General features: G+C 65.2%; 117 protein-coding genes and 8 pseudogenes (2 of these 125 running past the window's edge). 65 read left to right on the top strand and 60 right to left on the bottom strand.

The features are described 5' to 3' along the window. Positions 1–903, top strand: partial view of an extracellular catalytic domain type 1 short-chain-length polyhydroxyalkanoate depolymerase gene (locus tag ACYCO6_RS16430; RefSeq protein WP_459772968.1) — the 3' portion only. It extends 363 nt beyond the left edge of the window; the window shows 903 of its 1,266 coding nt (coding positions 364–1,266); its start codon lies beyond the left edge, outside the window; it ends in the stop codon at positions 901–903. A 1,608-nt stretch (positions 904–2,511) separates the two neighbouring features. Here ACYCO6_RS16430 and ACYCO6_RS16425 read toward each other — a convergent pair. Together ACYCO6_RS16425 and ACYCO6_RS16420 are read right to left on the bottom strand one after the other, a co-directional pair. Next, on the bottom strand, positions 2,512–3,198 hold the full coding sequence (locus tag ACYCO6_RS16425; RefSeq protein ID WP_459772967.1) for an antibiotic biosynthesis monooxygenase family protein: 687 nt from the start codon (positions 3,196–3,198) through the stop codon (positions 2,512–2,514). A gap of 312 nt (positions 3,199–3,510) precedes the next feature. Next, positions 3,511–3,753, bottom strand: coding sequence for a hypothetical protein (locus ACYCO6_RS16420; RefSeq protein WP_459772965.1), 243 nt, complete (start codon positions 3,751–3,753; stop codon positions 3,511–3,513). Positions 3,754–5,017: 1,264 nt separating this feature from the next. Here ACYCO6_RS16420 and ACYCO6_RS16415 point away from each other — a divergent pair. Then, positions 5,018–5,734 carry a hypothetical protein gene (locus tag ACYCO6_RS16415; protein ID WP_459772964.1) on the top strand — a complete coding sequence of 239 codons (717 nt, stop codon included), beginning with the start codon at positions 5,018–5,020 and terminating at the stop codon, positions 5,732–5,734. A gap of 365 nt (positions 5,735–6,099) precedes the next feature. Further along, entirely contained in the window at positions 6,100–6,249 is a 150-nt protein-coding gene (locus ACYCO6_RS16410; RefSeq protein WP_459772962.1) for a hypothetical protein, read from the top strand. A gap of 181 nt (positions 6,250–6,430) precedes the next feature. On the opposite strand, the gene ACYCO6_RS16405 is transcribed toward ACYCO6_RS16410, so the two are convergent. The 4 genes and pseudogenes from ACYCO6_RS16405 to ACYCO6_RS16390 form a co-directional block, all read right to left on the bottom strand. Continuing rightward, positions 6,431–6,886 carry a hypothetical protein gene (locus ACYCO6_RS16405; protein ID WP_459772960.1) on the bottom strand — a complete coding sequence of 152 codons (456 nt, stop codon included), beginning with the start codon at positions 6,884–6,886 and terminating at the stop codon, positions 6,431–6,433. A gap of 565 nt (positions 6,887–7,451) precedes the next feature. Beyond that, positions 7,452–7,628 (bottom strand): annotated as a pseudogene (locus tag ACYCO6_RS16400) (MucR family transcriptional regulator); the annotation flags it as partial. Positions 7,629–8,617: 989 nt separating this feature from the next. Beyond that, positions 8,618–8,818, bottom strand: a complete 201-nt coding sequence (locus ACYCO6_RS16395; RefSeq protein ID WP_459772959.1) for a hypothetical protein — start codon at positions 8,816–8,818, stop codon at positions 8,618–8,620. Between the two features lie 637 nt (positions 8,819–9,455). Continuing rightward, the gene (locus tag ACYCO6_RS16390; protein ID WP_459772957.1) at positions 9,456–9,752 is read right to left on the bottom strand and encodes a hypothetical protein; all 297 of its coding nucleotides are present in this window, start codon (positions 9,750–9,752) and stop codon (positions 9,456–9,458) included. Between the two features lie 335 nt (positions 9,753–10,087). On the opposite strand from ACYCO6_RS16390, the gene ACYCO6_RS16385 reads away from it, so the two are divergent. Continuing rightward, entirely contained in the window at positions 10,088–11,161 is a 1,074-nt protein-coding gene (locus ACYCO6_RS16385; RefSeq protein ID WP_459772955.1) for a tellurite resistance TerB family protein, read from the top strand. Between the two features lie 528 nt (positions 11,162–11,689). Here the strand turns inward: ACYCO6_RS16385 and ACYCO6_RS16380 are convergent. Continuing rightward, positions 11,690–12,436 (bottom strand): transporter substrate-binding domain-containing protein, encoded by a 747-nt coding sequence (locus ACYCO6_RS16380; RefSeq protein ID WP_459772954.1) that lies wholly within the window; start codon positions 12,434–12,436, stop codon positions 11,690–11,692. Between the two features lie 1,260 nt (positions 12,437–13,696). Between ACYCO6_RS16380 and ACYCO6_RS16375 the strand changes: the two genes are divergently transcribed. After that, positions 13,697–14,251 (top strand): PAS domain-containing protein, encoded by a 555-nt coding sequence (locus tag ACYCO6_RS16375; protein WP_459772952.1) that lies wholly within the window; start codon positions 13,697–13,699, stop codon positions 14,249–14,251. A 502-nt stretch (positions 14,252–14,753) separates the two neighbouring features. After that, complete coding sequence (locus ACYCO6_RS16370; protein ID WP_459772950.1) at positions 14,754–15,032, top strand: hypothetical protein; 279 nt, start codon at positions 14,754–14,756, stop codon at positions 15,030–15,032. Between the two features lie 316 nt (positions 15,033–15,348). Here ACYCO6_RS16370 and ACYCO6_RS16365 read toward each other — a convergent pair whose 3' ends face one another. From ACYCO6_RS16365 to ACYCO6_RS16350, 4 genes and pseudogenes are all read right to left on the bottom strand, one after another. Continuing rightward, positions 15,349–15,795 carry a response regulator gene (locus tag ACYCO6_RS16365; RefSeq protein WP_459772948.1) on the bottom strand — a complete coding sequence of 149 codons (447 nt, stop codon included), beginning with the start codon at positions 15,793–15,795 and terminating at the stop codon, positions 15,349–15,351. A 2-nt stretch (positions 15,796–15,797) separates the two neighbouring features. Beyond that, positions 15,798–16,601, bottom strand: a complete 804-nt coding sequence (locus ACYCO6_RS16360) for a sensor histidine kinase (protein ID WP_459773594.1) — start codon at positions 16,599–16,601, stop codon at positions 15,798–15,800. A gap of 6 nt (positions 16,602–16,607) precedes the next feature. Next, positions 16,608–17,009, bottom strand: a pseudogene (locus ACYCO6_RS16355) (PAS domain-containing protein); the annotation flags it as partial. A gap of 13 nt (positions 17,010–17,022) precedes the next feature. After that, positions 17,023–17,544 (bottom strand): annotated as a pseudogene (locus ACYCO6_RS16350) (CHASE3 domain-containing protein); the annotation flags it as partial. A gap of 25 nt (positions 17,545–17,569) precedes the next feature. Between ACYCO6_RS16350 and ACYCO6_RS16345 the strand changes: the two are divergent. From ACYCO6_RS16345 to ACYCO6_RS16310, 8 genes are all read left to right on the top strand, one after another. Further along, positions 17,570–18,643: a sensor histidine kinase gene (locus tag ACYCO6_RS16345; protein WP_459772946.1), complete on the top strand. Its 1,074-nt coding sequence runs from the start codon at positions 17,570–17,572 to the stop codon at positions 18,641–18,643. Continuing rightward, on the top strand, positions 18,640–19,020 hold the full coding sequence (locus ACYCO6_RS16340) for a response regulator (RefSeq protein WP_459772945.1): 381 nt from the start codon (positions 18,640–18,642) through the stop codon (positions 19,018–19,020). The genes ACYCO6_RS16345 and ACYCO6_RS16340 overlap by 4 nt, the downstream gene beginning before the upstream one ends. Before the next feature lie 511 nt (positions 19,021–19,531). Beyond that, the gene (locus tag ACYCO6_RS16335; RefSeq protein ID WP_459772944.1) at positions 19,532–20,143 is read left to right on the top strand and encodes a hypothetical protein; all 612 of its coding nucleotides are present in this window, start codon (positions 19,532–19,534) and stop codon (positions 20,141–20,143) included. A 203-nt stretch (positions 20,144–20,346) separates the two neighbouring features. Then, a complete protein-coding gene (locus ACYCO6_RS16330) occupies positions 20,347–20,595 on the top strand; it encodes a hypothetical protein (protein WP_459772942.1) in 249 nt (82 codons plus the stop codon). A gap of 318 nt (positions 20,596–20,913) precedes the next feature. Continuing rightward, positions 20,914–22,884 (top strand): hybrid sensor histidine kinase/response regulator, encoded by a 1,971-nt coding sequence (locus ACYCO6_RS16325; RefSeq protein ID WP_459772940.1) that lies wholly within the window; start codon positions 20,914–20,916, stop codon positions 22,882–22,884. Between the two features lie 312 nt (positions 22,885–23,196). Further along, positions 23,197–24,690 carry an ATPase domain-containing protein gene (locus ACYCO6_RS16320; RefSeq protein WP_459772939.1) on the top strand — a complete coding sequence of 498 codons (1,494 nt, stop codon included), beginning with the start codon at positions 23,197–23,199 and terminating at the stop codon, positions 24,688–24,690. Beyond that, entirely contained in the window at positions 24,683–25,723 is a 1,041-nt protein-coding gene (locus ACYCO6_RS16315; protein WP_459772937.1) for a sensor histidine kinase, read from the top strand. The genes ACYCO6_RS16320 and ACYCO6_RS16315 overlap by 8 nt, the downstream gene beginning before the upstream one ends. Before the next feature lie 511 nt (positions 25,724–26,234). Next, a complete protein-coding gene (locus ACYCO6_RS16310) occupies positions 26,235–26,495 on the top strand; it encodes a hypothetical protein (RefSeq protein ID WP_459772936.1) in 261 nt (86 codons plus the stop codon). Between the two features lie 37 nt (positions 26,496–26,532). Here ACYCO6_RS16310 and ACYCO6_RS16305 read toward each other — a convergent pair whose 3' ends face one another. Further along, positions 26,533–26,796, bottom strand: coding sequence for a hypothetical protein (locus ACYCO6_RS16305; protein WP_459772935.1), 264 nt, complete (start codon positions 26,794–26,796; stop codon positions 26,533–26,535). A gap of 1,078 nt (positions 26,797–27,874) precedes the next feature. Further along, positions 27,875–28,090 carry a hypothetical protein gene (locus tag ACYCO6_RS16300; protein ID WP_459772934.1) on the bottom strand — a complete coding sequence of 72 codons (216 nt, stop codon included), beginning with the start codon at positions 28,088–28,090 and terminating at the stop codon, positions 27,875–27,877. Between the two features lie 194 nt (positions 28,091–28,284). Between ACYCO6_RS16300 and ACYCO6_RS16295 the strand changes: the two genes are divergently transcribed. Both ACYCO6_RS16295 and ACYCO6_RS16290 read left to right on the top strand, forming a co-directional pair. Continuing rightward, on the top strand, positions 28,285–28,557 hold the full coding sequence (locus tag ACYCO6_RS16295) for a hypothetical protein (protein ID WP_459772933.1): 273 nt from the start codon (positions 28,285–28,287) through the stop codon (positions 28,555–28,557). Positions 28,558–28,576: 19 nt separating this feature from the next. After that, positions 28,577–28,771 (top strand): hypothetical protein, encoded by a 195-nt coding sequence (locus ACYCO6_RS16290; protein WP_459772932.1) that lies wholly within the window; start codon positions 28,577–28,579, stop codon positions 28,769–28,771. A gap of 290 nt (positions 28,772–29,061) precedes the next feature. On the opposite strand, the gene ACYCO6_RS16285 is transcribed toward ACYCO6_RS16290, so the two are convergent. Beyond that, complete coding sequence (locus ACYCO6_RS16285) at positions 29,062–29,211, bottom strand: hypothetical protein (RefSeq protein WP_459772931.1); 150 nt, start codon at positions 29,209–29,211, stop codon at positions 29,062–29,064. 123 nt (positions 29,212–29,334) lie between these two features. Continuing rightward, on the bottom strand, positions 29,335–29,562 hold the full coding sequence (locus ACYCO6_RS16280) for a hypothetical protein (protein ID WP_459772929.1): 228 nt from the start codon (positions 29,560–29,562) through the stop codon (positions 29,335–29,337). A 295-nt stretch (positions 29,563–29,857) separates the two neighbouring features. Here ACYCO6_RS16280 and ACYCO6_RS16275 point away from each other — a divergent pair, with 295 nt between their 5' ends. Beyond that, on the top strand, positions 29,858–30,025 hold the full coding sequence (locus tag ACYCO6_RS16275; protein WP_459772927.1) for a hypothetical protein: 168 nt from the start codon (positions 29,858–29,860) through the stop codon (positions 30,023–30,025). Between the two features lie 159 nt (positions 30,026–30,184). On the opposite strand, the gene ACYCO6_RS16270 is transcribed toward ACYCO6_RS16275, so the two are convergent. The 3 genes from ACYCO6_RS16270 to ACYCO6_RS16260 all read right to left on the bottom strand — a co-directional run bounded on the left by ACYCO6_RS16270 (position 30,185) and on the right by ACYCO6_RS16260 (position 32,597). Beyond that, a complete protein-coding gene (locus ACYCO6_RS16270) occupies positions 30,185–30,394 on the bottom strand; it encodes a hypothetical protein (protein ID WP_459772925.1) in 210 nt (69 codons plus the stop codon). Between the two features lie 457 nt (positions 30,395–30,851). Further along, a complete protein-coding gene (locus tag ACYCO6_RS16265) occupies positions 30,852–31,190 on the bottom strand; it encodes a hypothetical protein (RefSeq protein WP_459772923.1) in 339 nt (112 codons plus the stop codon). A gap of 375 nt (positions 31,191–31,565) precedes the next feature. Next, positions 31,566–32,597, bottom strand: a complete 1,032-nt coding sequence (locus tag ACYCO6_RS16260) for a fumarylacetoacetate hydrolase family protein (protein WP_459772921.1) — start codon at positions 32,595–32,597, stop codon at positions 31,566–31,568. 536 nt (positions 32,598–33,133) lie between these two features. On the opposite strand from ACYCO6_RS16260, the gene ACYCO6_RS16255 reads away from it, so the two are divergent. Beyond that, on the top strand, positions 33,134–33,343 hold the full coding sequence (locus ACYCO6_RS16255; RefSeq protein ID WP_459772919.1) for a hypothetical protein: 210 nt from the start codon (positions 33,134–33,136) through the stop codon (positions 33,341–33,343). 808 nt (positions 33,344–34,151) lie between these two features. On the opposite strand, the gene ACYCO6_RS16250 is transcribed toward ACYCO6_RS16255, so the two are convergent. Both ACYCO6_RS16250 and ACYCO6_RS16245 read right to left on the bottom strand, forming a co-directional pair. Further along, entirely contained in the window at positions 34,152–34,370 is a 219-nt protein-coding gene (locus tag ACYCO6_RS16250; RefSeq protein ID WP_459772917.1) for a hypothetical protein, read from the bottom strand. 431 nt (positions 34,371–34,801) lie between these two features. Beyond that, the gene (locus tag ACYCO6_RS16245) at positions 34,802–35,041 is read right to left on the bottom strand and encodes a hypothetical protein (protein ID WP_459772915.1); all 240 of its coding nucleotides are present in this window, start codon (positions 35,039–35,041) and stop codon (positions 34,802–34,804) included. A gap of 366 nt (positions 35,042–35,407) precedes the next feature. On the opposite strand from ACYCO6_RS16245, the gene ACYCO6_RS16240 reads away from it, so the two are divergent. Together ACYCO6_RS16240 and ACYCO6_RS16235 are read left to right on the top strand one after the other, a co-directional pair. Continuing rightward, positions 35,408–36,220: a universal stress protein gene (locus ACYCO6_RS16240; RefSeq protein WP_459772914.1), complete on the top strand. Its 813-nt coding sequence runs from the start codon at positions 35,408–35,410 to the stop codon at positions 36,218–36,220. Then, the gene (locus ACYCO6_RS16235; protein WP_459772913.1) at positions 36,220–36,552 is read left to right on the top strand and encodes a c-type cytochrome; all 333 of its coding nucleotides are present in this window, start codon (positions 36,220–36,222) and stop codon (positions 36,550–36,552) included. Before ACYCO6_RS16240 ends, ACYCO6_RS16235 begins: the two co-directional genes overlap by 1 nt. An 8-nt stretch (positions 36,553–36,560) precedes the next feature. Here the strand turns inward: ACYCO6_RS16235 and ACYCO6_RS16230 are convergent, their stop codons facing one another. After that, positions 36,561–37,301 carry a helix-turn-helix domain-containing protein gene (locus ACYCO6_RS16230; protein ID WP_459772912.1) on the bottom strand — a complete coding sequence of 247 codons (741 nt, stop codon included), beginning with the start codon at positions 37,299–37,301 and terminating at the stop codon, positions 36,561–36,563. Positions 37,302–37,786: 485 nt separating this feature from the next. On the opposite strand from ACYCO6_RS16230, the gene ACYCO6_RS16225 reads away from it, so the two are divergent. After that, complete coding sequence (locus ACYCO6_RS16225; protein ID WP_459772911.1) at positions 37,787–38,188, top strand: DUF6455 family protein; 402 nt, start codon at positions 37,787–37,789, stop codon at positions 38,186–38,188. Between the two features lie 277 nt (positions 38,189–38,465). Here ACYCO6_RS16225 and ACYCO6_RS16220 read toward each other — a convergent pair whose 3' ends face one another. Continuing rightward, complete coding sequence (locus tag ACYCO6_RS16220; RefSeq protein WP_459772909.1) at positions 38,466–39,254, bottom strand: cyclic nucleotide-binding domain-containing protein; 789 nt, start codon at positions 39,252–39,254, stop codon at positions 38,466–38,468. Positions 39,255–39,443: 189 nt separating this feature from the next. On the opposite strand from ACYCO6_RS16220, the pseudogene ACYCO6_RS16215 reads away from it, so the two are divergent. The 10 genes and pseudogenes from ACYCO6_RS16215 to ACYCO6_RS16170 form a co-directional block, all read left to right on the top strand. After that, positions 39,444–41,200 (top strand): annotated as a pseudogene (locus ACYCO6_RS16215) (MFS transporter); the annotation flags it as partial. Further along, positions 41,180–42,259, top strand: coding sequence for an MFS transporter (locus ACYCO6_RS16210; RefSeq protein ID WP_459773593.1), 1,080 nt, complete (start codon positions 41,180–41,182; stop codon positions 42,257–42,259). The pseudogene ACYCO6_RS16215 and the gene ACYCO6_RS16210, both read left to right, overlap by 21 nt. 222 nt (positions 42,260–42,481) lie before the next feature. Further along, positions 42,482–46,240 (top strand): nitrate reductase subunit alpha, encoded by a 3,759-nt coding sequence (locus ACYCO6_RS16205; RefSeq protein WP_459772907.1) that lies wholly within the window; start codon positions 42,482–42,484, stop codon positions 46,238–46,240. Positions 46,241–46,370: 130 nt separating this feature from the next. Beyond that, positions 46,371–47,900: a nitrate reductase subunit beta gene (narH, locus tag ACYCO6_RS16200; protein ID WP_459772905.1), complete on the top strand. Its 1,530-nt coding sequence runs from the start codon at positions 46,371–46,373 to the stop codon at positions 47,898–47,900. 14 nt (positions 47,901–47,914) lie between these two features. After that, the gene (narJ, locus tag ACYCO6_RS16195; RefSeq protein WP_459772904.1) at positions 47,915–48,661 is read left to right on the top strand and encodes a nitrate reductase molybdenum cofactor assembly chaperone; all 747 of its coding nucleotides are present in this window, start codon (positions 47,915–47,917) and stop codon (positions 48,659–48,661) included. 12 nt (positions 48,662–48,673) lie between these two features. Beyond that, on the top strand, positions 48,674–49,438 hold the full coding sequence (gene narI / locus ACYCO6_RS16190) for a respiratory nitrate reductase subunit gamma (RefSeq protein WP_459772902.1): 765 nt from the start codon (positions 48,674–48,676) through the stop codon (positions 49,436–49,438). A gap of 57 nt (positions 49,439–49,495) precedes the next feature. Continuing rightward, a complete protein-coding gene (locus tag ACYCO6_RS16185) occupies positions 49,496–50,329 on the top strand; it encodes a peptidylprolyl isomerase (RefSeq protein WP_459772901.1) in 834 nt (277 codons plus the stop codon). A gap of 7 nt (positions 50,330–50,336) precedes the next feature. After that, entirely contained in the window at positions 50,337–50,645 is a 309-nt protein-coding gene (locus ACYCO6_RS16180; RefSeq protein WP_459772900.1) for a hypothetical protein, read from the top strand. 48 nt (positions 50,646–50,693) lie between these two features. Continuing rightward, positions 50,694–51,716: a GTP 3',8-cyclase MoaA gene (moaA, locus tag ACYCO6_RS16175; RefSeq protein ID WP_459772899.1), complete on the top strand. Its 1,023-nt coding sequence runs from the start codon at positions 50,694–50,696 to the stop codon at positions 51,714–51,716. A gap of 164 nt (positions 51,717–51,880) precedes the next feature. Then, positions 51,881–52,374 (top strand): annotated as a pseudogene (locus tag ACYCO6_RS16170) (transposase); the annotation flags it as partial. 147 nt (positions 52,375–52,521) lie between these two features. Here ACYCO6_RS16170 and ACYCO6_RS16165 read toward each other — a convergent pair. Beyond that, a pseudogene (locus ACYCO6_RS16165) lies at positions 52,522–53,778 on the bottom strand (SulP family inorganic anion transporter); the annotation flags it as partial. 366 nt (positions 53,779–54,144) lie between these two features. Here ACYCO6_RS16165 and ACYCO6_RS16160 point away from each other — a divergent pair. Further along, on the top strand, positions 54,145–55,671 hold the full coding sequence (locus ACYCO6_RS16160; protein ID WP_459772897.1) for a PAS domain S-box protein: 1,527 nt from the start codon (positions 54,145–54,147) through the stop codon (positions 55,669–55,671). Further along, positions 55,671–56,285 (top strand): response regulator FixJ, encoded by a 615-nt coding sequence (gene fixJ, locus ACYCO6_RS16155; RefSeq protein ID WP_459772895.1) that lies wholly within the window; start codon positions 55,671–55,673, stop codon positions 56,283–56,285. The genes ACYCO6_RS16160 and fixJ (ACYCO6_RS16155) overlap by 1 nt, the downstream gene beginning before the upstream one ends. A 216-nt stretch (positions 56,286–56,501) precedes the next feature. Here fixJ (ACYCO6_RS16155) and ACYCO6_RS16150 read toward each other — a convergent pair whose 3' ends face one another. The 3 genes from ACYCO6_RS16150 to ACYCO6_RS16140 all read right to left on the bottom strand — a co-directional run bounded on the left by ACYCO6_RS16150 (position 56,502) and on the right by ACYCO6_RS16140 (position 57,931). Next, the gene (locus ACYCO6_RS16150; protein WP_459772894.1) at positions 56,502–56,792 is read right to left on the bottom strand and encodes a hypothetical protein; all 291 of its coding nucleotides are present in this window, start codon (positions 56,790–56,792) and stop codon (positions 56,502–56,504) included. A 464-nt stretch (positions 56,793–57,256) separates the two neighbouring features. Continuing rightward, the gene (locus ACYCO6_RS16145; protein WP_459772892.1) at positions 57,257–57,490 is read right to left on the bottom strand and encodes a hypothetical protein; all 234 of its coding nucleotides are present in this window, start codon (positions 57,488–57,490) and stop codon (positions 57,257–57,259) included. 123 nt (positions 57,491–57,613) lie between these two features. Then, a complete protein-coding gene (locus ACYCO6_RS16140; RefSeq protein WP_459772891.1) occupies positions 57,614–57,931 on the bottom strand; it encodes a DUF6522 family protein in 318 nt (105 codons plus the stop codon). Between the two features lie 472 nt (positions 57,932–58,403). Between ACYCO6_RS16140 and ctaD the strand changes: the two genes are divergently transcribed. The 5 genes from ctaD (at position 58,404) to ACYCO6_RS16115 (ending at position 64,901) form a co-directional block, all read left to right on the top strand. Then, positions 58,404–60,017, top strand: coding sequence for a cytochrome c oxidase subunit I (gene ctaD / locus ACYCO6_RS16135; RefSeq protein ID WP_459772890.1), 1,614 nt, complete (start codon positions 58,404–58,406; stop codon positions 60,015–60,017). Between the two features lie 509 nt (positions 60,018–60,526). Further along, positions 60,527–60,784 carry a hypothetical protein gene (locus tag ACYCO6_RS16130; protein ID WP_459772889.1) on the top strand — a complete coding sequence of 86 codons (258 nt, stop codon included), beginning with the start codon at positions 60,527–60,529 and terminating at the stop codon, positions 60,782–60,784. A gap of 110 nt (positions 60,785–60,894) precedes the next feature. After that, a complete protein-coding gene (locus ACYCO6_RS16125) occupies positions 60,895–62,247 on the top strand; it encodes an IS701 family transposase (RefSeq protein ID WP_459763495.1) in 1,353 nt (450 codons plus the stop codon). Positions 62,248–62,453: 206 nt separating this feature from the next. Next, positions 62,454–62,636 (top strand): hypothetical protein, encoded by a 183-nt coding sequence (locus ACYCO6_RS16120; protein WP_459772887.1) that lies wholly within the window; start codon positions 62,454–62,456, stop codon positions 62,634–62,636. Positions 62,637–63,464: 828 nt separating this feature from the next. Then, positions 63,465–64,901 carry a hypothetical protein gene (locus ACYCO6_RS16115; RefSeq protein ID WP_459772885.1) on the top strand — a complete coding sequence of 479 codons (1,437 nt, stop codon included), beginning with the start codon at positions 63,465–63,467 and terminating at the stop codon, positions 64,899–64,901. A 136-nt stretch (positions 64,902–65,037) separates the two neighbouring features. Here the strand turns inward: ACYCO6_RS16115 and ACYCO6_RS16110 are convergent, their stop codons facing one another. Next, positions 65,038–65,763: a MarR family winged helix-turn-helix transcriptional regulator gene (locus ACYCO6_RS16110; protein ID WP_459772884.1), complete on the bottom strand. Its 726-nt coding sequence runs from the start codon at positions 65,761–65,763 to the stop codon at positions 65,038–65,040. Between the two features lie 190 nt (positions 65,764–65,953). Between ACYCO6_RS16110 and ACYCO6_RS16105 the strand changes: the two genes are divergently transcribed. From ACYCO6_RS16105 to ACYCO6_RS16065, 9 genes are all read left to right on the top strand, one after another. Then, positions 65,954–66,772: a hypothetical protein gene (locus ACYCO6_RS16105; RefSeq protein WP_459772882.1), complete on the top strand. Its 819-nt coding sequence runs from the start codon at positions 65,954–65,956 to the stop codon at positions 66,770–66,772. 547 nt (positions 66,773–67,319) lie between these two features. Beyond that, entirely contained in the window at positions 67,320–68,852 is a 1,533-nt protein-coding gene (locus ACYCO6_RS16100) for a DEAD/DEAH box helicase family protein (RefSeq protein ID WP_459772881.1), read from the top strand. 211 nt (positions 68,853–69,063) lie between these two features. Continuing rightward, on the top strand, positions 69,064–69,498 hold the full coding sequence (locus ACYCO6_RS16095) for a hypothetical protein (RefSeq protein ID WP_459772879.1): 435 nt from the start codon (positions 69,064–69,066) through the stop codon (positions 69,496–69,498). A gap of 108 nt (positions 69,499–69,606) precedes the next feature. Next, the gene (locus tag ACYCO6_RS16090) at positions 69,607–69,825 is read left to right on the top strand and encodes a hypothetical protein (RefSeq protein ID WP_459772877.1); all 219 of its coding nucleotides are present in this window, start codon (positions 69,607–69,609) and stop codon (positions 69,823–69,825) included. 236 nt (positions 69,826–70,061) lie between these two features. Next, on the top strand, positions 70,062–70,235 hold the full coding sequence (locus tag ACYCO6_RS16085) for a DUF3606 domain-containing protein (RefSeq protein WP_459772875.1): 174 nt from the start codon (positions 70,062–70,064) through the stop codon (positions 70,233–70,235). Positions 70,236–70,668: 433 nt separating this feature from the next. Further along, positions 70,669–71,283: a response regulator FixJ gene (gene fixJ / locus ACYCO6_RS16080; RefSeq protein WP_459773591.1), complete on the top strand. Its 615-nt coding sequence runs from the start codon at positions 70,669–70,671 to the stop codon at positions 71,281–71,283. Positions 71,284–71,455: 172 nt separating this feature from the next. Continuing rightward, on the top strand, positions 71,456–71,635 hold the full coding sequence (locus ACYCO6_RS16075) for a hypothetical protein (RefSeq protein ID WP_459772873.1): 180 nt from the start codon (positions 71,456–71,458) through the stop codon (positions 71,633–71,635). Between the two features lie 465 nt (positions 71,636–72,100). Further along, positions 72,101–72,379 carry a DUF2312 domain-containing protein gene (locus ACYCO6_RS16070; protein WP_459773590.1) on the top strand — a complete coding sequence of 93 codons (279 nt, stop codon included), beginning with the start codon at positions 72,101–72,103 and terminating at the stop codon, positions 72,377–72,379. A gap of 127 nt (positions 72,380–72,506) precedes the next feature. Next, positions 72,507–72,683 (top strand): hypothetical protein, encoded by a 177-nt coding sequence (locus ACYCO6_RS16065; protein WP_459772872.1) that lies wholly within the window; start codon positions 72,507–72,509, stop codon positions 72,681–72,683. A gap of 268 nt (positions 72,684–72,951) precedes the next feature. On the opposite strand, the gene ACYCO6_RS16060 is transcribed toward ACYCO6_RS16065, so the two are convergent. Then, entirely contained in the window at positions 72,952–73,212 is a 261-nt protein-coding gene (locus ACYCO6_RS16060; RefSeq protein ID WP_459772870.1) for a DUF6894 family protein, read from the bottom strand. Next, on the bottom strand, positions 73,212–73,925 hold the full coding sequence (locus ACYCO6_RS16055) for a Crp/Fnr family transcriptional regulator (RefSeq protein WP_459772868.1): 714 nt from the start codon (positions 73,923–73,925) through the stop codon (positions 73,212–73,214). Before ACYCO6_RS16055 ends, ACYCO6_RS16060 begins: the two co-directional genes overlap by 1 nt. A 308-nt stretch (positions 73,926–74,233) precedes the next feature. On the opposite strand from ACYCO6_RS16055, the gene ACYCO6_RS16050 reads away from it, so the two are divergent. Then, positions 74,234–75,046, top strand: coding sequence for a Crp/Fnr family transcriptional regulator (locus ACYCO6_RS16050; protein ID WP_459772866.1), 813 nt, complete (start codon positions 74,234–74,236; stop codon positions 75,044–75,046). Positions 75,047–75,187: 141 nt separating this feature from the next. Here the strand turns inward: ACYCO6_RS16050 and ACYCO6_RS16045 are convergent, their stop codons facing one another. After that, entirely contained in the window at positions 75,188–75,937 is a 750-nt protein-coding gene (locus tag ACYCO6_RS16045; protein WP_459773589.1) for a Crp/Fnr family transcriptional regulator, read from the bottom strand. 126 nt (positions 75,938–76,063) lie between these two features. Here ACYCO6_RS16045 and ACYCO6_RS16040 point away from each other — a divergent pair, with 126 nt between their 5' ends. Beyond that, entirely contained in the window at positions 76,064–76,327 is a 264-nt protein-coding gene (locus ACYCO6_RS16040) for a DUF6894 family protein (protein ID WP_459772864.1), read from the top strand. Positions 76,328–76,355: 28 nt separating this feature from the next. On the opposite strand, the gene ACYCO6_RS16035 is transcribed toward ACYCO6_RS16040, so the two are convergent. Further along, positions 76,356–76,949 (bottom strand): Crp/Fnr family transcriptional regulator, encoded by a 594-nt coding sequence (locus ACYCO6_RS16035; protein ID WP_459772863.1) that lies wholly within the window; start codon positions 76,947–76,949, stop codon positions 76,356–76,358. Positions 76,950–77,353: 404 nt separating this feature from the next. Between ACYCO6_RS16035 and ACYCO6_RS16030 the strand changes: the two genes are divergently transcribed. After that, a complete protein-coding gene (locus ACYCO6_RS16030; RefSeq protein WP_459772862.1) occupies positions 77,354–77,599 on the top strand; it encodes a hypothetical protein in 246 nt (81 codons plus the stop codon). A 64-nt stretch (positions 77,600–77,663) separates the two neighbouring features. Here ACYCO6_RS16030 and ctrA read toward each other — a convergent pair whose 3' ends face one another. From ctrA to ACYCO6_RS16015, 3 genes are all read right to left on the bottom strand, one after another. Continuing rightward, entirely contained in the window at positions 77,664–78,365 is a 702-nt protein-coding gene (gene ctrA / locus ACYCO6_RS16025; RefSeq protein ID WP_459772860.1) for a response regulator transcription factor CtrA, read from the bottom strand. Between the two features lie 86 nt (positions 78,366–78,451). Further along, positions 78,452–78,733 (bottom strand): hypothetical protein, encoded by a 282-nt coding sequence (locus ACYCO6_RS16020; RefSeq protein ID WP_459772859.1) that lies wholly within the window; start codon positions 78,731–78,733, stop codon positions 78,452–78,454. A 200-nt stretch (positions 78,734–78,933) separates the two neighbouring features. Next, positions 78,934–79,176 carry a hypothetical protein gene (locus tag ACYCO6_RS16015; RefSeq protein WP_459772857.1) on the bottom strand — a complete coding sequence of 81 codons (243 nt, stop codon included), beginning with the start codon at positions 79,174–79,176 and terminating at the stop codon, positions 78,934–78,936. A 168-nt stretch (positions 79,177–79,344) separates the two neighbouring features. Here ACYCO6_RS16015 and ACYCO6_RS16010 point away from each other — a divergent pair, with 168 nt between their 5' ends. The 4 genes from ACYCO6_RS16010 (at position 79,345) to ACYCO6_RS15995 (ending at position 82,406) form a co-directional block, all read left to right on the top strand. Beyond that, a complete protein-coding gene (locus ACYCO6_RS16010; protein WP_459772855.1) occupies positions 79,345–80,061 on the top strand; it encodes a thermonuclease family protein in 717 nt (238 codons plus the stop codon). Positions 80,062–80,641: 580 nt separating this feature from the next. Next, entirely contained in the window at positions 80,642–80,995 is a 354-nt protein-coding gene (locus tag ACYCO6_RS16005; protein ID WP_459772853.1) for a hypothetical protein, read from the top strand. Between the two features lie 122 nt (positions 80,996–81,117). Then, the gene (locus ACYCO6_RS16000; protein WP_459772851.1) at positions 81,118–81,399 is read left to right on the top strand and encodes a hypothetical protein; all 282 of its coding nucleotides are present in this window, start codon (positions 81,118–81,120) and stop codon (positions 81,397–81,399) included. 209 nt (positions 81,400–81,608) lie between these two features. After that, on the top strand, positions 81,609–82,406 hold the full coding sequence (locus ACYCO6_RS15995; RefSeq protein ID WP_459772850.1) for a pentapeptide repeat-containing protein: 798 nt from the start codon (positions 81,609–81,611) through the stop codon (positions 82,404–82,406). Between the two features lie 18 nt (positions 82,407–82,424). On the opposite strand, the gene ACYCO6_RS15990 is transcribed toward ACYCO6_RS15995, so the two are convergent. The 3 genes from ACYCO6_RS15990 to ACYCO6_RS15980 form a co-directional block, all read right to left on the bottom strand. Beyond that, the gene (locus tag ACYCO6_RS15990; protein WP_459772849.1) at positions 82,425–82,709 is read right to left on the bottom strand and encodes a hypothetical protein; all 285 of its coding nucleotides are present in this window, start codon (positions 82,707–82,709) and stop codon (positions 82,425–82,427) included. A 75-nt stretch (positions 82,710–82,784) separates the two neighbouring features. Then, positions 82,785–83,054: a DUF6894 family protein gene (locus ACYCO6_RS15985; RefSeq protein WP_459772847.1), complete on the bottom strand. Its 270-nt coding sequence runs from the start codon at positions 83,052–83,054 to the stop codon at positions 82,785–82,787. 189 nt (positions 83,055–83,243) lie between these two features. Then, positions 83,244–83,414 (bottom strand): hypothetical protein, encoded by a 171-nt coding sequence (locus ACYCO6_RS15980; RefSeq protein ID WP_459772845.1) that lies wholly within the window; start codon positions 83,412–83,414, stop codon positions 83,244–83,246. A 403-nt stretch (positions 83,415–83,817) separates the two neighbouring features. Here ACYCO6_RS15980 and ACYCO6_RS15975 point away from each other — a divergent pair, with 403 nt between their 5' ends. The 7 genes and pseudogenes from ACYCO6_RS15975 (at position 83,818) to ACYCO6_RS15945 (ending at position 88,927) form a co-directional block, all read left to right on the top strand. Beyond that, entirely contained in the window at positions 83,818–84,483 is a 666-nt protein-coding gene (locus ACYCO6_RS15975) for a PAS domain-containing protein (RefSeq protein ID WP_459772844.1), read from the top strand. A gap of 30 nt (positions 84,484–84,513) precedes the next feature. After that, positions 84,514–85,757, top strand: a protein-coding gene (locus ACYCO6_RS15970; protein WP_459761871.1) for an IS3 family transposase whose coding sequence is annotated in 2 segments (ribosomal slippage) — positions 84,514–84,838 and positions 84,838–85,757 — 1,245 coding nt in all. Because the reading frame shifts where the segments join, the coding sequence is not laid out codon by codon here. Between the two features lie 41 nt (positions 85,758–85,798). Next, a pseudogene (locus ACYCO6_RS15965) lies at positions 85,799–86,671 on the top strand (sensor histidine kinase); the annotation flags it as partial. A 4-nt stretch (positions 86,672–86,675) separates the two neighbouring features. Continuing rightward, a complete protein-coding gene (fixJ, locus tag ACYCO6_RS15960) occupies positions 86,676–87,290 on the top strand; it encodes a response regulator FixJ (protein ID WP_459772842.1) in 615 nt (204 codons plus the stop codon). Between the two features lie 104 nt (positions 87,291–87,394). Next, entirely contained in the window at positions 87,395–87,748 is a 354-nt protein-coding gene (locus tag ACYCO6_RS15955) for a response regulator transcription factor (RefSeq protein ID WP_459772841.1), read from the top strand. A 603-nt stretch (positions 87,749–88,351) separates the two neighbouring features. Further along, positions 88,352–88,573 carry a hypothetical protein gene (locus ACYCO6_RS15950; RefSeq protein WP_459772839.1) on the top strand — a complete coding sequence of 74 codons (222 nt, stop codon included), beginning with the start codon at positions 88,352–88,354 and terminating at the stop codon, positions 88,571–88,573. A gap of 144 nt (positions 88,574–88,717) precedes the next feature. After that, complete coding sequence (locus tag ACYCO6_RS15945; RefSeq protein ID WP_459772837.1) at positions 88,718–88,927, top strand: cold-shock protein; 210 nt, start codon at positions 88,718–88,720, stop codon at positions 88,925–88,927. Between the two features lie 181 nt (positions 88,928–89,108). Here ACYCO6_RS15945 and ACYCO6_RS15940 read toward each other — a convergent pair whose 3' ends face one another. Beyond that, entirely contained in the window at positions 89,109–89,711 is a 603-nt protein-coding gene (locus ACYCO6_RS15940; RefSeq protein ID WP_459772836.1) for a Ros/MucR family transcriptional regulator, read from the bottom strand. A 207-nt stretch (positions 89,712–89,918) separates the two neighbouring features. Between ACYCO6_RS15940 and ACYCO6_RS15935 the strand changes: the two genes are divergently transcribed. Further along, positions 89,919–90,338: a CopG family transcriptional regulator gene (locus ACYCO6_RS15935; RefSeq protein ID WP_459772834.1), complete on the top strand. Its 420-nt coding sequence runs from the start codon at positions 89,919–89,921 to the stop codon at positions 90,336–90,338. A 75-nt stretch (positions 90,339–90,413) separates the two neighbouring features. Next, the gene (locus ACYCO6_RS15930; protein ID WP_459772832.1) at positions 90,414–91,679 is read left to right on the top strand and encodes an extracellular catalytic domain type 1 short-chain-length polyhydroxyalkanoate depolymerase; all 1,266 of its coding nucleotides are present in this window, start codon (positions 90,414–90,416) and stop codon (positions 91,677–91,679) included. Positions 91,680–91,986: 307 nt separating this feature from the next. On the opposite strand, the gene ACYCO6_RS15925 is transcribed toward ACYCO6_RS15930, so the two are convergent. The 15 genes and pseudogenes from ACYCO6_RS15925 to ACYCO6_RS15855 form a co-directional block, all read right to left on the bottom strand. Then, complete coding sequence (locus ACYCO6_RS15925; protein WP_459772830.1) at positions 91,987–92,385, bottom strand: (R)-mandelonitrile lyase; 399 nt, start codon at positions 92,383–92,385, stop codon at positions 91,987–91,989. A gap of 33 nt (positions 92,386–92,418) precedes the next feature. Continuing rightward, positions 92,419–93,165 carry an SDR family NAD(P)-dependent oxidoreductase gene (locus ACYCO6_RS15920; RefSeq protein ID WP_459772828.1) on the bottom strand — a complete coding sequence of 249 codons (747 nt, stop codon included), beginning with the start codon at positions 93,163–93,165 and terminating at the stop codon, positions 92,419–92,421. 120 nt (positions 93,166–93,285) lie between these two features. Next, a complete protein-coding gene (locus ACYCO6_RS15915) occupies positions 93,286–94,200 on the bottom strand; it encodes a LysR family transcriptional regulator (RefSeq protein WP_459772827.1) in 915 nt (304 codons plus the stop codon). Between the two features lie 228 nt (positions 94,201–94,428). Next, positions 94,429–94,689, bottom strand: a complete 261-nt coding sequence (locus tag ACYCO6_RS15910; RefSeq protein WP_459772826.1) for a hypothetical protein — start codon at positions 94,687–94,689, stop codon at positions 94,429–94,431. A 205-nt stretch (positions 94,690–94,894) separates the two neighbouring features. Beyond that, positions 94,895–95,374: a cache domain-containing protein gene (locus ACYCO6_RS15905; protein ID WP_459772825.1), complete on the bottom strand. Its 480-nt coding sequence runs from the start codon at positions 95,372–95,374 to the stop codon at positions 94,895–94,897. A 377-nt stretch (positions 95,375–95,751) separates the two neighbouring features. Continuing rightward, a pseudogene (locus tag ACYCO6_RS15900) lies at positions 95,752–96,101 on the bottom strand (VOC family protein). 55 nt (positions 96,102–96,156) lie between these two features. After that, positions 96,157–96,438 (bottom strand): hypothetical protein, encoded by a 282-nt coding sequence (locus ACYCO6_RS15895; protein ID WP_459772824.1) that lies wholly within the window; start codon positions 96,436–96,438, stop codon positions 96,157–96,159. 92 nt (positions 96,439–96,530) lie between these two features. Further along, positions 96,531–97,235: a glutathione S-transferase N-terminal domain-containing protein gene (locus tag ACYCO6_RS15890; RefSeq protein ID WP_459772822.1), complete on the bottom strand. Its 705-nt coding sequence runs from the start codon at positions 97,233–97,235 to the stop codon at positions 96,531–96,533. Positions 97,236–97,690: 455 nt separating this feature from the next. Further along, complete coding sequence (locus ACYCO6_RS15885; protein WP_459772820.1) at positions 97,691–98,008, bottom strand: hypothetical protein; 318 nt, start codon at positions 98,006–98,008, stop codon at positions 97,691–97,693. A 486-nt stretch (positions 98,009–98,494) separates the two neighbouring features. After that, complete coding sequence (locus ACYCO6_RS15880) at positions 98,495–99,103, bottom strand: recombinase family protein (protein WP_459772819.1); 609 nt, start codon at positions 99,101–99,103, stop codon at positions 98,495–98,497. A 307-nt stretch (positions 99,104–99,410) separates the two neighbouring features. Beyond that, a complete protein-coding gene (locus ACYCO6_RS15875) occupies positions 99,411–100,022 on the bottom strand; it encodes a hypothetical protein (protein ID WP_459772817.1) in 612 nt (203 codons plus the stop codon). 275 nt (positions 100,023–100,297) lie between these two features. Further along, positions 100,298–101,515 (bottom strand): MFS transporter, encoded by a 1,218-nt coding sequence (locus tag ACYCO6_RS15870; protein WP_459772815.1) that lies wholly within the window; start codon positions 101,513–101,515, stop codon positions 100,298–100,300. After that, on the bottom strand, positions 101,505–102,569 hold the full coding sequence (gene arsB, locus ACYCO6_RS15865; RefSeq protein ID WP_459772814.1) for an ACR3 family arsenite efflux transporter: 1,065 nt from the start codon (positions 102,567–102,569) through the stop codon (positions 101,505–101,507). The genes ACYCO6_RS15870 and arsB overlap by 11 nt, the downstream gene beginning before the upstream one ends. A gap of 8 nt (positions 102,570–102,577) precedes the next feature. Continuing rightward, the gene (arsC, locus tag ACYCO6_RS15860; RefSeq protein ID WP_459772812.1) at positions 102,578–103,015 is read right to left on the bottom strand and encodes an arsenate reductase (glutaredoxin); all 438 of its coding nucleotides are present in this window, start codon (positions 103,013–103,015) and stop codon (positions 102,578–102,580) included. Then, on the bottom strand, positions 103,008–103,367 hold the full coding sequence (locus ACYCO6_RS15855; RefSeq protein ID WP_459772811.1) for an ArsR/SmtB family transcription factor: 360 nt from the start codon (positions 103,365–103,367) through the stop codon (positions 103,008–103,010). The genes arsC and ACYCO6_RS15855 overlap by 8 nt, the downstream gene beginning before the upstream one ends. Before the next feature lie 50 nt (positions 103,368–103,417). On the opposite strand from ACYCO6_RS15855, the gene arsH reads away from it, so the two are divergent. Continuing rightward, positions 103,418–104,173, top strand: a complete 756-nt coding sequence (gene arsH, locus ACYCO6_RS15850) for an arsenical resistance protein ArsH (protein WP_459772809.1) — start codon at positions 103,418–103,420, stop codon at positions 104,171–104,173. A gap of 39 nt (positions 104,174–104,212) precedes the next feature. Then, positions 104,213–104,719, top strand: a complete 507-nt coding sequence (locus tag ACYCO6_RS15845; RefSeq protein ID WP_459772807.1) for a DUF6428 family protein — start codon at positions 104,213–104,215, stop codon at positions 104,717–104,719. A 26-nt stretch (positions 104,720–104,745) separates the two neighbouring features. Here the strand turns inward: ACYCO6_RS15845 and ACYCO6_RS15840 are convergent, their stop codons facing one another. The 7 genes from ACYCO6_RS15840 to ACYCO6_RS15810 form a co-directional block, all read right to left on the bottom strand. Beyond that, positions 104,746–105,387, bottom strand: coding sequence for a hypothetical protein (locus ACYCO6_RS15840; protein ID WP_459772806.1), 642 nt, complete (start codon positions 105,385–105,387; stop codon positions 104,746–104,748). Between the two features lie 227 nt (positions 105,388–105,614). After that, the gene (locus tag ACYCO6_RS15835) at positions 105,615–105,743 is read right to left on the bottom strand and encodes a hypothetical protein (RefSeq protein WP_459772804.1); all 129 of its coding nucleotides are present in this window, start codon (positions 105,741–105,743) and stop codon (positions 105,615–105,617) included. Positions 105,744–105,889: 146 nt separating this feature from the next. After that, positions 105,890–106,561: a hypothetical protein gene (locus ACYCO6_RS15830; protein ID WP_459772802.1), complete on the bottom strand. Its 672-nt coding sequence runs from the start codon at positions 106,559–106,561 to the stop codon at positions 105,890–105,892. A 207-nt stretch (positions 106,562–106,768) separates the two neighbouring features. Beyond that, positions 106,769–107,257, bottom strand: coding sequence for a molecular chaperone DnaJ (locus tag ACYCO6_RS15825; RefSeq protein WP_459772801.1), 489 nt, complete (start codon positions 107,255–107,257; stop codon positions 106,769–106,771). A gap of 11 nt (positions 107,258–107,268) precedes the next feature. Then, on the bottom strand, positions 107,269–108,456 hold the full coding sequence (locus ACYCO6_RS15820; protein WP_459772800.1) for a hypothetical protein: 1,188 nt from the start codon (positions 108,454–108,456) through the stop codon (positions 107,269–107,271). A 413-nt stretch (positions 108,457–108,869) separates the two neighbouring features. Then, positions 108,870–109,595: a hypothetical protein gene (locus tag ACYCO6_RS15815; RefSeq protein WP_459772799.1), complete on the bottom strand. Its 726-nt coding sequence runs from the start codon at positions 109,593–109,595 to the stop codon at positions 108,870–108,872. Between the two features lie 816 nt (positions 109,596–110,411). Next, positions 110,412–110,666 carry the 3' portion of a hypothetical protein gene (locus ACYCO6_RS15810; protein ID WP_459772798.1) on the bottom strand. It continues 39 nt past the right edge of the window, so the window shows 255 of its 294 coding nt (coding positions 40–294); the start codon falls outside the window, past its right edge; the stop codon is at positions 110,412–110,414.

The raw sequence follows: 110,666 nt of genomic DNA, 5'->3' as shown, positions 1-110,666 counted from the left end.
GTCGGGGCGGGCATCGAAACGCCCGCGCCCGCTCCGCTTCCGGACGGCGCACGTTTCGAGGCGCGCACGTTCACAAGCGCGCTCGGGAGCCGGAACTACAAGGTTTACGTCCCGAGCGGCTACGCTGGCCAAGCGATTCCCGTGGTCGTGATGCTGCACGGCTGTACCCAGAACCCGGACGATTTCGCCGCGGGCACGCGGATGAACGAGGTCGCGGAGGAGCACACCTTCCTGGTGGCGTATCCGGAGCAGCCGCGATCAGCCAACATGCAGCGGTGCTGGAACTGGTACGAGCCCGGTGATCAGCAGCGCGAAGGCGGCGAGCCCGCCCTGATCGCCGGTCTTGCCCGGCAGGTGGTCGCGGAGTTCTCAGCCGACGCGAGCCGCGTGTACGCCGCCGGGCTCTCGGCGGGTGGCGCTGCCGCCGCGATCCTTGCGGCCACCTACCCCGACCTGTTCGCGGCGGTCGGCGTGCATTCGGGGCTGGCCTGCGGGTCGGCGCGGGACATGCCGTCCGCCTTTGCCGCCATGAGGGGCGACGGCGTGATCTCGTCGGGGAGACGGCATTCTGTGCCGCTGATCGTGTTCCACGGCGACGGCGACCGCACGGTGCACGCGGCCAACGGGGACCGTGTGGCTGCGCAGGGACCGTGCAGTCCGGACCTCGCCGAGACTGTGACGGAAGCCCGGACACCCGATGGCATAGCCTTCACCCGCACCGTTCGGACGGATGCGTCAGGGCGCGCGGTCCTGGAGCAGTGGGTCCTGCACGGGTCCGGGCATGCGTGGTCAGGTGGCAGCCGGGCCGGCTCGTTCACCGATCCACGCGGTCCGGATGCGAGCCGGGAGATGGCCCGTTTCTTCCTGACGCACACGAGCGCGGCCAGTGCGGTTCGGCATTGATCCTGTCGGCCATTCCGATCGCCACGGCTGCGCATCGTGGCCTTGAGGACCACGCGGCCTCGACGGACCGCACCGTCCTTATAGACAACGCCGCGCCCGACCGCGCTACCGGCACCGTTGCGGTCGCTCCGATCGTCACAGCGGAGAACCGCGCTCGGCACGGCGAGTGGCCATGCTGACACGGGAAGACTTGGCGCACGCGACCGTCCGCGGCGAGGCGGCCAAGGAAGCGCTCGCTCAAGCGGAGCGCCGCCTCGCCGAACTCTTGGAGGAAGGCGATCGAGCAGACCGGTGCGCCGGGACTCACGATTGCGGCCGATGACGAGACCGGCGAGTTGGGAGGCATGACGGGTTCCAAGGCGACCCTGTCGCTTCAGCGCGCATTAACGAAAACGCATGTTCAGATTGCAGCATTCAGCCCCAGCACCACAGCTCCTGATCGACACGACCAAGCGTTAAGATTGCTCACGCATACGCCACCCGGTGCGGGGCGGCCAGACCTACAAAACCGCCTACAACGAGGTGGTTCTGCCAAACGGGAAGGCGTGCGCCTCCTGAAGGATGCGATCGGCCTCCGGCCATTCGACACGTGGCCGCTCCTCGGGATCCATCTGCCCAACACCGGGAGTGGTCGCCGCTGTCTATCCGGCGGTCGGCGGTGACGGGCCCGGAAACCTCGACATCACCACGACCTTCCCGGCCGTCTACCGGATCGATGACGTTCGCGCCCTGGCGCCGCTCAGCACGAAGACGCGCCAGGCAGCCTCAGGGCTCCTGCCGAACATCCGCGGCCAGACTCCGCTTGCGATAGCGGACCCCCGAAGGTCCGAGGATACGAGAGCCCCGGACGGCGGCCGGGGCTTCCTTGCAGGATCAAGAATCCGAGAACCGGACGAGGCGGCGCGCCGATGAGGTCAGTACGAGCGCGACGAAGTGGCGGGGCTCGTCGCCCCCGTCTTCGCGGGCACTGAGCCATTCGTGTTCACGGACCGGCTGGCGCGATGGTGCCCGATGGCGCAACCCGCCGCGGCCCCAGCCACCCCGTGTCCCACCACATGCCCAGCAAGGCCGCCGACGACGGCGCCCTTCAGACAGCCTCTGGCCTCGGCCTGGCCCATGCCGAGCATGGCTGTAAGAGCAAAGGCGGTCGCGACAGTGATGAAGCGCATGGATCAGCTCCGAGAGATCAAGAGGGCATGAAACGAGGTCCCGCCGCACCTCGTTCCACCGCAAACGATGCGCTCCCGGTCGGGTCGGAGAGCCAAGGGGCCACGTCCCGCCGCGCTCTGCCATGCGATGAACATCGGCTGGCGCGACAGCCGCCGGGGTGGTCGCCTCAGCCTCGGATCGCTTCGCCGGAACGGCGACAGGCCCGCACCCATGATCACCGGCCCGAGCACGAGCAGCCCGCCGCTCGCGCCGTCGAGCGCCGCCTGCTGAACGGGTCGCCTCGGAGCGACAGCGGCGAGCACCACGCCCGCGCTGAGGCAGATCAGGCCCAGATGATCACGGACGGCGCGTCGGTGTCTACGATGGACCGCTGAGAGCCAGGGTGGAACCTGGCCTCGCGGCGTCGGAGGCGCAGGACGCGGGCTGGCGACGAACGCGTCAGGCGTGCACGGTCTCGGCACCTGCGGCGTCGGGGTAGTATTGCGGCGCCTCTCTGCGGTCGAACATGCCGTAGTCACGCACCACGCGGACCCGGCGCAGCCTTCCCAATCCGGGGAGCACCACCTTCGACGCGAACGCTTCGGCAGCCTCGCGGTCGCGCCACGACAGGAGCAGAACGAAGTCGCCCGGCGTCAGGATAGCCTCGAATACGTCCCAAGCGACGAGACCATCGGCTTCGGGGCTGTAGCCGAGCCATTGGGCAAGCCCGTCTGGGCTCAGCCGTCCCGTCTCATCACGCCAGCGGCTCGCATCGATCAGGCTGACCGTCGTGCCCAGCCCAACCTCAGTCTCGTCCAGGCGCTGCTCAGCCAGCGCGTGACCCGCAGGCACCTGCGTGTCCTGGGTGATCTGCCCGACGCGCAGGTGGTAGTCGTGCAGGATCTCGGATCGACCTGTCGCCTGGGCCTCGTGGTGGCGCATTCGGGTTCGCCAGCGCACCACGGCCTTTTCATCGCGCCAGCTTGAGAGCGAGAGGATCCAGCCCTGGCGGGTGAGGCTGCGGTAGCGGACGTTATCAATGAAGCCGTCGATCCGCTCCAATTCCGGCCGCAGGATTTTAGCGTGCCCGAGGTAGGCATCCCACTGCTCGGCTCGGGGATGAGCTTCGAAGATCACGGAGAACACGCGTTCCTCCTTCGCCTGCGATCGATCGGATCGATCTGAGGGTGCGTAGCGCTGCCTGTCCTGCCTCGGCAATGTCGGGCTCGCGCTTGCGGAGATCGGCGCATTGTCCTGCCGCAGCGATCAGGCCGCGGGCGTGAGGGAGGCACTCCCAACGTCTCCGCGGTCATACAGGCGAGGATCAGCCGCGAGGTATCCCAGACCCTTGAGGTGTCAAGCCGCGCGCGGCGTCTCGGCGTCCAAAGGTGGGCCACCCGCCACGCGCCGCCCTCCCAGCAAGGCTAACGGACGTTCCCGATCGCAGGAGCAATGCGATCAATCGTCGTCGTCATCGAGATCGCGCCGTCGTTCCTCACGGCGAATTGCGTCGTGACGTTCCTCCCGCATCTCCTCGCGCCGCTCCTCACGCCGGATCTCATCGCGCTCACGCTCACGCGGCGAGCGGGGATCAACCCGCACGCCTCCCGGGCCGACGTCGATGCTCTGCGCTGTGGCGGAGGCGATTGGGACAGTGGAAAGGCCAGTCGCGATCAGCGAAAAAGCGAGGATGTGCCTCATGGCAAGGTCCTCCGAAGTTTCAGCGGTAACGAGCCCTGACAGGCTCGTGTTCCGGCTGCCTGCTTCATGGCAGGTTCGGAGCAAAGGGTTGCGCGTCAGACTCTGGAAGATTTCAAGCCCCTCGGTCAGCGGCGGCCGAGGCGAGGTGGGAGGCACGTGTGAAGATCCGGGCCGGAGAGCGCGGCGAGATGCGCCACGTCCGGATTGAGTGGAGCGGACAGCCGAGCGGGCGGGTTTGGCGGGCGTCGCGGCCCACACCCTCCGGCACTCGTTCGCCTCAACAGCCGGCGACCGGGGCTACAGCGCCTCGATGATCGGGGCGATGCCCGGACACGCCGGACACGGGCCACGTCGCGCGGTACATCCATCATCGCGATGCCGTGCTGATCGCCGTCGCGGATCGGGTCGCAATGCAGATCGCAGGGGCGATGAGCGGCGCCGCGCGAAGCTGAGCCGTCAGAATATCGGGCGCGCAATCGCGCGCTTCCAATCTATGTCGAAATCAGCCACGGTTGCGGTCGTATGTGCGGGAGCCGGGCGAGCTGCGAGGATGCGGCCGCCCAGCGGCCTCAGTACCGTTCCGCTTAACTACGTAGCTACTGCGGAGCCTGCTGCAAAGTAGTACCTTGGCAGGAACGGAGTACCGCGCCAGCGGTTCTTGCCGCGATGACCAACCACGCGGTTCTTGCTGGGTCAATTCTCGCCGCCATGGCGCTCTGGGCGGCTGTCTACACCGCCCTGCTGCCGAAGCATGCGCCTGCTCTCCCGACCGCTGGCGCGGTGAACGCTGCCAGGGGCGTGCCGCCCGTAGACCTGGAGCAGCAGGCCCTTGGTCCGAGGCGCTGGGCCGACCTACCACGCGAAGACCCCAAGCCTTCCACCATCTCGCCGATGGGCGTTGACGGCCCTTCCGCGGCAGCGCTGCCGGACACCGGCCGACTTCCAGAGGCTCACCGGGCCAGCCGGCGCCGTGTCCATCATATCCGCAGGGCAGCCTTTCCGGACACCCCCGTTGAGCAGCGCGTCATTCGCGAACGAGCCTATGCCCCGCGTCCGGTCCGCGCTCGGGCGCGCTTCAGGCGCATGCAGGAGCCGATCCAATTCAGCTTGGCCACGCGGTCTTCGTCGTAATGACGCAGACAGTCATAGCTCTGCGGCAGGAATTGTTGGAACCGCATCGTGAGCCTCGCCGTATGAGCGGAGCGGTCCATATGGTTTGAGCGGCCTGCATCTGGGCCGAGTGGATCTCACTTGAGGAGGATCCATGCGTCTTCTCATCCGCGTCATCATGGCGGGCAGTCTGATCATGGCCGACGCCGCTCAGGCCGCTTCCCTGACCGAGGCACAGGCTGAAAGGCAGGCTGCCAGCCAGCGGGCGACGAGCTACCAAGCGCGCTTCAAGAACATGTTGGATCGCGACGAGAAGACCTGGCGGCGTCTCTCCGCCTCCATCTGCAGCGGATGTGGTTCGCCTCCGCCGCCCCTGGAGATTGCCAAAGCCACGCCTCTGTATCTGCGGACGCAACGCGCAGTGGCTGCAGGAACGCCGAGCCTGGAGACGACAACCTCGACGTCTGCCGCACAGCAACCTTCGACCCAGAGCGCTGCCCTTCAGGAGCATAGGGAAGGGCGCACCCGTGTGGCCCGGTCCACGCGCAGCTCTGTGCGCCTGACCGCTCGGGCCCGACGACACGCCCGGTACGCGCACCTGCGGATGATCCGGCACCAGAGGCGCTTGGCCCTTCTCCAAGCCCAGAAGAGGAAGCACGCCCTGCTCGCATCCCGGGCTCGCCATCATGCGCATCGGGTGAAGCTGGCTGCCCTGGGGTTCGGCGCACCTCAGCGCGAGGCGCCTCCTTCCGGCGAGCAGCGCCATCCTGTCCCGCTGCCGCCGCCGCGGCCGGACATGCTGTGTGCTGATGATCGCGGGCTCGTCACTGCCGGGGATGCATCGGCATCCGCATGCGTCAGCGCGCAGTGAGCGTCGTTTGAACCACCGTTCCCAGTTTGGTTGACGATAGCGGGCGAGGTTCACGGCTGGCCTTCGTGACCATCTGTCCCAGGATCAGCAGGCGAGACGCCGGCGCCGGCAGAGCGCAGGACCTGCACGAGGACGTTCAACCGCGCCATTGTGACCGCCAGCTCAAAGGGCGGGCGAAAGAGGGCTGCCTGAAGCCGCTCAGCACCGCAGCAGGTCGGCCCGCCCCCAGGGCTGCGACCGGCCCAGGGTCATAGAAGGCCCTGTGCAAAGCTCTCGAAAGAGAGTGTCGCAACCGACACCATGAAGGGACAGTCCAGCGCTGGCGATCCGGCCTCATGCACCGCGCGCGTCGAGAAACCCGCTCGATGACCACGGGTCCGGCGCACCAAGCGCTGTACTGCGAGACCGAGCGTCTCCTCGTAGGCTGCCCCTCCAGCGTCTCCTGCAGGCGCGTCAGCACACAGCTTGGCGAACTCGGCACGAAGATCGAGGTCGGGCATGGGCTCACCCCTTGAAGGCGCGAGCGCCAGGGAACCGCGACGTGGTTAACGAAAGGTTAAGCAGCCACGCGGGGCACCCGAAGCGTGAGCCCGAGCCATGCTGCTGCAGGCAGCGCGATCCGGTCTTGGCGCGAATCCGGCCGGGCGCAAGGATACCACCACCTTCCGCCGGCCGGGGTCGTCCGTCGGGTTCAGATCACTCTGCGGCGTCAGCGAACTTGGCACGGTTACGCAGCATCAGATCCACGCCGGCCGTGCCAACGCGCTCAATGAGCGCGTCCAAGATCGCTTCGGGGTCATCCGGCAATACCACAGTTGCCGGGTACGGCTCAGGCGCGGGGCTTCCAGCGCGCCTCCTCCCGAGATCAACAGCGGTCTCAGAAACGGCTGCCAACCGTTCCTCGGCTATGGCGCGAGCCGGCTGGGCAGGCTCGATCAATTGCGCAGGGCGAGGTTTCTGTCCGGTCTTGTGATCCGACGGCGCAAGGGCAGCGCGCAAGGCGAAAAACGCGGAAATCGCCAAGCCGTTAATAAATAGACCCCATCCATAACTCTCGATGGACTGTCCGTTGATCGGATGCCCGATATGGCCGATACCGATCTCGGCACCAAGCACTGCCAAAGCACCGAATATAATTGCAAAAACCAACATGGTTATATGGGAATACATCGTTGAGACGCCGCGTGATCCGTCTCAATCGCGTCCCGGCGCTTTCAGTTCCAAAGGCGAGCCTCGGCAGAGCGACAGCATCGAAGCCGCCGCGCGGCATGGGCTCGGGATGGCCCGTCGGGTGTGGCGCGAGCGCGGCGAGCGGCTGGGACGCGACTCCGATCCGCGCGCAACGCGGCGCGGCGGTCCGACTGGGCTCGGCAAGATCAGGATGCGGGCGGATCTTCCGGGCGTCCACGAGCATTTCCCGCGTACGTAAAATCGCGTTCCATACATGCGTCTATGCGGGTTTTCGCCCTCGCGCGAGGGCCCATGAGGCATGGAGCACCGACATGGCCGATGACGAACCCCGAACAGTCGCGGCGATCCTGGCTGACATCACGAGCTTGGACAGGGCCATCGCTCTCCACGAAGAGGGCCGCAGGATGGGCTATCCAGGGTCTGGAGAGCCCTTCGTCGCGAAGAGGATGCACGAGCGGCGTGCAGAGCTCCTTGAGGAGCTGGCACAGCACGAGCCACCAAGACCTCACCGGCGAAGAACTGCCGCTTAGGCGCAAGCGCCGCCGAACAGGTCGGGACGCCGTTCGTCTGGCAACCTGGCCCCCTGCTGGCCCAGCCCGATGGCCTTGGCGCCGGCGGAGCGCTGGGCGGCGTAGCTCGGAGCGATCATCCGGTAGTCGGGCGGCAGGCCGTAGCGCTCCGGGTTAGCTGCGGGGGTCGAGCCACTGCTGAACGTCCCGGTACATGGATCGCCTCCCGGCTGTCGAAGCCGCTCAGGCGCTGCGTTGTCCCGGCAAAATGCTTCTGGGGCCGACCATGCCGAGGCGGCGGCAACCCGCGCGAATCCGCCTCGGTCGTGGAAGGCACCTTCGGCCGGATGCACGAGCGGGCGCCGGAGAACGCGCAGAGCGCCATCACCGAGCAAACGGACGGCCTGTACGCACTGGCGCCGCGGAACACGCGGTCGGCGACGGTGCGAGCGTCTCGTCCCAAGAGACGGCGATGCGGCGGAAGCTCGACGCCAGCACACATGCATTTTGAACTCATTATGCCGCAGCCCAGAAAAACAAATCCGGACGAATGCCAACCCCTAGTTCTGACGATGTGGGGCGATACTCGTTGAACGCGCGCCCTCTTGGTGCATAGTATGACTTGGACTCGCTCGCCACCAAGCCCTGGTCGGTCGAGGCAACTCCGGTATAGGGGCGGTCTATGCTTGCATTCGCTTGCCTTTTCGCCACCGCAGCCGTTATCGGCTCACTCTTCGGTCTTGAGGCGATTGAGTACTCGCCCGGCGGCCATCACATTGCCCACTATGGCTGGGCCTTGTGCATCAACGCAGCGGCCATCAGCGCCTTACTGACGTTCAATCTCTATCAACGCCATCGGTCGAGAATTCACTGACCAATTTCTTCCAGCAGTGGAAGCAACATAGGCACTGACACGATCGGCGCTATCAATTGGTCGACCTCACGCGCATGTGAGACGACGTGCGATCACGGTCGGCTACGATCGCCGCGTTCAACCCTCCTAGGCTGAACAATCTTCAGCCCGCTCGGCACGCCGCCGCAGCGGGCTTTCTTGCGCGTGAGGGCGTAGCGCATCCCGGCAGGATGGCTGCTGGGGCGCGGGCGTCGAGGCGTGGCGAGTGAGCGTGAGCGTGAGCGAGGACCGCCCCGACTTCCGCGTCCCTTCCACGAGGCGGGGATGGAGTCAGGAGGCGTCTTCCTCGGAGCCATCCTCGTTGAAACCGTCGAAGCCCTTCAGCGGCACCCCGGTCCTGTACACATCGTACTTGCGACCGAGCGCGTCGAGTTGCTCTCCTTCTGCCTCCGTCACGAGGTCACGGTCTGCCTCGGTCACGACGCGGTGCAATCGCTCGCGGAAGGCCCAGTCGGGCTCGGGATCGCTCATGCTTCACCTACTGATAGATGCGGTTGCGAACCTCTCTCCGGGTCGGCAGACACGGTCAGGTCGGATCAGTGAGGATGCAGTCGACGATAGCGACGAACTCCCGCGCTGCCGAGGCGCGCTGCGTTCCGCCCTCAGGTCCGCCGATTGCCACGTCCCGAGCGGCATCTAAGGCTTCTGGGCTTGGCCGCTTGAGTGCCGTCAGGACAGCGCGAACGACGGCCTCGGCCATCTTGTCGAGGTCAGTCGCCGGGCCCCGCTGAAGCGGCCTGCGAACCGCTTCGCACAACCGCTTCATGTCGGGGCTCATGCTTCACCTCAGGACGATAACCGCACTGCCGGCACGGAGCCCCGCGGCCATAACCATGAGGGGGCATCCTCGAAGCCTGCGGCGTTGAGCACGCTCACAGATACCGCCGCTATGACGACATCGTAACAAATGCTCGGCAGGCCTCCTACTCGGCAGCAAAGCGCTCGTGCCCGACGCATCTGCCGTTTTAGTCTGCGATCTCTAGACGCCAAGGATCCAGCGTCCCTGCAATCCGGTAGATCTCGACCTTCGCCGCGATGTCATCGCGAGTGGACCGGCCGGACAGCGGGGAGTGCTCGAAGCCGCAGCCTCTTCCGTTGGCAGCCGGCCTCAGGAGCGCTTCGCCGCGTTGAGCGCCTGCGTCAGGTGGACCACGACATCATCGCCTTTGGGCGGAGGCTCGGACGCCTCGATCCGCTTGGCCACCTCCATCACGAGGTGCTCTACCGACGGCGGCCACGGGACATCGTTGTCCAAGAGCATCCGGGCAGCGCTGACGAGCATCCTGAATTGCTCCGGCGGGATCTTGGTACCAGCCTCGTGCTGTTCAAGGATGCGGTCGGCAATCGCCGCTGCCAGTCCAGCGACCTCGGCCAGCTTGCTGGGCTGATCGCCGGCAGCTGTCATTCCAGGCAGTCCTTCGCCTTCAGGGGCTCGGTGAGAGGCTGCACGAGCTGGCTCCCAGCGCTGTTCGATGAACACAATGCCCGCACGAAGTCTCCGGATCAATGCTGGCGGCCGATACGCGGCTCGGTCGGGATGTGCGTGAGCCGGGCGAGCCGCAATGAGCTGGCGGTCCGGCAAGCGCTGCGGAATGGGCAGGTACGCGGCTGCGAATCGCCTCTGCGGTCATCCACACCGGCGACAACCTGTCCCCGGTACGGACCTACCGTGTCGGCGATCTCGGACAGAGGTACCCGATCTCACGCGGATTCGCGGCTGTCCTCGTCGCCCTGGACGCGATGATCGTCGCGCATGACGCCATCAACATCGTCTCCGCCATCAGCGTCCTGCGGGTGTCTGCCGGACGCTCGGTGCCGGGCGTTCTACTGCATCGCTGTCGTCATCTCGGCGATGCTATTCGGCGCAAACCGCTCAAGCCGAGGTCCTGGTTTATCGGTTTCGCCCTCCAGCCGGTCCAACCGAGCGTTGATAGCCTCAATCCACTCCGCATTTGTGCAGGTGCTCAGGAGGGGTTCGAGGATCCCCGCGAGATCCTGGGCAAGCGCATCTCGGCTCATGCCACTGAGCGTGCCGCCGCCCTCTTCGAATGCCGCGGCGACGGCCCTCCCCATGGCAAGGGCCCGATCCGCTCCGGTCGGATCAACCGTCTCGCCGTCCTCCTGAGGCTGCTTCATCAGCATCTGCTCACCAGCACCAACTCACCGGGCGATGTGTGCTCCGTCCAGCAAACCCATGAACCGTTGTGGTGCCAAAACCGTTGCAGAATGGATTTCGTCCGGCAGGAGGCCACCGTGGCAGAAGCGAAGCAGATGGTCGACGCGCTGGTTCGCGATCGGCAGGGCGGCACCATCGCCGCGACAGCCGCTCTGGGCGGCGTCGCCTTGATCATCGGTCTGGCGTTGAAGGCGCTCCCAGGTCGTGCGCCTGCACCGACCTCGGCATCCCCCACTCCCGACGCGAGTCCGCCTGCAGCGCCCCGCACTCCGTTCGATCACGCCGAGATCAGCGAGGACGAGGCCCGAACCATGTTGCGGGCCATGGTTGCCGCCACGCTGGCAGATGGGCTCATGGATGCCGCGGAGCGGGAGCGGCTCTACAGCGCCCTTGCGGCTGCCAAGATCGGCGCCGCTGGCCGCGCCTGGCTGGACAAGGAACTGACCGAGCCGGCCGACGTCGATGAACTTGCCGCTGGGATAAACGGCCCGGAACAAGCCGCGCGCATCTATGCTGCGGCCCGGCTCGCGATCGACCCAGACACCTTGCAGGAGCGCGAGTTCCTCAAGATGCTTGCCGAGGCGCTCGACCTTCCGGATGAAGCCACAGATCGGCTCGAGCGCGAGCTTGACGGTTAGGGTTCGTCGTCGGCGGGTCCGCCGGGCGGTACAAGCGCTTTGTCTGTCCGGTCCGTGGCCGCCTCGGGCAACCTCTTCAAGGAGGCCGTGCCCCGGAGGGGACGCAAGATGGCCGGGGCGGATGGGTAATGGTCTTCCCGGAACTGCCCACCCGCTCGCGCATCGACCCAGGCCCCTAAGCGAGAAACCCTCCTGGCCCCGCCGGCACCGCCGCACAGGGCTTTTCTGTTCCCGGCGTCCCTCGAACGGGTGATGCGACTCAGTCCTCGGTGGAGCTATCCGAGAAGCCTTGAAGCCCCAATGACGCACTCAGCCCGCCTGGCCTCGCCGGCGCGGGCTTTTTCTTGCGCCGCAGCCCTCGCGCCGCAGCCGCCTCAGATAGTCTGTTCCAGGACGTGGCGCTTCGGAATAGGCGGCCGATGGTGGGGCGGATGGATGACAGCCTTCGGAGTAGCCCTGCTCGGTGGCGAGCATCAGTTCGTCCCGAGCCCCCTCTCGTCACATAGCTCTGCCCGGTTACCCAATAGGTTATGGCGCGACCGCATCGCCGCAGAAGCCGTGGGCGTCGAAAATCCTGCGGACGGTGCCCGTCCGCTTCGCTCCCTCCAGCCACGTCACGACGGAGGCGAGGGCGCCGGGCCGGCCCTTCGGTACAGCGACCGCGACCTGCGTCTGCTGAAAGCCGCCGCTGACGATCCGTGAGCCCGGGACATCCGAGACGACCGGCCGCAGCGTATCGCGCGAAAGGGCGAAGGCATCCGCCTGCCCGGCCCGCATGCGCTCGACCGCCTCGGCCACCGACGGGACGGCGATGGGCTGCGTCTGCTTCAGCGTCCGCGCAGAAGCCCGGAACGTCGTCGTGCCGTGGATCGCCAGGACCCGGATGCCGGGCCGATCCACCTGGGCCACATCGGTGATCCCCGATGCGCCGCTGGCAAGGTAGGTGCTCTCCAGATCGTAATACCCCGGCCCGAAGTCGATCACCTGCCGCCGGGTCGCGTCCACCGGCATGAAGCTCACATCGATCGCTTCGGCTTGGAGTGCCGAGGCCGCAGCCCCCGAGTTCGGGAACAGCGTGACGGCGAGCGGCAGCCCGACCGTCCGGGCCAAATCGGTACTGAGGTCGGCGGTGACGCCCGCGGGCTTCCCGTCAGCGGCTCGGCTGACGAAGATGAGACCGGCAGACGGCGCCTCGATCAGGCCGACCCGAAGCGTGCCGGTCGGGGCCAATTCGACCTTTATGGCCGCGTCTTGAGCGTGTCTGGAGAGCGTCATGCCAGTGAGAACAGCGGCCGCGGACAGAAACAAACGGGTGAGCAATTCGACCCGCCCGCTTCCGCAGTGCTTCTGCGGCAATCCCTCGACACTGGGCAAGCCGAACGGGGAGGGGGCTGCCGTCGCGCCCTGTCGGCGAGGGGGTCGGACGGTATCGGCCGCCATCTCCAGCCGCCGTCCGCCACGACCCTGCGGCGCGGGAAGCAGTATGTCATCAGGATCGCGGAGAGACGGCGCTCCGCAGCTGACCTGTTCGTTCCTGGGCCCCTGTCCAGCAGTGTCGAACGCCAATGTGGCATGACGGAAGCATGCCATCATGAGGCCGCCGAGACTCGCGCGTACGGCGAGCCGTAGACGGTCATATCTTTGGAACGGTCTCCCCGCTGTCGCCGTATCTGCGGTGATCAGCGCGCGCCGTGCGCGCGAAGGAGCCACCATGTTGAGCAAGTCCGCACTCGCCGTCGTTTCCGCTGCTGTCGCATTGGGGGCCGTCGCCGGCCCGACCGCCGCCTTGGCCGATCCGCCGTGGGCGCGTGGATACGGAGATCATCGCGGTGGACCGCCCGCGTGGGCCCCTGCACACGGCTGGCGACGCCATCACGAGTTCGGCGGGTACGATCGACCCTATCGGGGCTCACGCTTCTACGGTGAGCGCCGCATCGAGCGGTATCGCTACGGCTACTGACATGATCGGTGAGGAGGTCCGTGCTGCGCACCGGAGATTCGGAGCCGCGCTGGCGCCCGCTGCCGGGGCTCCTCACCAGGGGGAACAGCAGCCCTCGCGCGGGCTGCGCCATGCCGACCTCACGGCCGTGGAGGCATGTGAGGACAGGAGATTTGATCCCATCTGTCACCGGCATCACGCCCTCATGATCGGCCCACCTCGGCAGTCCGCGCCGGTGCAGTTAACGAACGTCCCGCTCCGCTAAAGTTGATTATACTCTCATATACAATTTTTAGTACGTGGTGCGCACGCTATCGAGTGCGCGTGGCGAAGCGCGAGGAGACACCCTTGTCGGAGAGTTCCCTTGAGCAGCCCGCCAAGTCGTGCACATCGCGTGACCGCATGATCAGACGCATCGCCGAAGCGCTCGGCCAGCCGGAGACGGCGTTCCTCGACGGGGGCGCTGCGGGGTCCGACCTCGCTGATCCGTGCGAGTTGTTGCGGATATGGGACAGCCTGACGGACCCCGCCGACCGCCAGAAGGTTCTGGCATTTGCGCGCTCCGTGGCTTCGGGACGCCCTCGGTCGGCTCAGTCATGATCTTCGTCACGAACCCGCTCGGCCGGGCGACCTTTGTTAGCCAGGAGTGGACGGAGTTTACCGGCCAGTCCCTGGAGGACGCCGTGGGCTTCGGCTGGGCTAGGGTCGTGCACCCGGACGACCGCGAGATCGCCCGAAAGACCGTCGCCGACGCCATCGCGGCGCAGAGCGCCTTCAACGTGCGCTACCGGATGCTCGCACCTGATGGCCGGACCATGTGGGTCGCCGCAGGCGCGGTCCCATCCTTCGGTCCGCCGGACCACACCTTCCTGGGCTTCCTCGGATCGATCACCCCGATCGCCGAAGCTCTCATCGCAGGCCTACGGGCCTCCGGTTCCCTCGGAAGCTTCGTGCCGCCATCGACGGCGTCGCCAACACCTCCAGGTTCTGCCCTGGAGGCAATGGCCGACCATCTGATTACGGCGCACGCGCTCGTCGGATCGACAGGCGCGGAGCGCCTGCGCCCGCTTGTCGAGCGGCTGCTGCACGAAGTCGGCGTCGAACTCGCTCGGGCCGAGCGGAGCAGCCGCCCTCAGGCAGTGTTTCACTGACGGACGTGGAACCGGCAGCACCTGCGGCAAGCGGTACTTCTGCCGGGTCATGGGCTGATTGTCGGCGATGGTCCGCCACGCGCAAATCCGCTCACGCTGCCAGCGACACGGGAGATCGCTTCAGTGCGTTCCAGCTCCACTGCCCGGGAGCGCTGGATTGTCCATGAGACGGTGGTCTCATCCCAGTCGAGGCGGCAGACGGCGCTCGTCCTCGAAATTGGGGAACACCCCACGTCGATGCCCGGCACGGAGCTTCTGGCGAGCAGCACGGCGTCGCTCTTCTTCGATGAGGCGCCACTCTGCCATCCCTAGGTTGAAACCGCCTGATCTGAACGAAGCGGCACGACGCGGTTCTGCCAAGCTGTCCTTGACGGAGCTGCCCGACCCGCTCGGATGCCGCTACGGCCTTCAGAGAGCGGTTGTGAGCCGCTTCGCTCTGCCGCGGACGTTGTTCCTGCCAACGGCCCCGATCTCGCTGTAGCACCTGATTGCGCTTCCGATCTTGCAAGCTACCAAGTTCCCGCGGGCCGTGGCGGTCGACGCGAAGCGGGAGGTGCGTGTGAAGATCCGGGTTGGAGAGCGCGGCGAGATGCGCCACGTCCGGGTTGAAGGCATCGAGCGCACGAAGGAGAATACCGTCTACGTCACCGGCCTCATAGGCTTCGGCCGCGCCGAACGCGTGGCCATCGAGATCGATGCCGACACCTTGGCCGAGATCGTGCGGGCAGCCCTCCAGGGCGGGCTTCGGCCAGAACTCAAGAGCGAGCCGGGTTCAGACTAGAGTGCTGATCCTGCGCCACCACGACGCGCGTCCTGTTGATGGGCACCCCTTCCGAAGGCACGAGCTCAGCGACGGTGCCGATTCGATCGTGCTCCTCAGGAGGCACCTCCGGAGCCTCTACCGCTCTCTGAGCCCGTGCCGGTGACGCCCAAGACCGTGCCGCGAGGGAGACCGAAGATCGACCGCAGAGTGGCCTACCGCGCGCTCCGCACGGCGAGCGGGGCTGCATTGTTCTTGCCGGAGATTTTGGAGTGACGGACTGGGCGCCCCAGTCATCGGAGACATCAGGCGCCACGCCGCGAGCCTGGTATGATCCTCAAAGAGCGATAGGCGCCACCTCGTTGTGGCGGAGCCAGTACGCGTTCACCTGCTCAACCAAGGTGTGCAGGGCCTGCGGCTGGCTCGGCTTCACGAGGAACGAGTTCGCCCCGAGGTCATAGGCTTGCTTGAGGTCCGCCTGCTCGCGCGATGAGGTGAGGATCACGATCGGGATGCGTCGCAGAGCTGGCTGCGCCTTCACCCATGACAGAACCTCAAAGCCGGAGCGGCGTGGCAGCTTGAGATCGAGCAGGATCACGATCGGCCGTATCCGCATCTCGGCGGACGAGATCACCGCGCTGAGCAGAGCCACAGCCTCATCGCCGTCATTGGCGAAACGGAGCGGCACGGTCGTGCCAAGCTTCCTGAAGGCACGAGCCAGGAAGTGCCGGTCGTCTGGATCGTCCTCGACAACGACGATCACGTCCTGAAGCGGTGCGACCATCCTCATTCCTCCTGCTCGACGGACTGCAACTCGATCCAGAAGCGGCTGCCCTGTCCAAGCTCAGACTCGACACCGCTTGAGCCGCCCATGCGGGCTATGGCACGGCGAACGATCGCCAACCCTATGCCGGTTCCCGGATAGGCTTCGATCCCGTGCAGGCGCTGAAACGGATCGAAGATCCGCTCCTGGTGCTCGGGAGCGATTCCGATGCCGTTGTCCTCGATCCAGACGCGCACGCGACCTGCGCCGCGCTGCGCATGGACCGAAACCGTTGGTCGGTCGCCCGGCCTGACGAACTTCACCGCATTCGTGATCAGGTTATTGAGCCCTTGCCGCAGGACGGCACGGTTGGCCTGCACCTCAGGCAGGGGCCGCTCCACACGCACCGCCGCCTCGGTGCTGATGAGCATGGGTTCAAGGTCGGTCAGCACCTGATCGAGCAGGGCTTCAAGCGACTCCGGCCTGACGCTGATCTCGTCCTTGGCCAGGCGGCTGTAGGCGAGGATGTCGGCGATGAGATCCTCCATCCGCGTGGCGGCGGCAGCGATCCGCTGCGTGTAGTGCCGCCCCTCAGGCGGCAGCCCGCTCCCGAAATCATCGACGAGCGCCTCCGCGTAGCCCTGCATGGTGCGCAATGGCGCGCGCAAATCGTGGGAGATGGAATACGCGAACGCGTCGAGTTCGCGGTTGACCTCGGCCAGGGCCTGCGTGCGATCCTCAACCCGGCGCTCCAAGTCGTTGTTGAGGGCGGCCAACGCATCCTGCGCCTGTCGCACCGGCGTGATGTCCTCGGCGAGGCCGACCACGTACTCGAACCGCCCGGTCTCGTCGTGCACGGGCCAACCCCGATCGCGTATCCACCGGAGTGCCCCGTCAGGCTGCACGATGCGGTAGGTCTCGTCGTAAGCCCCCTTCACCGCATTCTCGCCGTAGCTTCTGCGCACCCGCTCACGATCTTCGGGAACGATGGCTTCGAGCCAGAGCCGCGCATTCTTGTATAGCGCTGCTCGCGTAAGGCCCCAGATCCGTTCGAAGGCGGGATTGATGTAGAGGAGCGTGCTGGTACGGGGATCCGAGACCCAGAACGCCTCCTGGATGTTCGTTGCCAAGTTCCGGAAGCGTTCCTCGGCCTCGAACAGCCGGGTCTGCGCCCGCTTGCCGACCAGGGTAATCACGCCCAGGATGGCCGAGGCCAATGCGAGGGCACCGCTCATTCGCGGACCGCGCCTCCAAGATCTGGGAGCCCGCATCGCGGATCTCGTGGATCGAGGCGTCGATCTGCTCCATGAGTTGCTGACCGACATCGCTGCGGACCACCTGAAGCGCCGCGTTCTGGCTGCGCGCATGGAGTGCGACGGTATTGGCCAACTCGTCGAGCTTGCTCTCGACCAGGGCACGTAAGCTCGCGAGGCGCTGGACCTGTTGCGGACCTCGTATCGTCCGCTCTGCCGCCTCCAGATTGCTCCAGACCCGAGGAACCGCCTGTTCGTAGGTGGCCAAGTAGCGCTGCTCCCCGGTCAGCAAAAAACCACGCTGCCCGGTCTCTGCGGCCCTGACCGCCTCGTGAAGATCGGCGACCTGTTTCAGGACCATGTTGATGTGCGCGACCTCGACCCTGCTCGCATCCAGCCGCCAGAGGTTGAGGACGAGGACGCTGGCGCTCACGACGGTGAGCAGGAGCGCCACCACCAGGGCTGTTACCCCGAAGCCGGAGAGCCCGCCGCGCTTGTAACGGGTGATGCGCTCCATCTCAGATCGGTCGCGTTGCCATCAGGTGACCCTTCGCCTGAGAGTTGCGTATAGGAGGATCAAACGTTCGGAGGCCACGGTTTGCCCCAAGGAACTGTCCCCCTCACGTGCCGTGCCCATGCGAGTCATCGTAGCTGACGACGATCCAGATACCCGCGCTCTGAACATGCGGGCCATCGCGCAGGAACTGCCCGATCTGGACACCGTCGAGGTGGCAGATCCGGCCAGCCTTGAGCAGGCGCTCTCGGCCGCTCCTGATCTGCTGGTCACCGACTACGACCTCCGCTGGATCGACGGTTTCGCGTTGCTCACCCGCGTCCGCGGCAAACACCCGCACTGCCACGCGATCATGGTGACCGGGACGGGCAACGAGGATCTGGCGGTTCGCGCCATGAAGGCTGGGTTCGACGACTACATCGTGAAGGGCCGCCACCAGTCGAAGCGCCTGGGCCTCACGGCTCGTCTCGTGATCGAGCGCGGCCAAGCCCAGCGCGCGCTGTCGGAGAATCGAGATCTCGTCCTGGCTGAACTCTATCACCGGCTGCACAACAACCTTCAGATCGTCATCAGCCTGATCCGCCAGACCGAGAGGACGCTCAGGGATGTCGCGGACCGCCAGCAGCTTGCGGATCTCCGGCAGCGCATTCAGGCCCTCAGCAGCCTCCAGGAGCAATTCTACCGTTCGCCGGATTTCCGCCGCGTCGAGTTCGGAGCGTTCCTCGGCGAGTTGGCGGAGCGCCTGTCCGCGCTGACGCCTGTACCGATCACGCTTGTAACCGAAATCCAGGATCTGGCGTTGCCCGTGGACGTAGCTGTGCCATTTGGCTTGCTGGCGAACGAGATCATCACGAACGCGGTTCAGCACGCCTTCTCAGACGAGGCACCGGGAGGCAGAATGAGGGTGCGCTTGCAGCGCCAGGGAGGCCGCTGTGTCCTGACGGTAGAGGATGATGGCCGTGGGTTCGCGGGCGGCCTCAGATCGCAACCTGCCGGGATGGGACTGCACCTCGTCCAACGTTTAGCGCAGCAGATCGACGGGTCGGTCTGCATCCAGGACAACCACCCCGGCACACGGGTCAGCGTAGGAGTCGATCTGTGAGCCGCAGCCTGCGCGTCTTGATCGTTGAGGATGAGTATTTCGTCGCCAGCTACGTGGCTGATCTCATGGAGGAGTGGGGTCACGAGGTCGTGGCGGTGTGCCCGACCGCAGAAGCTGCCATTGAGCATCTGACACGGGGCGGCGTTGAAGTCGCGCTCCTCGACATCAAGCTCAGGGGCAGCCTCACGGGCGTGGATGTGGCTGGCGTGGCGCGCGCGCAAGGCGTTGCGCATGTCTTTCTATCTGGATCGGGCGATCCCGCCACACGTTCTGCCGCCGTGGCAACCGACCCCTTGGCCTTTCTCCAGAAGCCGGTCAACGAAAAGCAACTCAGGTCCATATTGAACGGGTTGCTTGTCGAGCCGCTGGAAACCTAGATCGTGTCACGGATAGCTTGACGGTTCAGGCAGACCCCGGAGGCGCATCATCCGGTCAATGGTCGATGTCATCACTGAGCGTGGCATTGCCGGTACGATGCAGCGCCGCGTCGCGGCGGCTGCCGATGTCCCACCCGGCTCCATGACCGACCAGTGATCATGGAGGGCTGGATGGAGAAAATCCGTGCCGCGCTCGGGCGGCACTTCGAGCCGAATACAGACAAAGGCTCTGGACGCGATGATCGAGGGGCTCACCATCCACTGATCCGTCGACCCGCAGCCTGCTAACCGGCCGCAGGTTCGCGCGATCGTCAAACAACTGGTCCTGTCGCGAGACCCGCCGTCCGGGACCTCAATGTGGCGCGAGAATAGCACACCGTGACGTGAGAGCGCGCTAACACAGTGCCAACCGAGTATTCAGAGGCCGAACAGACATGATCAAGCAACGGAAAGGTCCCACCATCGCCTGATTGTCGCGCCAGAATGGTCCGCCACGAAGAGGAAGACCGGCATGCCGCCGATTGATTCCTACAGTCGCCGGATCTGGTGCATCGCTGCCGGTGTGCTGGTGATCGCGCTCGTTCAGGCCGCCTGTGCCCAGACCATCGGCGCAAAAGACATGCTGAAGGATGCGCGCGGCTTCGGTTGGGACATTGCTCTCTACGTGATCGCTGCTCTTCGCTTCGGGCGCGGGAGCTGGGCCGAACGCGTCTCCACACTTCTCGTCGGAGCCCTGCTGGCGGGCTCGGGCATCGACGCCCTCGCAGATCTGTGGGCTGACCTGGGCCGCCCCGAGAGCGACGGCGCGACCGAGACGCTGCTGTCCGACACGTTCGCGCTCGCCGCCCCCGGTCTCGCAGCCGCGATGCTGCTCCGGTTCCGGCGCGCCGCGGACCCGCTCGTGACGGCGTCCTGGCTGAACGCCCGAAACGACCTTCTGGCCGCCGTCCTGACTGGCGCATGCGACGTGACCGGGCACGTGGCGGGCCTGCACTGGCCGGGCGTAGCGCTCGACATGATTGGCGTGCTCCTGTCGTTCCAGGCTGCCGGGACCGTGCTCCGGTCGGCGCTCGTCACGACCGATACGCTTGAACCCGTTGCCTTGGTGGAGGAAACGCGATGACCATCTCTGTCGATTGCGCCCTCGAACCCGAAGGCGGGACGGTCACTCGGTTCCGAGAGACCGCGCGCGCAGTATGCCGTCGAGCGAGCTCGTCCGGCGCCCTCTACAGGATCGGCCTGCCCGTCGCCCTGTGGATTGGGTTCGTCAACGTCGCCCACCACTAATACGGGAAGGGTCTGGCCACGGATGCGGCCCTGCACGACGTGGTCGCCGCCGAACTCGCCAGCCGCCGCTGCCCCGGTTTGCGCCTTGATCCGGCAGCCTTTCGAGAACTTGCGCTGGAGCGCGGCTTCAATCACACCGACCTCTACCAGAAGCGCTCGCCACGTCTTCAGAAGGCGGCCTCCCACTTGGATCAGAAGCTGCGCCAAGATCCGGACGGCGCGTGCCAGCGGATGTTCGATCTGTACGGTCGCGTGGATTCCGTGCCGCATCTGCGCATGCGCGCCTGATCAGGGTGACATTGGAGAGCCTGCGTATCGTGAACGGGACAGCATAGTTTCGCCCGGTCTTGTACCCGGTCAACCGCGCGCAGAAAACGACGCCCTCGACGAGGTCACCAACGGCAACGTTTTGGACGCTCGCAGGCACAACGTTTGGTTCTTGTCCACCTTCAATCCGGAAATGTTGCGTGACGCGTCCGCATCTACCGCCCGGCCTGCGAAGCGAGCATAGGAACCAAGATCCGATACACAACCTTGGACAATAGCGGCCCGCTTCACTTGGGCAGCCCCCTCCCGTCAGGGCTGCCCGCGTAGGAAGGAACACGCATGGCATCCCAGTTTGGGTCCGCCACCGAGAGCACAGACGAACAGCGCTTCCGGCTTCTGGTCCAGTCGGTGACGGACTACGCCATCTACATGCTCGATCCCACGGGCATCATAACAAGCTGGAACCCGGGGGCGGAGCGCTTCAAGGGCTACACAGAGGCTGAGATTATCGGTCAGCACTTCTCCCGCTTCTACACCGAGGAGGACCGGCAGACCGAGTTGCCGAAGCGGGCGCTTGCGACCGCGGCCAATGAGGGGCGCTTCGAGCAGGAAGGCTGGCGTGTCCGCAAGGACGGCACCCGGATGTGGGCGCACGTCATCATCGATCCTATCCGCGACCCGTCCGGTGCGCTCATCGGCTTCGCCAAGATCACGCGGGACATCAGCGCGCAAAAGGCGGCTCGTGAGGCGCTACGCCAGAGCGAGGAGCGCTTCCGGCTGCTCGTGCAGGGGGTCACCGACTACGCCATCTTCATGCTCAACCCGGACGGCGTGGTGACCAACTGGAACTCGGGTGCCGCTCGGATCAAGGGCTACACTGAGGCTGAGATCGTCGGGCAGCACTTCTCGCGCTTCTACACCGAGGAGGACCGGGCAGCGGGCGTGCCCGTCAGGGCTTTGGAGACGGCAAGACGGGAAGGCCGGTTCGAGGCCGAGGGCTGGCGGGTGCGCAAGGACGGCACCCGCTTCTGGGCGAGCGTGGTGATCGACGCGATCCGCGACGATTCCGGCCAGCTTATCGGCTTTGCCAAGGTCACCCGCGACATCACCGAGCGGCAGAGCACGCAGGAGGCGCTGGAGCAGGCACGGGCCTCCCTGTTTCAGGCGCAGAAGATGGAGGCGCTCGGTGGCCTGAGTTCCGGCATCGCGCACGACTTCAACAACATCCTGACCGTCGTTCTCGGCAACCTCGACCTCCTCCGCCGTGCGCCGGAGCAGCGTCGCGAGCGCCTGATCAACAATGCGGTCCAGGCGGTCGAGCAGGGGCGCAAGCTGACACAGCAGTTGCTCGCCTTCGGGCGCCGGCACCTGCACCAGCCCGAAGTTCTCGACCTGAACCGGCTGATCCTCGGCATGGACGACATGCTCAAGCAGTCGCTGCGGGGAGACATCCAGGTGGTATTCGATCTCGCGCAAGGGCTCTGGCCCGTGGAGGTCGATCCGGCCCAGCTTCAGATCGCGCTGATCAATCTCGCGGTGAATGCGCGTGATGCCATGCCCAGAGGCGGCCAGTTCCGGATCAGAACGGAGAACGTCACTGTGCCCGGCAGTGACGTCGAACAGAGCGTCGCGATCGCGGTGAGTGACACCGGATCCGGCATGCCGCCCGAGGTGGTCGCCCGCGCCTTCGAGCCGTTCTTCACCACGAAGGCGGTGGGCAAGGGCACGGGATTGGGGCTGCCGCAGGTCTACGCCTTCGCACAGCAGTCGCACGGCTCCGTGCGCATCACGAGCGAGGTCGGCCGTGGCACAACGTTTACGATCTCCCTGCCGCGCACGCAGGGGCAGGTCATGGAGACTCGACCAGAGAGCCACGATCCTGACGAGCCCAGGCGCTCCCTTCGCATTCTCGTGGTCGAGGACAACGCGCAGGTGGCGGAGGTCGCAGCCTCAGTGTTGACGGAGCGGGGCCACGCGGTCGTGAGCAGCGCCAGCGCTTCGGAAGCCCTGCACGCGCTGAACACGGGGCAGCCGTTCGACGTGATCTTGTCTGACCTCGTGATGCCAGGGGAGATGAACGGGTTCGATCTGGCCCAGCGCGTGCGCGAACGCTGGCCCACGCTGCCGGTGCTGCTGGCGACAGGCTACAGCGATCAGGCGGCCAAGGCGATCAAGGCGGGTTTCCCGCTGATCTCAAAGCCTTACGAGCCCGCAGCGCTGTTGCTCGCCGTCGAAGGGGCAGCGTCGACCCTCGCCGCTGCCAAACTGCGGAACAACGTCGTCCGTCTACTCCCCGGATCTCGGCATTGACTCCGGCATCGAGGCGGTGGCTTCAACTTCGGATTGCCTCACCGGAACGGCGTAGGCAACCGCGCGAGTCGGCGTTGAAGGTGGCCAACCTCCGGGATCGGCTCACGCGGACGCTCGACCATCGATACGCGGCTCGGCAGGACGCTTCGCGCTGAGGGCTCGCGCTGAGGCGGTCCCGCCGACACCCGAAGATCGACGGGCGCATCGGCCGCCTCGCACCGTGAGCATCGCTCGTGTAGAAGGCCCCGCGCCATCCGGCAGGTCGGCAGAAGGGTTGGACCGGCCTCCTCGGCGGAGTGGTTAAGGATCACCATGGACATAGATGCAGCGCCCATCACCTCGGGCGTGCCCGGCCTCGATTACATCCTGGAGGGCGGCTACGCGCTCAACCGCGCCCACCTCGTCGAGGGACGCCCGGGCTCGGGCAAGACGACACTGGCCATGCAGTTCCTGCTCGACGGCATCGCCCGTGGTGAGCGCTGCCTCTACATCACCCTGTCCGAGAGCCGGCGCGAGTTGCTCAACGTCGCACAGCGCCACGGCTGGTCCCTCGACGGCATCGACATTGTCGAACTCGTCCCGCCCGAACTCAGCCTCGATCCTCGTCACCAGCAGAGCCTCGTCCACGCCTCCGACCTCGAGCTCGGGGAGACCATGCGCATGGCCATGGCGGAGATCGAGCGCGCCAAGCCGCAGCGGCTCGTGTTCGACAGCTTGTCGGAGATCCGCCTGTTGTCACAGGGATCGCTGCGCTACCGCAGGCAGGTCCACGCGCTGAGAAGCTTTCTGCTCCTCCAGAACACGACCGCCGTGCTCCTCGATGATCTGACCAGCGAGGCCGATGACCTGAACCTTCACAGCCTCAGCCACGCGGTCATTCGCCTGGAGCAGCTGGCGCCTCTCTACGGCGGCGAACGCCGCCGCCTGCGCGTCATCAAGATGCGCGGTACGCACTTCCGGGGCGGCTACCACGATTACATCATCCGCCGCGGTGGTCTGACGATCTTCCCGCGCCTCGTCGCGGCGGATCACCCGGACACCGTCACCGAAGAGCGGTGCGGCAGCGGAAGCCCGGAACTCGACGCTCTGCTCGGGGGCGGGCTGGACTGTGGTACGAGCACGATGCTGCTCGGGCCTTCTGGTGTGGGCAAGTCCACGGTCGCCGCGAGCTACGTCTCGGCCGCGATCGGCCGCGGCGAGAAGGCGCTGATCCTCAGCTTCGACGAGACGCGGACCGTGCTGCTGCGACGGACGCGCGGTCTCGGCATGGATCTCCAGCCGCATGTGGAGACCGGGCGGCTGCGCATCGAGCAGATCGATCCGGCCGAGATCTCGCCGGGCGAGCTTGCCGCGATCGTGCAGGATGCAGTCGAGGGGCAGGGCGTCCGGGTCGTGGTGATCGACTCGCTGACGGGCTACCAGCATGCCATGCCGGAGGAGCACTTTTTGATGCTCCAGATGCACGAGTTGCTGACCTATCTGAACCAGCAGGGCGTGCTCACGTTGCTCATCCTCGCGCAGCACGGGATGATCGGCCAGATGGCGGCCACGGTCGATCTCACCTATCTCAGCGACACCGTCCTGTTGTTCCGAAACTTCGAGGCGGGTGGCCAGCTACGCCGCGCGATCTCGGTGGCCAAGAAACGCACGGGCGGACATGAGAACACGATCCGCGAGCTGCGCATCGGCAGCCACGGTGTCCTCGTCGGCAAACCCCTGAGCGGCTTCCGGGGCATCATGACGGGTGTGCCGACCTTCGGGGATGACGAGGCGGCTCTGCTGCGGGACGGCAACAAAGATGGCTGAGCATGATCTGCCGGTCCTGATCCTGGCACCGGCTGGTCGGGACGCGCGGGTCGCGAGCGTAATCCTCTCGGAGGTGGGCATCGCGTCTCGGATCTGCGGTTGCCTCGCTGAGTTGGTCGCCGGGCTCGACACGGCCTCATGCGCCGTGATCACCGAGGAGGCGCTCCTCGCCGAGAACCGACAGGCGCTGGCGGAGTGGATTGCCCGGCAACCGCCTTGGTCCGACTTCCCGTTCATCCTGCTGACGCTGCGGGGCAGTGTCCCCGATCCGCGCCTGCCCGAGACGTTGGGCAACGTCAGTCTGCTGGAGCGGCCGTTCCACCCGGCGACCCTGGTCACGGTCACCCGGTTCGCGCAGCGTGGCAGGCGGCGGCAGCACCAAGCCAGGGCATACCTTGACGAGCGGGAGCGGACCGCCGAGCGACAGTCCCTGCTCATCCGGGAACTCCACCACCGGGTGAAGAACACGCTCGCGACGGTACAGGGTCTGCTGGGCGCATCCGCACGCGCAGCCACCGACGTTGACACGTTCTACGCCGCCTTCTCGGCGCGGATCATCTCACTAGCCAAGACCCACAACCTGCTGACCGAGGACTACTGGCAGCAGGCATCCCTGCACGAGATGCTGGAGAACGAACTCGGCCCCTACAACGACGCCGGGCGCACGCGCATTCGCCTGGACGGACCGAAGGTGGAGTTGATCGGCGATCTGGCTGTGCCGATCGGCATGGCATTCCACGAGATGACAACAAATGCCGCAAAGCACGGATCGCTCTCGGTGCCCGCGGGACGCATCGAGATCATCTGGGATGTGCGTCAGGCCGATGACAGGCGGCTCCTGGTCCTCGACTGGTGGGAGCTTGACGGTCCTGTGGTGCAGAAGCCGACGCGGCGGGGCTTCGGCTCATCGCTCCTCCAGCGCGTGCTCAAAGTGCAATGCGACGCCGAGATCCAGACCGATTACCGTCCAACCGGCCTGCATTTCCACATGACAGCCGCGCTGCCCGACAAGCGCGCTGTCCCATCATACTAAGCGTCTCCTAAGTCTGAGGATATGGCCTCAGATGCGTTCGTGGCCCTGGTGACTGACGTGGGGCAGGTCAGCATTGTTCCATCGGCCGCCATGCGGCTGCACAGAGCCCACCGTGAATGCGGGCGATCATGCGCAGACCCAGACCAGCAGGCGGCGCGATAGGCTCTCCTCGCCGCCGTGATAGAGTCAGCCCCTCGTCGCGTGGGGTGGCCGTAGGCGGGCGGCAGCATGGTCTGGCGCCTCGGCCTACACAGCGGGACTGGCGAGCACCAGGGCGGCCAGGACGATCCCGAAGGCGACAACGGTAGGCATGACAGCTCTCCGGTATCCTGAACGCACGAGAGCGGTAACCGGATCACCTCTGCCGCCAGACGGTTCTCCCTTGGTACGCCCACCCCGAGCGTAGGAAGGAACGACAATGGCAGACATACGCGCAAACGATCCGCTTGGACGGTCTGACGGCCGGCCAGGATCAAGCCAGACTGGCGGCTCATCCGGCGGCGGCGCTGGCGTGGCGGATCAGGCCAGGGAGACGCTGCAGAGAGCGACCGACAGAGCTTCGGACGCGTGGGAGGATGCCTCGCGCTACGGCTCCCGCTACTATCGGCAGGGCACGCGCGCCGTCGGCAACTTGGACTCCGGCACGATGACGGGCTGGCTCGTCGCGGGCGCGATTGGCCTCGGTCTCGGCTGGCTCGCCTTCGGTCAACAGTCCCGCTCGGGCGACTACATTCCGAGGCGGATGAGCACGAGTAGCGACCGGGATTACTAGAGACCCGCCCGCGGCATCCGGCGGACAAGCGCGGCACTTATCTCAGCGACGTCGTCGCCGTGTGCACCACGATCGCGCGGCGGGTTTCGCCCGCCGCGTCGATCGGCGACGGCTGAGTGCTCTCGGCGACGGGAGCGGTTTCCGGAACTGGCTGAGCCGGAGCGGGCGCTAGGGCAGATGCCGGGATCGCGATACCGCTCGGGCCGGCGTAGATCGCGACCATACGCTCGGCGGCAGCGGCGGGCGCGAGCGAAACCAGAACGGACGCGACGGCAAGGGCAGAGACGCAGAAGGTCCTCACGGCGCTACCTCAATGCTTGGCGGTTCGTTGTGGATAACTGCCAAGCTGGAATTGCGTTCCGCTTAAGTTTCCGAGGCGCATTGCACCGCATGCCCGCGGTTCAGCTTCACCTTGCCCGCCGCCATCACGGCGGCAGCGTGCCGGCCGCCAGGGGCCAGCAGGGTCAGGACGCGCCGTCCTGCTGGCGGCCCCCAACGCACTGGCAGGCCAAGGACCGGCCGGAGACGTTATCGTCCTCCAACGCCTCTCGCATCGAGCACAGGCGCTTCATCAGCGCACTCCCTTGCCCGCGCGGTAGCTCTTGAGGTCATCACGGCCGAGGGCCTTCGGGCCCATGTGTCGGGCCCGCCGGCCTATCCGGTCGCCGATCTGCCCTTCGACTGCTCGACTATGATCTGCTGAACAGAGGGCATTTCAGTCGAAGTGTCTAATATTATTACTTTTCGCTAATATCTACAATCTTTTGCTTCCAGTTACCTGGCGATATGCTATCAACGGCACAGAACGAAGCTCGATGACTGCTGATTATGAATGGTAGTCTACCACGAGCACCAGTCTATATCTGATAGGCAACCCGTTTTCTTGTCGGCGCCGACAGACCGATCTGTTGTGCCGCATTCAATTTGGCACGTTGCAACATTCAGGTATAACGTTTTACATATGTTGGTTCACGGAAACAGTAAATCCTATCAACTCAGCCGCGCCCGGTCCGCGATTTCTGAAGCGGCAAGGCGGCCCGGTTCGTAAAGCAAGCTGTCGCTCGGTTTCGAGGGGACCGACATGATCAGGGAAGCAACGCCCATCTGGATCAAACGTCGAATTGAAAGACGCCTGGCAAGAGGAAGAGACGCCGAAGCCGCTATCCGCGTCCTTGTGAAGAAGAGCCGTACGTGCCACGAAGGCGAAAGCAATCCGACCCCACTCGACAACGTCATACCGTTCCCAGGAGTGACGTACTCGCGCATGCCGGAAGCGAGAACTGCGTAGGATCAATAAACTAGGCGGCTCAGGCGAGGGGGATACCTGAGCCGCCTAGCCGAATGCCGCCAATGGTGGCGCATGTGGCGGCCAATGCTGATTACGCTTCAATCATGAGCGTGCAACCGAAATATCCCGTTTCACGCATATTTGAGCGGGCATCCGGCACGCGCTGACAGAGCGACGATGCGGTCCTAGCGGCCGTGTTCACGCCGAACACCTTGCCCGGGGGCAGCCGGAAGGCGCGCCATACCTGGACCTGCAGCGCCTTGGCGGCCGCGGCGTTGCGGGCCTGCTGCTCGGCGTTGGCCTTCAACCGCGCGGCGGTTTGCGAACTCGGCGGGTACTTGATCGGCGGGGCGTTCGGATCCGTGGGCCGGATGACGGCCGCGATGATCCACCGGGCGCGGCCAGTGTTCGTTGCAACTATTGACGCGCTTCTATTGAACTATTGGGCCGCAACCCGCGTTTGCTGTCGATCCCGAACACGGGACAACTGAGGAAACGCCGATGCGCATGAAGACCTACGGCCTTGCGGCCGCTCTTGCTGTTGCCCTGACTGGCACCGCTTATGCCCAGCAACCGGCCGGTGGTGGCAGCGCGACCGGCAATATGAACAACCCAGGGTCCGTGAAGAGCAACAGCGAGAAGATGAACGAGCGGACGACCGGATCCGCAACCGGATCGACCACGGGCGCAGCTGGCGCGGCGACAGTGCCGGGTACCGGAACCGCGCGCCCAGGCGTCGGTGCGGGCGGGAGCCCTACAGCGCCGGCCCGGTAAACTCCTCTCGGAGGGAGGGATGAGGCGGCAGCGAGTTCTCGGTCTGCTCGGCGGGGCTGCTGCGTGGCCGTTTGCGGGCCACGCGCAGCCTGTCGGCACGACTTACCGTGTCGGCTCCCTCGCCCTCCTTCCCGGCGAGGAGACCACCTTGGCCACGCCGCTCCTCGAACGGCTTCAGGAACTTGGATTCGTCGAGGGCCGCAACCTGACTTAGACCTACCGCTCCGCTGAGAGGGGACCCGAGCGCCTGCCGCGGCTCGCCGCGGAACTGCTGCAGGCCGGGTCACAGGTTCTGGTCGCGGGTTTCGGGCGGTCGCGGCCAAAGCAGCCAAGGCAACCACGCCGATCGTGCTCACCTGCGTCGGTGACCCGGTTGGCGCAGGCCTCGTCTCGAGCCTGAGCCGGCCAGGGCACGGAGTTGAATTCCGATGTTCGACGGACCGCGGCGCCGGCATGAGCGGCCCGCAAGGTGGACCGGGCGCAGCTGCGCGCCCGGGAAGAAGATCAGACCCGCCCGGCGATGCGGTCCAGGATCGTGGCGCACCGGCGGCGCTCGGCCTCTGCGTCGATGGAGCCCGCCAGCTCCCACTTCACCGTCTCCAGCGCCTTGGACGTGGACGGGGCGACACCACGTGGGTGGTCGAGGTACTTCAACACGGCATCCGCATCAGTATGCCCTCGCCGCTCGAGCGGGGCAAAAAACGCTGGATCCTTCGCACGCCCCCGCCCGCAGCCCTCATTGAGCGGGCAACCCTCGGTCCTGGCTGATCCTCTCGATCAGCCCGGTCCAAAGGCAGCCAGTCGGGTCACGGATCGGACCAGAGCACCGATAAGGGAGAGGGCGCTGGTCAGCGCGACGCGAGCGCCGATCCGCACGGTGCTGAAGGATAGACGGCGATTGTCGTTGGCAGCACGCGGGCGTGAGCGCAACATGTAGCGGTCAAGAGCAGGCTCGGGCGGTATGATCCACTGTTCCGCAGTCTTGCGAGCCTTGGCGGTGCCCATGCAGCATTTCCTCGTTTTGTTCGCGAGGACAGCCGGCGCTTATAGGACAAGCTTAAGCTGAGCTATCCCAGAGCAGTGCTGCCGAGGGTTATGAAGCAGATCATCGAACGTCTGTCCATGCAGAATAACGCGCGGCAAGCGGTTAATCGGCATCATACTGCGAGAGCAGAGGACGGCCCGGCCTCGCGCCGATATATACGCTCAGCGCATGGCTGTTATTTGGCATCTGGCATGCCAGAAGGCGTCGCGCGGTGTCATAAATGCTGCAACGCAAACGCCAAACGGATTGGCCACCATGACCGCTCTGCTCGTCTCCGCTCTCATTGCTGCCGTCGCTGCCAATGTCGCCCTGGTCCCCTTCGTGGCCGACTGCCTGAGCTCTAAGGACAGCGCTTCCGTGCCCGGTGCTGGCCTCCGCGTCAGCAACGAGAACCTCCGGGCTGCGTCGAAGATCGCCGCCTAATCACCTCGCCGCGATTGCTGCACTGCAAAGAAATCAGCCCCGCCCTGTGCTCGGCGGGGCTTTTTGCGTCTGCAAGCAGGACCCCGTACGGGACAGCCTATGAGCGGAGCCCGCATCGCGGAGATCAAGGCCACCTAAGCTGACGGCGGAACCTTTCGCTCAGACCTCGGTCTCGCGCTTGACGATGGCGTCCTCGTCGGTGCCTTTCTGCGTCAAGTCGACTTCCGCGCTCTCAGCTGGGTCTGAGGGCGCGTTGGAGCCGATCGGAGGCATAGACTCTCGCTTGGCACCGACCCGAGCCCAGCGCTCTGTATCGTGCTCCCTTTCGACGAGACCGTGCGTGCTTGCATTCAGCGGTTTGTCCGGCATCGGTTGCTCTCCGTACCGGAGAGCAACACCGCCAACAGAGCCGCGGGTCCGATCCTGTTCGCAGCAATGCGTGCTCGCCCCCCACAACGAACCGTTAACCAAACCGCATCAGCCTGCGGGTCGAACGGACACGTCCCCCGTTCCCTCTCGGAAGGCCCTGCCGTGATCTCGACACGCGGCGGTGTTTTCCCGTTCGACCGAGGCTTGGCCAATGACGCTGCGTGAGCGCGCTGTCCTCAGCGCCGGCGTCGAGACCGCCCGCATGAAATGGAGGCGGCAGCCGCCGCGAGGAACGGCTATGACCCGGGCGAACTCATCAGTCCGCGTCAGCGGGTTCGTCCCACGTGATGCGACGAGGTCGGAGCTTGGGGGCAGCCGTGGCAGTGCCCATCCCGATAGCCCATCCGATGGCAGCAATGCTGGCGCAGAGCAGAAAGATGTAGTCTGCCATGACAGCTCAAGCCACTTCAGCCACTGCGTTCGGCTGCGCCTCGAGTAACAGCACGGTCAACGTATTGACCGCACGCAGTGCAGCAGACCGTGCCTCGGCTGCGGTAGAATTGCGCTTATTGAGTTCGGATGCGAACACAGCCGAGGCGGATAACGCCCGAGCGACTTCTAGTTCAGCCGACGGAAGCATGGCAGCACGCTGCCAAAGGCCCACAGCGGCATGCTCGGCTACTGCCGAGACAGTTTCGCCCATACCATTCGGTGTGGTTTCTAAAATGCCGCGCCATGATCGTAGGATCTGGCCCGCAGGTGCGGGGAGGTCGCAATTATGTTCGAAGCTCGACATCCGGGGTGCGCCTCGATTTATGCTCAGGCCATCAGGAATGGCTGCCCGTCCAAGATCAACACGCGAACGGATGATTCAGAAGACACGCTAAATGAGTATTCAGGCGTGTCACCTGCGGCGCAAAATCGATACCGACCGGCAGACGGCGCCAGTGACGACCAAGAACCGCGTAGCGCGGTGAGCATCCTGGCACCGAGCCGCCCTCACCCGAAGGACGCATCTACAAAAAGCCGCTCCCCGAGCGCCCTTTGAAGGCGTTCGCCCTTCGGATGTACCCGACTACGGTCCGCGGATCCCGGTGGCCGGACTGGTCCATGACGCGGGCGAGATCGGCACCACGCTCGGCCGCCGTGATGTCGCCGGTGGGCTGTGTCCTCAGACGGGTACGGCTTGGATCACGTTCCGCAGCGTGCCGAGCCCGACGATCTCCGTTTCCATGACGTCGCCCGGCTTGAGGAATTCAGGCGGCTTACGCGCGTTGCCGATACCGGGCGGGGTGCCCGTGGCGATGATGTCACCGGGCGCCAGGGTGAGCCCATGCGAAAGCTCGGCGATGATGCGGGCGACCTTGAAGTACATTTGCTTGGTCGAGGCGTCCTGCTTCACCACGCCGTTGACCCGGGTCAAGAGGTGCAGGTCGGTGGGATCGAGGTCGGACGCAGGCACGATCCAGGGGCCGATCGGCCCGTAGCCGTCGAGGCTCTTGCCCTTGAACCACTGCCCGCCGTGCAGCTTGATCTGCATGTCGCGGGCGGTTGTGTCGTTGATGACGCTGTAGCCGAAGACGTGGCCCATCGCGTCGGCTTCCTTGATGTTGCGGCCGGCCGTGCCGATGATCACGGCGAGTTCCACCTCCCAGTCGATCGCGGTCGAGACCTTCGGGTCGAAGGGAATCGGGTCATAGGGCCCGTTCACCGTGTTCACGCCCTTGGTGAAGAACACCGGATGGGCCGGATACTCCATGTTCGTACCGCGGACCGCCTGGCCCTCGGCGAAGTGCTCCAGGTAGTTCCAGCCGACCGCGTAGATGTTGCGCGTCGGCGCCGGGATCGGCGCGAGGAGCCGCACGGACTCGACCTGGGGGCCGTCGCCCGAGGCCGCAGCCTGGCGGACGGCGTCGAGCGCCGCTGGGCCGGCCTCGATGAGCGAGACCATCCGGGCCGGATCGAAGCCCGGCAGGGCGGCGCGGGACAGGTCGACGACGCGCCCGTCCGCGCGCACGACGCCGAGGCGGGGGGCGGCACCCGCATCGGGCAGGAAGGTGACGAGGCGCAGGGCGTCGCCTCCCGTGGGCGGAATCGGGCGGCCCGGACCGGAAGCGGGCGCCTGGGCGGACGCTGACGATGCCAGCGCCCCAGCCGCGGTGGCGGCCACTGTGAGGTTCAGGAAATCACGCCGCGTGCTCATGAGCCGTTCTCCTCTGCGTTCGCTCTTCGCTGGAGCGTTGCGCCTGGAGAACCTCGACTGCCCGAATTCAAAATGCAATCGGCCGGCGCGACAGTCGGACCGGGGCGTCGCGGCATCGCCGCTAAGGAGCGGCGCGCCGGGCGGTTAATCGCATCGGGAGCTTCAGGACCCGAGCCAGATTTCGAGAGGGGGGTGGCGCGCCTTGCGGGTTAAGGTGACGGGCATCAACACGGCCCGCCGCCTCGCCGACGGAACGACAAGGCTGGATCGCTATCATCGAGCGATCCGTACCAAGCTGCCGGGCGAGCCGGGTTCAGCGGAATTCATGGCCGCGCATGAGGCCGCTGGCCGCGAGGCGGCTGCAATCCGCCCTGGCTACGGCGGCAGGCCCGTCCTCGTGTGGCTCGGGCTACGTCGAAGGGAGAATGCAGAGCGGGTGACCACTGGAGCGACGTTGCGACGTCTCGCTGGCCGGGCGCGAGTTGCTGAAGGTGCTTGAGCCCCGGTGCGTCGCGGGATGGCATAGGAGGGCAGCGATGTACGCCAACAACCTGCACCTCGACGCGCTGACCGCAATCACGACCGCATGGCAGATCAGCACCGCCATGAGGACGAAGGGTCCGCGACCAGAACCCTGCATCGATCTCACCCCAGACCAAGCTCTGAAGCTCGGGGAATGGCTGGTCGATTGGGCAAGGCGTGGGGTGACACACCAGACCATCGAGGGACGAAAGACCGGGTTTTGACGGGAGGTCAGCCGCCCCGCGCCGCGAACTCCCAGACTGGCACGCTCCATTCCTGGCCCGGCCGATTGCGGCAGGTGGAGGTCCGCCTCGTGGAGGAGGCGCTGGAGGTCAGGCGGTCGTAGCAAGGCAAGGCTTCGCTTGTCCTCAATCAGACCCGCTACCACCAACGACTGACCCGATACGGCGCCAACGATACTGCAAGTTAAATGCGCGGATCAGATGAAAGAATTATACCCTAAAGCCCCTGCGGCGCTTTTAAATCGCGATTGGTCAGATAACGACGCGCAAGCATAAAATAAAACGGAGGAAACGATGCTTACGTTTCTGGTTGGCGCCGCAGGCGGTGCAATGGGCCTTCTAGCATTTATGTTCATCAGCCTCATGGCGTTCGGAGCAGCCGCGAGCGCGTTCGACGACTAGCTCCAACCATTCCAGCGAGCTCTGAAACATCGCCAGGATCACCCCCGCTCGTTGTGGGTCCCGCCTTCGCGCGGTGGGCTGGCTACACCGTCGCCGGCTGCGCGCCGAGTCCCCTGAAGACCGTTCCCGGAGATGCGGGACCGCTCGATCCCGACCCATGCCGAGGTGAAGCCTGCCAGAGGCCTACAACTCAGTTGCGTGCCGAGCGGATCGTGACAGGTGAGGCGAGCGAGTCGGCATGAAAGAGTTCGCCGCAGCGAACCGGGCGGCCTGACGTGATCGCGTTACGGGGATCTCGCGGATAGGGCCGCCGCGGGCCAAGTCGCATCACCGCGCGATGCGGTGAAGTTCGGCGGCTCGGCCAGATGCTCGGCCGAGCTCCACGCACTCACCTGTACACGGTGCAACTGTTGACGTCGCCGGTCGGCAGGAACTCGCAGTTCGTGATCGGCTGGATGACCCCGTCATCTGTGATGGTCGAGACGGCTGCCTCGCTGGTCGGCGGCGAGGTCAGCATGATTGTGCCGAACGCCACGCTGGCGGCGGCAAACGCGAGAACGAACAGGACGAAGTTGCGCTGGAGCGCAGGGAGCAAGGCAGTGGCCATGGATGGCCTCCCATGAGGCGCAGACTCTGCGCCAACAGAGAGGCTAGGCCCTGATGGCTGCGGATGCGTCACCCGAATGGAGGAGGAATAGGTAATTGTATGCGATCAAGGCCGCATTCCGCTGCATGTCGCCAGCTTGGCGACGCGCTCGGCCGAGGGTTCGCCAAGCTGGCAAGGGCTGAGTTGAGCTTGGGGTTCGGCTGGGCATCCACGCCCGCCTTTCGGAGCCCCCTCGACTCCTAGAGCGAGCGTGGAGACCGGCGGACAGCCGGTACACCACACCTAGAGCAGCTATCGAAAGCTTAGGAATAGGCCTTTTGCCCAATCCTCCCGAGCGACGCCAGGAGCATCCACGCCCGCCCTCCAGCTTAGGGGGGCGGATCACCTGGACCGGGATCAAAAGGTCAAGCCTGCCGCGGCCAACTTGGCCGTCACATCATCGGCCGCGGGTCGGGCGCCCAGGTCGGTGGCGCGGCGGACGGGTGAACGCGCCTTGCCCGCCGCGGCACCCCACGCGCCCTGGCGAAGGCTGTCCCAGTGTGGGCGTTCAGGCGGCCGTCCCGCTGGGCGGCGAAGAACCGCGCCCGGCATCGCGCCGCCGGCATAGCTCGTGCGACCGTCGACCAAGCAGTGACCGAGAGCGCCGCCAGGGCGAGCAGACTTCGAGTCATGGTCGCGGATCTCCCCCAATCGCCGCCGCAACTCAGCGAACCGGTGGCGCGGTGGTCAAATGGTTCTGGACGGGCCGCGACCGTGCCCGGCGCCCGTTCGTGTGCCTTGCGTACGCCTCGGCAGGCGGCCGGACCTGCTTCGGATCAAGGAAGTCCCACCGGACGAGGGATTTCCGCCGGAGGGGCCGCGCCGTCGCGGCATCCTCCTGTGAGCACGACCAGCCATGCCGCGTCGGCGCCCCGGCGCGAGATCCTGCGGCGCTCGCCCCGCGGGAGCGATCCGATTTTGCGCTGGATCAAGGATCGCCCGTCGTGAGTTGGCGAAGCAGCTTCCATGGGTCATCCATCCCGAGCGGGAGCTGCTCAATGTCCATCGCCAGCATCATGGTTGCCCTCGACACCAGCGAGGCGGCTGCCCGCCGCGTCCGCCTCGCCGCAGACCTCGCGCGTCGGTTCGAGGCCGCGCTGACCGGTGTTGCCGCCCGCAAGCTTCCCAGCCCCGGCCCCGCCGGCGACCTTGGGGAGGCGCAGGCCGCCTACGATGCGGAACGGGCCAAGCTGGCCGACGAACTCACCCTGGCTCGGGACCTGTTCCAGGCGAGCGCCGGAGGTGACATCCGCACCGGCTGGCGGCAGGCGGAGGATGGGGCCGAGGCCATTCTCGTCCGACACGGCCGGGGCGCCGACCTAGTCGTGATCGGACGCGACTCCCCGCGTACGTCACGCGACGCGATGGTGCCCGACCCGGGTACCGTGCTGATGGAGATGGGACGTCCGGTGCTGATCGTACCGCCGGGGGCCGACCGCCTCGACGCCGCCCGCATCGTCGTCGCCTGGAAGGATGCGCCGGAGGCGCGCCGGGCAGTCTCGGCCGCCCTTCCGTTCATCGGGCGCGCCGACAAGCTCTTCGTCGCCGCGGCGGGCAGCGAAGCTCGCTACGAGGGGGCCGAAGAGGTTTCCGAGTTCCTGGCCCGCCATGGGGCCCACGTCACCACAAACCTGCTGGACGCGCCCGCCGGCGAGGCCGCGGACGCGGTTCTCCGCTTCGCGAGGCGCGAGGACGCGGATCTGATCGTGATGGGCGCCTACGGCCATTCGCGGATGCGGGAGTGGTTGTTCGGGGGCGTGACCCGGGACATCCTGCGGACGTCGTCCCTCTGCTGCCTGATGAGCCATTGATGCGCGGGACCTTTGCCGCCGTGTCGGGAGCACAGGCGCTCTCGTCCCGTCTCCAGGCGGAGCCGGCGGCCGCCACTGACAGGCATGTCGAACGCGGCCGCGCATTGGCGCCCCAGGATTGCGCCCGTTGCCACGCCATCGGCAGGATGGGGACGAGCCCGTTGCGGCAGGCCCCGCCCTTCCGGACACTCCATGAACGCTATCCCGTCGACGACCTCGCTGAGGCTTTGACCGAGGGCATCCGCACCGGCCATCCGACCATGCCGGAGTTCCGGTTCGACCTGGGCGAGGCCGAGGCGCTGATCACCGACCTGAAATCGCTGGCGTGCTGACGGCGGCCTCAGCTCGCCGCCAAGCGTTCCAGATGCGCCGTGTCGAGCAAGCGAACGCCGCCAGGCACGAGCAGGATGGCATGCGCCCGGTCGAGCCGGGTCAGCATGCGGCTGACCGTCTCGATGGTCAGCCCGAGGTGATCGGCCATGTCCTGGCGCCCCATCGGCAGTTCGACCGTGACGGAGCTGTGCCCCGTTCGGGCGTAGCGCTCGCGCAGGGACAGCAGGAAGGCGGCGACCTTCTCCTCGGCCGTACGGCGCCCGAGCAGCACCATCTGGTTTTGGGCGAGGGTCAGCTCGTAGCCGGCCCGCTCGTGCAAGCTCTTCAGCAGATGCGGCTTCGCCTCCACCACACCGACGAAGTCTTGGCGCCCGAAGCGGCAGGTCTTCACCGGCGTGAGCGCCTCGGCCGAGACCGAATGGCGCTCCTCCGGGGCGAGCCCCAGGAAGTCGCCCGGCAACGCGAAGCCCATCACTTGGCGCCGTCCGTCGGGGAGCAAGCGGGCGAGGCGAAGCGAGCCCTCGATCACGTTGAAGACGGAGTTCGCCAACTCGCCCTGACCGAACAGAACCTGGCCCTTGTCCAGGGTTAAGTGCTGACTAAGCGCCTCAAGCTCCTCCAGCTCGTCCAGCGCAAGCACGGAGCAAACGCTGATCAGCCTGACCTTGCAGTCGACGCACCCATCCTCCGATCGCCTATGGCTGCAGACGTGCGCGGTCCTCTCGCACGAACCCGTATCGACCAGCATGCCGTCTCCCCAGGGGACAGGCCTGCCGAGCCTCTCCCGGTCGCTCCCCCTTCAGGTCAGGTGAGGGGAACCGGACGTCCGTGCATTGATCCAGCGCAAGGGCCGCGCACAGGGGCGAACCGTGCGAAGCCGGGAATGGGGACATGATCCCCCTTCGGAGACAGGCCGCCCCGGGCCCGTGGCGCTGCCAACGACGCGCGGTCGATGGCCGAGGCGAGGGACGGGACCTTTCCGGAACGGGTTCGTCGCGTGCGAGTGATTCACGGCGGGAACCGAGCGGTCCTTGACCGAGATCAAGGACCGTTCTGGGCGTCTCCCCTCTAACGAGCGCAGATCTTACCCGGACCCGGCCATGTCAGACGTCCAGCAGGCGCCAGTCGCGCCCGTTCGTTCGAGGCGATGTAGCGGCGCACGGAGTCGGGTTTGCGCGCAATCACAGAGGTGCCAGCAACGGCGAGGCACCTGAGCACCCTTCAGAGGCCACCATGTCCGCACCTACCGGCAAACCCGAACCCTTCGACCCGTTCGGCATTGCCGCCTCGATGAACGCCTGGTGCTGCCTGCTCACGGCTGCCCGGGAACTCAGGGACGTCGACGGGGAGATGATGGACACACTGCTGGAGACCTATGCCTCCGCCCCCGCGCCTATGAGCCCGGACGCGGTCGCGAAGGTCCGCAGCCTCGCAACGCTGATGCGCAGCCTCCGGCTCGATCCCGATGCGATCCGGCAGCGCGAGCCCGAGGCCATGCGGGAGTTGGAAGCGGCCTGTCTCAATTGCACGGAGCGCAGCCGCTGCACCCGTGAACTCTGGGCCGGGACGGCGGCCTGCACCTATCCCGAGTTCTGCCCGAACGCCTCGCGCCTCGACGCGCTACGCACCGCCTGAGCCGTTGCCGCCCGTCCGTTCCGCACGTCCCTCGACCGCGCCCGCTTCGCTCCGGGTGAGAAGGCGGTGAGGTGTGCCCGAGCGCGCTGATCGGCTTGGCGAATGTGCTCGGGGTCGCCGTCGCCGTCCACGTCGGCTGAGCGGCCTGACCGGGTTCCCGTTCGACAACGTGAAGGCCGACCGGCCCTCTCCCAGCTTCGCACGTCGTGACCGCCAAGGCGCACCCTGGCAGTCCGGGTCCATGCTACTGGATCGCTACCTCCGGAGCAGCCTTGCGTCAGCGCGGCCGGGGCCGAAGTTCCTCTCCCCTCAACCGCTCGATCAGGTCCAGCATCCGCCTTTCCGCCTCGTTCGTGGAGGGTGGATCCACCAGTGGATCGGGCAACGCCACCGCGGCCAGCCGCGCCCGGTCGTGGATGGCGACGTCCTGCCCATCAACCGCGACTCCGAATTTAGCAAGGGCGTTCAAGGCGCGCGAGAACGACTCCCGTGTCATGCCGAGTTCGGACGCGATCATGTGCTTCTCGTAAGGCAGCAGCGCGCGGTCAGGCGTGCCCTGCCGTTCCGACAGGACGAGCAGGTAGCAGCCGACCCGCTCTGCTGCGGAGCGCAGCTTCAGGTTCTTGGTCTGCCGCACCATGCGACGGAACTGCTCCGCGAGCGTGCCGAGGACCGCCTTCGCGAGGCGCGGATCTTGGTCTACGGCCTCACGGAAGGCGTCGGCCTGGACGAGGAGGAAGCGCGACGGCTCTGGCACGCGCGCCTGCATCAGGTACGGCGAGCCGGTCAGGACGGCGGCCGGGATCAAAAGGTCGGGGGCGCGCACGACCTCGATCAGCACTTCGCGTCCGTCCGTGGAGCGGCCGAACAGCTGGACTGAACCCGAGACCAGGACGACTTGGAAGTTCGGAATATCGCCCTGATCGAACAGCACCGAGCCGCCGGGCAGCGCGTGCTCCATCGTGTGCCGTGACAGGCGGTGGGGCAGGGCGGGCGTGCCGGGGGCCGATCCGGACCCGGCCTCAGAGACCATGGCGACCGCCAGCCTGGATGTCGTGGAGCTCATGCGCCGAGCATCGTGACGCATTCGGGAACGGGCATTGACTTGGATCAAGTAGAGTCGAGTAAGACATGACGACGTCGGGGGCGACACTCATCTCCGCTCAAATCAATCTTTGACGTGGATCAATTACGGCGCGGACGTATATCCCGGAAGGTGGCACCGCAACTTCTGCCCGCCTCGGAAGCCGGCGCCATGAACGATCTGCCTCTCGTCACGAACTCCGACCAGCGCCGCGCCTTGTGGCTCTCGACGCTGGCGTTCACGACCTGCTTCGCGGCCTGGACGATCTTTTCGATCATCGGCGTGCAGATCAAGAAGGACCTGGGCCTGAGCGACGCCCAGTTCGGCCTATTGGTCGGCACTCCCATCCTCACCGGGTCCCTGGTCCGGCTTCTCCTCGGCATCTGGGCCGACCAGTACGGCGGGCGCCTCGTGACCCTCGCGGTCATGCTGCTCGCCGCGCTCGCCACCTACCTCCTCACCTTCGCCTACGACTACCCGACCTTCCTGCTCGCGGCCCTCGGCGTCGGTCTCGCGGGCGGCGTCTTCTCGGTCGGCGTGACCTACGTCTCCAAGTGGTTTCCGAAAGAGCGGCAGGGCACCGCGCTCGGCATCTTCGGGGCCGGCAATGTCGGCGCCGCGGTGACGAAGTTCCTGGCGCCGCTGGTGATGGTCGCGCTCGGCTGGAAGGCCGTCGCCCAGGTCTGGGCGCTCGGACTCGTCGTGATCGCACTGGTCTTCTACATCGGCACCAAGGACGACCCGGACCTCGCCGCGCGTCGCCGGGCCGGCGCAAGGCCCGAGCCGTTGTCGGCCATGCTGGTGCCGCTGGCCAACCTGCAGGTCTGGCGCTTCGCCCTGTACTACTTCTTCGTCTTCGGCGGCTTCGTCGCCCTCGCGCTCTGGCTGCCGCGCTACTACACGGGCGTGTACGGGCTCGACATCGTCACCGCGGGCTGGCTCGCCGCCGCCTACTCGATCCCAGGGTCGCTCTTCCGTATCCTCGGCGGCAGCCTGTCGGACCGCTACGGTGCCCGCAAGGTCATGTACTGGACCTTCCTCGGCTCCTTGGTCTGCACCTTCCTGCTGTCGTACCCGGCGACCCACTACGTGGTCAGCGGCATCCGAGGGCCGATCGCCTTCGAACTCGCGCTCGGTCCCGTGGCCTTCACGATCCTCATCTTCGGCCTCGGCTTCTTCATGAGCCTCGGCAAGGCCGCCGTGTTCAAGCATATCCCGGTCTACTACCCCGACCGGGTCGGGGCCGTTGGCGGCGTAGTCGGGCTGATCGGAGGGCTGGGCGGTTTCGTCATGCCCATCGCCTTCGGTTTCCTCAACGACGTCGTCGGAATCTGGACCTCCTGCTTCATGCTGCTCTTCGCCATCGTGGCGGTGAGCACAGCCTGGATGCACGCCGCTGTGCGTGCCCTGGAGAAGCGGGAGCATCCCGAACTCCGCCTGCCCAAGGATCTGCCCGAGATCGCGGCCCTCAGGGCCGAGGTCGAGCGGCTCCGCGCATCCCGCGCGCAGTCCGCCTCCGCCGGCACGCCGCTCGCCGGCATCCCGGCCGAGTGAGGCCCGTCTCCGGCCGAGCCAGGACGAGCCCGGCCGCTCCCTTCCAGACCTGAAAGGCAACGACCATGACCGCCGGCACGCAAACCCTCGCGCCTGTCCGCCCCGCGGGCGGCACCTGGCTCGCCCGCTGGGAGCCCGAGAACCCGACCTTCTGGGCCAAGGAGGGCAGCCGCCTCGCCTGGCGCACCCTCGGGGTCACCACCGCCAACCTCACGATGTCGTTCATCGTCTGGTTCATGGTCTCGGCCCTGGTCGTTGCGCTCCCGGCGGTCGGGTTCAAGCTCACCACCGGTCAGCTCTTCTGGCTCGCCGCCATGCCGGGCCTCGCCGGCGGTACGCTGCGCCTCGTGCACATGTTCCTGACGCCGATGTTCGGCACCCGGCACGTCGTGACCTTCGCGAGCCTCTCACTGCTGGTGCCGGCCATCGGCTGGTTCTACGCCGTCCAGGACCCGACGGTCCCCTACTGGGCACTCCTCGTCCTGGCGTTCCTCGCCGGCCTCGGCGGCGGCAACTTCTCGTCCTTCATGCCCTCGACCAGCCTGTTCTTCCCCAAGCGGCTGCAGGGCACGGCGCTGGCGATCCAGGCCGGCATCGGCAATTTCGGGGTATCGGTCGTCCAGTTCCTCACGCCCTGGGTAATCGGTTTCGCGCTCGCGGGCGGCACGCTGCTCGGCGAGTCGCAGACCATGACCAAGGGCGCGCTGGTCCGGCAGGTCTGGCTGCACAACGCCGCCGCGGTCTACATCCCGTTCATCGTGCTGTTCGCCCTCGTGGCGTGGCTCGCTTTGCGCAGCGTGCCCGTGAAGGCGAACGTGCGCGAGCAGATGGACATCTTCGGCTCGCGCCACACCTGGGCGATGACCTCGCTCTACATCATGACCTTCGGCGCGTTCTCCGGGCTCGCCGGCACGTTCCCGCTGCTGATCAAGCAGTGCTACGGGAGCCTGCCCGGCGCACCGGACCCGCTGACCTACGCCTTCCTCGGACCGCTGGTCGGCTCGCTGCTCCGGGTCGCGGCCGGTCCGGTCGCGGACCGCTTCGGCGGGGCGAAGGTCACGCTGGTGGCCGCGCTCGGCATGACCGCCTGCGCGGCGCTGGTCCCGCTCTACACGGCGCCGACCTCGATGGAGAGCTTCCCCTGGTTCGTCTTCGCGATGCTCGGCCTGTTCGCCTTCGCGGGCATTGGCAACGCCTCCACCTTCAAGCAGATGCCGATGATCTTCCCGCCCCGGCAGGCCGGCGGCGTCATCGGCTTCACCGGTGCGGTCGCGGCCTACGGCCCGTTCGCCTTCGGCATGCTGTTCGCCTGGGCGTTTGGGGCCTTCGGAGGTCCGAACGTGGTCTTCCAGGGACTGGCGGTCTTCTTCGCCTTCAACGTCGCCATGAACTGGTGGATGTACGCGCGCCGCGGTGCCGCCACCCCCTGCTGACGACGGCGCAACGGGCGGTCTCGGGCCCACCATCATGACGGGCGCGGCCGGCGGGGCTCGACTCTCCGCTGGCCGTTTGCGTGCGTCAGGCAGTTCGGACGCCGGTCAATGTAGCGTTTGACTCAGATCAAGGCTAAAGCTTGCTATAACGGACACTGTTTCCTGGAAGAATTCGAAACCGACCACGGCGCTCGCGCCGGGTCGTCCAGGAAAATCCGGACCATGTCGCATTTTCTCGACCGCTTGACCTTCTTTCGGAAGAACGTCGACACGTTCTCGGGCGGTCACGGCATCGTCACGGCTGAGGACAGGTCCTGGGAAGACGGTTACCGCAAGCGCTGGCAGCACGATAAGATCGTCCGCTCCACGCACGGCGTGAACTGCACCGGCTCCTGTTCCTGGAAGGTCTACGTCAAGGGCGGGATCGTCACCTGGGAGACCCAGCAGACCGACTATCCGCGCACCCGGCCGGAACTTCCGAACCACGAGCCGCGCGGCTGTGCCCGCGGCGCAAGCTACTCGTGGTATCTCTACTCGGCCAACCGGGTGAAGTATCCGCTCATCCGCTCGCAGCTGCTCAAGCTCTGGCGCGAAGCCCGGGTGATGATGACTCCAGTGGCGGCCTGGGCGCATATCGTCGAGAACCCCGAACGCCGCAAGGCCTACACCGCCAAGCGCGGCCATGGGGGCTTCGTGCGCGCCACCTGGGACGAGGTCAACGAGATCATCGCGGCGGCCAACGCCTACACGGTGAAGACCCACGGCCCCGACCGCGTCTTCGGCTTCTCGCCGATCCCCGCGATGTCGATGGTCTCCTACGCGGCCGGCGCCCGCTACCTGTCGCTGCTCGGCGGCGTCTGCATGTCCTTCTACGACTGGTACTGCGACCTGCCGCCGTCCTCCCCCCAGACCTGGGGCGAGCAGACCGACGTGCCCGAGAGCGCGGACTGGTACAATGCCGGCTTCCTGATCCTGTGGGGCTCGAACGTCCCGCAGACCCGCACCCCCGACGCCCACTTCTACACGGAAGTTCGCTACCGCGGCGCCAAGAGCGTCGTGATCTGCCCCGACTACTCGGAGGCCTCCAAATTCGCCGATCTATGGGTCTCGGTGAAGCAGGGCACGGACGCCGCGCTCGGCATGGCCATGGGCCACGTCATCCTGCGCGAGTTCCACGTCGACCGGCAGGTTCCCTATTTCGTCGACTACGCCAAGCGCTACACCGACATGCCGATGCTGGTCCGCCTCGTCCGCCAGGACGGAAGGCTGGTGCCGGAGCGCTTCCTGCGCGCCTCGGACCTCGACGGCGCGCTCGGCGAGGCGAACAATCCCGAGTGGAAGACCCTCGCCTACGACGCCGGCACGGGCGAGCTCGTCGCGCCGCTCGGCTCGGTCGGCTTCCGATGGGGCGAGACCGGCAAGTGGAACCTGGAGGCCAAGCGCTCCGACGGGGGGGACGTCGACCTGCGCCTGTCGCTCGCCGGCGCTGAGGACGGCTTCGAGGAGGTCGACTTCCCGTATTTCGGCAATATCGCGCACGAGCATTTCGCGGGCAGCGACCACGCCAGCGTGATCGAGCGGCGCGTGCCCGTGAAGCGGCTCGCCACGACCGAGGGCGAGGCGCTGGTGGCCACCGTCTACGACCTGTTCCTGGCCAATTACGGCATCGACCGCGGCTTCGGCGGCGGCAACGTCGCCCGCGCGTTCGACGCGGACGAGCCCTACACGCCCGCCTGGGCGGAGAAGATCACCGGCGTGCCGCGCGATCAGATCGTCACCGTGGCGCGCGAGTTCGCCAAGAACGCCGAGAAGACCAATGGACGGTCGATGATCATCATCGGCGCCGCGATGAACCATTGGTACCACATGGACATGAACTATCGCAGCGCGATCAACATGCTGGTCATGTGCGGCTGCGTGGGTCAGTCCGGCGGCGGCTGGTCGCACTATGTCGGCCAGGAGAAGCTGCGCCCGCAGACCGGCTGGGCGCCGCTGGCCTTCGCCCTCGATTGGGGTCGCCCGTCACGCCAGCAGAACTCCACCTCGGCCTTCTACGCGCACACCGACCAGTGGCGCTACGAGACCCTCGACGTGAAGGAGATCCTCTCGCCGACCGCGCCGGCCGGCCCGTGGGACGGCGCCATCATCGACTACAACGTCCGCGCCGAACGGATGGGCTGGCTGCCCTCCGCGCCGCAGCTCGAGCAGAACCCCCTCGGCATCGCCGCCAAGGCCGCCGCCGCGGGCCTGGAGCCGAAGGAGTACGTCGCCCGGGCGCTGAAGTCCGGCGAGTTGAAGATGTCCTGCGAGGATCCCGACAACCCGAAGAACTGGCCGCGCAACCTGTTCGTCTGGCGCTCGAACCTGCTCGGCTCATCGGGCAAGGGGCACGAATACTTCCTCAAGCACCTGCTCGGCACCACGAACGGCGTGCTCGGCAAGGATCTCGGCGCGGAAGGCCACCGCAAGCCCGACGAGGTCGTCTGGCACGATGAGGCGCCGGAAGGGAAGCTCGACCTCCTGGTCACCCTCGACTTCCGCATGTCGACGACCTGCGTCTACTCCGACATCGTGCTGCCGACCGCCACCTGGTACGAGAAGGACGACCTGAATACGTCGGACATGCATCCCTTCATCCACCCGCTCTCGGCGGCCGTGGACCCGGTCTGGGAAGCCCGCTCCGACTGGAACATCTACAAGGGGCTGGCCGAGGCGTTCTCGCGTGTCGCCCCCGAGGTGCTCGGGGTCGAGACGGACGTGGTGCTGACCCCGATCCTGCACGACACCCCGGCCGAGATGGCGCAAGCCACCGACGTGCAGGACTGGAAGACCGGCGCGGTCGAGCCGATCCCCGGCAAGACCATGCCGACGGTCACGGTGGTCGAGCGCGATTACCCGAACCTCTACAAGCGCTTCACGTCGCTCGGGCCGCTGATGACCAAGGTCGGCAACGGCGGCAAGGGCATGGCCTGGAACACGGAGCACGAGGTCGCGCTCCTGAAGGCGCTCAACGGCGTCGTGACCGAGGAGGGGCCGACCAAGGGGCTTCCGCGCATCGACACGGCCATCGATGCCTGCGAGGTCCTCCTGATGCTGGCGCCGGAGACGAACGGCGAGGTCGCGGTCAAGGCCTGGGAGAGCCTCGGCAAGGCCACGGGCCGCGATCACGCCCACCTCGCCCTGCCGAAGGAGGACGAGAAGATCCGCTTCCGCGACGTCGTCGCCCAGCCGCGCAAGATCATCTCGTCGCCGATCTGGTCGGGGCTGGAATCCGAGAAGGTCTGCTACAACGCCTGCTACACGAACGTCCACGAGCTGATCCCATGGCGGACGCTGACCGGGCGTCAGCAACTCTATCAGGACCATCTCTGGATGCGGGCCTTCGGCGAAGGGTTCTGCGTCTATCGGCCCCCGATCGACCTGAAGACCATCAAGCCGATCCAGGGCCGCGTCGACAACGGCAATCCCGAGGTGGTGCTGAACTTCATCACCCCGCACCAGAAGTGGGGCATCCACTCCACCTATTCGGACAACCTGCTGATGCTGACCCTCAACCGCGGTGGCCCCGTGGTCTGGATCAGCGAGAACGACGCGCGCAAGGCCGGCATCGCCGACAACGACTGGATCGACGTCTACAACGTCAACGGCGCGATCTCGGCGCGGGCGGTCGTCTCCCAGCGCGTCAAGGACGGCATGTGCATGATGTACCATGCGCAGGAGAAGATCGTGAACACGCCGGGCTCCGGCATCACCGGCCAGCGCGGCGGCATCCATAACTCGGTCACCCGGGCGGTCCTGAAACCGACACACATGATCGGCGGCTACGCGCAGCTCTCCTACGGCTTCAACTACTACGGGACCGTGGGTGCGAACCGCGACGAGTTCGTGGTCGTGCGCAAGATGGCGAAGGTCGACTGGCTCGAGCAGCCGCACGACCAGGGCGCCGGGCCGGCGGGTCCCGCGCTCCAGGCCGCCGAGTAGCTGCCTGCCGGAGGTCGCATGACCTCCGGGATCTCCCTTAGCGACAACTCGAATGTCCCGCGGCCCGCGCCGCGGATATCCCGAAAAGCCAGCGACACCGCATTTGACGGTTGTCGGAAGGACTTAAGCCATGAAAGTCCGCGCGCAGATCGCGATGGTTCTCAACCTCGACAAGTGCATCGGCTGTCACACCTGCTCGGTCACTTGCAAGAACGTCTGGACCAATCGCGAGGGCGTCGAGTACGCCTGGTTCAACAATGTCGAGACCAAGCCCGGCATCGGCTACCCCAAGGACTGGGAGAACCAGGACAAGTGGAAGGGCGGCTGGACACGGCGGCGCGACGGCCGGATCGAGCCGCGCATCGGCTCGAAATGGCGCATCCTCGCCAACATCTTCGCCAATCCCGACCTGCCGGAGATCGACGACTACTACGAGCCGTTCGATTTCGACTACCAGCATCTGCAGAGGGCACCCGAGGTCCAGGCCTTCCCGACCGCGCGCCCGCGCTCGAAGATCACCGGCGCGCGTATGGAGAAGATCGAGTGGGGGCCGAACTGGGAGGAGATCCTGGGCGGGGAGTTCTCCAAGCGCCGGCAGGACAAGAACTTCGAAGGGGTCGAGGAGGAGATCTACGGCCAGTTCGAGAACACCTTCATGATGTACCTGCCGCGGCTGTGCGAGCATTGCCTCAACCCGGCCTGCGTCGCCTCCTGCCCCTCCGGCGCGATCTACAAGCGCGAGGAGGACGGGGTGGTCCTGATCGACCAGGACAAGTGCCGCGGCTGGCGCATGTGCGTCTCCGGTTGTCCCTACAAGAAGATCTACTACAACTGGTCCTCGGGTAAGTCCGAGAAATGCACCCTCTGCTACCCGCGCCTGGAAGCGGGGCAGCCGACCGTGTGCTCGGAGACGTGCGTCGGCCGCATCCGCTACCTGGGCGTCGTGCTCTACGACGCCGATCGGATCGAGGCGGCCGCCTCCACCCGCGACGAGCAGGATCTCTACGAGGCGCAGCTCAAGGTCTTCCTCGACCCGTCCGACCCGCGCGTGATCGCCGAAGCCCGCAAGGCCGGCATCGCCGAGGCGTGGCTGGAGGCCGCCCGGCGCTCGCCGGTCTACAAGATGGCGATGGAGTGGAAGATCGCCTTCCCGCTCCACCCCGAATACCGGACCCTTCCGATGGTCTGGTACGTGCCGCCGCTCTCGCCGATCCAGTCGGCCGCATCGGCGGGCAAGATCGGCCTCGATGGCGAGATGCCGGACGTGAAGAGCCTGCGCATCCCGGTGAAGTACCTCGCCAACCTCCTGACGGCGGGCAAGGAAGCACCGGTGGTTGCCGGCCTGGAGCGCATGCTCGCCATGCGGGGCTACATGCGCGCCAAGACCTTCGACGGCGTGGTGGACGAGGCGCTCGCGAAGCGGGTCGGGCTGACCGGCGCGCAGATCGAGGAGATGTACCGGGTCATGGCCATCGCGAACTACGAGGACCGGTTCGTGATCCCGACCAGCCACCGCGAGATGGGCATCGAGGACGCCTACGACCTGCGCGGCTCCTGCGGCTTCTCCTTCGGCAACGGCTGCTCGGGCGGCATCAGCGAGACGAACCTGTTCGGCGCGAAGAAGCCCGCCAAGGCCAAGACCCCCATGGAAGTCGCCTGAGGCTGAGACCGATCATGAAGACCCTGAAGGCCCTCTCGGCCGTGCTGACCTACCCCTCGCGCGACCTCGCGCTGGCCGTGCCCGAGATCCACGCCGTGCTGCGCGCGGAAGGGGTCCTGGCCCTGCCGCAACTCGACGCGCTGGAGCCACTCCTGTCGGCGCTCGCCGCCGAGGACGTCTACGAACTCCAGGAGCGCTACGGGCTGCTGTTCGACCGCACACGCGCCCTCTCCCTGCACCTGTTCGAGCACGTCCACGGCGAGAGCCGCGACCGCGGGCAGGCCATGGTCGACCTGAAGGCGCTCTACGAAGCGGGCGGGTTCGACATCGATTGCGGCGAGCTCCCGGACTACGTTCCGCTCTTCCTCGAATACTGCTCTTTGCGGCCGCAGGTCGAGGCGCGCCAGCTCCTGTCCGAGCCCGCTCACGTGCTCGCCGCCATCGGCGAGCGGCTGCGCAAGAAGGATTCGGCCTACGCCGCGGTGTTCGAGGCGCTCGTCGCCATCGCGGCCGCTCAGCCGACACCCGAGGCGCTCGAAGCCGTGGTGCCGGATGCGGGCGACGATCCGACCGACCTCCGGGCGCTCGACGCCGCCTGGGAAGAGGAGGAGGTCCGCTTCGGGCTCGGCTCGGCCGCCGATTGCGGCGTCGACAGCCTCGCGGCCAAGGTCCGGCAGGCCCGGCGCCCCGCCCCCGGCGTCGCCGCGCCGGCAGGCCATCCCGACCGCACCGTCTTCACGCACCTGTCCTCCCGCGCCTGAGGAGAGAAGGCCATGGCCGTCGATCTCAATCACATTCTGTTCGGCTGGTACCCGTACCTCTGCCTGACCCTGTTCCTGGTCGGCTCCCTCGTCCGCTTCGACCGCGAGCAGTACACGTGGAAGACGGGCTCCAGCCAGCTCCTGCGCCGCAAGCAGCTCATCCTCGGCTCGGTGCTGTTCCACGTCGGCATCCTGGCCATCTTCGCTGGCCACTTCGTCGGGCTCCTGACGCCCATCGCGGTCTTCGACGCGCTGGGCATCGGCCACGGTTTCAAGCAGGGCCTCGCCATCGTGGCGGGCGGCATCGCCGGAACGGCCTGTTTCGTCGGCCTGACCCTGCTCGTCCACCGCCGCCTCTTCGACCCGCGCATCCGGGCGACCTCGTCCTTCTCGGATACGGCGATCCTGCTGATGCTCTACGCCCAGCTGATCCTCGGCCTGTCGACGATCCCGGTCTCGCTCGGCCACATGGACGGGCACGAGATGGTCAAGTTCATGAACTGGGCGCAGGGCGTGCTGACGCTGAAGCCCGGCGTCGCGGGTCTCGTCGCCGACGTGAACCCGGTGTTCAAGCTGCACCTCGTGCTCGGCATGACCATCTTCCTGGTCTTCCCGTTCACCCGCTTGGTCCACGTCTGGTCGGCGCCGGTCTGGTACCTCGGACGCCGCGGCTATCAGGTGGTGCGCACCAAGAAGCCGCGCGCCGCAGGGCAGGGCGCGCCCGTTCCCGTCGCCTTGGGCGTGCGCCCCGTCCGGGCCCCGCAGCCCGCCGAGTGATCCAGCACCCGGGGCCTTGCCCCGGGCCTCTCCCGCCGCACTCTCCGGGACCGATCGATGTCCGCCTGCTCAGCCCAAACCCTGCCGAACGGCCCCAAGACCCCGATCCGGGTCAATGGGGTGGCCATCTCCCGCGCGGTGATCGCGCGCGAGGTCCAGAACCACGCCGCCCCGACGCCGGTGGCGGCCTGGAAGGCGGCCGCGCTCGCCCTCGTCCTGCGCGAGGCCCTGTCGCAGGAGGCCAAGCGCCTCGGCATCCGGGCCGAGCCCGCAACCGACGCGGAGGGGCGGCGCGAGACCGACGAGGAGGCCTGCATGCGCGCCCTCGTCGAGCGGGAGGTGGCGGTCCCGGAGCCGACCGAGGCGGAGTGCAGGCGCTACCACGCGCGCAACCCCGCCCGCTTCCGGTCTCCGGACATCTTCGAGGCCGCGCACATCCTGTTCGCCGCCCGGGCGGATGACGCCACCGGCTACGCACTGGCCCGGCTCAACGCCGAGATGGTCATCGCGATGCTGGCGAAGGAGCCGGACGCCTTCGCGGACCTCGCGCGCACCCACTCGGCCTGTCCTTCGGGCGAACTCGGCGGCAGCCTCGGCCAGGTCACAACCGGGCAGACCACACCGGAGTTCGAGAGGGCGCTCCGCGCGATGCGACCGGGTGAGGTCTCGTCCGAGCCGGTCGAGACCCGCTACGGGTTCCACGTCATCCGCCTCGACCGCCGCATCGAGGGCGGCACGGTGCCGTTCGAGATCGTGCACGACCGGATCGCGATCTACCTCGCCGAGGCGGTGCGGCGGAGAGCCCAGGCGCAGTACGTCGCGCGGCTGCTCGGGCAGGCCCGGATCGAGGGCATCGAGATCCCGGCGCCCGGCGCGCTCAACGTTCATTGAGGGTCCCATGCTGCTCGGCGACATCATCGCGCAACTCGACGACGAGGCCGTTGCCACCGAGGCCTTGATCCGCCTCGATGACCTCATCCTGCTTGGCCGTGTCCATGAGGCTGCCGAACAGGACGGGGTGGCGCCCGGCGCATTCGCGGCGCGCGCCGTCCGCCTGTTCTCCGACGCTGCCTCCGACGCGGACTGGGTCAGCATGATCGGGGTCATGGGACAGACCTCGGAGCCCGGTCTCGCCTGCCTGCGCCGCATGGTCGAATTCGCCCTCAAGCCGCAGGGAGGCTCCCATGCGTGCGGACACGACCACTGAACCGCCCCGGACCCGTCGGCTCACCCGACCGCGCGCGGAGACCCTGTGATGACCTGTGCGGCGCTCTTCGGAAGCGGCCAGCCTCTCGTCGACGGGTACGGCCGCCATGTGAATTACCTGCGCGTCTCGGTCACGGACCGCTGCGACCTGCGCTGCACCTACTGCATGTCGGAGCAGATGAGCTTCCTGCCCCGGCGAGATCTCCTGACCCTGGAGGAACTCGACCGGCTCTGCTCAGCCTTCGTGGCGCGTGGCGTGCGCCAGATCCGGCTCACCGGCGGCGAACCGCTCGTCCGCCGCGACGTGACCGGTCTGCTGGGGAGCCTGGCCCGGCACCTGCAGGCGGGGACACTGGACGAGCTGACCCTGACGACGAACGGAACGATGCTGGCGCAACGGGCGCGCGATCTCGCCGCCTGCGGCGTCCGGCGCATCAACGTCTCCCTCGATACCCTGGACCCGGACCGGTACCGCGCCATCACCCGCCGCGGCGACCTAACCGTGGTGCTGGACGGCCTCGACGCGGCGCAGACAGCGGGCTTGTCCGTGAAGCTCAACGTCGTCGCCCTGCGGGGCGTCAACGAGGACGAGCTGGAGGACCTCATCCGGTTCGCGCATGGGCGGGGCATGGACCTCACCCTGATCGAGGCCATGCCCCTCGGCGAGATCGGTCATGACCGCGCGGAGCGGTTTCTCCCCCTCGATGCGGTGCGCCGGCGCCTGTCGCGCACCCTGACGCTCGAACCCGTCGCCTACCGGTCCGCGGGGCCGGCCCGCTACGCGCGCGTCGCCGAGACGGGCGGTCGACTCGGCTTCATCACGCCGCTGACCCACAACTTCTGCGAGGGCTGCAACCGGGTCCGGGTGACCTGCGCCGGGATGCTCTACACCTGCCTCGGGCACGAGGAGGGGCGTGACCTGCGCGCCGCGCTGCGCGGTTCCGAGGCCGACGGGCTCCTCCAAGCGGCCATCGACGACGCCATCGCGCACAAGCCGAGGGGCCACGACTTCGTTGTCGACCGCATCTCCAGTCCCGCCGTCGCGCGGCACATGAGCGTCACCGGAGGATAGTCATGGGCGCGGCGCGAGTCGGGATTCTGACCATGTCGGACCGCGCCGCGGCCCGCTTCAGCCTCGACGAGGGCGGCCCTGCGATCTGCCGGGAACTCGCAGCCATGCTGCCTTCGGGGTGAGAGCCTGTCTGGAGTGGAGAGCTCTTTCCGTGGAGGCCTCCGATGGCAGAACCCAAGGGGCGGTTCACACCTGAGTTTCGCGCCGAGGCGGTCCGGCTCGCCCAGACGAGCGGTCGTTCGCGCCGCGCGGTCGCCGCCGATCTCGCCGTCGAGCCCTCGACCTTGCACCACCGGATCGACGGGCAGCGTGATCGGGATATGGACGCGCCGCCGGCCGCCCGGCAGGAGGACATGGCCACCGAGCTCAAGCGCCTGCGGCGCGAGAACGAGGTGCTGCGCCAGGAACGGGAGATCCTGAAACGGGCCATGGCATTTTTCGTCAACGAGGGACGTCGATGCGGTTCCAGCTCATCGATGCGGCGAGGAGAGTTCCCCGTCCAGCGTCTGTGCAAGGTCCTCAAGGTGAGCCCGTGCGGCTCCTTCGCCTGGAGGCAACGGCCTGCATCGGCGCGGCAGTGCGAGGATCTCGTGCTGCTCGCCCATGTCCGCTCCACCTTCCGCTCTCACACGCGACGCATAGTAGCCCGCGCATGACGCTCGGCTTCGTCAGCCCCGTTCAGTTCGAGATGCGCAGCGCCAACCAAACCGGTCTCCACTAGACCGAAGCCAGTCCGGAGCCGACGGGTGCCGGCCTGACGCATGGCGGAGGAAGCACAACTTCAGGCGCCTTCCTCCGGAACACCGCGGTGCATCACAGCAAGCACGGCGGCGAGCACGCAGCCGGCGACGATGCCGGCGGTCAGGTCCTCTAGCAGGGTCAGGCCGAAGGTGACGAGAAGTACCGCGGCCGTGCGCCAGTTCTTCAGGAGCCGCGCGAACTCGCTCTTCTCCGCCATGTTCCAAGAGACGACCACCAGCACACCCGCCAGAGCCGCCAGCGGCACGAAGCCGGCGAGCGGAGCTGCGACCAGCATGAAGAGAAGGAGGAAGGCCGAGTGCAGCATGCCGGAGACCGGGCTTGCCGCGCCGGCACGGATGTTGGTCGCGGTTCGAGCTATCGTGCCGGTCACGCTGATGCCACCGAACAGGGCGGAAGCGACGTTGGCGATGCCCTGGGCGATCAGTTCCATGTTCGAGCGGTGGATGCGGTCCGTCATGCTGTCGGCAACCTTGGCCGACAGCAGGCTCTCGATACCGCCCAGCAGCGTGAAGGCCAGGGCAGTCGGGAAGACGTCGCGCAGTGATTGGGATGTCACCTGCGGTAGCTGAGGCATAGGCAGGCCGTGCGGTAGGCTGCCGAAGCTGCTCCCGACGGTGGCGACGTCGAGGCCACCTAGCCAAGCCAGGGCTGAGGCGGCGGCAACGGATATGAGCATGCCAGGAAGGGAAGGCTTCCATCGCCGCAGCGCGAAGACCGCCACTGCGACCCCGCAACCCAGGGCAAGCGCGATCGGATTGAGGGTTGGCAAGGCGTTGACGATGGCCACGAGCTTCGGGATGACCGGTCCGGGCTCAGCGCCGTCCAGTTTGAGGCCGCCCAGTTCCTTCAACTGACTGGCCAGGATCGTACAGGCGATCCCCGCCGTGAAGCCGACGGTGACCGCGTGAGGGATGTGCCGGATCAGCGAGCCCAGCCGGAGCGCGCCGACGAGAGTCAGCAATAGGCCGGAGAGCAGCACGGCAAGGAGGGTACCGTCGACGCCGAGACGGGCAACGGTGGCCGAGACGAGGACGATGAAGGCGCCCGCCGGACCACCGATCTGGAAGCGGCTGCCGCCGAGGGCGGAGACGACGAAGCCACCTACGATGGCCGCGTAGAGCCCCCGGTCCGGCGAGACTCCAGACGCGACGGCGATGGCCATGGAGAGCGGCAAGGCAACGATGGCGACAGTCAGCCCGGCCATGACGTCGCGGCGGAGCGTTGCCACTCCGTAGCCCTCCGCCAAGGCGGTGACGAGCTTGGGCTTGTAGAGGTGCGCAGTCGCGGCGCCGTTGGGCATGGCTTCGTCTTCAGGTCGCCGGGTCCGGCAGGAGGGAGTCCTTTCACCAGGGGTTCTGAGCAGCGCAGCCGCATTGATCCAGCGCAAGAGCTTCCCAGGAACGCGCCCACAGACTGAGGTGGATGGGCACGGATGACCGAAGCGCTCCTATGGCGCTGGCCTTTTCACGCTGAAAGTGGCGGCTGAAATCGGGCCCGAGGAGAGCGAGCTAGGGAACACCGGAGAACGAACGTTGGGGGCTCTTCACGGCGTTTAGGGAGGCGTTCTACCCGACAGGACCTTTCCCGTAATTCTCACGGGAGGAGCTCGGCTATTGCAGCGCCGCCGCCCGCTTGTCTCCTAGGAAGAGATGGATTTAACAAGATCATGTCCAGTCAACCGCCGGTTCCTTCCCTGCGTGCGGGCGATCGGTACTCTGCCGGGAGCACAGAGTATCGTACTCTCGCTCCGTACATCCCGTACCTGTACGCAGTCGGCCTGGTGCTAATCGGAGGCGGTCTTCGGATTCTGCTGGACCCTTACCTCGGCGATCGCGTCGTCTTTCTTTTTCTCGTGCCGGCTGTGCTGGTGGCTGCTGCCGGCGGGGGCCTCCTCCCCGGCCTCTTTGCGACGGCGGCTGGCGTCATCATGGGGTCGGCCATCCTGTTCCGGCAGGGGATCATCTTCGGCAATCAAGTCGATGCCGTTCTCTTCGCAGGTTTGGGAGGCTACATCGCAATCGGCGCCGAGCGCCTCCGCCAAGCTCAGCGCCGCGCTCTGGAGGTGACCGGAGCGCTGCTACAGCAGCAGGCGCATCTCAAATCCATTCTCGAGACTGTTCCAGATGCCATGATTGTCATTGACGAACATGGTCTCGTTCAGTCCTTCAGCGCCGCGGCTGAACGGACGTTCGGTTGGTCGGCGGCCGAAGTCGAAGCACGGAATGTAAAGATGTTAATGCCCGCTCCGGACCGGGACGCGCACGATGGCTATCTCGAACGCTATGCGCGGACAGGCGAGCGGCGGATTATAGCCAAGGGACGCGTGGTGACCGGTCAGCGGAAAGATGGGAGCACCTTTCCGATGGAACTCGCGATCGGCGAGATGACCTCCGGCGGGCGTAAGTACTATACTGGATTCGTGCGCGACCTGACTGAGCGGCAGCAGACCGAGCGCCGTCTTCAGGAGATGCAGGCTGAACTGCTCCACATGTCGCGCCTGTCTGCCATGGGCGAGATGGCAGCGACCCTGGCCCACGAATTGAACCAACCCCTCGCGGCCATCACCAACTACCTGAAGGCGGGTCGCCGCCTGATCGTTGCCGAGCAACCCGAGAGCGTTGCGATTGAGGCCATGACCAAGGCGGCCGATCAGGCTCTGCGAGCCGGGCAGATCATCCGTCGCCTGCGCGAGTTCGTCTCGCGTGGGGAGTGCGACCGTCGCGTCGAAAGCTTACCCGAGCTTCTGCAGGAGGCCAGCGCACTCGCTCTCGTCGGGGCCGAGGAGCGTGGGGTGCGCGTGCGAGTCGAACGAGATGCCGCGGTGACGAGCGTGCTCGTCGACAAGGTTCAGATCCAGCAGGTTCTGCTTAATCTCATGCGCAACGCGTTGGAGGCGATGGAGACGTCGACCGAGCGGGAGCTGACCGTGGATGTGGTCGCCCTCTCGCCCGACGTCGCCCGGGTTTCTGTCGCAGATACCGGCTCCGGCATCAGTCCGGAGGTTGCCGATCAGCTGTTCCAGCCCTTCGTGACCACGAAGGGCGCCCGCGGCATGGGCGTGGGCCTCTCCGTCTGCCGGACGATCATCGAGGCGCACGGTGGCCGCATCTGGGCGGAGCCGAACCGATCTGGCGGTACCGTCTTCCACTTCACCTTGCCCCGTGCGGGCACAAGCAGCGGGGTTCCCGTCTGATGTCGGATGCACGCTTGGTTCACGTGATCGACGATGACGAGGCTGTCCGCGATTCCCTTCGGATGCTGCTGAGCACTTGCGGCTTCACCGTGCAGACCCATGAGGCTGCAACAGCCTTTCTGGAACAACAGCCACTCGCGCAGGGCGGCTGCGTCGTGACGGATGTCCGGATGCCGGGCATGTCAGGCCTAGAGCTTGCCGCGAGGCTGAAGGAACTCGGCTCACCACTACCGATCATCGTCATCACGGGTCATGGCGATGTGCCGCTCGCGGTGGAGGCTATGAGGCTGGGCGCAAGCGATTTTCTTGAGAAGCCGTTCGAAGATGAGGATTTGCTTCGGGCCGTTGAGACTGCATTGGCGCTTCGAGAGGAACAGGCCGATCGCGCTGTACTGCGTGCAACCGTTACTGAGCGGAAGCGCAGTCTCTCAGAGCGGGAGCATCAGGTTCTGGACGGCCTCGTCGCGGGCAAAGCCAACAAGGTCATTGCTGAGGAGCTGGGCATCAGCCACCGGACGGTCGAGATCTACCGAGCTCACGTCATGAGCAAAATGCAGGCGGGAGGTCTATCCGAATTGGTCCGGATGATCATGCTGTTGCAGCAGGAGTGCTGAGTTCCTGCCTCGTCGAGCAAGTGCCACGCTTCAGGGCCGCCCTCATCGCTCCGGCTCGCTGAAGCGACTCAGCGGAGTTGGCGAGCTTGCCGCCCCTAAAGGGCTGCCGCCGCGATGCCCCGATCCGGTATCAGGGGCCATTCGCAAAAGGGCGGTTTATGGAGCTTGCGGGCCGAGCTCCTGATCAGGTGAGCAGGTGCCCAGCCGGCATATCGCTCACCAAGCGTGGTCGGCGTAGTCCAACATGCCGTCCTTCTTGATCACCAGCTTGTCGTCGTTGCTGGGCTCCCGGCCATAACCCGAACCCTCTACGGTAAAACCGCATCCCGCAGGACAATTCACCTGTGCCGTTGTGCCGACAGCGATCTTCTGCTGGCCTTCCTTAACGCCACGGTCAACCGTGACGGTGTGATCCTTGGTGTCCTGATTTGTGATCGAGGTGGCAAAAGCCGGGCTTGCCAGCGATACGGCCGCGCTCGTAAGCACGACAAGAAATTCCATGCGCATGGGATGCCTCCTCTGCTAAGTTTGTTGAGCAAATTCATTTACGCTCACTGATACAATGATAAGACGAAACGACGATCTATGTTGCTCGTTACAAAAATTTAACCCAATTTCTGAAGTGACCTTGAGCGCAAGCGTAACATTACTAGTCGGATTGTTGGGCATTGGTCCGGTCCGCGTGCTGATCCGCCTCGTCCTCATCGTGGTCGCGCCGGTCACCCGCCCAAACAATCCTCCGTCCGGAGCCGGACCCAGCCTGGGCTAACACGCTCGCAGAAAACTGACCGAGCGACCGCGCTCCGCTGGCCCGTGGCTGTCGCAAAGGCGATCACGCCGGCTTTCGAGGGTGGGGCGAACGTCGGCTCGTCGGTCGAGGGCGCTCGGCGGACCCGGCTGCACAGGATGAACGGCTCAATCACGAACAGGAGCAGCATAAAGATGAACCATACGGCGACCATCGCGTGCATCTACCAGAAAGAAGTCGCGGCGAAGCGGCTCCACAAACCATATCGGCCGACCATGTAGAAGCCGCTCAACCCAACCAGCACGACAGCGGTCCGTGCCTGCCGGACAAAGCGGCGCTCGACGGCCTCGAACAAGATGATCCCCATCTCGATCGGCCACTCCTTACTCCGGACCAGCGGAAGAATTACCGTGGTGGCCATCGCCGCGCCGCCGATCCAGACGACCACCGCGGCCACGTGCACAGCCCGAGCAATGCCTGCGTCATCCGTGCTTGGCACACCCGCCACCCTTACACAGGCGCAGCCTTCCGATCTGTTGCAGCAACGCGTACTGCGGGACCTGACTCGGCGCCTCGATGATCATGGTCTTCTTCTTTCCCTTCGGGGTTTTGAGGGTGAAGTCGGCCGCCGCAGCCCTGCGGGCAGAGTGCGACTGCCGAAGTCGATCACGGAGCGCTGAAGCACGTTCCCGGCATCATCGACGATCAGAGTCAATCGCTGACTCTCCGTGAAGAACGTCAGCCGGTGACAACCGACGTCTTCATCAATGCCGCGTTCGTACCGGCTCGTGATCTTCCCTTCTCGCACTCGGCTCTGGACCAGTGAAGGCTCAATCCCGAGCCCCTCACCGATCACTGCCGCATCGATCTGAACGGCGCCGTCTTCGAACTTTACCATAGGCGTCGCTGGAGCTTTGGCCAAACGAGGCCAACGAGAAAGCATCTTCTTTAGAAGAACGCTTTGGCGGCTTGAAAGGCTGCAAAGGCTGCCATGCACATGGTGATGCACTCCGCCGACACACGAGTTGCTCGCCATTGGGAAGCAACGACGCGCTCGCGCAGATCCGCGGATCACCGAAGCACCATAGCCCTCTTCATCGGGAGACCGTCCCACCTTCAGCGTGCCTCAGCAGGCAGAGAGCCGCTCTCACGGATACAGCGAAGGTGCGCTTGTAGGCATTTCGTTCAGGGTTGCAGTATTTGCATATCCGATTTGAATATTTGTACCGGCTCGGACGTGAAATCCGTTCCAAGATAGTGAGGTAAGGCGATAATGTATCTCGTGATGGGATAGCTTTGCTGTAGAGTGGCGCGGAGAGAGGGCTGAAAGCCTTCGATTTCCGGGCTTGGAATACGGGAGGGCGGCGGAAATGGCGAGTTTAGCCGGCACCGGTCACGCTGACGCGCACCAGCACAAGCCACCGTTCTTCGCCCGCTGGTTCCTGTCGACGAACCACAAGGACATCGGCACGCTCTACCTGCTCTTCGCCTTCTGCGCCGGCATCATCGGCGCGTTCCTCTCCTTCGGCATCCGGATGGAGATGGAGGCGCCCGGCCTGCAATACTTCTCGAACCCGGCCACCTATAACGTATTCGTCTCCGGCCACGGTCTCATCATGATCTTCTTCATGGTGATGCCGGCGCTGATCGGCGGCCTCGGCAACTGGTTCGTGCCGCTGATGATCGGGGCGCCCGACATGGCGTTCCCGCGCATGAACAACATCTCGTTCTGGCTGACGGTGGCGGGCTTCTGCTCGCTGCTCTGCTCGCTCTTCGTCGAGGGCGCACAAGGGGCCGGTACGGGCTGGACGATGTACCCGCCCTTGTCGTCGGCCGGTCATCCTGGCCCGGCCGTCGACTTCGCGATCTTCGCGATCCACCTTGCGGGCGCGGGCTCGATCCTCGGCGCGATCAACTTCATCACCACCATCCTGAACATGCGCGCCCCGGGCATGACGCTGCACAAGATGCCGCTCTTCGCCTGGGCTCAGCTGGTGACCGCCTTCCTGCTGCTGCTCTCGCTGCCGGTTCTGGCGGGTGCCGTCACCATGCTGCTCACCGACCGCAACTTCGGCACGACCTTCTTCGACCCGGCCGGCGGCGGTGACCCGATCCTGTGGCAGCACCTGTTCTGGTTCTTCGGCCACCCCGAAGTCTACATCATGATCCTGCCGGCCTTCGGCATCGTCTCGCACATCATCGCCACCTTCTCGCGCAAGCCGGTCTTCGGCTACCTCGCCATGGCCTACGCGATGGTGGCGATCGGCGTGGTCGGCTTCGTCGTGTGGGCCCACCACATGTACACGGTCGGCCTGTCGCTGCAGACGCAGTCCTACTTCGTGTTCGCCACGATGGTGATCGCGGTGCCGACCGGCGTGAAGATCTTCTCGTGGATCGCCACCATGTGGGGCGGCTCCATCCGCTTCACCGCCGCCATGCACTGGGCGGTGGGCTTCATCTTCCTGTTCACCGTCGGCGGCGTGACAAGCGTCGTGCTGGCGAACTCGGCCGTCGATAAGTACCTGCACGACACCTACTACGTGGTCGCGCACTTCCACTACGTGCTGTCGCTCGGCTCCGTGTTCGCCATCTTCGCCGGCGTGTACTACTGGTTCCCGAAGATGACCGGCCACGTCATCCCGGAATGGGCCGGCAAGCTGCACTTCTGGTTGGCCTTCATCGGCGCCAACGTCCTGTTCTTCCCGATGCACTTCCTCGGGCTCGCCGGCATGCCGCGCCGCTACGCCGACTACCCGGACACGTTTGCCCAGTGGCACAAGGTCTCGACCTATGGCGGCCACGTCTTCGCGCTCGGCATGTTCGTGTTCGTGATCGGCGTGGTGCTGGCCTTCCGCTCGAAGGAGCGGGCCGCGGACAACCCGTGGGGCGAAGGCGCGACCACTCTCGAGTGGACGCTGTCCTCGCCCCCGCCCTTCCACCAGTTCGAGACGCTGCCCCGCATCGTCGAAGAGCCGAGGCATTAAGGGTGTTCGGTCCCGATGTATGGCGGTACGCCTCATCACGCTTGGAGCGGTCGAACATCTACACCAACGACGGTTGCCGTAGTGAGCCTTTCGCGTCCGTTTCGTCGTTATGAGGAACGAGCAACGCGGGCGATGAACGAAGGGGCTACTCTGGTCCCAGGGATGGCAGCTGAGTCGGCGTATTTAATGAGCCAGAAATCTGGGAGATTTCGCGACCTGTCCCCATACGGATGTGGTCGAGGTGCAGCGCTCAGTGGCTCTGGACAGCGCTAGTATGCCTGGGCAGAAGCATTCGGTTACGGCAGGCGTGCCTGATGATTTGGGATCTGGCGGCCCGCTGGACGCTGCGCTTGCCGGGTACGATGCGCGGTACAATCCCCGATCCCGAGCTGACCACATCATCACGCTGCCAGAGTGGCGAAGCTCGAACGGTTCGACGGCTAGCAGCGCTGGCTCGACCGCCATGTTCCCGGTCCGTTCCAGATGTCTCGTCGGATCAAGGAGCGGACATGGCGCAGCGCGGTGTGTTCGTGAGAGCTGAGGAGGTTGCGTTCCTCGATGACGCTGCCAAGCGGCGTCGGCAGTACATCGACGTGCGGACCAGGGCCAAGCCTCAGGGCGAGCTATACAAGGCCGTTGAGCGGGCCGTTGACGCAATCGACGGGCTGTCTGAGGCCGCGACCGGCGACCGGCCGCGCTTCTATAGGCGCGATGCGACGACACCTGATTCTGATTTACCACCGACGCGGTTCCGAACCGTCGAGTAGCGCGTTGTCCTTAGCTCGACTTTGGCCAATCGGACGGGTCGTCGAGGATGTGAGGTGACGAAGCGGGTGTGACGGATAGGCTGGTGGCGTCCCCGCCAAGAGACACCGCCATGCTGGACCTGCCCACCCGCTTCGCCGGGATCATCCTGGCGTTCGCGCCGCTGTTCGTCCACCGCTCGTGGCGCCATGCTCAGCTTCTGCTGATCGGCGCGATCCTGACGCCGGGCCGCCGCACGGTGGCGAGTGTCCTGCGCATCATGGGCCGCGCGCAGGAGCGGCGGTTCGTGAACGCCCACCGCATCCTCAACCGGGCGGCGTGGTGCCCGCGCAGCGGCAGCCGCATTTTGCTCGGGTTCCTCGTCGACGCGTTCGCGCAACGCGGCCCCGTGGTCCTGGGACTGGACGACACGATTGAGCGCCGCCGCGGCAAGCGGATCGCCGCCAAGGGCATCTACCGTGATCCGGTTCGCTCCTCCGACAGCCACTTCGTCAAGGCGAGCGGGCTGCGCTGGATGAGCCTGATGTTGCTCGCCCCGATCCCCTGGGCGGGGCGCGTCTGGGCGCTGCCGTTCCTGACCGCGCTGGTGCCATCAGAGCGCGCCTGTCGCGACCGGGGCCGTCGGCACAAGCCGTTGCTCGACGTCGGACGCCAACTTGCCCTCCAGGCCCGCCGCTGGCTGCGCGCACGCGACCTCGTGGTGGTGGGCGACAGCGGCTTCTCGGCCTTGCTGTTCCTCGACGCGATGCGCCGCGCCCGCATCACGGCAATCACCCGCCTGCGGCTGGATGCTGCTCTCTACGATCCCGCCCCGCCGCGGCCACCCGGCACGATCGGGCGCCCGCGGACCAAAGGCGCTCGGCGGCCGACGCTCGCCGCGACCCTCGCGGCCAAGGACACGCGCTGGCACGCGGTCGTGGTGCCGGGCTGGTACGGGGCGGGCGAGCGCACGATCGAGATCGCCTCGGACACCGCGGTGTGGCGGCACGGCGGTCTGCCGGTCGTGCCGATCCGCTGGGTACTCATCCGCGATCCCAAGGCACGCTTCCCGCCCCAGGCCCTGCTCTGCACTGATCCGACGCGCGAGCCCACGCAGATCGTGGGGTGGTTCGTGCGGCGCTGGACCGTCGAGGTCACCTTCCAGGAAGTGCGCGCTCATCTCGGCGTCGAGACGCAGCGGCAGTGGTCCGACACGGCGATTGCCCGCACCACACCCTGCCTGCTCGCCCTGTTCTCGATCGTCACGCTGCTGGCCGCACGGCTCCCGGCCCGCCAACGGCGACGGATCGCGGCCGCCGCGTGGTACCCCAAACCGCGCCCGACCTTCGCCGATGCTCTGGCCGCCGTGCGCTGCGCGATCTGGCGCGAGCGGACTTTGGCAACATCACCGCGCCGACGCGCCCGAACAAAACCCCGCTTCCGTTTGCCCGCGCCCTGGGCCTATGCCCTCTGCCACGCCGCATGAATGGCCAAAGTCGAGCTTAGAGCCCACGGAGGCGCCTATGCACACGCCGATCCCCACACCGGACCTAGCCGCCTTCCTGGCCTTGATGGGCCTCCTCGCGGTCATTGCGACACTTGCCAACACCTGACTGTCGCCCGTTAGGCCGGTTTAGAGCGCGGAACGGAACGGACACAGATCGGATGGGCGAGCGTTGAGGGGCTGAGGCCATGCGCGTGATCTACGCCTTCCTCACAGTCCGGATGCTCCGGCTCGCCCGCTTCGACCTCGCCCGGTCTGATATCCTGCACCGGAACGGTGGTGAGGCCTTCGGGCGGTCGCAGGAGCGGGTGCGGCTGACCGAAGCTCTGGCAGTTCGGGCAGATCTGCCATCGCTGGCAGCGATGCGGTGAACCAGACCGATGCTTCAGATCACAAAAGAAAGGCTCGGCTGCGGTGTCATCCGCGGCCGAGCCTCCAGCGAGGTCGCCGGTAGCGACTGCCGGGCTGCTACCTGCGGTGGCGGAAGTGCCGATGCATGAAGCGACGTTCCGCGCGATGCATGCGGCGTATTGGGTGCCAGCGAGCGTTGACGATGCTGTCCTGGGCGCCGGTGACAGCCGCAGCTGGAGCCGGGCTGAGAGGAGCCGCCGAGGCCGGCGTAGTGAGAGCGGCGGCGCTGAACGCGGCCAGCAGAGCCGCGGTGATCATCGATGTGCGCAAGGGATGTTTCCTCTCGTGCCGCCGCCGGAGACGCTGGATTTCTCGTGGGCTGAGGCGGCAGCAGATCGTCCTCAGCCCGGCGTGGAAGTCGCGGCGCCGAACAACGGTTCCGAAGGAGTGATCACGAAACGGTCGGGCTTCATGACAAGCCTAACGAACGCCGCTCGCGCATCCGGCGAGTGGGCAAACTCCACCACGGCCCAAGGGCATTTATTGGACAACGCTTGGACGGGAGTAGCTCGCGATTGAGCTAAGTCATTGAGACGATTGGCGCACCCGACACGATTCGAACGTGTGACCTTTGCCTTCGGAGTGTACACCATAGAGTTTTACTGGCGCCCCCAGACAGCCGTGAATAATGCAATGGGGTGCGACAGTCGTTACCAAGGTGTTGTTCCGTAAGGGGAACGGCGCTCACCGCCGCTTCACCGCCCGGAACTCTTGAACCGACCGTCGCCGGACCGCGCGTCCGCCGCTTGGCACACCTTTGGCACACCTACCGCGAAGCACACGATTTCATGCCTTCCCCCCGCACCTCCGCCCGTGCGCTCCTGCGCGATCAGCAGCGCGCGACCTATGAACGCTACGGACGCCTCGACCTCGGACACGGCGTCACGCTCTATCGGCATTCCCGCTCGAAATTCGTCTACGCCGATTACCGGCTCGGCGACGAGCGCGTGCGCGAATCGACGAAAACCACCGACCTCACGATGGCGGAGACGGTCGCGGTTCGCCGCCGCAAGGCGCTCGAAACCCGGGCGAAGGCCGGACAGCCCATCGCCTTGCACGGGCCGAGCGTCGGCGACATCCTGGAGCGCTACGTCGAGGATCTCGTCCGCCGCTTCGACGGCGGGGAGGGGAAGCTCGGGCCGGAGATCTCGGTCATGCGTCGCAACTTCCTGCCGTTCTGGCAGCGGGTGCCGGTGGCGGATCTCGGTCGGCAGCAGTTCTATGCCTGGGAACGCTGGCGCCTGGAGCAGAACGGGGAGGGGGCTGCCATCGCGCCCTACCGGCGCGGAGGCCGGACGGTGTCGGTCGGACGCCGCCTCCAGCCGCCGTCCGCCACGACCCTGCGGCGGGAGAAGCAGTATTTCGTGAAGGCCCTGGCGTGGGCGAGCGACCGGCCCACGCCCCTCGTCAGCGACGAGGTCGTTCACGAACTCCGCCATCTGCCGCGTCCGCGCGAGACCAAGAAGCAGCGGGCCTCTGAGGACCGGCGCGATGCGCTTTCGCGCGAGCAGGTCACCGCTCTCATTGCGGAGTTCGATCGTATTGAGGACGCCGAACGCGCGCGCGTTCGGAAGCTGGGGGAGGGGGGTAGGCGCAAGAATTACGATCGGCGCCTGATGGCGCTGCATGTGCGGCTGCTGCTGTGCTCGGGCATGCGCCCTGGCGCCGAGATCCTCGAACTCACGTGGGACCGCATCCACCGGGTCCGCAACGAGCAGGGTGAGGACATCGTGGTGATCGACCCTTGTGGCGATGGCAAGACGGGCCCGAGGATCGTGAACTGCGACCCTGAAGCGATCGACGTGCTCGCCGACTTGCGCGCCCTTCTGGGCGAGTTCGGCTACACGACCACGGGGCGCGCGCCCCTCTGGCCCTCGCGCCGTGGCGGCGTCGTGCGGGACATGGGCACGAGCTTCAAATCGACGCTCCGGCGACTCGGGTTCCAGGCGATGACCTCCAATGAGGCCCTCTATATCTGTCGCCACACTTACCTGACCGAGCGGCTGCGGAGGGGCATCACTTCGGACATCCTGGCGATCAATTGCGGCACCTCCGTCGAGATGATCAGCCGCCACTACAACCACCTTCGGGCGGAACAGATCCGGGACGCACTCCGTCCTTTTGATGCGAGCAACCCGCTTCGTCTTAGCAGCGCTTCCAAGCTTCGGAACAACGGCCCGACTGTTACCTTCGACCCGCGCGATCAGACTATTCGCCTTCGATGAGCGCCAAGACTCGACTGGTCCGCCGATCTCTATGTAATGAATTTTAGCGACTGGGCGAAGCGCGGAGTTAAAAGTGAGAGTCGCGCCGACAAAGGAGCGCGTCCGAGGTCAATCACGATATCACTCCAAGAAAATATCACCCTTCAACGGCACCGCGCCACATGAGGACGAAATGAAACTGCTCGTGCTCATCGGGCAGGTCTACGATCACCATGCCGTCAGGCTTGGCAACGTTGTCAAGGATATAAATCTTACCTTTGTGGTCATCCACCCAATCACTGATCGCATCAATGATCGATTTCGCGGGTGCGTACGGAAAAGCCACAATGTGAGATCCAACCTTTTCATTATACTTGCGCTGTATCGAGCGCTTGCCGGTCGCGACAACCTGCGGCGAAAAGGCCTTGATGTCTATGCGCTGCGGCTTGTCGGCCCGCTCCCGTTCGAACGACGCCATATATTCACTAGCCGTGCGAACATCCAACTTTGAATGTGGATCTCGCGCTAAGATCGCAACCACTTCGCTCATGAGATCGCGCCCTTTTCGCGTTAAGAAATGAATTTTCCGACTACCGTGCCTTGGGTCCGCAATCGACTCCACTAAATCTAAACCCGGTCGCCCGTAACGATCACTCTTCCCAAGCGCCAGCAACGTTCTTTGCACCGTTGATAGGCTGAGACCGCTTTCTTTCTCAAGCCATCCGATCGTTTGAGCTTCCTTTTCTGCGACCAAGAGCAAGATGGCTATCCAGGCGGCAGGCAGATCTGTCGCACCGAGCGCGCGGCGGATCAGATCGTGGGCGCGCCGCATAGATGCGACTAGCGACACAGAGGACTGTTCGGATCGCGGCATACCGTTCATCGGGCCTCCCCGCATTGGCGTACATCATCCGCCCTGTTGACATACCATCGTTCGCCGCTTAAGAAATGGTTAACGACTCGGGCGAAGCAAGCGTCCCAGCGCCTAGATGCGCGGGAGCGATCGAACGCCCGCCTTTAACCCCTCTTTTGTGGAACCTGCGCCTGACGATCGTCGGCCAGCGCGTGATCGCATGCCCTTGAACATCCACCGATTCCATAAGCTCCTGCGCCTCGCGTGCCATTCTGGAACCGGCCCTAATGAAGCGCACAATGCTGCCGTGCTTGCGCGCAAGATCTTACTCGCAGAAGATATGGATATCGACAGTATCTCCGTAGGTCCTTTTGCAGCAAGCTCCGCGCACCTAAGATCTGAACTTGACATTGCGATTTCTCAGCTTCGCGCCTCACGGGAGCGCTGGCAGGAATCACTTCGCGAATGCGAGAAGTTGCGGAAGGAATGCGACGAACTCCGCGCGAAGAATGCTCAGCTTGAAAGAGAGAAAGAAGCATTCGCCAGTGGCATGGGCGCGCTTAACGAACACGTAGCGGCGTTGAAGGAGGAATTCGCGAACCTGCGCGACTTCTATCAGCAATCGGATAACGGGAGAGAGTACGTCTCGTTCGAGAAATTCGCCGAGATCGCAGCATCTCGTACGGGCAGGAAGGCATGGAAAGCGCCCGTAGCTTTGGCGCTTGGTCTTCCAATCCGCGAGTTGAATGCATGGTCCACAGTTCGTCTAATCCCCGTTGATTATATGGAGCAGATCGAGTCGCTTGATGACACGGCCTTTGCACCGGCTTCACGCAAGGCGTGGACCGAGAAACAGATTGATGAATTTCAAGTCGTACTAGAGGCTACCGATGACGATTTCCAGGCCGCGTTGGAACTGACGCGTGTTTGGCGGCAGCCGGTTTACGAGACATCGGTGACTCGTCAGAGACGGCGTCTGCAAAGAGAATGCCGACGGGCGCCCGGTGACTTTAGACAAAATTTCACAAGCAGGGTCTGATCTGCCTTGCTTGGATATTCCTGGGTATCATCTTGCCAGTAGGCCCCGCTGAATCGGCAGGGATCGCTCGTCCAACATGAACAATGCCGTCCTCCGCATGCCTAATCGCGCCTGCGGCGCGTCGGGAACAAGAACGAGATCTCGACGACGGGCGGGGTTCCGAGGTCGAGGGCGCCGAGCAGATAAAAGGAGATGCCCCGCCTGGGAAGGAGACCGACCTCTCTAGCCCTAGCCGCGAGCGCAGACCGGTCGGGGCGCCAGCCCCGGTCGAGGCGCGCGTGGCGGCTTGAGATCCTGTTGCGGCGCAAGCTGCGCCGCAACGGGATCGATCCTCTCACGATGGATCACTTGTTCGACAGGGCGGGGCCGCGCCCCGCCGCTGTGCCCGGCGTCTTCTGCGGGCGCGGGCATCCGCCCGCACCCGAAGATCAACGCCGGTCGGCTGGCGGAGATGTGGTTCGTCGAGGAAGTCGGGATTTCTTTTAATTGGCTCTTCCGGTGGCTTCCAAGGTAATTTCAATCCACAATCTCATCCAAGTTCTTAAGAATGCACCGGACGGAATTTCACTCGACGAACCTGAACGAAACTGCGGGCTCTATTACAGCCTATCTGCTCGCCAGCCCACCCGGCGGAGGCAAAACGGAGACGATCATCGACGAGATGGCAACCATGCCCGCCGTCTACCTATACGTGCTCCCTCGGATCGGACTGATTGAGGAACAGGAGGCGTGGCTCCGGGCGAAGGCGGCTGCCGGGAGTCGATCGCCGACGATCGTGGTGATCCACTCCCGTATGCGCGGTGTGAAGCGCAAGGTCGTCACCTGTCTGCGGGACGCGATCAACGGGGCTGTCGATCCTCATACCGTGATCATCACCACGCACGCGGCGGCGATGGCTCTGGACCCGAGCGAGTTCGAGGGTCTGCATGTACGTTGGGACGAGCTTCCCGAGGGGGCAACGCCCTCCGGGAGCATCGGGCTCGGAACCTCGTGGCCCGCACTTGCGGAGCGCTACATCCTCCCCCCCGGCGACGAGCCCGGATGGTTCAGGGTGATGCCGCGTCCAGGCGCGGAGCCGCTCAGCTTGGGCCAGATCCGCGGCGATGTTGCCAACAAGCTCGTCGAGTTCCACCGCCTTGTTGCCTCCGGCGGCCGGGTCGTCGAGGTCAACATCGCTGATTGGGCGAATGCGGGTGTCGCCGGGGCGCCTCCCGTGCGGTGGCGCTCGATTTGGTCCCTGGTCGCACTTCGCCATGCCGCCTCCCTCAAGGTGGCTGCGGCCGGATACCCCGGGAGCCTCGCCGACCATGCCGTCCGGCGAGCGGGCGGCCTGCGCGTTGAGCCCGTCCGTGTGGGCAGGCCGCGCACCGGCCAGCCGCAGATCAAGATCTACTGGTATACCCCGCATCCCGGCTCGACGGGATGGTGGCGGACGGACACGGGGAAGCGCTGCATCGTCGCCATTTCAAGGCACTTGGAGGCCATGCAGTTTACGGGCTACTGGGCGTCGAACGGCGACATCGAGGACTTTTTCTACGGTCGCCTCGACGGAGCCGACCAGTGCAGCCCGAAAATGGCGGGGAGCAACAGCCTGCGCCACCACGAGGCCTGCGCGATGATCTACTCGGCCAAAATGACCCCCGACGACGAGTCTATCGTCCAGGCATTCAGACTCGACCGTGATGATATCCGCACCGCCCGCGAGGGCGAGGACGTGTTCCAGTTTGTTTGCCGCGGCGCGATTCGGGACCCGGGCTACTCGGGCCGCTACGACGTGTACGTCTACGACTTAGGGCAGGCCGAACACCTTCGCGCTCGGTTGCTCGACAGTGGCTACGAGGACGTGATCCTCGTGGCGGTTCCTGAGGCCGGGATCATGGAGATCAATCGCCCGCAGAAGGTCCGCCGCGTTGAGAAGAGCGTTTCCAACTGCACCGTCGAGACGGCGACCGAGCGCCGGGAACGCGAGCGGATCGTGGAGCTTGAGCGCGGGCGGCGACGGCGCGCTCAGGCGAAGGCTATCAAAATTACCGAAGGGGTTTACCGCTCACGCGGGCGGCCGCAGAATTTGCGGGCGTGAGCGCCTGTCCCGCGAGAGTTTCAGCAGGATGATCCCGCAGGACCATCTGGGGCTAGGCGACCCAGACGGTTATCTCGGCCATCACGGTTTCACCCGACACGAATTTCGGAAATGAAGCGGGTCACAGATCAATTTCGACTTTTCAATCCCGCTACTGGTATAAGATTAAGACCGACCCGATCAGCGGGCCCGGATATTTCATGAAAGTAACTTGCAGATGAAGGCCAAATTTTGGAAGCGGAAGTGCGATATTTTTTGCGGCATTACGATCACGCCCAATGGGGATGAGCGCGCGCTCGTCCGTAACAAGCCTCTTTACACAAGTGTCGAGGTGCCTGTTGAGTGGAAAGGTGAGCAGGCAACTATGCACTTTTTCGGCGGCTGGGGTCAGGAACTCAACCCGATTGGGACCCGACTGCTAGATCACCCGCGCCTTTCCATCTATGGGAACGTTCACATCATTACTCACATCGAGCACCGCTATAAGATGCAGGTTAGGGGTACGCACGCCGAAGTGATGTACGGGATCGAAAACCTTCTGCTCGACACTCCGCCGCTCATCTTCGATGCCACTTTGCGGGTGCCGAAGCAGGATATCTATGCCGCCACGGTAAACGATCTCTTCGCGATCCGGATGTGCCTCTGAGCGGACCGCGGCGGTGATCGTCTCCTGATCCTGAGGGGCGATCATCGCCGCACGCACGCGCTGCACGGTCGAGGCCCCTATATGGGTATCGGTAGCCAGGAGGCCGCCATGAGTGGGTTGCGGGACGACGAGCCGCTCGACCGGATCGAGGGCGAGATCGAGGCGGGCGAGGCCCGCCGGGCCGAGTGGACCGGGCTGATCGAGCAGTTGGAGCGGGACGGGCGGGACAGCGCGGACGCCCGCTGCGCCCTGCGCGGGATTGACGACGTGCTCGCCGCGCTGCGCTGTCGTCGCGACTACCTCCGGACGATGCGGGCGCAGTCGTGACGGAAAATTCTTTCGTGGGTGAGAGCGGCGAGGCGACCCAGAAGGCCTACAAGATCGACTGGTCGAAGTCCGCGTCGTTTTGCGGCGCGCGCGACGGGTCCTCTGGATCATCAGCGGCTCAGGTCCGCAACTCGTCGTGTCGCCCGAGCACCCCAGCTTCCCAGCAACCTATGTTGACCACCAGCGGTTGGGCGTGTGAGGTCCGGAGCAACCGGACGGTTCAGATAAGAGGCTAAATGCCGACGAAAAAGCCGCGTACCAAGACCCACTTCAACATCTACGATCGTGTCGAGCGCGCTCAGTTAGCCCATCGTCTTGGCGTTACTGAGGACCGCCTGCGCAAAGCCGTCACCATGGTGGGCTCACGCGTTTCTACCGTGACCGACTACCTCCGACATCCCGTATCATGAGTGACACAGCCGGTTTCGCAAGCCTCGGGGCGGGCGGCACGAACGAACGTCTGCCCCTGGCCATGCACGAGATCGGCGTGTTCGTGGAGTGCCATCGGCAAGGCCGAGGACCTCACCAAGCGCCTGCCGGGTGCCGCGGAACCTGAGTCAGAGGACTTTGGCTGTCAGTGCCAACATGCCCTGAACCCGTAGGGTTCGGACTGGAAGTGCGCGTGATCTCTTCACGGGCACTGACCGCGCGCCAATTCGATTGTGCCGGAATATAACTAGCGTTAAAAAATGAGGGCAATCGAGTCGCGGTCCGCCAATGCTCAGGTGAATTGGTTTTCGGTATATGCGGGCTGCGGCAGATTTTTATCCCAGGCGGCGGCTTGCCGTCACATGAAAGCTTCAGGAGTGCGCGATGGATTCGGCCGCCTCCTTGATGACACCGATGGCGCGTAGCCTCATCCATGTGGTGGACGATGATCCCGCTATGCGGGAGTCAATTGCTTTCCTGCTCGACACGGCAGGCTTCGAGGTGGCGGTCTACGAGACCGGAATCGAGCTTCTCGATGGCCTCACGAAGCCCGGGCGAGACGGTGTGCTGACCGACATCCGCCTGCCCGGCATCGACGGATTGGAACTTCTCCGCCGCTTGCGCGGGAACGGTTACACCCTACCCGTGGTGATGATGACCGGGCACGGGGATGTCGCACTCGCGGTCGAGGCGATCAAACTCGGGGCGTGCGACTTCATAGAGAAGCCGTTCGAGGATGAAGTGCTGTTGCACGCGTTACACGCCGCCCTGGGCCGCGGTAGGGTGACCAAGGAGGCTGATCCGGCCCTTCAGGAGTTCGGCCGCCGCGTCGCCGCGCTGAGCGAGCGTGAGCGGCAAGTGATGGATCATCTGGTTGCGGGCGGGACCAGCAAGGGAATCGGCCGCGCACTCGACATCAGCCCCCGCACGGTCGAGATCTATCGCGCCAAGCTCATGGCCAAGACGCAGGCCGCCACCCTGTCCGAGTTGGTTCGCTGGGCGGTTCTAGCCGATCTCGGGCAGGTTTGATCCACCTCAACGATGAGGAACCTGGAAAGCGGCAGCGTTATTTGCTGGACCGTGCATCAAGCCGGTCCGGCGTGTGAACGTGTTATGGTTTCGGGGCAGCCTTATGCCGATCTTCATGGTGGACGAGGCATCCGCTATATCTCCGGCGAGCGCGGAGGAGAGCGAGCTTGAGATGACGCGGCGACACGTTCGCCAAGGTGCGCATCATGTCGCCAACCAGCGTGCGCTCGTGGCTCGGTTGAGAGCCGACGATCTCCCGACCGAGGAGGCCGTGGCGCTCCTCGCTACCTTCGAGGATCTCCAGGACCAGCACGAGGCTCATCTCGCGCGGATCGAGGGCAAGCGGGATTAGGCGAACCCTGCCAGCCCGGCTGACCTACGCTGCGGCGTCGCGCTCTTCGGCGGGCTCCACGTCCTCACAGGAGGGGACGTAGGCGCACCAGCCACACACACCCTTGTCGGCCGCCTTAGGGGCATTCCACTGCGAACAGGCTGGACAGACCTTCATGACGATGTGGGAGCCGTGAACGAACGCTAGGCCGCGACCACGGAAGGTGGTCTTGCCTTGGGGGAGGTCATTCAACATCTGCACTTCCTGCGGACTGATGCAGGGTGGTGTCAACGGACGCTCGCGGTTCCCTGCCCTGTCCTATGAACAGGTCCTTCGCACGCTGCGACCAGCATCACCGGCCTCCGCCGGTCCATCTCGGCGGGATAGCAGTAGGGCCTCCAGCCATCCGGTCCCCTTTAACGCCACGCTTACCCTACCTCGTCACGGTCGCGCCCCTCATCGCAAGGATCAGCGCATGACCGAAAGATCGAGATCACCGACACTGTAGCCGTCGCGGGCGAACGCATTTGCTCGATCATCGAGCGCATCGAGCGGTTGGAGGAGGAGATCAAGGACCTCATGGAGGCCAAGAAGGAGATCTTCGCTGAGGCGAAGGGCGAGGGCCTCGACGTGAAGGTGCTCAAGGAGATCCTGAAGATCCGCAAGCAGGACAAGGACGAGCGGGACGAACAGGAGACGCTGCTCGACGTGTACCTGCGCGCCATGGATGCGCCATCGCCCGCGCCGCTGGCCGAGGCCGCCTGAGCCACAGGTCTGGGTGAGGACGGTATCAGGCGCTATCCCGCCACTCCTCACGGGCGACCTCACTTAGCCGTTCGTCCGGCAGCGGTTGTTGTAGCGGCAGCGCGTCTGCGGTCACCCGGCGGCACTCATGATCCTGGTGATGCCCCTCTCGGCCGCCCCGGTCGCCACAGCCGCGCGTCTTGGCCATGAAGTCCGCGTGGATCATCCGAAACTGGCGGACTTTACGGCCTTCGTGGACAATCCCACGCCCGCCCCTGTCGGTGACAAGCTCCCGGACGATTTCGATCGACAGCCGACCCCTTGACCACGGACTCGCAACCGTGGCCTCCGAGACCGTCGATAACCGGACCCGATGACCTCGGCCTGCGGCCGCTTCTGGCTCGCGCGGAACCGTCCAACGGGACCGTGAGAGTTCGAACGACGAGCGCATCGACGGAATACAGCGAAGGCGCCGGTCGTGAATTCGGCCTCGGTTTTCGCGCCGAGGCTCGGGAGTGGACGCCTGTGATCGGCCGCGGCGAACTTCGAGCCGCCCCTGGTTAGAGTCCTCCGGGTCGTGGCGCCGAGCCCGCTCAGTCCCAGTCTTCCAACCCGGAGACCGTGTCGCTGAACGGCACCGTGAGAACGGGCTGGTCCGCCTCGTCCATGACCTCGAACGAGCAGTCCATCCAATCGCGGATCAGCGGCAGGCGATCCCGCGCGATCATGATCCGTGCCTCGAACAATGCATGCTCACGCGCGGCGTCCACGTCGGCGAGTTCATCACCTTCCGGGTCCACGGCCAGACCAGCGGGTCCGGGACGATGCCGGATGTTGAAAAAGTAGCGCGGCATCACGCGGCCTCGATCAGGCGGGCGTACTCGGCTTCGGGCAGGCCGTAGCTGTCGTCCGCCACCGCTTCCAGCGCAGTGCGGTCCAAGATCGTGATCTTGCCGCGCCGCGCCCGGATCAGCCGGTGCCCCTCCACCGCCTGTACCGCCAGAGTGGCACTGGGTCGCCGCACGCCCAGCATGATCGACAGGAACTCGTGGGTGATCTGGAGATCGTCGCCGTCGAGCCGGTCGTGGCACATCAGCAGCCAGCGCGCGAGGCGCACGTCGAGGGTGTAGGAGGCGTTCGCGAACGCAGTCTGGGCCGTCTGGACGAATTGCACCTGAACGTAGCGCAGCAGGAGCCTGTGCAGGCTGGCGCTCTGGCTGACGGCGGAGCACAGGGCCGCGGTCTCGATCCGCAGCATCTCGCCCGCATTCTGGACGAAGCACTCGTGGGGCATGCGATCCGAGGCCAGCAGCACCGGCAGGGCGCCGACCAGCCCCTCGCGTCCGACGAGGCCGACCTCGACTTGGCCGCCAGAGCCGGAGGTGGTGATCGAGCCGAACCCGACCTCGGGGAAGTATAGCTGCTGAACCGGCTCGTGCGGCTTGATCAGTACCTGCCGCAACTCGGTCACGACCGGCTCCAGATACGGTTGGAGCAGCGCGAAGTCGTCGGGCGAGAGCGCCTTCAGGAGGCGATTGCGGACGGCGGATTGCTGAGGCTGAGACACGGCTCTGCTCCCGGTCGGGGCAAGAGCACACGCGGTCTCCTAAGCGCCAACGGCCCGAGAGCGGTGTTAGCGATGAGCGCAGTATCTGCGCTCGGCCGAACATTAGCAAAGTAAATCGCTCTGGAAAGACGGCAAAGATTGGGATAGTTCGATCTATTACAGAGCGCCCGGATGCTTCCAAAAACCCGATTTATATGTAGTTCGTTCGAACATTTGGGCTTACCGTACGGCTCATCACCGGCTGAACCGACACAGGCGCTGGTGACTGGGAGAGCCGCGCTTCCGCCTGCAATGCAAGGTGGAACGCCATGCCCTTAGCCCCCGATCAGCACGCCACGGCTATGCTCATCCGCAAGTTGGGGAGCATCACCACCCTAACGGACGAGGAGCGTCAGGCCGTCGAGAGCCTTCCGGTGAAGATCAATCACCTCGACGCCCGACACGACATCGTGCGCGACGGCGATAAGCCCACGCACTGTTGTCTCGTCATCAGTGGCTGGACCTGCCGGTACAAGCTGCTTAGCCAGGGCAAGCGGCAGATCCTGTCGTTCCACATCGCGGGCGACATCCCGGATCTGCTGAGCCTGCACATTCCCGTCATGGACCACAGCTTCGCCACCGTGACGTGTGCAACCGTAGCCCTCATCCCGCACGAGAGCCTGCGGGCGCTCGTCGCGCAACATCCCGGGCTCGCGTCGCTCCTGTGGCGCGAGACGCTGATCGATGCGGCGATCTTCCGCGAGTGGATGACCGGCATGGGCCGACGCTCGGCCTCCGAGCGGATCGCACACCTGTTCTGCGAGATGTACCTGAAGCTGCAAGCCGTGGGGTTGGCCGGTAACTACCGCTGCCCGCTACCGCTCACCCAGGTTGATCTCGCCGATGCGCTGGGGCTCACGTCCGTGCACGTCAACCGCGTGCTGAGGGATATGCGTGGCCAAGCCCTGCTCACGCTGCGGAGCCACACGCTGGTGATCGAGGCGTGGGACGAACTTTTGCGGGTCTCGGAGTTTGACGCCATGTACCTGCAACTAGAGACGCGAGAGGCTGGAGAGCCTTCGTCTACAGCACGGGACCGGGCGTGCGTGGTCAGGCGGCAGCCGGGCCGGTTCGTTCATTGAGCCACGCGGCCCAGACGCGAGCCGGGAGATGGCCCGGTTCTTCCTGACACACGAGCGCGGCCAGTGCGGTTCGGCATTGACCCTCTCGGCCAAGTGAATGGCATTGGCCCGCGAGCGGCTCGGGCGGCGGACTGAGAAGGCTCACGCCGCGTCGCGGCTGCCCAGGTGAAGGTAGGTCGGGTCGAACTCCGCTGCCGCTTTCAGCCCCTCCCAGTCGTGCACCGTCAGCCGCCTGTTTCGCAGCGTGATCAACCCCGCCTCTCTCATATCGCCGAGCACGCGATTGACGTGCACTGGCGTGATCCCGAGCGCGTCCGCGAGTTCGGGCTGGGTCATCGGCAGTGGACAGGAACGCTCCGGCGCCAGCCCAACGACATCCAGGCGCGTGACCAACTCGCAGAAGAGATGGGCCATCCGGGCATACGCATCCCGACGACCGATGTTGAGCATCCACTCGCGATAGAGGGCAGCGTCGATCAGCGTCATACGCCAGAATGCCTCGCCGAGGCGGGGATGAGCCCGAAACAGAGTGCGCAGCGCATCGTGCTGGATGAAGCCGATCCGACACGGACTGACCGTGGAGATGCTGTTGTCGAGCATCTTCAGGTGCAGGCTCTGGAGATCGGGCACGTCACCGGGGACGTGGTAGGCCATCACCTGCCGCTTGCCCGACCGCGTGCTCTTGTAGATCGCGACGATGCCCTCCAAGATAGCGAAGGATTGGGAGGGATAGTTCCCCTCGCGGACGATGTCCTGGTAGGCGTCAAAGGTCGCCACATGCATCGGCAGGGCGCGAAGCGCTGCCGTTTCAGCCGCAGACAGCGTGAAGAGGGCGATGCTCTCCACCTTGCTCACGAGGACCTGCGCTTCCGTCTGCCGAAATCCAGTCATCGCGTTTCTCCCTATGAGGGGAGTACCACGAGATGCGGCTGCGATGGCCCTCATTATGCCGCACAGAACACCTGTCCTTGGCCGCGAGTTTGCTAACAGGGTTTCGGTCACAGCACGGAGGCGCGGGTGCCGCGCTACTTCTTCGACTTCCACGACGGCGAGTTCCGCCGAGACGACCACGGAACCCAATGCGCAGACCTCGAAGCGGCGCGCAGGGAAGCCTTGCTGACCCTGCCTGAGATCGCGCGCTTCGCGATCCCGTCAGGCGGTGACGATCAGGCTTTCACCATGTCAATTCGCGATGAGAGCGGCGCGGTCGTCTACACGGCGAGCCTGACCTTCGCGGCTGCAAGGCTGAGTAGTGCGGACAAGGCCGCCCCGCCCGACTGAGGTTCGAGGGGGCCAAGACTGCGGGTCATCATGCCGCCAGATGCAGGTAGTGAGGGCTGAACTCGCCTGCCGCCTGTAACCCTGGCCAATCCAAGATCTCCAGCCTGCGGCTGCGCAAGCTGATCAGCCCTTCGGCGCGCAAATCCTTCACCGTCCGGTTCACGTGAACGGAGGTCAGCCCGAGCGCGTCGGCGAGATCGTGTTGCCGGAGAGGCAACGGCAGGGTGTAGCCGTCCACGAGGCCCACAGCCTTGAGCCGCAGATAGAGTTCGCAGAACAGGTGGGCGAGCCGTCCGCGGGCCTCTCGGCGGCCGAGCCCCGCCATCCAGGCCCGATGGACCGCGGCAGTGATCAGCGCCTCGCGCCAGAGCGCCGTCGAGATGGCGGGATAGTCCGCCATCAGTGCGCGCAGGTCCGCATGCGCCACGAAAGCGACGGCCGCTGGGGTCAGCGCGGTCATGCCGAAATCCGTGTGGGGCAGATGCAAGCTCTGGAGATCCGGCACGTCCCCCGGAACGTGAAACGACAGGATCGCGCGCCTTCCCTCGTTGAGCATCTGGTAACAGCAGGCCCAACCACTGAGAATGATACAGCAGGATGAAGACGAAGCCTCTTCGGGCACGATGTCCTGATGGGCGCTACGTTTCTGGTCACGACGGGCAAGCTCATGAGAGCTTTTCGCTCTGTCTTCGAGAACTGCTCAGCACCAACCAATTTTTGCGCAAGTGTATCGATGGGGTGATTTGAAAGCGTCAGCATTGCCTATCACCACAGAAGGCGAAAGCTCAGATCTGCCAATCGTGAAGCCCAGATCGTGCGAGCCGATCATATACGAAACCTGCTCCGCCAAGCAGGGCGCCCCGATATAAGAGTTCGTCAGAATGGGGTCGCCGCGCTCCGGGAACTCAGGGAGAGAGGGCTGATTGAACTCCAGCAGAAGCACCTGACGATCCTGGACCTGCCGCGCCTCCAGCAGATGGCGGGCTTGAAGTCAGGGTATCTGCACCTGGGAGAACAAGCCGCCGCATGAGCCTGCGTCTCCAGCCTGTTCAGGTCGCCACGGGGAGCGCCGATCAGGACAGCCAGTTGGTGTTCCACGACGGCTTCCTCGTGGCCGTGCTGGTGTGCCTCTCGGACGAGCACGAAGATGCGGCGGGAAAGTGGTTCTTGGAGGCGGGCTTTGGCCGGGTGAACACCGCGGCCTCGCCCACCTTTGCTGATCTCGACGAGGCACAGGGCTGGATTGAGCAGCGGCTGGCAGGCACGGCCTAAGCGAGGGCTTGAATTCACACCGCGGTGGTCCCTTACCGCGGCTCGATGCTGAGAAGAGATTACTTCAACTCGCCAGGGCTCGCATCGCGGGCGCGTCCTCACGCAGCACGTAGCCGCGGCCCCAGACGGTCTCGATGTAGTTCTTCCCCGCCGACGCGTTCGCGAGCTTCTTCCGGAGCTTGCAGATGAACACGTCGATGATCTTGAGGTCGGGCTCGTCCATGCCGCCGTAGAGGTGGTTGAGGAACATCTCCTTGGTGAGCGTGGTGCCCTTCCGGAGCGAGAGGAGTTCCAGCATCTGGTACTCCTTGCCGGTGAGGTGCACCCGGGCGCCGCCGACCTCGACGGTCTTCTGGTCGAGGTTCACGATCAGGTCGCCGGTGGTGATGACCGACTGGGCGTGGCCCTTCGAGCGGCGCACGATGGCATGGATGCGCGCTACGAGTTCATCCTTGTGGAAGGGTTTCGAGAGGTAGTCGTCCGCACCGAAGCCCAGCCCCTTCACCTTGTCCTCGATGTTGCTCATGCCGGAGAGGATGAGGATCGGCGTCTTCACCTTGGCGACGCGGAGGGAGCGTAGCACCTCGTAGCCCGACATGTCGGGCAGGTTCAGATCGAGGAGGATGATGTCGTAGTCGTACAGCTTACCGAGATCGACACCCTCTTCCCCGAGGTCGGTGGTGTAGGTGTTGAAGCTCTCGGACTTGAGCATCAACTCGATGCTCTGCGCCACGGTGGACTCGTCCTCGACCAACAGCACTCGCACGGTGTTATCCCCAGCATGCCGGTTCGAGAACGGGCGCAGCCCGGACGCCTACACGGTCGTCGTAAACACCACGTCAACCTTAAGCGTTACCGACGTGCTTCCTCGTCCGCTACGGACTCGACGGCGGCGATGACGTTCTCAAGCTCCGCAACTTGTCGGAGGGCGCTCCCAGCGGGCATCCCGTCGTGTTCGGCCATCGCCAGGACGAGATCGCGCTGGTGCGCTGTTAGGCGTTCAAGGAGGGCGGCGCGCTTGTCGGACATCGCGCGGCTGTAGTCACGGATTTCGCTCTCGACAACTGTGATGGCAGCCTCGTTCGTGGTCGATGCGACGCAGGTCGAGCGCAGGGCCGATCTCGCTCGGATCATGGATCAGTCCAGACATCGCGACCCGCGGGCCGTGGTCGGCTACATCCGACGGGCGAACGCGCGCAACGGACACAGCAGGGGCGGGTTCCTGAGGAGGACGGGACGATGATGCCAAGCCCAGATCTTGAGCGGTTCGCCTCCTCATCGCCGACAACGTGATTTCGACCTTCGAGCGTGGACGCAATTGGGCGTTGATCCACCTACCTGACCGCACCATCGTGGTTGCGATGCTGGTGCGATACCTCTTGGCCGTCCTTCCGACCTCGTCCAGCGACGCGCTCGCCGGTGTTCCGGACGCGGATCACCGCGTTCGAGGTGCCGATCGCTTCGACGCCCGTGACTGTCACCTCCATCCCGGCCCGCGAGCCGTTGGGGATGCCCCCGGCCGCGATGGTCGGCTCTATCAGTAAGAGCAACACGGCGGCGGCGAGGGCGTAGCGCATACTGCACAGGTTGGCACCGCCCCTCAGGTTGTCGAGGGTCGGCCTGAGGGACGCGTCGGGACAAACCGTATGTACGTCCTAACCACGCCCTTAACACCGCCGCCATTGCGGCGGCTTATCACCAACACGACATGGAAGATCCCGCGTCCGCGGGCCGGAGAAGCATCAGTGGTTCGTCTTGGTGTCTGCGGCGGGGGTCTGATCGTGGTCGCACTCCTCGCCCTTCCGGCGCTCGCGGCCGAACCCATCATCGGCCGTGCCTCGGTCACCGATGGCGACACGGTGCTGATCCGCGGCACCCGCATCCGCCTCTACGGGATCGACGCACCGGAGAGCGCCCAGTTGTGCCAGGACTCGGCGGGCAGGGACTACCGCTGCGGGCAGAAGGCGGCACTGGCGCTTGCCGACCACATCGGGGAAGCGCCGATCACCTGCGAGCCTCGTGACACCGACAAGTACGGGCGCACCGTCGCCGTCTGCCGAAGGGGTCCCGAGGACCTGAGCGCCTGGATGGTCGAGCAGGGTTACGCCACGGCCTACCAGCGCTACTCCCGCGACTATGTGCGGGTTGAGACCACCGCCAGGGCGTTGAGGCGCGGGCTTTGGGCGGGCACCTTCGACCCTCCCTCGGATTGGCGGCGCGCGAAGCGGGCCAACGGGGTCGAGACCCGGCCCGAGATGGCAAACGCGGCCGAGACCTCTCCACCACCCTTGCCGACCACCTGCACAATCAAGGGCAATGTCTCGCGCTCAGGCGAGCGGATCTATCATCGGCCCGAGAGCCGGGAGTACGCCCGCGTCGTGATTGACGCGAAGGCTGGCGAGCAGATGTTCTGCTCCGAGGCCGAGGCACAGGCCGCAGGGTGGCGAGCGTCTCGCCGGTAGCCACTGCCGCGCTCCGCGGCTACAGGCCACCGACGCCCGACAAGCTCGACGCCCTCCTTGAACGCCTGAGTAGGGCGGAGCAAATCCGGGCCACTGGAGCTTCACCAAGCCCGCAGAGCCCATTGGCGAAATGATCTGTCGGGCAATCACTTACGCCCAAGATCTATGGGCTTCTAGCGCGGATCGGCAGCACAGGTTCGTTGCTCGGCTTCACGCTGCTGGTGGCAACCCTGGCGGCCTGCGGCCTCTCAGGTCTGGTGCCCTAGAACACCCGCTTCCGCGCGGCGATATCACCGTGAGGTCCACATCTGATCTGCGAGGGCTTGGCGCTGCTGGTCAGGCGTGAGTTCGTTCCAATCTTTCATCGACACTTCTTGGCCGATCCGGAGCTTGCAGGCATTCACCCATGTGGTCGCCCGCCCCCGAGCGGTCCGTCACTGGGCTCGCAGGTCCGCCCACAGGGCCTTGAAGTCGATGACCTCCCGCCCGCTGGTGGCCGGGGCACGCCTACGGCTTCAAGTCGGCTCTCGTCTATCGCTGGACGCGTGGTGATAGGCATCGGGCGTCAGGAGTAAGAAGCATGGACGCCGTCGCCCTTTCCGAACTCAGAGCCATCGCCCTGGGCGCTCGCGCTCTGGAGGATGCCGCCCGCAAGCAGGCCGAGCGTGCCGAGCGCCTGATCATGCTCGTCGGGCAGGAGACCAGGAGGTCCGGAGATACGGCTCTCAAGCGTCAGGATGGGCGCCTGACCGAGGCGGGCATCGCCGCCCTCAACGCTGCCTTCGAGGCAGGGGCGACCCTCACCGAGGCCGCCACGCAGTTCGGCATCCACCTCTCGGCCGCCTCGTATCGCCGCTCTATCTGGCGCGCCGAGCGCAGCAGAGAGCCTCAGCCTGCCGTGCAAGACAGTCTGAGAGATCAAGACCGCGAGTGATTGATCGTGCGCGTCAACACCAGGAGCCGCTTCGTCTCTGAGCGTATCGGCCGAAAGCGAGGATAGAGGAAGCCTAGCCTGTAACCCGCAGCGGGAGCGGGTTCCTGTAGGAGTACAGCCCGATGCTGGAGGCAGATCAGGAGCGGTTCGCGGCCATCGTCGCCGAGAACGTCGTCTCAGCCTACGAGCGCTTCCGCGAGGAGTCATACCTTCCGGAGAAACGTGCGGTCGCGGTCGCGGGCTTCCTGCGAGAGTTGCTGGCTGTGATGCCGACCACTTCCGGCGACGTGCTCGCTACCGCCTGCAACCGGCACCTGAGCACCTTACCCGATCACGGGTGGTTCAGCCCGCGAGTCGAGACCATCGACCTCACTGATGGGTCCGTCACCCTGGAAGCCGAGTGAGTGTTGTGGCCGAGCAGGTCGGCGCGGCTTGTGGCGGTATAGCCGGTGGTCCGCCACTTTCGGCGGGCGAACGGCGCAACCGCGGCGCGGCTGCGCTTGCGTCCTATCGAAGTCGTCCGACGTTTCCCTTCCGGTAGCGCCAACGATGTTGGCTGAGTGCTCGCCGCAATGGATCGGAACGAGTGCGACGCCCCGCCGGGAGTGAACGGATGCGCACCCTGACCTTGAGCTTCATGCTCGCCGCTCTAGCCGCCAGTCCGGCTGCCGCCGAACAAGACCTTCTTTTGGGCGCCGACATGTCCTCGCCCGCGATGACGAGGGCCGAGATGAGCCGCGCCGATGTCGAGGCGCTGATCGCCAAGGCGGGCGGCAAGCCCATCGACTTGCACGACAAGGCGCTCTCCGGCCTTGACCTGTCTGGGCTTAACCTCCGGGGCGCTAACTTGCGCACGGCGCGCCTCAACAAGGCCAACCTGCATGGGACCGATTTGACCGGGGCCAACCTCGAACAGGCATGGCTGCTGAAGGCCGACCTCTCCGGCGCGAAGCTCGCGGACGCGAAGATGTTCGGCATCACCGCGCGCGACGCTAACCTCAGCGGCGCGGATCTCAGCCGTTCGATGCCGATCGGCGACTTCAAGGGCGCCAACATGACCGGGGCGACGCTCGTGGACCTGAAGGGCGGGGCCGACATCAAGAACCAGTCGATGGGCCTGATGCGGGCCGTGTTCACCTCGGTGAACCTCTCGGGCGCGAACCTGAGAGGCGCCGATCTCGGCCGGTCGCGCCTGGAGTACGCCGACCTCAGGGACGCCGACCTCACCGACGCGGTGCTGATGGGCTCGGACCTGTCCGGGGCCAACCTGACCAGGGCCACGATCGCAGGCGCAGACTTCAAAAACGTCGATGTCAGCGGCGCCCGGTTGATCGCCCTCCACGGCCAGGACGCCGCGAAGGACTGGGCGCAGCGGGTCAACGCCGACCGGGCTATCACCCAGACGCCGTAGCCGATGAAGGGCCTCAATCTACATCGGCCTCATCGTCACCGATCCATCATCAGAATCGACCGCCTCGACCCGCGGGCCGGAGATGCCGCATTCCGCCAGGAGAGAGAGATGGCGGTTGCAGGCGGCGGCGAGAGCATCGCTCGATGCGCCGGGCAGAATGACCAGTAGCTCGCGCATCAAGCCCGCCACGACCATCTCGCGCTCGTTCTCCTCGAACGCCGCCTCGTCGTGCGCGCGCTCAAAGGCCGAGGCGACGTTCTCCGCGATGACCTGGGCTGCCTGCTCAAGATCGGGGCCCATCATAGCCCAACCCTGCGAGGATGAAGCGGACTCCGATGTCGCGTTGAAGCGGATCGCAAAGCCGAGGAAAGCCGAGCCTTAGAACGGCTTGCTCGCCATCTCATGTTGGCTCGACAGTACAGGAGCTTCTAGGGAGATAAAATCGAAGCGGAGCAGCACGAGACCATAATCGTCCGCAATTTCAAGACGCCATTCATCGCTCAGGGCGACGCGCTCGGCATCATCCTTCAGAAGGACGCCAGCTAACCTGACGGCTTCGACACGGGCCTCCTTCCAATCAGCCAACTCGGTGCCCGTATCGTCAGGCGTACTGACCCCATCGAAAATGTTGAAGTAGAAGCGTGGCACGCGGCCCTCCACCCTTCAAAGGGCGGGAGCACACGCTGCTCTCAGCCGTTGGTGCCCGGATCATCCTGCCAACGATAACGCATCCTTAAGTCCGGATCGCTTGGCTCACACTCACTTGGATGAGGTTTTCGCGGCTGTCGCAACCGTATGTGCGAAAATTATGATCTCCAATTGACTTGGCAGTAATTTTCAATCGATCCGAGCCGACCCGCGCGTGGCACAGGCGACGACGGGACGCTCGTTATCCGCGCGCCTGTCGATGACGCCATCGACCGTCGCGCCGGGCGGGATGCTCTCCCCATCGGTTCGCACGTTGTCGCCGATCGCGCTGTTCGGGGTTTGGGCTGTCCGGTTCAGCACAGCGGGATATCCGAAACACCGCGGTTGTCAGTGGAAATGCCGTCCATCTACGATTGAGAATGAGCGAAACAGCATCCGGCCTGTGGGCACGTCTATCGGCTCTGGTTGTTAGCGCGGCAGTGGATTGGCCCGCGGTGCGTCGCTCGTGAAGCCCAGGGCATATAAAAATGGGATGAACTTGCAGATTTCGGCGATCATTCCCCATATTCGGTTAAAATTCCTGCGCTTCAAAAATACTTCTCGATCACTAAATAGGTTAAACGGTGGTTGCTGCGGCCCTCGGTGGCTTGTACCTGTCGGACCGAATAGGGCCGCCCAATGAAGGTCTCGGGAGCGGACAATGACAGCAGCCGCTTCTCCAGCGATAGAGCCGATCCGATCGGGCGAGGCCGCTGTCTCAACCTTGAGCCTGTCCGCCGCCGAATTGAGCGACACGCTCGACGCGACCGGCATCTGCATCTGGTCGCTCGATCTCGCCACGACCCAAGTCGCCTGCTCCGCCGCCTGTGATCGCCTCTTCGGCGTTCCGCACGAGCAACTGACCGACCTCGCCGCCTTCCAAGCCCTGCTTCACCCCGACGACCGACAGCCCAGGGCCGACGCGATCGAGGAGGTTCGCCGTCACGGCGGAGCTTACGAGGTGGACTACCGGATCATCCGCCCCGATGGGCAGATCCACTGGTTGCGCTCGCGGGGCCGCGTGCAGATTGACGAGCAGGGATGCCCCGTTCGTCATCGCAGCGTCGTCTTCAGCATTCATGCGCAGAAGCAAGCCGAGGAGGAGCAGAAGCAAGCCGAAGCGGACCTGCGGGCCCGCGAGGCGCACCTGCGATCCATCCTCGACACCGTGCCGGAGGGCATGTTTGTCATCGACGAGCAGGGTACGATCCACGCGTTCAGCACCGCGGCCGAGCGCATTTTTCAGCGTCCGGCAGCCGAGGTCATGGGCCAGAACATCGCCCTGCTGATGCCCGAGCGGAACCGGCACGATGCTCATCTGACCGGCGGCCGAGAGACGCGCCTGCGCCGGGGTTCCTCCGCCTCCCGGTTGCTTGAGACACCCCGTTAGCGGACGGTCTCCGCGACAGGGGTGAGGACGATGAGCTCGGATACGAAGGCAGATGCAGGCGCAGTCGGTCCTGGTCGCGGCGGGCGCATGTCCCGGCAGCGCAAGCGGGATGCGGTGCTGCGGCTGCTGCGCGGCGAGGACCTGGAGAGCGTCTCGCGCAGCTTAGGCGTGACGGCCGCGACCTTGTCGGGCTGGCGCGACGCCTTCCTGACGGCGGGCGAGGCCAGTCTCTCCACCCGGTCCCTTGATGCGGACGCGCTGGAGAGCGGGCGACTGAAGGCCAAGCTCGGCGAGATGCTGATCGAGCGCGAGTTGCTGGAGGCCAAGATCGCTGCCCTGGAGGCGCGCGGCCCCGGCCCTTTGGCCCGCAGGAGGTCGCGGCTATGAGCCGGGCCGTCTCGCCTGCCAGCGGCAAAGCTTACGGACTGGCCCGGGTGTGCCGGATCTGGCGCGTGTCGCGCGCCACCGTCCACCGGCACCTCTCACCCGCCCGGCCCGAGCCGTCGCGCCGTCCCGGCCCGGTCGGGCCGATGCCGGATGCGGCGCTACTCACGCAGATCCGCGCCACCCTCACGGACAGCCCCTTTCACGGCGAGGGTCACCGCAAGGTCTGGGCGCGGCTGCGCCACAAGGGCGTGCGCACCTCCAAACGCCGCGTGCTGCGCCTGATGCGCGCCCATGATCTGCTCGCCCCCTCTCGCGTCGGCACACCGCGCGGCCCGCGCAACCACGACGGCACCATCGTCCCGGAGAGGGTGGACACGATGTGGGGCACTGATCTGACCACCACCTGGACGGCTGAGGGGCAGGTCGCGGTGTTCGTGGCCGTCGACCACTGCTCGGCCGAATGCGTGGGCCTCCATGCGGCGCGCCGGGCCACGCGCTTTGAGGCGCTGGAGCCGATCCGCCAGGGTGTGCGGCAGCGCTTCGGCGGCTTTACGGCCGAGATCGCCTCCGGCCTGAGTGTCCGGCACGATCACGGCAGCCAGTACATGTCGGACGATTTCCAGGCGGAGCTGGCGTTCCTGGGTATCGCAAGTTCGCCCGCCTTCGTGCGAGCGCCGGAAGGAAATGGCTGCGCCGAGCGCTTCATCCGCACGCTCAAGGAGAACCTGCTGTGGGTGAAGCACTTCGACACGGTCGAGGACCTGCGCCGCGCGCTGCTGGCGTTTCGCGACCTCTACAATAAGACGTGGCTGATCGAGCGGCACGGGTTCCGACCACCAGCCGCCATTCGCACCGCGCAGCTTCCACCCGCGGCCTTGGCCGCATAGGCTTCAGATCGGTGTCTCACAATCCGCGGGCGGTACAGGGTATCGGTACGACGCGGATCACCACAGGTCGGCGGTGCGATGGCACGATCTTCCCGCTAGAGCTTTCCCTCGGCGAGATGCGCTCGGGCGAGCAGGTGTACTTCACCGGCTTCGTCAACGATCTGACCGAGCAGCAGAAGACCCAGGCACGGCTTCAGGAACTCCAGTCCGAACTGGTCCACGTCTCGCGCCTGAGCACCGTGGGCGAGATGGTCGCGGCGCTCTCCCACGAGTTGAACCAGCCGCTCAGCGCCGTCACCAACTACACCAAGGGCTGCCGCCGACTTCTGGATCAGGCCGACTTGGCCGTGCTCCCGAAAGTCAGGGAGGTTCTCGACAAGACCGCAGACCAAGCCCTCCGGGCCGGGCAGATCATCCGCCGACTGCGGGAGTTCATCGGACACGGCGAGACGGAGAAGCGGATCGAGCCTGTCGCCCAGATCATCGAGGAGGCCGCAGCCCTCGCTCTGATCGGCGCGCACGAGCAGGGCGTCGAAACGCGCGTCTGGGTAGAGCCAGGAGCCGGGAACGTTCTCGCCGATCGGGTGCAGATCCAGCAGATCCTGACCAACCTGATCCGCAACGCCCGCGAGGCCATGCAGGATTCGCAGCGGCGCGAGGTGTCGATCACGGCCGCTCGGAGAGCAGAGATGGTCGAGATTGCGGTGGCCGACACGGGCCCCGGCATCTCGGAGGCGGTGGCGAGCCGGTTGTTCCAGCCCTTCGTGACCACCAAAGCGACCGGTATGGGGGTCGGCCTGTCTATCTGCCGGACCATCGCCGGGGCACACGGGGGACGACTGGCGGCAGAGCGCAACGGCGATGGCGGAGCCACGTTCCGCCTGACCTTACCGGCTGTCGATGAGGAGTGTTAGGGCGATGACGCGTAGCCTCATCCACGTGGTGGACGACGACCCCGCCCTGCGGGACTCGCTCGCCTTACTGCTCGGCACCGCTGGGTTCGAGGTAGCGCTGTATGAGGGCGCGGCCAGCCTTCTCGACCGGCTCACGAGGCCCACGCGGGGATGTATCCTGACCGACATCCACATGCCCGGCCTCGACGGGCTGGAGTTGCTCCGCCGCCTCCGGGCGGAGGGGCACACCTTGCCCGTGGTGATGATGACGGGACACGCCGAAATTCCGATGGCGGTGGAGACGATGAAGCTCGGGGCGTGCGACTTCATCGAGAAGCCGTTCGCGGACGAAGTGCTGCTGCACGCGTTGCACGCCGCCCTGGAGCGTGGCGGTGTGACCGAGGCGGACGATCCGGCCCTTCAGGCGTTCGTCCGCCGCGTGGACACGTTGAGTACGCGCGAGCGGCAAGTAATGGATCAACTGGTCACGGGCGAGACGAGCAAGGAGATCGGCCGCACACTCGACATCAGCCCCCGCACGGTCGAGATCTACCGGGCCAAGCTCATGGCCAAGACGCAGGCGGCCAGCCTGTCCGAGTTGGTTCGCTGGACGGTTCTGGCCAGTCTTGGGCAGGCTTGATCCACCTCAACGATAGGGAACCCAGGAAGCGGCAGTGTGATTCCTTGGACCGTGGCGCCAGCCGGTTCGGCCTGTGAATGCACCATGTCTTCTGAGTCAGTCTCATGCCGATCTTCATGGTGGACGATGATGCGGAGTCTCTGAGTTCAGCGCGGTTCATGCTGGAGGGCGAAGGTTATCCTGTCTTCACCTTCGAGAGCGGCGGCCACCTGCTCGCCGCGTTTCCGGAGGCGAGGCCGTGCTGCATCGTGATTGACTACGTGCTGCCGGACATGACGGGGTTGGATGCCTGCGAGCGTCTGCGAGCCATAGGTGTGACCGCTCCCATGATCATCATCACGGGCCACCCGAGCCCCCTGATCCGCGAGAAGGTGCGGGCGGCGGGCCTGTCTCTGGTTGAGAAGCCACTCGTTGACGAATTGCTCAGCGCCATTGAAGCGCTAGGGCCGCTGCATTGATGGTGGGCTGGTCACCGCAAGGAGGGGCGGCTTTGGGTAGTCGCGGATGGAACGGCTTGCAGCTTCACCCGCGACCATCGAAATGGCGTTTCGGCCAACGTCTCGATCCAGATCGGGATAGCCTCCTACCCCTGCCGGTGGAGTAGGACCTGGGCTCCCTCTACGAAGCCGTCCGAGAGCCGCTGGCGTTGGACACAGCACGGGACGATCCCCGGATCTTGGTGTCGGACGACGTGCGGACGACCCTGGGCGGGCGCACTACGATCGTGCAAGGCGTCGGTGCTCTCCGAGCCCACCCCGATGACGCGCAGGGCCGCGAGCGGGTGCATGCCCATTCCGAACTTCAACCGTAGCCTGTATAGGAGGCGCCGGATTGGAGGGCACGGTTCGTGTCGCTACCGTGGATCGAGGCGCGCGTCGCCGTGAACGAAGACATCGTCGCCTGCGAACGACGATTCCATCGCCAGTGCGCCTTGGTCGTCGAAATGACGGCGGACGGACAGGACACGGCTAAGGACGAGGTGCCGCTCGCGACCTACAGGCCAGCCTCACCGTCATCCGCGCCCACCGCGACAGCCTCTTGGCGGATGCCGCGACCGACGCATGAGCACCGCCGACACGCAATTCGAGGCAGCCGTGGAGAGATTGAGCCGCCGCATTGCGGAGGCCGAGATGCGCTCAACCGCAGCGGCTGACGCGCTCACCACTCTGACCAGGACTGAGGGCGAAACCGCCGAGGCTGAGCAGCGGTTCAAGGAGGAGATGGACGCCCTGTGGGTCCTGCGTCGGCAGTTGTGGGAACTCCGGGCGCCGGAAGGCCCGTGAGCCACGCCACGCTGCCGAACGCCTTCCCGCCAGCCGGTGTTCACCGCCGCCTCCTGCAACCCTGATGGAACGGTCGGCCAAGACTGCCGGTTCGTGCCCCACGGCACGCCACGTTGGCGAGTCGAAGACGACTAGGATACCTCGATGGCTACCGGCACTGTGAAGTGGTTCAACGAGACCAAGGGCTACGGCTTCATCCAGCCCGACGACGGCGGCAAGGACGTGTTCGTCCACGTCTCGGCGGTCGAGCGCGCGGGGATGCGCAACCTTATCGAGGGACAGAAGATCTCCTACGATGTCGAGGCTGACCGGCGCAGCGGCAAGGAGAGCGCCGCCAACCTGAAGAGCGCCTGAGCCTTCCCGTTTCAGGATCAACTCGGGGGCTGCCGTTGAGGCTCGGGTAACCGCGCTCCTGCATCCTACATCCTGGGCCGCGTTGCCTATCTGGCCCCGCGCCGTGAGGAACGGCACCAAGCCCCGCCAGCCCGTGATCAAATCGGGTGGCGGGGCGAGCGGCGGCAGAAGACCTCTAGGATCAGGCGGCCTTGCGGCGCCCCTTCGGAGCACTCTCGGCCACAGCACCCGCTCGTCCCAGCCCTATGGCCTTGGCGAGCGCAGAGCGGCGCTCCGCATATTCTGGCGCGACCATCGGGTAGTCAGCGGGGAGGCCGTAGCGCTCGCGGTAGCTGCGCGGATCGAGGCCGTTGGCGGCCAAGTGGCGCTTGAGCGTCTTATAGCTCTTGCCATCGATGAAGCTGACGATGCTTTCGTTCTGCACCGACCTGCGGATCTGGGCAGGGCTCGGCTTTTCCACCTCAGCAGCGGGGGCTGAAACGCTCGTAGCACCGGAGGCCAACTCGGAGACGGAGCCATGTACCTTCGTGATCAGCGCAGGAAGCTCAGAGACTGGTAGCGGGTTGTTCGAGACGTAGGCGGCCACGATACTAGCAGCAATCTCAACGATGTCGGAGCTACGGTCTAAGGGCTCTTCTGTAATTTTTTCGACTCCAGGATAATCCGGCGCTCGGTGGGTGTTCCACTGAACCGCTAAAAGCAACGTAAACTCGGCCTTGTTGGTTACATTCCAGCCCTGACCACGATGAACGGGCCAAATATTGCGCGCAATACTGTTGCGCACCCACCCTCGCTGGTCCCAGGTGTGTTTCAGCCTTTCCCCGGCTCTGCGATCGACGTGGTCGCTGTGTAGACTGGGCGTGATCAACCCTGTCCACCTCATACCTGCCGCGTAGACCGAGACGAAAATCTCGCTCAGTCGCCCTTGCGCTCCGCCAGCTAGTTGCCATCTCCTGGCCATCCCGCTGGATGTTTTATGGATGGAGCAGCCATGGCCGACAACGTTCACGAGCTACAGCCCAAGCTGCCCGACAGCGAGAAGATCACCATCAATCTGGGGTTTGTGGACCTCGGTCATATCGACCTGATGGTGCGCGACGGCTTCTACGCCAACCGCGCCGACTTCATCCGCACCGCGGTGCGTAACCAGATTGAACGGCAGGGCGAGGCGGTGAAGCAGTCCGTGGCTCGCAAGCAGCTTAGCCTCGGCCTGTCGCACTACACGAAGCAGGCCCTTGAGGCGGCCCGTGACGCCGGGACGCCGCTGCACATCCAGGTTCTCGGGCTCGCCAGCATCGCTCTGGATGTCACGCCCGAACTCGCCCGAGCCGCAATCGCGTCGGTCGAGGTGCTCGGCGCCTTTCAAGCCAGCCCCGCGGTCAAGGCGGCGCTCGCCGACCGCACCGCCTGACGATCTTCTCACCTCTCCGCGGAAAGCGTCCGGCTTTCCGCCCCGCCCCGTTCTCGCCTCGCAGGTATCGATCCCATGAACCCCTTCTCAAAGGCCGCCTTCCCGAACTTCGACTTCCCGAAAGCCGACCCGGCCCGCACTGCCCGTGTGATGGAGGCGATGGCCAAGCTTCAAAAGCAGCAGGCCGCAGCCTACGCGCGTTGGGCCGAGGCGCGCCGGAACGCGGCGGAGACGGGGCAGCCGACCGCAAATGATGCCCAAGTCCTCGACTTGGTCCCACCCTCTGCTCCCGATGGTGCCTGGACGGCGCCGGAGACCGCCGGAGGCAGGGGGCCAGAAGCGCATCCCTTCTCCGGGTTGGGCGGTGACATCGCGGGCGAGGTGACGCGGACGATCCAGGAGGCGCTGGCGAGGGCCGGTGTCGGCACGGATCTGGGCGTCGGGGCGGGGATCGAAACGCCCGCGCCCGCTCCGCTTCCGGACGGCGCACGTTTCGAGGCGCGCACGTTCACAAGCGCGCTCGGGAGCCGGAACTACAAGGTCTACGTCCCGAGCGGCTACGCTGGCCAAGCGATTCCCGTGGTCGTGATGCTGCACGGCTGTACCCAGAACCCGGACGATTTCGCCGCGGGCACGCGGATGAACGAGGTCGCCGAGGAGCACACCTTCCTGGTGGCGTATCCGGAGCAGCCGCGATCAGCCAACATGCAGCGGTGCTGGAACTGGTACGAGCCCGGTGATCAGCAGCGCGAAGGCGGCGAGCCCGCCCTGATCGCCGGTCTTGCCCGGCAGGTGATCGCGGAGTTCTCAGCCGACGCGAGCCGCGTGTACGCCGCCGGGCTCTCGGCGGGTGGCGCTGCCGCCGCGATCCTTGCGGCCACCTACCCCGACCTGTTCGCGGCGGTCGGCGTGCATTCGGGGCTGGCCTGCGGGTCGGCGCGGGACATGCCGTCCGCCTTTGCCGCCATGAGGGGCGACGGCGTGATCTCGTCGGGGAGACGGCATTCTGTGCCGCTGATCGTGTTCCACGGCGACGGCGACCGCACGGTGCACGCGGCCAACGGCGATCAGGTCGCCGCGCAGGGGCCTTCCAGGCCGGATCTCGTCCAGACCGTGACGGAAGCCCGGACACCCGATGGCATCGCCTACACCCGTACCGTCCGCACGGATGCGTCGGGGCGTGCGGTCCTGGAGCAGTGGGTTCTGCACGGGACCGGGCATGCGTGGTCAGGCGGCAGCCGGGACGGTTCGTTCACCGACCCACGCGGCCCAGACGCGAGCCGGGAGATGGCCCGGTTCTTCCTGACGCACACAAGCGCGGCCAGTGCGGTTCGGCATTGATCCTGTCGGCCATTCCGATCGCCACGGCTGCTCATCTTGGCCTTGAAGACCGCGCGCACTCGGTGGACCTTATGGCCTTCGTGGACAACTCTGCGCCCGCCCGCGCCACCGGCACCGTTGTGGTAGATCCGATCGTCACAGCGGAGAGCCGCGCTCGGCACGGCGAGTGGTCATGCTGACCCTGGAAGACCTGGAACGTCCGCTTGCACGCTGCTCGGTGAGTCAGAGACCTACAGCCGGAACAGGTAGATATGCGAAGGTCCGCTCTCAGCACCGAATAGCTGAAGGCGGACCTGGAGGCCGGGGACTACGACCCGGCGTACTGTCCGTCCGTGACCCGCTCCATCCATGTCACAGCCTTCCCGTCCAAGCGCTCCTGGATCGCGATGTGCGTCATCGCCGTGGTCGCGGTGGCCCCATGCCAGTGCTTCTCGTTCGGTTCGAACCAGACGACATCGCCCGGCGCGATCTCCTCAATGGGGCCGCTCTCTCGCTGGACCCATCCGCGCCCGAACGTGACGATCAGCGTCTGGCCGAGCGGGTGCGTATGCCACGCGGTCCGCGCGCCCGGCTCGAAGGTGACGCTCGCCATCGCAACGCGGGCGGGATCGGGCGCGCTGTGGAGTGGGTCGATCCGCACCGTGCCGGTGAACCAATCGGATGGTCCCTGGCCCGAGGGCTGGCTGCCGCTGCGCTTGATGTCCATGCGATCATTCCTCCGTCGTCTTGGTAACGCTGCTCAGAGCGACCAGCCGCCATCGACCGAGATCGACGCGCCGGTCACGAACGCGCCGAGGTCCGAACACATCCACAGGACGGCCTCTGCGATCTCCTCGGGCTTGCCCAGCCGTCCGACCGGCTCAAGATCGATCGCCTTCTGGATGTCGCCGCCCGTGAAGCGGTCCATCATCGGCGTCTCGATGTTCCCAGGCAGGACGGCGTTCACACGGATGTTCGCCTTCGCGTAGTCGAGGGCGGCCGACTTGGTGAGGCCGATCAGGGCGTGCTTCGAGGCGGCGTAGCTCGCCCCTCCTGCTACGCCCCTGACGCCCGCGCCGGACGAGGTGTTGACTACCACGCCGCCGCCCTGGCGTAGCATCTGGCCGATCTCGTGCTTCATGCACATGAACGTGCCGCGCAGGTTGATGTCGAGGATGCGGTCCCACTCATCGAGGGCGATCTCATGGACGGGAGCGGCCTTGTTCTCGACGCCTGCGTTGTTGAAGGCGCAGTCGAGGCGGCCGAACCGTTCGACGGCGCGGACCACCGCCGCTTCCACTTCCTCCGGCACCGACACGTCACATCGGATCGCGATCACCTCGCCGCCATTCGCCTCGATCTCGGCGCGAAGCTGTTCCAGCGGAACCTCCATGCGGTCGGTGATCGCCACGCGCGCGCCTTCGCGCGCGAAGGCGATGGAAGCGGCGCGGCCGATGCCGCTGGCCGCGCCCGTGATGAAAGCGACCTTCCCGGTGAAACGGCGCATGTCCCGATCTCTCTGCTGATCTCGATGAGGTGCCTGACGTAGACATCGCGCGAACCGCCGATCAGCCGTTTGTTCCTCAACGGAACGATGAGCCGAGTTCATCGTCGGACGATGCGGCCCCTAAAGTCCGAGCGGCTTCACCTCACGGATCAGGTCGATGAGGAGCCGCAATCCGGTCGGCAGTTGGCGTCGTCCGGGATAGTAGAGATGAAAGCCGGGCCCCATTGGCGCCCAGTCCGCCAGCACGACGCGAAGCTCGCCGCGGGCGACCGAGGGTTCGACACACGGCTCGGGAAGGTAGGCGAGCCCACCGCCTGCTGCCGCCAGGGAAAGGGCGAACTGGGTGTTGTCGAGGGTCACCGCACCGGGAACGTCGAGCGCGATCTGCTCGTCGGCTCTCTCGAACTCCCAACGGTAGAGGCTGTCATCGCCGAGGCGGATGCGCAGGCATCGGTGAGCCGCGAGGTCATGCGGATAATCGGGCGTTCCATGCCGATCGAGATAGGCCGGGGCGCCGACCACCACCCAGCGGAGATCGGCAGACAGGCGCTGCGCCACCATGTCCTGAGGGACCGTTCCGCTATATCGGATGCCCGCATCGGCTCCGGCCTCCACTACGTCGAGCAGATCGTTGGACACATGAACGTCGATCTCGATCTTCGGGTGACGCTCGTGGAAGAGAGGCAGCACGGGGGCGAGCAGCAACGTGCTCGCATGTTCGAGCACGTTCAGGCGGATGCGCCCGGTCGCCTTCGTCGGCTCCCGGTACTGGTTGAGCACGTCGAGCGCGGACCCGATCGCCGCGAAAGGGGCGTCCAGCGAAGCGAGCAGGTCTTCCCCTGCCGCGGTGAGCGTGACGCTGCGGCTGGTGCGGTTGATGAGGCGCACGCCGAGGCGCGCCTCCATCGCCTTGAGCGCGTGGCTGAGCGCGGAGGCGCTGACGCCAAGCTCCAGGCCCGCCCGCCGGAAGCTGCGATGGCGCGCGATGGCAAGGAAGGTCCCGAGATCCGCCAGTTCGGTTCGATTGATCCGCATCGGGGCAGTGGAGTGTCTGCTCGCGGGAAAGCAATCCGTATCGATTCAAGACCGAGTTGGGGCAAAGGGTCAGGGTCTGTTGCCGACCCTGAGCAGTCGTCCAGGGGGTTAACCAGCAAAGGGCCGCTTGCAATGGTGTAGCGGACCTTCAGGAGGAGCCCTCTCAGCGCCGATAGGCGAGCTTGGCAGTTCCGGTGGGTTACAAGGCTTCAGAGGACGACCGCGCCGCTATGAGTGCGCTTTAGGGCACCACTCCTTCGGGGTTGGATCGCACTCTACCGGCCGGTAATCCCTCGGCTGAGCGCGAAGCTCGTGACGGGCCTGCTCCAGATACTCCTGGCGCTCCTCCTCCGTCAGGCACATCACGCTGTGGCCTTTGTCGGCCTCGCACTGAGTAGCGCCCTTGTCCCAGGCCCTATCGTCGTGGCTCTTGGCGAGGAAGGTAAGCTTGGCCCGTTCGAGCACCTCGGCTTCGGTCGGCTCACTCATGTGCGTGCCTCCGGATCGCCCTGCAATTGCCCGAGCAAGACTCCTCTCGGCGAAATGGGTCAAGGCCGAATGTGCGGATCGCGCGCCATAACGCCCAATCGGCGAAGGTCCGCATTCGAGAGCATGTCAGACCTTCGAAGAGGTTGCATCAGCGCCGATGGGCTGGTCTCGGGGCGTCGCCGTTCCGTCAGAGACCGAGGCGGTGTTAATTGACATAGACGCCAGCGCCCACGAGCGCGTCTTCGCCGTCAACTCGCGTCGCGCAGACGTAGCTCCATTTCACGCTGGCGTAAGACTGGCCGGGCTTGGGGAACATGTAATCGACCCATCCAGACCCAAAATTCTTGACGACCTCGATGAAGTCCCTGTGGAACCGTTTCCCGTCAGCGTCGCGGTCATCGAGTAAGTCGCGTCCCTCGCGGTCCGGGCGGGCTGCGTTGAACAACACGACGCCGTGCATATCGACCACGAACAGGTAGACATCCGCATAGCGCCAGGAGCTACCTTTCGTTCGGAAATCCGCGAATGCTTTTCTGCCCCGTTCCTCCAGAACGTCGGATGCCTTGTTGACGAGGGCCTCGATCTCCGCCGCTTCATGTGAGGGTGGGAGCCTCCTCTGCCCGAGGGCAGGACATGTTGCGGTCAGGACCAGCAACACGGGCCATGCCAGCAGCATCTTGAACATGCCGCTGCCTCTTCGCGCCACCTCGATGTGGTGAGGATGTGAGTTCAGCCCCCGTGCGGCCATAGCAACCTCCCGCCACTGGTCGAGCTTCTGACCGAAAGCAGGGGCGCGGGATCAGACGATTGTGCGTCATCGTCCTATCGGGCGTCCGAGTTGATGACCATCGCATGCGGTCCGATGGTCATCAAGTCAGCGGGATCGCCGCAGTGACATACCAGTGCGCCCAGGACTACATTCCAGGGTGCCCCATCGGCGAAGGTCTGCATCCGATAGCAGACCAGACCTCCGAGACAGGCCGCCTGAGCTTCTGCTTCCCACCCGTTGCAGACCTCGCGAGTGGTCCCAAGCGTCGAATTTGGCCCACTAGATCGCGCCGATCATCGATGCTCCAGAATGTTCACCAAGCGTCCGAACGGATCACGGACGTAGAAGCGGGTGACACCCCAAGGCTCATCTACCGGCCCGTACTCGATGCTGAACCCATTGGCCTCTAGCCTCTGCTGAGCCTCGGTGAGGTCGTCTACTTCGATGGAGAGGTCCGGTACTGGCTTCCCGATCCACCTTCGGTTGCTACGCTGATCTGAGGTGCTGCGCTGCCTTCGGCTGCAAACGTCATGATCCATCCCCAGTCCATGACGACAGCCATTCCGAGCGCGTCGCCGTAGAACGTCCGCGCAGCATCGATCTGGTCCGCGGCTACGTTCGCTACGATCCGTCTGACAGCCATTCTCGTCTCCATACAACCTGTACGGGGCCGAGTGTTAGACCGGGACCATCACAGGTTAGGTGTTATCAGACGACTCGTTACGATGCGAGAGACGCTCTTCGAGGTGGGTCGCCGCATCCGCGTACAACTCGAAGCGCCGCAGCAGCACGGCGCGCTTCTCCGGCTTCTTAGTCCCGTCGATCTTCGCCTTGGCCTTGTCGGCGTGGCCGCGCATCTTCTTGGCCAGCTTCTCGAACGCTTCATCGATCTTGCCGCTCACCTTGTCGGCCTCGGCCTTCACCGCGTCTGAGCCGCCAACCATGGCTTTGGGGAACGTGCTCTTGCTGTCCTTAGCCACGGCGCACCTCCAGTCGGCCCTACCAAGCTTCAGAAAGGCTAACGTAGGTGAGAGATCCGCGATGACGACTCGATCTTGAGTGCGACACGCACTCAGTGACGGTGCTGCGTGTAGATCTGCTCTACCCACCGCAGGCTCGGTCGTTCGCTCCATCGCGCCAGCATGTCTTCCAAGCGAGGAGGGAGGGCGCCCTTCTGGTAAAGCGAGCAGGCTACCGGGCGTGCCAGAGGAGCCAAGAGGCTCGCTGCCGTGATGTCGATCCTGCTAAAATTGCTCCCCACGAGGTATCGACGCTCCCCGGCCAAGCCGTCGAACCAATCAAGTTCAGCAGACAAGCGCATCTCCAGTTCTGAGAGCCGCTCTGGCCGTGCGTCCATGGCAGAGATCATCAGGCGTCGTGTGATCGGCCACATCAGGCGACCCAGCGCACCTTGAAGGCCCGGCACACCGGACAGGAGGATCTCGCGTATGTTTGACGCCGGGTCTGCAAGCGTGGCCGAGTAGATGTAGCGCCGCACGAGTGGCCCGATCTTGGTCACGAACCGCCGTTCCACATCCGCATCCTTGTTCGCCAGCCCTGCCCAATCGAGGATGTGTCCGCTCCCCTGGACGATCTGCGATCCAGTCGCGAGGATAGGCAAGGTCGTCCTCGAAGCGATCCGTCGTACGCGAAGGAGGTGGGGGCCGACAGCCCATGCCTCCTCCTCATAACTGACACCCGCATGATCAAGCCCCCAGCGAGCACGCTCGCAGAAATGCGACGGAGGCAGCACGTAGAGGCGAACTGGCTTCGTCATTGCAGCGTCTGCCTTCCGCAGCTAAGGTTTCATGACCCAGTTGTCCGCGAGGTCAGTTAAGCTGCCGGTGATCAGACACAGGGATACCGATCGAGGTCTGTCAAGATTCTAATTCTGCTTAAGGCCAAAGTAGCGAGCATCTCGATCGTTCAGAGTAAGCGTCGAGACTGGCCAAGCATCGCCTGCGCGTCATGGCCGGACAGGCGCTCGGCGCCCGTGTCCCAGCCGCGCGAGCGTATTGCTTGAGCGGATCAAGGCTGAAGGAACGGGGGCCGCGGCCCCACGAAGAGGTCGCGGTCGTCCACGCCTCGCAACGGCGATCTGACAGCGGTGGGGATCTCACTACGAGAACGACACGCTGTTGGAGTTCAAGGTGATGATCTCGGACCGGCCCCGGGCGACGATGTAGCCGACCAGGACCCGGGTTTGGTCGCAAAGGTCGGTCACAACCCTCTTCACCATCCGCGTGCCTTGAGCCACTCGCGGAGCGCGGTCGCGTCGGCCGTGCTCTCGAACTCGAAGCTCACGGTGTCCAAAATGGCGTGGCCCCTGCGCTCGCTGATACGACGACGCCACCGACCAGTAGCTTGCGCCTCGCACCACCCGTTGGCGAGGCGGTGGCGATAGTCCGGGGATCTGGAGTTCAGGTCCAAGATCATTGGGACGGCGTCCGCGACCGCGAAAGTATGGCGGGCGAGGATCGCCTGAATTTCTGGGTTGGCCTGTAGCCGGGCGATCATCCGGCGGACGCCTTGGATGTTCTTCATGGTCATTACAGGCACCTCGCATCGATCGAGCGGCGCGATAGCAGATCGGCGACACGCATGTCGCGAAGGATGGCGTCCTCGTAGGCCAGCACCCGGTCTCGTAGAGCTTCGGGTAGCAGCGCACCGGCCTCAGCCAGTCTCATGCGAATTCGCTCTACGGTCTTTGACGAAACTCGCGCAGTAGCCCCATCACGTCGTGTGTAGTCGTGGAGGTATCCGGGACCTCTGCCACACCAAAAGCGCGAGAAATGCTCGCGCGACGAAACCAGACCCAACGACCTCATCTCCTCGAAAAGCCGCAACAATTGAAAGCCGTACATGGAAATCTCCTCGGACAGGGACTCGGATAAATATCCATGTCTACTTATCCGGGAGGTGATTTCGTGAGGATCAGAGACTTGTTCGACAGGCCGAGCCTAAAGAATACGGCGAGGGACCAGCACTGGAAGTCGTGCCGCCACGTTCCGACTACGGCCGGAGTGGGCCCGGCGCTCAAACAATCGCAGCTTCTTCAAGCTGGGCGGTCGGCACCTGTTTCCCTGCCCGCAGCGCTGCATAGTAGGACGAGCGGCTGATCCCCAGCATCTGGCAAGTCTCCGCCACCGTGCTGCTGGCATCCTCGTGCGCGAGCGCCACCTGCCGTACCAGCGCTGCCGTCAGCTTCGGCGGACGCCCGAACTTTACCTGCCGTTCTCGCGCCACTGCACGTCCTGCGGCGCTGCGTTCCAGGATGAGATTGCGCTCGAACTCGGCCAGCACCGCCAGCATGCCTACCAGCATGCGCCCGGTCGCGGTCGTCGTGTCGATGTTGTCCATGACCGATACCAGTGTGGCGCCCCGGCCTTCGATCTCCTCGATGATCTGGAGGAGATGCAGTTGCGAGCGTGCAAGTCGGTCGAGGCGGTAGACGCAGAGGCGATCCCCGGCACGTAGCAGATCGAGCACCCGCCGAAGCTGACCGCGGTCGCGCTTGGCACCTGAGGCGGTTTCGCGGAACACGTCCCGGTCATCGACGCCCGCGCGTTCCAGGGCTTCTAGTTGCAGCGACCAGTCCTGGGCGGAGGTCGAAATGCGAGAGTACCCGTAGCTGCGGCTGGCCACCGTGCAAAAACTCCGTCCAGAAAGCCTGACTTATTGCACGTACTTTCTGGACTGCAAGCCCCTCGGACGGTCACGCTTAACGGCCGCGTCCAAAAAGTGATGAGTTTCTGGACGTGGACTGCGCGTTCCTACCGTTCGACCATCAGGTGCAGTTCGGATGGTACTCGGGCATCCGGTTCAGAATGGATGGTCGAATGGTGCGCCGGGCCGATCATGATGACCGTCTCGTTGAGGGCATACCCAAACCGCACCAATGCGGGCGCATGCCTCGGGCGAAAAGGAACCCCGGCCGAGTGGCGGGCGGGGCTTAGGCCGCCTTCCTAAAGCGCCGACCGATACGCTCCCACACAGTTTTTGGCTTATCCTTTTCAACCGGGCGGAGGACCAAATCTTGCTCTTCTTTCGTCATTGTTGCTAGGACCCGCCGTGCGGTCGCTAAATCGTCCTGCTCTTTATAGCCATGGCGCTGGCGCCAGTCCCTTACCACAAGAGATGGAAGCTTGAAGTCTCCCCATTCAGACTTACCTTTGTAATGACAAAAACTCTCCATATCATCTAAATCATCTTCGTTGAGGCATTCTAGAACGACTTTTTTCTCCACTCTGAATATATGATTTTCTGCGGATAGAGATATATAGACATCTCGTTTCGCAAATTCAATAATATGACATCGTAACGTGAGTATTTTCTTCGGAGTATCGATGGTCTTGGAAAAACTGTAACTTTTTAGCCCAAGATTATCAATTTTAACCGAATTTTGTTTGTATCCTGTCTTGGATAGAACAAGAAGAGCATGTTCTATTTTCTTAATGTTCGCCTCTCGGACCAACTTTAGGCGCTGCTCATGCTTCCAGCGGTCCCATACCTTCTGCGCCGCAACTGCGGCGAGAACAACAGCAATTAGGATGTACCATTCCAAGGCGGAACAAGCCCAAGTTCGAGTGGATGGATGTAAAATGCCACGCTTGCGCTAGGAAAACGAGTGCTCGTCCATCGCTGTCCTTGATCCGATCTGGATGTCCTGGCGGCGGCCAGCGGCTCGAAGGCACTCTGCAAGCCACGTTGGCGGAGTGGTACGCACACCGTGACGAGATCCTTCGCACCATCGAGCGTTTGCGGGATTAGCGATCACCGACCGACAGCGCTGCCGATGGATGCTCTGGGAAGCAGTAGGGCAGAAGGGCAGCACTTGCTCTAACTCGACCTCCTCGCTCCGCTCGGGGCGACGAACCACAGGACAGTGACGAGCAGGAAGGCAGCGACCGCCAGGACCAGGAGGAGCGCGAACGTCATCGAAGCGCCAGCCTCCGCTAACACGAAGGCCGCGGCGGGCGGCGAGATCGCCTGAGCGAGTAGCCCCGGCGCGGCGAGCTTACCGACGAGCCGGGCGTAGCGCTCAGGGCCGAACAGGACGAGCGGCACCGCCCCGCGGGCGATCGAGTAGATGCCGTTCCCGGCGCCGTAGAGCACCAGGGCGAACGCCATTCCCGAGATCCCGGACCAGAGCATCGTGACCCCGGTCACGATCAGGATCATCGCCGCCGTCAGAGTCCAGAGTGGGTGATATCGGCTGCCTCCGGCCATCTCGATCACGCGCGCGGCCACCTGGGATGGGCCGATCAGCGCCCCGAGCGCCACGGCGTTCGCGAGGGTGATCCCGCGATCCTGCAACAAGGTGAGGAGGTGTACCGACACGATCGCCGTCGTCGCGCCCGCCGCGATCTGGACGGTGGCGAGGACGAGAAACGCGAGCCGTTCCCGGCCAAGAACGCCAGCAGGCGGCGCATCGACGGTCGGGTCTGTCCGGCGGGCAGGAACGGGTGGGAGGAGTCCCAGGAGAAGTGGCAGGGCGACGACAACGTCGATCGCCGCGAGACCGACACACGCTCCCCGCCAGCCGAGTTGCCCGCTCAGGTACGCGGTGACCGGCCAGGACAAGGTCGAGGCGAACCCGCCGAACAGGGTCACCGTGGTGATCGTCGGCCGAGCCGCGCTCCCGAAATACCGGCCGAGCGTCGCGAAGGCGGCATCGTAGAGCCCAGCCCCCATCCCGAGCCCGAGCAGCACCCAGGCCACGACGTAGACGGCGAGGTTGGGCGCGGAGGCGAGTACGAGCAGCCCGAGGACGAGCACGACGACCGAGGCTGCCAGCACTGGGCGCCCGCCATGTCGGTCGATGAGCTTGCCGACCTGGGGGGAGATGGCGCCCGCCACGAGGAGACCCACCGTCTGCCCACCGACCACCCACGGCAGCGGCCAGCCGGTGTCGGCGCTGATCGGCGCCGCCAGCACGGCCAGGAGGTAGTAGGAGGAGCCCCAGGCCAGGATCTGGGTGATCCCGACGACGCTCGTGATGATCCGGCGATGGCTGGCCGGAGCGGGGATGACCGGCGCGGCTGCCTCAAGCTCCACGGGTCAGCGATGCTCCTTCTGACGCCGTGGGCACGCGCCGCTCGTACCAGGGCCGCGAGCGGTTCACGATGGTGACCACGGTGAGCATCACCGGCACCTCAACGAGGACGCCGACGACGGTGGCGAGCGCCGCACCGGATTTGAACCCGAACAGGCTGATCGCGGCAGCGACCGCCAGTTCGAAGAAGTTCGAGGCGCCGATCAGGGCAGAGGGCCCGGCCACGCAGTGCTGCTCGCCCGCGAGCCGGTTCAACAGGTAGGCAAGCCCGGCGTTGAAGTAGACCTGGATGAGGATCGGGACGGCGAGCAGGCCGATCACGAGGGGCTGCTGGATGATCTGCTCGCCCTGGAAGCCGAACAGCAGGACCAGCGTGGCCAACAACGCGACCAGGGAGGCTGGTCCGAGGAGACGAAGCACCCGCGAGACCGCGGCCTCGCCGCCCGCGGCCAGGAGGCTCCTGCGCGCGATCTGGGCCACGATCACCGGGAGGGCGATGTAGAGGGCGACCGAGAGGACCAACGTGTCCCACGGGACCGAGATCGCCGAGAGACCGAGCAACAAGCCGACGATCGGCGCGAAGGCCACGACCATGATCGCGTCGTTGAGCGCGACCTGGGAGAGCGTGAAGTGCGGCTCTCCCTTGGTCAGGTTCGACCACACAAACACCATCGCGGTGCAGGGCGCCGCCGCCAACAAGATGAGCCCAGCAATGTAGGAGTCGATCTGGTCGGCAGGCAGATAGGGCTTGAACAGGTAGCCCACGAACAGCCAGCCGAGGGCGGCCATCGAGAACGGTTTCACCGCCCAGTTGATCAGCAACGTCACGCCGATCCCGCGCCAGTGGCTCCCGACCTGCCTGAGGGCGGCGAAGTCGATCTTGAGGAGCATGGGCACGACCATGACCCAGATGAGCACCGCCACCGGCAAGTTCACCTGGGAGATCTCGGCCGAGCCGATCGCCTGAAAGAAGCCGGGTACGAGGTGCCCGAGCACCACGCCGACGACGATGCAAAGGGCGACCCAGAGGGTTAGGTAGCGCTCGAAGACGGACATGCTGATCCTCAGGCAGTCGCGACGCGGCGGCCTTGCTCATCGATGACGCGCTCGCCGTCCTCCTTCACGAACTCGCCCTGCTGGCGGGGCAGTAGATCGAGAACCTCTTCGGACGGGCGGCACAGGCGGACCCCCTGCGGCGTCACGACCAGGGGCCGGTTCATGAGGATCGGGTGCGCCTCGATAGCGTCGAGCAGCTTCTCGTCGTCCAGCGCCGGATTGCCGAGGCCGAGTTCGGTGAACGGCGTGCCCTTCTCGCGCAGGAGATCGCGCACGGTGATCCCGGCGCGCGCGACGAGGTTGCGGATCATCGCCCGGTTCGGCGGCGTCTTGAGGTACTCGATCACGTGGGGCTCGATCCCGGTGTTCCTGATCATCGCCAGGGTATTGCGGGACGTGCCGCAGTCCGGGTTGTGGTAGATCACCACGTCGAACGACTCAGGCATGGGCAGTGTCTCCAGCGGTGGGGCAGCAGGTGGACAGGGCCGCGACGGCGGGCTCGCAGACCTCGGGTCGGCCCTGGCAACAGTCCTTCATCAGGAACTCGACCAGTCCGGACAGGGCCGGATAGGCGGCGCTGTAGACGATCGACCGGCCCTCGCGCCGCGACTGCACCAGCCCCGAGTGCTCCAGTTCCTTGAGGTGGAAGGAGGCCGAGGAGGCGGAGACGCCGACCTCGTCGGCGACGCGCCCCGCGGCGAGACCCTCCGGTCCGGCGACCACCAACCGGCGCACGACACGGAGGCGGTGCTCCTGGGCGAGGGCCGCGAAGGCGGCGAGGGCTTGCCGTTCGTCCACATCCAGTCCTATTATTCAACGATTGTTGAAGTGTAGGAGTGTTCCGCCGCGTGAGCAAGCCCGAGTCGTCATCCCCGTCGTTGAACGATGGCCTGCCGAATGTGGCCCAGCCGGTGTTCAAGGTGCCGGTCCGCGAGGACTTGGAGGTCAGTGCGCCGTTCACTCACGCGCCGCGCTTCTTGATCCTCTACGGATCGCTGCGCGAGCGGTCGTTCAGCCGGTTCCTGGCCTACGAAGCGGCGCGCCTCCTGGAAGCGATGGGTGGCGAGGTGCGGATCTACGACGCGCACGGGCTCCCGCTGCCTGACGACACCACCGCCGACCATCCGAAGGTCCAGGAACTGCGTGATCTCTCGATCTGGTCCGAGGGGCAGGTCTGGGTCTCGCCCGAGCGCCACGGCAACCTGACCGGCGTGATGAAGAGCCAGATCGACTGGCTGCCCTTGAGCGAGGGCTCGGTGCGGCCGACCCAGGGAAGGACCCTGGCGGTGATGCAGGTGTCGGGCGGTTCTCAGTCGTTCAACGCCGTGAACTCGCTGCGCGTCCTCGGCCGGTGGATGAGGATGATCACCATCCCGAACCAGTCGTCCGTGCCGATGGCCTACAAGGAGTTCGATGACGCGGGGCGGATGAAGCCGGGGCCGCTGTACGACCGCGTCGTGGACGTGTGCGAGGAGTTGGTGAAGTTCACACTGCTCACCCGCGAACGGTCCGCCTACCTCGTGGACCGCTACAGCGAGCGCAAGGAGCGGGAGCCCGAGCGGTTGAAGGCCGTGGCTGCCGACATCGGTTTCGGGAAGCGCTGACACCCGTATCGATCACCACCAGACCGAGGAGCCCTGCCCATGCTGGATGTCGCTACGTTCGGGGAGACCGTGCCGCCCGCGGTCATCGAGGACATCACGATCGGCGCGCTGCTGGCGGATTGCGACAGTCACCCCTTGGTGCCGCTGGTGTTCGTCTACGAGGGCCGTCCGGTGCGTGCCGGTTACCACGTCACAGAGGTCAAAGCGGGCCAGTTCGCCGCCCTGGACTGCGGCGGTAATCCGGAGGCGTGGACCGAGATTTTTGTCCAGCTATGGGACGTGATCGACGGCGGCCGCACCCACATGACGGCGGGCAAGTTCGCCGCGATCATCCGCAAGGTCGCCGACCACGTCGCCCTCGATCTCGATGCGCGCCTGACCTTTGAGGTCAGCGACGGCGTCGCGCCCATGCAGCTTCACCGGGCCAGCACCCCCAACCTGGAGGGCGAGGTTCTTCAGGTTCTACTCTCGTCGCGTCCGGCAAGCTGCAAGCCGCGCGACCGTTGGCTGGAGGAGCAGAACAGGGCGAGCGGCTGCTGCGCGTAGGGCAAGAATGGCGTTGAGGGCGCGCTCTACTTGTACTTCGGATGGCCCGGCCCCCACCGGACTTCGGCGACGAGCGCATCTTCCAGTCGCATGTTCTTCTTCATGCGGGCCTTGAGCGCCGAGTAGCCAATCTTAAACTCGGCGGCCAACTCCTTGAGCAACCACTCACGACCGTTGTAGAAATACTTCTTACACCGCGACGACACGAAGCTGCGCTCCTTCGCGGTCCCCCAGAAGAAGTTCGAGGGCCCCCAAGGCTGCCCAGCGTCGCGCCGCAGCAGCATGCGGCCCTGCGGCTCTGGCCCGATGTCGTTCACGAAGGTCTCAAAGACATCCCAGGCCGCGTCGCGACCCTCCGCCTTCATCTTCGTCCACCTGTTGTACATCGGATCTGACGGCTTGGGCGACTTCGACTTGGGCTTCCTCTCCGGCTTCGACTTCGTCGGCGAGGATGGCGCTTCGGGCACGACCGGCGGCATCAGGCGCATCTCAACCGCCTTGCCCATGCCGGTGATCGTGGAACCGTAGGAGCCCCACGGCCAGGACGGCGACACGTCGGCCGCGCGCGCACCTTCCGATTTTGCCGCCTTGCGCCGCCGGACTTCAGTGTCGATGGCGGCGCGGATCAAATCGAGGCGATCCTCGCCCTCGTAGAGCACCGCGTCCATCCGCGCCCGCGCGCCCTTTGGCAGGGTCACGTGAACGCGTTCGTCCCAGAGCTTCCTACGGCCTCTATGCGGAGGCCGACTGTGTGCATGATTTGTCGTCATGATCGGCGTTCCGTGTACACGAATAGACGCCTATCACGCACATGATTGGCGTCCAATCCCACACACGGTCGGTCCGCGACCATGCACACGATCGCGGACGGCGAGAGGCAGACTACGCCGCCGCGTCAGCGACGCTCCATGAAGCTCCAGCCGATGACGAACCCCACTGCGAAGGCGGCCATCCTCGCCGAGATCCAGATCAGCGGACGGCGGCAGATGTAGGTGAACGAGGCGATGACGATGACGGTCAGCAACGGCGGAACTCCAGGACCTTGTCGAAGGCGGCCGACGCTTGGGCGAAGCGGGCCGACGCCCTGATCTTGTCTTCGGGCCGGGCGCGGTCGGGATGGAGATGCGCTAAGAGGGCACTCCGCGCCGCGCTCCGACGCGATCGCTGGTGCTACCGGCGCCTCATTTCAATAATAACCGGCATCTCATCGCGTTCCAAGGAACTATGGGAGATCGCGTAATTGAACTTTGCGATGGCGTCACCGTCGCTGGTGGCACTGTTGACATATTTCGTCATCGTCGTGTGACGGTCTCGCGCGTATTGATACGTAATCTCGTAGGTGTAAGTTTGTGGTTCTGATGGGGCCTTATACGCTTCTGCGGACCTCTCGCGGCGGCGTTCCTCCGCGGCGGCCTCGGCTCGACGAGATTCACTCGCCTCGCGGGCTCTTCCTCTCTCCTTCTCTTCGAGCGCTCTGTCGGCATCCGCCTTCAGACTCGCCTTGGTAGCTTGATCCTCCCTCTCGCCACGGAGGTATTCAGCCCTCAGGCTGCTATCGCCCCTGATGTTAGCGTGAAACTGCCGCTTGAGCCGGTTCCACGCCCCGGTCATGAAGTAGCCGAGGGTGAACAGCACCGAGCCGAAAACGATCGCCTTCAGATCCGCAAGCGCGCGTTCCGGCGTAAACAGATTGAGGAACCCTGCAATCGCCACGGAGCCGCCAAAGACCGTGGCTATAGCCCAATTGCGAAAGCCCTTCTTCGCAGCCTGCATCGCAAGGAAGGGATCTAAATTACGGGCTCTCCCCGCGACCCAACCATCTGCAAAGACGCCAATAATCATGGAGCGACCTCTATCCTCGGTTGTTGCTGACGAACATGCCCGATGATCGGAAGTTTATGGTCGCCGATGTTAAAGCAAAGTTTTCGCGGCCCCGGGCCGCGAACGTCAAACGACTGTCGGTTACTCGAAGGACAACGTTGATAGTTGATATTTGTCGGAAGGACTATGGGCGGGGTGATATTCGGTCGGTCCGGTTCCGGAGGCCAGTCAGTAACGGCGAAACTTCAAGATCTTATCAAAGGCAGCCGACGCCTGGGCGAAGCGGGCCGACGCCCTGATCCGGTCCTTCGGTTGAGCGCGGTCGGGATGGAGATGCGCCAGGAGGGCACGCCGCGCCGCAGCCACGACAACATCGTGCGCCGCCTCGTCCAGGCCGACCGTCGTGTAGATCGTGTCCCGCTCAACCTCGTCCTCGAATGCAGCGACCTTGCTCTGAAGCACCGAGATCCAGGCGTTCGCGGTCGCCAACGAGTGCTCCAGCGCCTCGGCCCGCATGAGGGTCTCGTGGTGCTCGGAGCAGAGTGCCGCGTGCTCGCGGACGAGGTCAGGATGCTCGTCGCCAACGCCCAGGAGACCGTCGAGGAGCCGCAGGTTACGACGCAGCTTGACGGCAAGCTCTTCCAAAAGCGGACGCACCTGCTGAAGATGCTCGGGGCTCCAGCGATCGAGAAGCTTTTCATCGATCTCGATGATCATCGTGCCAGCCGTCAGGCCGCCGCGCCGATCTCGGACATCAGCGCCTCAACCGCGTCCACCTCCTCCTGAAGATAGGCTACCGGGCGCAGGCACTCGTCAATCGGCGCCCACCGATGCACACCCAGCAGGCGCGCGACATCCTGCCGGTACGGGGCCGCGAGCGACGGTCCGGCCACCACCGCCCCGAGGTCCTGGAGGCGGCCGAGCACGGCGCGCAGCAAGTGAGCGGGTGGGCGCTGGTTCTCGCGCATTGTCACGTCCGCCACTACCCAGCCGCCGCTCGTCAGCGGGGTGAGCGACACAGCGAGTGGGATGATCGTGCCATCCCGGAGGACATGTCGCGCCTCGTAGATGTAGAACAGCCCGAGCACGATCTCGACGAGCTTGGTCGGCGCGCAGTTCCCCATCCGCGTCCCGAACTCCGTGACCTCGGCCGCCGTGCGGAGCGGGCGCAGATCCTCGCACTCCGGCAAGGGCGGCTCCGGCAGGCAGTCGGCGCGTTCCAGGATCTTGCGCGCGAAACGGTCCAGGATGCTGCCGCTGCGCAGGGACTGCCGTAGCGTCCGGGCGATCTCGTCCTCGGTGATCGTCGAGACCGACGCCCGGATCAGATCCAGCAGTGCGTTCGCCCGCACCACCTGCGCGGCCGAGTCCATGATCGCGACGATCTCGGGTTGGACCAGCGCGGGAGCGAGATGCTCGGCGGCGTGGATGTGGCTCGCACGCAGGCGACCGCAGAAGCGCAGGGCGTGGGCCTTGCGGCCGTGCCGCTCGGACGCGAAGATGTTGAAGAGCCGCCTGTAGCTGTCGCAGTGGACCAGCGGGTCGAAGCCCGGCTTGTCCGACCCCGCCTCCTCCACTCGCGACAACGCCCTGAGGAACCCGGTCGGTACGGCATTCGGCGTCACGTCGTAGGTTGCCGCGATCAGGTCGCGCGCCTGCCGGGTGCGCAACGCCTCGCCGACGCCAGCGGCGCCCGCGGTCGTGATGCCCAGGCGTGCCAGGAAGGCGAACGGCTGGTCGAGGTCGGCGTCGATCGCGACGATGTAGGCGGCCTGCCGGGCCAGAGCGCCCGCGATGGCAAGGTCGGCGAGGAGGCCACGGGCGCCGCGCCGATCGAGATCCGCCAGGAGAGGCGCGGGCCAGCCGGTAATCGGGTGATCGTTGTGCAGGCGTCGTTCTCCCTCATTGCCCGGCAAGGTACGTGCTCAGGCACAGCGCCATGTACCCGCTGGAGTCGAGAAACCGCTCGCATCTTTCGACGGAGCGGCTCATCTCGATAATGCATGACTATAGAAGCTTGCCACGCCGCTCAGATCTGGCAAGCGAAATTTCGATCACGCGAGAAATCGTGGTTAGTTTCGGGCTGTGAGGGCTGAAGGTGGGCAGCGCGTATGTATAATGGACCCGCTTTGACTGGCGCTAACGCTTTCGTGCTCGAAGAAGGAGCAAGCCCTCGATGAACGTCGTGCAACCAATTTTGTGAACAGTCCCCATCTTTCGTCACATCACGACGGTATTCAAGCTTGTCGAGGCACCTGATCGGCAGGTGGACGCCGCAAAGCCCCTTGTCCGAAATAACAAAATAGATTCAAATTTTATTATTGTCGGATCATCGCATTCTGATCCGCATATTTTCAGACTCATTCACAAGTTTTGCAAATATCTCGTTTTTGAAAGCATCCTCCAGTGCCAATTTACCGGCGACAATCCATTGCTCGTTTTTCAAAAATTCCAATACTTCCTCGATGTTAGTGGTTCTGATGCCGCGGTGAAGTAGGCGGGGACCTGCCGAATGTGTAACGACTAATCTTTTCTGGATGTCGATGTAGATTGAGCAGAACATATTGCCGTCTGTACCTTGGCCCAGACGCCCGAGTCTGAGGGCGACCGCTCGACCGCTGCCATTCTTTGCTTCGTGTAGCCCGCGGACCGCTATGGTCTCGATCTCGATCTCCCTCTGCGTGATGAGAAGCTCCTCTCTGCCGTGGGGGGCCAAGCGCTCAAACTTCGCGACGATGTTGGCGACGATCCAACGGGCGCGGCGGTCGTTGTAGCTGTCCCAGTTCGCTTCTCCTTCGAACGCTTGGGGCAGGCCATAGTGCTCGCCAAGCCACCAATCCCCATCCGGCGAGATACCCCAAGTGGTCGCTGTGCGGTGAGGACAGTCGAACTGGAAGACAAATCCCTGGCGTACAAGTTCGGGGATAACGCTGGCAGCCTCTGGGATATTCTTCTCGACCCACCACCTCTCCACCTCTGCGTGCGTTTCGACCCCGAGTCTCACCGAGTCCGCCGCTTCGGCCTCGCCGACCAGCAGGCCGAACAAGGCGTTCACGTGTCTATCGGTCAGAGTGGCCTCAGTGTTGAAGCGACAACTCTCTACGCGCACTCGCCCGCTCATCGATTGCTTCCTTTCATCTATGCCGATCGCCGCCGGGCGAAGAACAGTGCCCCATACTGAATCAGGGCAGGGCTCCCTTTGTTCATGCGGCCAACGTCCGGCTGTTAAGCCACAATTAACGATCTCGCGTCGAATGCGCAAGTTAAAAATGGGAACTGAACCAAATAAAACAAATTGTTTTAACCAATTCGTTCGGCACAACGAACATGATGGCTCCTTAGACGTACTGGGAATGATCTCACCCAGAAGCCTTAGTGCCCTCTCGATCGCCCAGTTGTTTGCCAAATTTGCGATGACGTTACTGGGCTGGGGTGGCGGCAAAAGCGGCCGACAGAGAGGGGAGCCCCGGCTCCTTTGATTGCCGATCGGACAACTGACCGTCGAGTTCGGCTGCGGATGACCCAGTTGCCGATGTGATGCGCAAGGCGAACTCAGCGTCTAGGACAAGGACACGATCGTCTGGGTGCGGGTGATCTCGTTCAGCCTCTGGGCAAGACGGTAGTAGGACCATCCCATAGGGCCGCCCTTGGCGCTCATCACGACCGCCGTCTGGGTCACCCCGCCCCAGACGGCGCTGCGGGGCCATCCTTCAGACCTTAGCGGCCGTGACCCTCGACCTGAGCCTCCTCATGGAAGGTGTCCGGCCGACGCTGAAGCCCGTCTGGACCATTGATCTGGTCCCAGACGAGCCGCGTCATCGTCTCAACTGTGCAGCGCATGGTGCGGAGCACTTGCTGCGACAGAGAGTTGCTACCGTCGCCGAGCGGATCTCGCTACACGGTCGATGTAACCGTGCCAATCGAAACCCGGGGAGGGAGCTTCAGCCTTGGGCTTAATCTCGGGCTCATCCGCAATGAAGCCGTTCCGACTCAAGAACTCGACGTTCTCCTCCTCGAACGCATCCACGAAGTCGTCGTAGTAACCCTTGCGCTCGAAGCGGACACGCAAGCGGAGCCAGTCCAATCGCATTTCCCACTCCGAAGTCCGGCGGCGCGTCGAAATACG

This window comes from Methylobacterium sp. CM6257 (assembly GCF_054611515.1).
Note: the sequence above shows the minus strand (reverse complement) of the source record. Positions and strands in the feature narration are given on the sequence as shown.

Excerpts from the sequence above, each read along its gene's own strand:
- ACYCO6_RS16420 (WP_459772965.1), bottom strand. The coding sequence starts at position 3,753 with ATGAGGCACATCCTCGCTTTTTCGCTGATCGCGACTGGCCTTTCCACT.
- ACYCO6_RS16415 (WP_459772964.1), top strand. The coding sequence starts at position 5,018 with ATGCGTCTTCTCATCCGCGTCATCATGGCGGGCAGTCTGATCATGGCC.
- ACYCO6_RS16410 (WP_459772962.1), top strand. The coding sequence starts at position 6,100 with ATGACCACGGGTCCGGCGCACCAAGCGCTGTACTGCGAGACCGAGCGT.
- ACYCO6_RS16405 (WP_459772960.1), bottom strand. The coding sequence starts at position 6,886 with ATGTTGGTTTTTGCAATTATATTCGGTGCTTTGGCAGTGCTTGGTGCC.
- ACYCO6_RS16395 (WP_459772959.1), bottom strand. The coding sequence starts at position 8,818 with ATGAGCGATCCCGAGCCCGACTGGGCCTTCCGCGAGCGATTGCACCGC.
- ACYCO6_RS16390 (WP_459772957.1), bottom strand. The coding sequence starts at position 9,752 with ATGACAGCTGCCGGCGATCAGCCCAGCAAGCTGGCCGAGGTCGCTGGA.
- ACYCO6_RS16385 (WP_459772955.1), top strand. The coding sequence starts at position 10,088 with ATGATCGTCGCGCATGACGCCATCAACATCGTCTCCGCCATCAGCGTC.
- ACYCO6_RS16380 (WP_459772954.1), bottom strand. The coding sequence starts at position 12,436 with ATGACGCTCTCCAGACACGCTCAAGACGCGGCCATAAAGGTCGAATTG.
- ACYCO6_RS16375 (WP_459772952.1), top strand. The coding sequence starts at position 13,697 with ATGATCTTCGTCACGAACCCGCTCGGCCGGGCGACCTTTGTTAGCCAG.
- ACYCO6_RS16365 (WP_459772948.1), bottom strand. The coding sequence starts at position 15,795 with ATGGTCGCACCGCTTCAGGACGTGATCGTCGTTGTCGAGGACGATCCA.
- ACYCO6_RS16335 (WP_459772944.1), top strand. The coding sequence starts at position 19,532 with ATGCCGCCGATTGATTCCTACAGTCGCCGGATCTGGTGCATCGCTGCC.
- ACYCO6_RS16325 (WP_459772940.1), top strand. The coding sequence starts at position 20,914 with ATGGCATCCCAGTTTGGGTCCGCCACCGAGAGCACAGACGAACAGCGC.
- ACYCO6_RS16320 (WP_459772939.1), top strand. The coding sequence starts at position 23,197 with ATGGACATAGATGCAGCGCCCATCACCTCGGGCGTGCCCGGCCTCGAT.
- ACYCO6_RS16315 (WP_459772937.1), top strand. The coding sequence starts at position 24,683 with ATGGCTGAGCATGATCTGCCGGTCCTGATCCTGGCACCGGCTGGTCGG.
- ACYCO6_RS16295 (WP_459772933.1), top strand. The coding sequence starts at position 28,285 with ATGCGCATGAAGACCTACGGCCTTGCGGCCGCTCTTGCTGTTGCCCTG.
- ACYCO6_RS16290 (WP_459772932.1), top strand. The coding sequence starts at position 28,577 with ATGAGGCGGCAGCGAGTTCTCGGTCTGCTCGGCGGGGCTGCTGCGTGG.
- ACYCO6_RS16280 (WP_459772929.1), bottom strand. The coding sequence starts at position 29,562 with ATGGGCACCGCCAAGGCTCGCAAGACTGCGGAACAGTGGATCATACCG.
- ACYCO6_RS16275 (WP_459772927.1), top strand. The coding sequence starts at position 29,858 with ATGACCGCTCTGCTCGTCTCCGCTCTCATTGCTGCCGTCGCTGCCAAT.
- ACYCO6_RS16270 (WP_459772925.1), bottom strand. The coding sequence starts at position 30,394 with ATGCCGGACAAACCGCTGAATGCAAGCACGCACGGTCTCGTCGAAAGG.
- ACYCO6_RS16265 (WP_459772923.1), bottom strand. The coding sequence starts at position 31,190 with ATGTCGAGCTTCGAACATAATTGCGACCTCCCCGCACCTGCGGGCCAG.
- ACYCO6_RS16260 (WP_459772921.1), bottom strand. The coding sequence starts at position 32,597 with ATGAGCACGCGGCGTGATTTCCTGAACCTCACAGTGGCCGCCACCGCG.
- ACYCO6_RS16255 (WP_459772919.1), top strand. The coding sequence starts at position 33,134 with ATGTACGCCAACAACCTGCACCTCGACGCGCTGACCGCAATCACGACC.
- ACYCO6_RS16250 (WP_459772917.1), bottom strand. The coding sequence starts at position 34,370 with ATGGCCACTGCCTTGCTCCCTGCGCTCCAGCGCAACTTCGTCCTGTTC.
- ACYCO6_RS16245 (WP_459772915.1), bottom strand. The coding sequence starts at position 35,041 with ATGACTCGAAGTCTGCTCGCCCTGGCGGCGCTCTCGGTCACTGCTTGG.
- ACYCO6_RS16240 (WP_459772914.1), top strand. The coding sequence starts at position 35,408 with ATGTCCATCGCCAGCATCATGGTTGCCCTCGACACCAGCGAGGCGGCT.
- ACYCO6_RS16235 (WP_459772913.1), top strand. The coding sequence starts at position 36,220 with ATGCGCGGGACCTTTGCCGCCGTGTCGGGAGCACAGGCGCTCTCGTCC.
- ACYCO6_RS16230 (WP_459772912.1), bottom strand. The coding sequence starts at position 37,301 with ATGCTGGTCGATACGGGTTCGTGCGAGAGGACCGCGCACGTCTGCAGC.
- ACYCO6_RS16225 (WP_459772911.1), top strand. The coding sequence starts at position 37,787 with ATGTCCGCACCTACCGGCAAACCCGAACCCTTCGACCCGTTCGGCATT.
- ACYCO6_RS16220 (WP_459772909.1), bottom strand. The coding sequence starts at position 39,254 with ATGAGCTCCACGACATCCAGGCTGGCGGTCGCCATGGTCTCTGAGGCC.
- ACYCO6_RS16210 (WP_459773593.1), top strand. The coding sequence starts at position 41,180 with ATGTTCCTGACGCCGATGTTCGGCACCCGGCACGTCGTGACCTTCGCG.
- ACYCO6_RS16205 (WP_459772907.1), top strand. The coding sequence starts at position 42,482 with ATGTCGCATTTTCTCGACCGCTTGACCTTCTTTCGGAAGAACGTCGAC.
- narH (WP_459772905.1), top strand. The coding sequence starts at position 46,371 with ATGAAAGTCCGCGCGCAGATCGCGATGGTTCTCAACCTCGACAAGTGC.
- narJ (WP_459772904.1), top strand. The coding sequence starts at position 47,915 with ATGAAGACCCTGAAGGCCCTCTCGGCCGTGCTGACCTACCCCTCGCGC.
- narI (WP_459772902.1), top strand. The coding sequence starts at position 48,674 with ATGGCCGTCGATCTCAATCACATTCTGTTCGGCTGGTACCCGTACCTC.
- ACYCO6_RS16185 (WP_459772901.1), top strand. The coding sequence starts at position 49,496 with ATGTCCGCCTGCTCAGCCCAAACCCTGCCGAACGGCCCCAAGACCCCG.
- ACYCO6_RS16180 (WP_459772900.1), top strand. The coding sequence starts at position 50,337 with ATGCTGCTCGGCGACATCATCGCGCAACTCGACGACGAGGCCGTTGCC.
- moaA (WP_459772899.1), top strand. The coding sequence starts at position 50,694 with ATGACCTGTGCGGCGCTCTTCGGAAGCGGCCAGCCTCTCGTCGACGGG.
- ACYCO6_RS16160 (WP_459772897.1), top strand. The coding sequence starts at position 54,145 with ATGTCCAGTCAACCGCCGGTTCCTTCCCTGCGTGCGGGCGATCGGTAC.
- fixJ (WP_459772895.1), top strand. The coding sequence starts at position 55,671 with ATGTCGGATGCACGCTTGGTTCACGTGATCGACGATGACGAGGCTGTC.
- ACYCO6_RS16150 (WP_459772894.1), bottom strand. The coding sequence starts at position 56,792 with ATGCGCATGGAATTTCTTGTCGTGCTTACGAGCGCGGCCGTATCGCTG.
- ACYCO6_RS16140 (WP_459772891.1), bottom strand. The coding sequence starts at position 57,931 with ATGGTAAAGTTCGAAGACGGCGCCGTTCAGATCGATGCGGCAGTGATC.
- ctaD (WP_459772890.1), top strand. The coding sequence starts at position 58,404 with ATGGCGAGTTTAGCCGGCACCGGTCACGCTGACGCGCACCAGCACAAG.
- ACYCO6_RS16130 (WP_459772889.1), top strand. The coding sequence starts at position 60,527 with ATGGCGCAGCGCGGTGTGTTCGTGAGAGCTGAGGAGGTTGCGTTCCTC.
- ACYCO6_RS16125 (WP_459763495.1), top strand. The coding sequence starts at position 60,895 with ATGCTGGACCTGCCCACCCGCTTCGCCGGGATCATCCTGGCGTTCGCG.
- ACYCO6_RS16120 (WP_459772887.1), top strand. The coding sequence starts at position 62,454 with ATGCGCGTGATCTACGCCTTCCTCACAGTCCGGATGCTCCGGCTCGCC.
- ACYCO6_RS16115 (WP_459772885.1), top strand. The coding sequence starts at position 63,465 with ATGCCTTCCCCCCGCACCTCCGCCCGTGCGCTCCTGCGCGATCAGCAG.
- ACYCO6_RS16110 (WP_459772884.1), bottom strand. The coding sequence starts at position 65,763 with ATGAACGGTATGCCGCGATCCGAACAGTCCTCTGTGTCGCTAGTCGCA.
- ACYCO6_RS16105 (WP_459772882.1), top strand. The coding sequence starts at position 65,954 with ATGCCCTTGAACATCCACCGATTCCATAAGCTCCTGCGCCTCGCGTGC.
- ACYCO6_RS16100 (WP_459772881.1), top strand. The coding sequence starts at position 67,320 with ATGCACCGGACGGAATTTCACTCGACGAACCTGAACGAAACTGCGGGC.
- ACYCO6_RS16090 (WP_459772877.1), top strand. The coding sequence starts at position 69,607 with ATGAGTGGGTTGCGGGACGACGAGCCGCTCGACCGGATCGAGGGCGAG.
- ACYCO6_RS16085 (WP_459772875.1), top strand. The coding sequence starts at position 70,062 with ATGCCGACGAAAAAGCCGCGTACCAAGACCCACTTCAACATCTACGAT.
- fixJ (WP_459773591.1), top strand. The coding sequence starts at position 70,669 with ATGGCGCGTAGCCTCATCCATGTGGTGGACGATGATCCCGCTATGCGG.
- ACYCO6_RS16075 (WP_459772873.1), top strand. The coding sequence starts at position 71,456 with ATGACGCGGCGACACGTTCGCCAAGGTGCGCATCATGTCGCCAACCAG.
- ACYCO6_RS16065 (WP_459772872.1), top strand. The coding sequence starts at position 72,507 with ATGATCCTGGTGATGCCCCTCTCGGCCGCCCCGGTCGCCACAGCCGCG.
- ACYCO6_RS16060 (WP_459772870.1), bottom strand. The coding sequence starts at position 73,212 with ATGCCGCGCTACTTTTTCAACATCCGGCATCGTCCCGGACCCGCTGGT.
- ACYCO6_RS16050 (WP_459772866.1), top strand. The coding sequence starts at position 74,234 with ATGCCCTTAGCCCCCGATCAGCACGCCACGGCTATGCTCATCCGCAAG.
- ACYCO6_RS16045 (WP_459773589.1), bottom strand. The coding sequence starts at position 75,937 with ATGACTGGATTTCGGCAGACGGAAGCGCAGGTCCTCGTGAGCAAGGTG.
- ACYCO6_RS16030 (WP_459772862.1), top strand. The coding sequence starts at position 77,354 with ATGAGCCTGCGTCTCCAGCCTGTTCAGGTCGCCACGGGGAGCGCCGAT.
- ACYCO6_RS16020 (WP_459772859.1), bottom strand. The coding sequence starts at position 78,733 with ATGATCCGAGCGAGATCGGCCCTGCGCTCGACCTGCGTCGCATCGACC.
- ACYCO6_RS16015 (WP_459772857.1), bottom strand. The coding sequence starts at position 79,176 with ATGCGCTACGCCCTCGCCGCCGCCGTGTTGCTCTTACTGATAGAGCCG.
- ACYCO6_RS16005 (WP_459772853.1), top strand. The coding sequence starts at position 80,642 with ATGGACGCCGTCGCCCTTTCCGAACTCAGAGCCATCGCCCTGGGCGCT.
- ACYCO6_RS16000 (WP_459772851.1), top strand. The coding sequence starts at position 81,118 with ATGCTGGAGGCAGATCAGGAGCGGTTCGCGGCCATCGTCGCCGAGAAC.
- ACYCO6_RS15995 (WP_459772850.1), top strand. The coding sequence starts at position 81,609 with ATGCGCACCCTGACCTTGAGCTTCATGCTCGCCGCTCTAGCCGCCAGT.
- ACYCO6_RS15990 (WP_459772849.1), bottom strand. The coding sequence starts at position 82,709 with ATGATGGGCCCCGATCTTGAGCAGGCAGCCCAGGTCATCGCGGAGAAC.
- fixJ (WP_459772842.1), top strand. The coding sequence starts at position 86,676 with ATGACGCGTAGCCTCATCCACGTGGTGGACGACGACCCCGCCCTGCGG.
- ACYCO6_RS15955 (WP_459772841.1), top strand. The coding sequence starts at position 87,395 with ATGCCGATCTTCATGGTGGACGATGATGCGGAGTCTCTGAGTTCAGCG.
- ACYCO6_RS15950 (WP_459772839.1), top strand. The coding sequence starts at position 88,352 with ATGAGCACCGCCGACACGCAATTCGAGGCAGCCGTGGAGAGATTGAGC.
- ACYCO6_RS15945 (WP_459772837.1), top strand. The coding sequence starts at position 88,718 with ATGGCTACCGGCACTGTGAAGTGGTTCAACGAGACCAAGGGCTACGGC.
- ACYCO6_RS15935 (WP_459772834.1), top strand. The coding sequence starts at position 89,919 with ATGGCCGACAACGTTCACGAGCTACAGCCCAAGCTGCCCGACAGCGAG.
- ACYCO6_RS15930 (WP_459772832.1), top strand. The coding sequence starts at position 90,414 with ATGAACCCCTTCTCAAAGGCCGCCTTCCCGAACTTCGACTTCCCGAAA.
- ACYCO6_RS15925 (WP_459772830.1), bottom strand. The coding sequence starts at position 92,385 with ATGGACATCAAGCGCAGCGGCAGCCAGCCCTCGGGCCAGGGACCATCC.
- ACYCO6_RS15920 (WP_459772828.1), bottom strand. The coding sequence starts at position 93,165 with ATGCGCCGTTTCACCGGGAAGGTCGCTTTCATCACGGGCGCGGCCAGC.
- ACYCO6_RS15915 (WP_459772827.1), bottom strand. The coding sequence starts at position 94,200 with ATGCGGATCAATCGAACCGAACTGGCGGATCTCGGGACCTTCCTTGCC.
- ACYCO6_RS15910 (WP_459772826.1), bottom strand. The coding sequence starts at position 94,689 with ATGAGTGAGCCGACCGAAGCCGAGGTGCTCGAACGGGCCAAGCTTACC.
- ACYCO6_RS15905 (WP_459772825.1), bottom strand. The coding sequence starts at position 95,374 with ATGTTCAAGATGCTGCTGGCATGGCCCGTGTTGCTGGTCCTGACCGCA.
- ACYCO6_RS15890 (WP_459772822.1), bottom strand. The coding sequence starts at position 97,235 with ATGACGAAGCCAGTTCGCCTCTACGTGCTGCCTCCGTCGCATTTCTGC.
- ACYCO6_RS15885 (WP_459772820.1), bottom strand. The coding sequence starts at position 98,008 with ATGACCATGAAGAACATCCAAGGCGTCCGCCGGATGATCGCCCGGCTA.
- arsB (WP_459772814.1), bottom strand. The coding sequence starts at position 102,569 with ATGTCCGTCTTCGAGCGCTACCTAACCCTCTGGGTCGCCCTTTGCATC.
- arsC (WP_459772812.1), bottom strand. The coding sequence starts at position 103,015 with ATGCCTGAGTCGTTCGACGTGGTGATCTACCACAACCCGGACTGCGGC.
- ACYCO6_RS15845 (WP_459772807.1), top strand. The coding sequence starts at position 104,213 with ATGCTGGATGTCGCTACGTTCGGGGAGACCGTGCCGCCCGCGGTCATC.
- ACYCO6_RS15840 (WP_459772806.1), bottom strand. The coding sequence starts at position 105,387 with ATGGACGCGGTGCTCTACGAGGGCGAGGATCGCCTCGATTTGATCCGC.
- ACYCO6_RS15830 (WP_459772802.1), bottom strand. The coding sequence starts at position 106,561 with ATGATTATTGGCGTCTTTGCAGATGGTTGGGTCGCGGGGAGAGCCCGT.
- ACYCO6_RS15825 (WP_459772801.1), bottom strand. The coding sequence starts at position 107,257 with ATGATCATCGAGATCGATGAAAAGCTTCTCGATCGCTGGAGCCCCGAG.